Source organism: Rhizobium sp. BK289 (assembly GCF_014193575.1).
Classification (GTDB): Bacteria; Pseudomonadota; Alphaproteobacteria; order Rhizobiales; family Rhizobiaceae; genus Rhizobium; species Rhizobium tropici_C.
In genome coordinates, this window is sequence record NZ_JACHZO010000010.1 from 1 (window position 1) to 115,343 (window position 115,343).

96 protein-coding genes and 11 pseudogenes (1 of these 107 running past the window's edge) are annotated in these 115,343 nt (G+C 59.3%); 63 read left to right on the forward strand and 44 right to left on the reverse strand.

All coding sequences use genetic code 11. The annotated features are described in order from the left end of the window. On the forward strand, window positions 1-834 hold an 834-nt coding region (ligD, locus tag FHT84_RS19770; protein WP_183763635.1), incomplete at its 5' end, for a non-homologous end-joining DNA ligase. 196 nt (window positions 835-1,030) lie between these two features. On the opposite strand, the gene FHT84_RS19775 is transcribed toward ligD, so the two are convergent. The 3 genes from FHT84_RS19775 to FHT84_RS19785 form a co-directional block, all read right to left on the reverse strand. After that, window positions 1,031-1,456 carry a phage prohead protein gene (locus FHT84_RS19775; protein WP_183763637.1) on the reverse strand — a complete coding sequence of 142 codons (426 nt, stop codon included), beginning with the start codon at window positions 1,454-1,456 and terminating at the stop codon, window positions 1,031-1,033. A 135-nt stretch (window positions 1,457-1,591) separates the two neighbouring features. After that, on the reverse strand, window positions 1,592-2,731 hold the full coding sequence (locus FHT84_RS31465; RefSeq protein ID WP_246698691.1) for a hypothetical protein: 1,140 nt from the start codon (window positions 2,729-2,731) through the stop codon (window positions 1,592-1,594). 884 nt (window positions 2,732-3,615) lie between these two features. Then, window positions 3,616-4,557, reverse strand: a complete 942-nt coding sequence (locus FHT84_RS19785; RefSeq protein ID WP_183763639.1) for a LysR family transcriptional regulator — start codon at window positions 4,555-4,557, stop codon at window positions 3,616-3,618. A gap of 212 nt (window positions 4,558-4,769) precedes the next feature. Here FHT84_RS19785 and FHT84_RS19790 point away from each other — a divergent pair, with 212 nt between their 5' ends. The 10 genes from FHT84_RS19790 (at window position 4,770) to FHT84_RS19835 (ending at window position 16,094) form a co-directional block, all read left to right on the forward strand. Beyond that, a complete protein-coding gene (locus FHT84_RS19790) occupies window positions 4,770-6,113 on the forward strand; it encodes an aminotransferase class III-fold pyridoxal phosphate-dependent enzyme (protein WP_183763641.1) in 1,344 nt (447 codons plus the stop codon). Next, window positions 6,107-7,561 (forward strand): amidase family protein, encoded by a 1,455-nt coding sequence (locus tag FHT84_RS19795; protein ID WP_183763643.1) that lies wholly within the window; start codon window positions 6,107-6,109, stop codon window positions 7,559-7,561. Before FHT84_RS19790 ends, FHT84_RS19795 begins: the two co-directional genes overlap by 7 nt. A 58-nt stretch (window positions 7,562-7,619) precedes the next feature. Then, a complete protein-coding gene (locus FHT84_RS19800) occupies window positions 7,620-9,179 on the forward strand; it encodes an ABC transporter substrate-binding protein (RefSeq protein WP_183763645.1) in 1,560 nt (519 codons plus the stop codon). A 29-nt stretch (window positions 9,180-9,208) separates the two neighbouring features. After that, window positions 9,209-10,180, forward strand: coding sequence for an ABC transporter permease (locus tag FHT84_RS19805; protein WP_183763647.1), 972 nt, complete (start codon window positions 9,209-9,211; stop codon window positions 10,178-10,180). Beyond that, window positions 10,177-11,013 (forward strand): ABC transporter permease, encoded by an 837-nt coding sequence (locus FHT84_RS19810; RefSeq protein WP_183763650.1) that lies wholly within the window; start codon window positions 10,177-10,179, stop codon window positions 11,011-11,013. Before FHT84_RS19805 ends, FHT84_RS19810 begins: the two co-directional genes overlap by 4 nt. 2 nt (window positions 11,014-11,015) lie before the next feature. Further along, the gene (locus FHT84_RS19815) at window positions 11,016-12,656 is read left to right on the forward strand and encodes an ABC transporter ATP-binding protein (protein WP_183763653.1); all 1,641 of its coding nucleotides are present in this window, start codon (window positions 11,016-11,018) and stop codon (window positions 12,654-12,656) included. Further along, complete coding sequence (locus FHT84_RS19820) at window positions 12,653-13,633, forward strand: NAD(P)-dependent oxidoreductase (protein ID WP_183763657.1); 981 nt, start codon at window positions 12,653-12,655, stop codon at window positions 13,631-13,633. Before FHT84_RS19815 ends, FHT84_RS19820 begins: the two co-directional genes overlap by 4 nt. 84 nt (window positions 13,634-13,717) lie before the next feature. Beyond that, complete coding sequence (locus FHT84_RS19825; RefSeq protein WP_183763659.1) at window positions 13,718-15,067, forward strand: hypothetical protein; 1,350 nt, start codon at window positions 13,718-13,720, stop codon at window positions 15,065-15,067. 467 nt (window positions 15,068-15,534) lie between these two features. Then, the gene (locus FHT84_RS19830; protein ID WP_183763662.1) at window positions 15,535-15,786 is read left to right on the forward strand and encodes an antitoxin; all 252 of its coding nucleotides are present in this window, start codon (window positions 15,535-15,537) and stop codon (window positions 15,784-15,786) included. Beyond that, window positions 15,783-16,094, forward strand: a complete 312-nt coding sequence (locus FHT84_RS19835; protein ID WP_183763664.1) for a type II toxin-antitoxin system RelE/ParE family toxin — start codon at window positions 15,783-15,785, stop codon at window positions 16,092-16,094. The genes FHT84_RS19830 and FHT84_RS19835 overlap by 4 nt, the downstream gene beginning before the upstream one ends. 237 nt (window positions 16,095-16,331) lie before the next feature. On the opposite strand, the gene FHT84_RS19840 is transcribed toward FHT84_RS19835, so the two are convergent. After that, window positions 16,332-16,559 (reverse strand): AraC family transcriptional regulator, encoded by a 228-nt coding sequence (locus FHT84_RS19840; protein WP_246698581.1) that lies wholly within the window; start codon window positions 16,557-16,559, stop codon window positions 16,332-16,334. On the opposite strand from FHT84_RS19840, the gene FHT84_RS19845 reads away from it, so the two are divergent. The 3 genes and pseudogenes from FHT84_RS19845 to FHT84_RS31470 form a co-directional block, all read left to right on the forward strand. Then, window positions 16,515-17,294, forward strand: coding sequence for a plasmid pRiA4b ORF-3 family protein (locus FHT84_RS19845; protein WP_183763668.1), 780 nt, complete (start codon window positions 16,515-16,517; stop codon window positions 17,292-17,294). The genes FHT84_RS19840 and FHT84_RS19845 overlap by 45 nt on opposite strands. A gap of 365 nt (window positions 17,295-17,659) precedes the next feature. After that, window positions 17,660-19,060 (forward strand): ISKra4 family transposase, encoded by a 1,401-nt coding sequence (locus FHT84_RS19850; RefSeq protein WP_183763926.1) that lies wholly within the window; start codon window positions 17,660-17,662, stop codon window positions 19,058-19,060. A 67-nt stretch (window positions 19,061-19,127) separates the two neighbouring features. Further along, window positions 19,128-19,226: pseudogene (locus FHT84_RS31470) on the forward strand (IS6 family transposase); the annotation flags it as partial. Window positions 19,227-19,346: 120 nt separating this feature from the next. Here FHT84_RS31470 and hpaI read toward each other — a convergent pair. The 7 genes from hpaI to FHT84_RS19885 all read right to left on the reverse strand — a co-directional run bounded on the left by hpaI (window position 19,347) and on the right by FHT84_RS19885 (window position 26,504). Continuing rightward, complete coding sequence (gene hpaI / locus FHT84_RS19855; RefSeq protein ID WP_183763671.1) at window positions 19,347-20,153, reverse strand: 4-hydroxy-2-oxoheptanedioate aldolase; 807 nt, start codon at window positions 20,151-20,153, stop codon at window positions 19,347-19,349. 24 nt (window positions 20,154-20,177) lie between these two features. Continuing rightward, a complete protein-coding gene (gene hpaH, locus FHT84_RS19860; protein ID WP_183763676.1) occupies window positions 20,178-20,984 on the reverse strand; it encodes a 2-oxo-hept-4-ene-1,7-dioate hydratase in 807 nt (268 codons plus the stop codon). Next, window positions 20,984-21,853: a fumarylacetoacetate hydrolase family protein gene (locus tag FHT84_RS19865; protein ID WP_183763679.1), complete on the reverse strand. Its 870-nt coding sequence runs from the start codon at window positions 21,851-21,853 to the stop codon at window positions 20,984-20,986. The genes hpaH and FHT84_RS19865 overlap by 1 nt, the downstream gene beginning before the upstream one ends. Before the next feature lie 17 nt (window positions 21,854-21,870). After that, the gene (gene gabD, locus FHT84_RS19870) at window positions 21,871-23,325 is read right to left on the reverse strand and encodes an NADP-dependent succinate-semialdehyde dehydrogenase (protein ID WP_281411487.1); all 1,455 of its coding nucleotides are present in this window, start codon (window positions 23,323-23,325) and stop codon (window positions 21,871-21,873) included. A 91-nt stretch (window positions 23,326-23,416) separates the two neighbouring features. Then, on the reverse strand, window positions 23,417-24,397 hold the full coding sequence (gene hpaD, locus FHT84_RS19875) for a 3,4-dihydroxyphenylacetate 2,3-dioxygenase (protein ID WP_183763684.1): 981 nt from the start codon (window positions 24,395-24,397) through the stop codon (window positions 23,417-23,419). A 144-nt stretch (window positions 24,398-24,541) separates the two neighbouring features. After that, a complete protein-coding gene (hpaE, locus tag FHT84_RS19880) occupies window positions 24,542-26,056 on the reverse strand; it encodes a 5-carboxymethyl-2-hydroxymuconate semialdehyde dehydrogenase (protein WP_183763687.1) in 1,515 nt (504 codons plus the stop codon). Window positions 26,057-26,114: 58 nt separating this feature from the next. After that, window positions 26,115-26,504, reverse strand: a complete 390-nt coding sequence (locus FHT84_RS19885; RefSeq protein ID WP_183763690.1) for a 5-carboxymethyl-2-hydroxymuconate Delta-isomerase — start codon at window positions 26,502-26,504, stop codon at window positions 26,115-26,117. Between the two features lie 117 nt (window positions 26,505-26,621). Here FHT84_RS19885 and hpaR point away from each other — a divergent pair, with 117 nt between their 5' ends. Continuing rightward, window positions 26,622-27,104: a homoprotocatechuate degradation operon regulator HpaR gene (gene hpaR / locus FHT84_RS19890; RefSeq protein WP_183763693.1), complete on the forward strand. Its 483-nt coding sequence runs from the start codon at window positions 26,622-26,624 to the stop codon at window positions 27,102-27,104. Between the two features lie 40 nt (window positions 27,105-27,144). Here hpaR and FHT84_RS19895 read toward each other — a convergent pair whose 3' ends face one another. The 6 genes from FHT84_RS19895 to FHT84_RS19920 all read right to left on the reverse strand — a co-directional run bounded on the left by FHT84_RS19895 (window position 27,145) and on the right by FHT84_RS19920 (window position 33,580). Next, window positions 27,145-28,131: a phosphotransferase gene (locus FHT84_RS19895; protein ID WP_246698580.1), complete on the reverse strand. Its 987-nt coding sequence runs from the start codon at window positions 28,129-28,131 to the stop codon at window positions 27,145-27,147. A 2-nt stretch (window positions 28,132-28,133) separates the two neighbouring features. Then, window positions 28,134-29,417, reverse strand: coding sequence for an aspartate aminotransferase family protein (locus FHT84_RS19900; protein ID WP_183763696.1), 1,284 nt, complete (start codon window positions 29,415-29,417; stop codon window positions 28,134-28,136). 102 nt (window positions 29,418-29,519) lie between these two features. Continuing rightward, on the reverse strand, window positions 29,520-30,881 hold the full coding sequence (locus tag FHT84_RS19905; RefSeq protein WP_183763698.1) for an aspartate aminotransferase family protein: 1,362 nt from the start codon (window positions 30,879-30,881) through the stop codon (window positions 29,520-29,522). 14 nt (window positions 30,882-30,895) lie between these two features. After that, entirely contained in the window at window positions 30,896-31,552 is a 657-nt protein-coding gene (locus FHT84_RS19910; RefSeq protein ID WP_183763701.1) for an HAD-IA family hydrolase, read from the reverse strand. Continuing rightward, window positions 31,549-32,802: a Tm-1-like ATP-binding domain-containing protein gene (locus FHT84_RS19915; RefSeq protein ID WP_246698579.1), complete on the reverse strand. Its 1,254-nt coding sequence runs from the start codon at window positions 32,800-32,802 to the stop codon at window positions 31,549-31,551. Before FHT84_RS19915 ends, FHT84_RS19910 begins: the two co-directional genes overlap by 4 nt. A gap of 19 nt (window positions 32,803-32,821) precedes the next feature. After that, window positions 32,822-33,580, reverse strand: coding sequence for an IclR family transcriptional regulator (locus FHT84_RS19920; RefSeq protein ID WP_183763707.1), 759 nt, complete (start codon window positions 33,578-33,580; stop codon window positions 32,822-32,824). Window positions 33,581-33,802: 222 nt separating this feature from the next. Here FHT84_RS19920 and FHT84_RS19925 point away from each other — a divergent pair, with 222 nt between their 5' ends. Beyond that, window positions 33,803-35,254 (forward strand): APC family permease, encoded by a 1,452-nt coding sequence (locus FHT84_RS19925; RefSeq protein ID WP_183763710.1) that lies wholly within the window; start codon window positions 33,803-33,805, stop codon window positions 35,252-35,254. A gap of 62 nt (window positions 35,255-35,316) precedes the next feature. Beyond that, entirely contained in the window at window positions 35,317-36,795 is a 1,479-nt protein-coding gene (locus FHT84_RS19930; protein WP_183763713.1) for an aldehyde dehydrogenase, read from the forward strand. A 16-nt stretch (window positions 36,796-36,811) separates the two neighbouring features. Here FHT84_RS19930 and FHT84_RS19935 read toward each other — a convergent pair whose 3' ends face one another. Next, window positions 36,812-37,708: a helix-turn-helix domain-containing protein gene (locus FHT84_RS19935; RefSeq protein WP_348647366.1), complete on the reverse strand. Its 897-nt coding sequence runs from the start codon at window positions 37,706-37,708 to the stop codon at window positions 36,812-36,814. Between the two features lie 89 nt (window positions 37,709-37,797). Between FHT84_RS19935 and FHT84_RS19940 the strand changes: the two genes are divergently transcribed. The 9 genes from FHT84_RS19940 to FHT84_RS19980 all read left to right on the forward strand — a co-directional run bounded on the left by FHT84_RS19940 (window position 37,798) and on the right by FHT84_RS19980 (window position 48,485). Then, window positions 37,798-39,333 carry a 4-hydroxyphenylacetate 3-hydroxylase N-terminal domain-containing protein gene (locus tag FHT84_RS19940; RefSeq protein WP_183763935.1) on the forward strand — a complete coding sequence of 512 codons (1,536 nt, stop codon included), beginning with the start codon at window positions 37,798-37,800 and terminating at the stop codon, window positions 39,331-39,333. 94 nt (window positions 39,334-39,427) lie between these two features. Beyond that, the gene (locus FHT84_RS19945) at window positions 39,428-39,958 is read left to right on the forward strand and encodes a flavin reductase (protein ID WP_183763716.1); all 531 of its coding nucleotides are present in this window, start codon (window positions 39,428-39,430) and stop codon (window positions 39,956-39,958) included. 148 nt (window positions 39,959-40,106) lie between these two features. Then, the gene (locus FHT84_RS31765; protein ID WP_183763719.1) at window positions 40,107-41,057 is read left to right on the forward strand and encodes a LuxR family transcriptional regulator; all 951 of its coding nucleotides are present in this window, start codon (window positions 40,107-40,109) and stop codon (window positions 41,055-41,057) included. A gap of 384 nt (window positions 41,058-41,441) precedes the next feature. After that, window positions 41,442-43,091 (forward strand): amidohydrolase, encoded by a 1,650-nt coding sequence (locus tag FHT84_RS19955; protein ID WP_183763722.1) that lies wholly within the window; start codon window positions 41,442-41,444, stop codon window positions 43,089-43,091. Window positions 43,092-43,161: 70 nt separating this feature from the next. Beyond that, entirely contained in the window at window positions 43,162-44,313 is a 1,152-nt protein-coding gene (locus tag FHT84_RS19960) for an ABC transporter substrate-binding protein (protein ID WP_348647367.1), read from the forward strand. An 87-nt stretch (window positions 44,314-44,400) separates the two neighbouring features. Beyond that, entirely contained in the window at window positions 44,401-45,270 is an 870-nt protein-coding gene (locus FHT84_RS19965; protein ID WP_183763728.1) for a branched-chain amino acid ABC transporter permease, read from the forward strand. Next, a complete protein-coding gene (locus tag FHT84_RS19970; RefSeq protein ID WP_183763731.1) occupies window positions 45,257-46,972 on the forward strand; it encodes an ATP-binding cassette domain-containing protein in 1,716 nt (571 codons plus the stop codon). The genes FHT84_RS19965 and FHT84_RS19970 overlap by 14 nt, the downstream gene beginning before the upstream one ends. Beyond that, window positions 46,969-47,697 carry an ABC transporter ATP-binding protein gene (locus FHT84_RS19975; protein WP_183763734.1) on the forward strand — a complete coding sequence of 243 codons (729 nt, stop codon included), beginning with the start codon at window positions 46,969-46,971 and terminating at the stop codon, window positions 47,695-47,697. Before FHT84_RS19970 ends, FHT84_RS19975 begins: the two co-directional genes overlap by 4 nt. Then, on the forward strand, window positions 47,694-48,485 hold the full coding sequence (locus tag FHT84_RS19980; RefSeq protein WP_183763737.1) for an SDR family oxidoreductase: 792 nt from the start codon (window positions 47,694-47,696) through the stop codon (window positions 48,483-48,485). Before FHT84_RS19975 ends, FHT84_RS19980 begins: the two co-directional genes overlap by 4 nt. A 156-nt stretch (window positions 48,486-48,641) precedes the next feature. On the opposite strand, the gene FHT84_RS19985 is transcribed toward FHT84_RS19980, so the two are convergent. The 5 genes from FHT84_RS19985 to FHT84_RS20005 form a co-directional block, all read right to left on the reverse strand. Next, window positions 48,642-49,652: a branched-chain amino acid ABC transporter permease gene (locus tag FHT84_RS19985; protein WP_183763740.1), complete on the reverse strand. Its 1,011-nt coding sequence runs from the start codon at window positions 49,650-49,652 to the stop codon at window positions 48,642-48,644. 10 nt (window positions 49,653-49,662) lie between these two features. Then, window positions 49,663-50,520 carry a branched-chain amino acid ABC transporter permease gene (locus tag FHT84_RS19990; protein ID WP_183763743.1) on the reverse strand — a complete coding sequence of 286 codons (858 nt, stop codon included), beginning with the start codon at window positions 50,518-50,520 and terminating at the stop codon, window positions 49,663-49,665. After that, the gene (locus FHT84_RS19995) at window positions 50,507-51,241 is read right to left on the reverse strand and encodes an ABC transporter ATP-binding protein (protein WP_183763938.1); all 735 of its coding nucleotides are present in this window, start codon (window positions 51,239-51,241) and stop codon (window positions 50,507-50,509) included. The genes FHT84_RS19990 and FHT84_RS19995 overlap by 14 nt, the downstream gene beginning before the upstream one ends. After that, a complete protein-coding gene (locus FHT84_RS20000) occupies window positions 51,241-51,936 on the reverse strand; it encodes an ABC transporter ATP-binding protein (RefSeq protein ID WP_183763941.1) in 696 nt (231 codons plus the stop codon). The genes FHT84_RS19995 and FHT84_RS20000 overlap by 1 nt, the downstream gene beginning before the upstream one ends. Before the next feature lie 62 nt (window positions 51,937-51,998). Next, window positions 51,999-53,282, reverse strand: a complete 1,284-nt coding sequence (locus FHT84_RS20005; protein ID WP_183763746.1) for an ABC transporter substrate-binding protein — start codon at window positions 53,280-53,282, stop codon at window positions 51,999-52,001. Between the two features lie 286 nt (window positions 53,283-53,568). On the opposite strand from FHT84_RS20005, the gene FHT84_RS20010 reads away from it, so the two are divergent. The 3 genes from FHT84_RS20010 (at window position 53,569) to FHT84_RS20020 (ending at window position 56,257) form a co-directional block, all read left to right on the forward strand. After that, complete coding sequence (locus FHT84_RS20010) at window positions 53,569-54,102, forward strand: 2,4'-dihydroxyacetophenone dioxygenase family protein (RefSeq protein ID WP_183763749.1); 534 nt, start codon at window positions 53,569-53,571, stop codon at window positions 54,100-54,102. Beyond that, entirely contained in the window at window positions 54,102-55,154 is a 1,053-nt protein-coding gene (locus FHT84_RS20015; RefSeq protein WP_183763753.1) for a 2,3-butanediol dehydrogenase, read from the forward strand. Before FHT84_RS20010 ends, FHT84_RS20015 begins: the two co-directional genes overlap by 1 nt. 119 nt (window positions 55,155-55,273) lie before the next feature. Continuing rightward, window positions 55,274-56,257: a helix-turn-helix domain-containing protein gene (locus FHT84_RS20020; protein ID WP_183763756.1), complete on the forward strand. Its 984-nt coding sequence runs from the start codon at window positions 55,274-55,276 to the stop codon at window positions 56,255-56,257. A 125-nt stretch (window positions 56,258-56,382) separates the two neighbouring features. Here the strand turns inward: FHT84_RS20020 and FHT84_RS20025 are convergent. The 7 genes and pseudogenes from FHT84_RS20025 to FHT84_RS20060 all read right to left on the reverse strand — a co-directional run bounded on the left by FHT84_RS20025 (window position 56,383) and on the right by FHT84_RS20060 (window position 61,430). After that, a pseudogene (locus FHT84_RS20025) lies at window positions 56,383-57,119 on the reverse strand (ABC transporter ATP-binding protein). Then, a pseudogene (locus FHT84_RS20030) lies at window positions 57,116-57,926 on the reverse strand (ABC transporter ATP-binding protein). Before FHT84_RS20030 ends, FHT84_RS20025 begins: the two co-directional pseudogenes overlap by 4 nt. Beyond that, window positions 57,923-58,921, reverse strand: a pseudogene (locus FHT84_RS20035) (hypothetical protein). Before FHT84_RS20035 ends, FHT84_RS20030 begins: the two co-directional pseudogenes overlap by 4 nt. Beyond that, entirely contained in the window at window positions 58,903-59,199 is a 297-nt protein-coding gene (locus tag FHT84_RS20045) for a hypothetical protein (RefSeq protein ID WP_183763762.1), read from the reverse strand. Before FHT84_RS20045 ends, FHT84_RS20035 begins: the two are co-directional and overlap by 19 nt. 4 nt (window positions 59,200-59,203) lie before the next feature. Further along, the gene (locus FHT84_RS20050) at window positions 59,204-60,169 is read right to left on the reverse strand and encodes a branched-chain amino acid ABC transporter permease (protein WP_183763766.1); all 966 of its coding nucleotides are present in this window, start codon (window positions 60,167-60,169) and stop codon (window positions 59,204-59,206) included. 302 nt (window positions 60,170-60,471) lie between these two features. Next, a complete protein-coding gene (locus tag FHT84_RS20055; RefSeq protein WP_183763769.1) occupies window positions 60,472-60,627 on the reverse strand; it encodes a hypothetical protein in 156 nt (51 codons plus the stop codon). A 365-nt stretch (window positions 60,628-60,992) separates the two neighbouring features. Next, a complete protein-coding gene (locus tag FHT84_RS20060) occupies window positions 60,993-61,430 on the reverse strand; it encodes a LysR substrate-binding domain-containing protein (RefSeq protein WP_246698577.1) in 438 nt (145 codons plus the stop codon). Window positions 61,431-61,562: 132 nt separating this feature from the next. Between FHT84_RS20060 and FHT84_RS20065 the strand changes: the two are divergent. Beyond that, a pseudogene (locus FHT84_RS20065) lies at window positions 61,563-62,417 on the forward strand (ISL3 family transposase); the annotation flags it as partial. Between the two features lie 18 nt (window positions 62,418-62,435). On the opposite strand, the pseudogene istB reads toward FHT84_RS20065, so the two are convergent. Both istB and istA read right to left on the reverse strand, forming a co-directional pair. Then, window positions 62,436-63,354 (reverse strand): annotated as a pseudogene (istB, locus tag FHT84_RS20070) (IS21-like element helper ATPase IstB). Further along, on the reverse strand, window positions 63,351-64,835 hold the full coding sequence (gene istA / locus FHT84_RS20075) for an IS21 family transposase (RefSeq protein WP_183763772.1): 1,485 nt from the start codon (window positions 64,833-64,835) through the stop codon (window positions 63,351-63,353). Before istA ends, istB begins: the two are co-directional and overlap by 4 nt. Window positions 64,836-65,042: 207 nt before the next feature. On the opposite strand from istA, the pseudogene FHT84_RS20080 reads away from it, so the two are divergent. Next, window positions 65,043-65,675, forward strand: a pseudogene (locus FHT84_RS20080) (transposase); the annotation flags it as partial. 166 nt (window positions 65,676-65,841) lie between these two features. Here the strand turns inward: FHT84_RS20080 and FHT84_RS20085 are convergent. After that, window positions 65,842-66,615, reverse strand: a complete 774-nt coding sequence (locus FHT84_RS20085; RefSeq protein WP_183763778.1) for a response regulator transcription factor — start codon at window positions 66,613-66,615, stop codon at window positions 65,842-65,844. 460 nt (window positions 66,616-67,075) lie between these two features. Next, window positions 67,076-68,503: a diguanylate cyclase gene (locus FHT84_RS20090; protein ID WP_183763789.1), complete on the reverse strand. Its 1,428-nt coding sequence runs from the start codon at window positions 68,501-68,503 to the stop codon at window positions 67,076-67,078. Between the two features lie 657 nt (window positions 68,504-69,160). Between FHT84_RS20090 and FHT84_RS20095 the strand changes: the two genes are divergently transcribed. The 5 genes from FHT84_RS20095 (at window position 69,161) to FHT84_RS20115 (ending at window position 75,686) form a co-directional block, all read left to right on the forward strand. Next, window positions 69,161-71,101 carry a methyl-accepting chemotaxis protein gene (locus tag FHT84_RS20095; protein ID WP_183763792.1) on the forward strand — a complete coding sequence of 647 codons (1,941 nt, stop codon included), beginning with the start codon at window positions 69,161-69,163 and terminating at the stop codon, window positions 71,099-71,101. Beyond that, the gene (locus FHT84_RS20100) at window positions 71,101-71,577 is read left to right on the forward strand and encodes a chemotaxis protein CheW (protein ID WP_183763795.1); all 477 of its coding nucleotides are present in this window, start codon (window positions 71,101-71,103) and stop codon (window positions 71,575-71,577) included. The genes FHT84_RS20095 and FHT84_RS20100 overlap by 1 nt, the downstream gene beginning before the upstream one ends. A gap of 375 nt (window positions 71,578-71,952) precedes the next feature. After that, window positions 71,953-72,327, forward strand: coding sequence for a metalloregulator ArsR/SmtB family transcription factor (locus FHT84_RS20105; RefSeq protein WP_183763947.1), 375 nt, complete (start codon window positions 71,953-71,955; stop codon window positions 72,325-72,327). A 373-nt stretch (window positions 72,328-72,700) separates the two neighbouring features. Next, window positions 72,701-74,485, forward strand: a complete 1,785-nt coding sequence (locus FHT84_RS20110) for a methyl-accepting chemotaxis protein (RefSeq protein ID WP_348647363.1) — start codon at window positions 72,701-72,703, stop codon at window positions 74,483-74,485. Window positions 74,486-74,720: 235 nt separating this feature from the next. Then, window positions 74,721-75,686: an HD-GYP domain-containing protein gene (locus tag FHT84_RS20115; protein ID WP_183763798.1), complete on the forward strand. Its 966-nt coding sequence runs from the start codon at window positions 74,721-74,723 to the stop codon at window positions 75,684-75,686. Between the two features lie 103 nt (window positions 75,687-75,789). Here the strand turns inward: FHT84_RS20115 and FHT84_RS20120 are convergent. Further along, window positions 75,790-76,002, reverse strand: a pseudogene (locus FHT84_RS20120) (transposase domain-containing protein); the annotation flags it as partial. A gap of 48 nt (window positions 76,003-76,050) precedes the next feature. After that, complete coding sequence (locus FHT84_RS20125) at window positions 76,051-76,770, reverse strand: cyclic nucleotide-binding domain-containing protein (protein WP_183763801.1); 720 nt, start codon at window positions 76,768-76,770, stop codon at window positions 76,051-76,053. A gap of 246 nt (window positions 76,771-77,016) precedes the next feature. On the opposite strand from FHT84_RS20125, the gene FHT84_RS20130 reads away from it, so the two are divergent. From FHT84_RS20130 to FHT84_RS20175, 10 genes are all read left to right on the forward strand, one after another. After that, window positions 77,017-79,767, forward strand: a complete 2,751-nt coding sequence (locus tag FHT84_RS20130) for an MFS transporter (protein ID WP_183763804.1) — start codon at window positions 77,017-77,019, stop codon at window positions 79,765-79,767. Window positions 79,768-79,782: 15 nt separating this feature from the next. Beyond that, window positions 79,783-83,526, forward strand: coding sequence for a nitrate reductase subunit alpha (locus FHT84_RS20135; protein ID WP_183763807.1), 3,744 nt, complete (start codon window positions 79,783-79,785; stop codon window positions 83,524-83,526). Beyond that, window positions 83,523-85,049: a nitrate reductase subunit beta gene (gene narH, locus FHT84_RS20140; protein WP_183763810.1), complete on the forward strand. Its 1,527-nt coding sequence runs from the start codon at window positions 83,523-83,525 to the stop codon at window positions 85,047-85,049. The genes FHT84_RS20135 and narH overlap by 4 nt, the downstream gene beginning before the upstream one ends. Further along, window positions 85,049-85,759, forward strand: a complete 711-nt coding sequence (gene narJ / locus FHT84_RS20145) for a nitrate reductase molybdenum cofactor assembly chaperone (protein ID WP_183763813.1) — start codon at window positions 85,049-85,051, stop codon at window positions 85,757-85,759. The genes narH and narJ overlap by 1 nt, the downstream gene beginning before the upstream one ends. 12 nt (window positions 85,760-85,771) lie before the next feature. After that, a complete protein-coding gene (gene narI, locus FHT84_RS20150) occupies window positions 85,772-86,500 on the forward strand; it encodes a respiratory nitrate reductase subunit gamma (RefSeq protein WP_183763816.1) in 729 nt (242 codons plus the stop codon). A 101-nt stretch (window positions 86,501-86,601) separates the two neighbouring features. Beyond that, window positions 86,602-87,393: a peptidylprolyl isomerase gene (locus FHT84_RS20155; RefSeq protein ID WP_246698590.1), complete on the forward strand. Its 792-nt coding sequence runs from the start codon at window positions 86,602-86,604 to the stop codon at window positions 87,391-87,393. Window positions 87,394-87,403: 10 nt separating this feature from the next. After that, on the forward strand, window positions 87,404-87,688 hold the full coding sequence (locus tag FHT84_RS20160; RefSeq protein WP_183763822.1) for a hypothetical protein: 285 nt from the start codon (window positions 87,404-87,406) through the stop codon (window positions 87,686-87,688). 44 nt (window positions 87,689-87,732) lie between these two features. Next, window positions 87,733-88,938, forward strand: a complete 1,206-nt coding sequence (gene glp, locus FHT84_RS20165; protein WP_183763825.1) for a gephyrin-like molybdotransferase Glp — start codon at window positions 87,733-87,735, stop codon at window positions 88,936-88,938. Between the two features lie 56 nt (window positions 88,939-88,994). Next, entirely contained in the window at window positions 88,995-89,564 is a 570-nt protein-coding gene (locus FHT84_RS20170; protein ID WP_183763828.1) for a DUF2478 domain-containing protein, read from the forward strand. Between the two features lie 10 nt (window positions 89,565-89,574). Continuing rightward, on the forward strand, window positions 89,575-90,048 hold the full coding sequence (locus FHT84_RS20175; protein WP_183763953.1) for a hypothetical protein: 474 nt from the start codon (window positions 89,575-89,577) through the stop codon (window positions 90,046-90,048). A 63-nt stretch (window positions 90,049-90,111) separates the two neighbouring features. Here the strand turns inward: FHT84_RS20175 and FHT84_RS31480 are convergent. Beyond that, window positions 90,112-90,251, reverse strand: a pseudogene (locus FHT84_RS31480) (transposase); the annotation flags it as partial. A gap of 60 nt (window positions 90,252-90,311) precedes the next feature. On the opposite strand from FHT84_RS31480, the gene FHT84_RS20180 reads away from it, so the two are divergent. Continuing rightward, the gene (locus tag FHT84_RS20180; protein ID WP_183763831.1) at window positions 90,312-90,620 is read left to right on the forward strand and encodes a hypothetical protein; all 309 of its coding nucleotides are present in this window, start codon (window positions 90,312-90,314) and stop codon (window positions 90,618-90,620) included. 56 nt (window positions 90,621-90,676) lie between these two features. Here FHT84_RS20180 and FHT84_RS20185 read toward each other — a convergent pair whose 3' ends face one another. Next, complete coding sequence (locus FHT84_RS20185) at window positions 90,677-91,924, reverse strand: ROK family protein (RefSeq protein ID WP_183763834.1); 1,248 nt, start codon at window positions 91,922-91,924, stop codon at window positions 90,677-90,679. 129 nt (window positions 91,925-92,053) lie between these two features. Here FHT84_RS20185 and FHT84_RS20190 point away from each other — a divergent pair, with 129 nt between their 5' ends. The 5 genes and pseudogenes from FHT84_RS20190 to FHT84_RS20210 all read left to right on the forward strand — a co-directional run. Next, window positions 92,054-93,061, forward strand: a complete 1,008-nt coding sequence (locus tag FHT84_RS20190) for an SIS domain-containing protein (protein WP_183763837.1) — start codon at window positions 92,054-92,056, stop codon at window positions 93,059-93,061. After that, a complete protein-coding gene (locus FHT84_RS20195) occupies window positions 93,051-93,983 on the forward strand; it encodes an ROK family protein (RefSeq protein ID WP_183763840.1) in 933 nt (310 codons plus the stop codon). Before FHT84_RS20190 ends, FHT84_RS20195 begins: the two co-directional genes overlap by 11 nt. Further along, window positions 93,980-94,867, forward strand: coding sequence for an amino acid ABC transporter permease (locus FHT84_RS20200; RefSeq protein ID WP_183763843.1), 888 nt, complete (start codon window positions 93,980-93,982; stop codon window positions 94,865-94,867). The genes FHT84_RS20195 and FHT84_RS20200 overlap by 4 nt, the downstream gene beginning before the upstream one ends. Beyond that, window positions 94,864-95,634 carry an amino acid ABC transporter ATP-binding protein gene (locus FHT84_RS20205; RefSeq protein WP_183763846.1) on the forward strand — a complete coding sequence of 257 codons (771 nt, stop codon included), beginning with the start codon at window positions 94,864-94,866 and terminating at the stop codon, window positions 95,632-95,634. Before FHT84_RS20200 ends, FHT84_RS20205 begins: the two co-directional genes overlap by 4 nt. A 181-nt stretch (window positions 95,635-95,815) precedes the next feature. After that, window positions 95,816-96,769 (forward strand): annotated as a pseudogene (locus FHT84_RS20210) (4-hydroxythreonine-4-phosphate dehydrogenase PdxA); the annotation flags it as partial. Between the two features lie 111 nt (window positions 96,770-96,880). Here the strand turns inward: FHT84_RS20210 and FHT84_RS20215 are convergent. After that, window positions 96,881-97,063: a hypothetical protein gene (locus tag FHT84_RS20215; RefSeq protein WP_112342927.1), complete on the reverse strand. Its 183-nt coding sequence runs from the start codon at window positions 97,061-97,063 to the stop codon at window positions 96,881-96,883. Here FHT84_RS20215 and FHT84_RS31485 point away from each other — a divergent pair. Continuing rightward, window positions 97,054-97,215, forward strand: a pseudogene (locus FHT84_RS31485) (AAA family ATPase); the annotation flags it as partial. The gene FHT84_RS20215 and the pseudogene FHT84_RS31485 overlap by 10 nt on opposite strands. Window positions 97,216-97,519: 304 nt before the next feature. On the opposite strand, the gene FHT84_RS20220 reads toward FHT84_RS31485, so the two are convergent. The 3 genes from FHT84_RS20220 to FHT84_RS20230 all read right to left on the reverse strand — a co-directional run bounded on the left by FHT84_RS20220 (window position 97,520) and on the right by FHT84_RS20230 (window position 100,352). Then, window positions 97,520-98,623 carry an NADH:flavin oxidoreductase/NADH oxidase gene (locus tag FHT84_RS20220; RefSeq protein ID WP_112342926.1) on the reverse strand — a complete coding sequence of 368 codons (1,104 nt, stop codon included), beginning with the start codon at window positions 98,621-98,623 and terminating at the stop codon, window positions 97,520-97,522. Between the two features lie 76 nt (window positions 98,624-98,699). Next, a complete protein-coding gene (locus FHT84_RS20225; RefSeq protein ID WP_183763849.1) occupies window positions 98,700-99,929 on the reverse strand; it encodes an MFS transporter in 1,230 nt (409 codons plus the stop codon). A 123-nt stretch (window positions 99,930-100,052) separates the two neighbouring features. Next, window positions 100,053-100,352 carry a putative quinol monooxygenase gene (locus tag FHT84_RS20230; protein WP_112342924.1) on the reverse strand — a complete coding sequence of 100 codons (300 nt, stop codon included), beginning with the start codon at window positions 100,350-100,352 and terminating at the stop codon, window positions 100,053-100,055. A 303-nt stretch (window positions 100,353-100,655) separates the two neighbouring features. Here FHT84_RS20230 and FHT84_RS20235 point away from each other — a divergent pair, with 303 nt between their 5' ends. The 10 genes from FHT84_RS20235 to FHT84_RS20280 all read left to right on the forward strand — a co-directional run bounded on the left by FHT84_RS20235 (window position 100,656) and on the right by FHT84_RS20280 (window position 113,830). Continuing rightward, entirely contained in the window at window positions 100,656-103,532 is a 2,877-nt protein-coding gene (locus FHT84_RS20235; RefSeq protein WP_113249237.1) for a winged helix-turn-helix domain-containing protein, read from the forward strand. 145 nt (window positions 103,533-103,677) lie between these two features. After that, window positions 103,678-105,054: an aldehyde dehydrogenase family protein gene (locus FHT84_RS20240; RefSeq protein WP_112342922.1), complete on the forward strand. Its 1,377-nt coding sequence runs from the start codon at window positions 103,678-103,680 to the stop codon at window positions 105,052-105,054. A gap of 296 nt (window positions 105,055-105,350) precedes the next feature. Then, window positions 105,351-106,112, forward strand: coding sequence for a response regulator (locus FHT84_RS20245; RefSeq protein WP_246698576.1), 762 nt, complete (start codon window positions 105,351-105,353; stop codon window positions 106,110-106,112). A 223-nt stretch (window positions 106,113-106,335) separates the two neighbouring features. Next, window positions 106,336-106,779: a (2Fe-2S)-binding protein gene (locus FHT84_RS20250; RefSeq protein ID WP_112342921.1), complete on the forward strand. Its 444-nt coding sequence runs from the start codon at window positions 106,336-106,338 to the stop codon at window positions 106,777-106,779. Between the two features lies 1 nt (window position 106,780). Next, window positions 106,781-109,051: a molybdopterin cofactor-binding domain-containing protein gene (locus FHT84_RS20255; protein ID WP_113248534.1), complete on the forward strand. Its 2,271-nt coding sequence runs from the start codon at window positions 106,781-106,783 to the stop codon at window positions 109,049-109,051. After that, window positions 109,048-110,346, forward strand: a complete 1,299-nt coding sequence (locus tag FHT84_RS20260) for a cytochrome c (protein WP_113248535.1) — start codon at window positions 109,048-109,050, stop codon at window positions 110,344-110,346. The genes FHT84_RS20255 and FHT84_RS20260 overlap by 4 nt, the downstream gene beginning before the upstream one ends. Before the next feature lie 100 nt (window positions 110,347-110,446). After that, window positions 110,447-111,883, forward strand: a complete 1,437-nt coding sequence (locus FHT84_RS20265) for a cytochrome ubiquinol oxidase subunit I (RefSeq protein ID WP_113248536.1) — start codon at window positions 110,447-110,449, stop codon at window positions 111,881-111,883. Beyond that, window positions 111,884-112,897 carry a cytochrome d ubiquinol oxidase subunit II gene (gene cydB / locus FHT84_RS20270; RefSeq protein ID WP_113248537.1) on the forward strand — a complete coding sequence of 338 codons (1,014 nt, stop codon included), beginning with the start codon at window positions 111,884-111,886 and terminating at the stop codon, window positions 112,895-112,897. Continuing rightward, on the forward strand, window positions 112,894-113,031 hold the full coding sequence (locus tag FHT84_RS20275) for a DUF2474 domain-containing protein (RefSeq protein ID WP_285165417.1): 138 nt from the start codon (window positions 112,894-112,896) through the stop codon (window positions 113,029-113,031). The genes cydB and FHT84_RS20275 overlap by 4 nt, the downstream gene beginning before the upstream one ends. Before the next feature lie 244 nt (window positions 113,032-113,275). After that, on the forward strand, window positions 113,276-113,830 hold the full coding sequence (locus FHT84_RS20280) for a DNA starvation/stationary phase protection protein (RefSeq protein WP_183763852.1): 555 nt from the start codon (window positions 113,276-113,278) through the stop codon (window positions 113,828-113,830). 523 nt (window positions 113,831-114,353) lie between these two features. Here FHT84_RS20280 and FHT84_RS20285 read toward each other — a convergent pair. Beyond that, window positions 114,354-115,268 carry an alpha/beta hydrolase gene (locus FHT84_RS20285; protein WP_183763855.1) on the reverse strand — a complete coding sequence of 305 codons (915 nt, stop codon included), beginning with the start codon at window positions 115,266-115,268 and terminating at the stop codon, window positions 114,354-114,356. 24 nt (window positions 115,269-115,292) lie between these two features. Beyond that, window positions 115,293-115,343 carry the end of an alpha/beta hydrolase gene (locus tag FHT84_RS20290; protein ID WP_113248540.1) on the reverse strand. Its footprint extends 699 nt past the window's final position, so only the last 51 of its 750 coding nucleotides appear in the window; its start codon lies off the right edge, out of view; its stop codon occupies window positions 115,293-115,295.

Genomic DNA, 115,343 nt, shown 5'->3' on the forward strand with positions numbered 1-115,343 from the left:
CGTCTCGCCATTCATGTTGAACCAGGCCGCGTACGGATCCTCACGCGTGGCGGCCACGATTGGACCGATCGCTTTCCGACGATCGCTAACGAGGCTGCGGACTTCGGTACAACGATGATTCTCGATGGAGAGGCTGTCGTCCTGGATGAGCAGGGGAAGTCGAGCTTCGGCGCTCTCCAGCGTGCCCTTGGGGGAAGGGGAGGGCACCGCCGGGCGGACGAGGCAATCTTCTATGCTTTCGATCTCCTTTATTTCGATGGTCACGATTTGACAAAGCTGGATCTTGCCGAACGTCGACAAATCCTGGATGGCCTTCTCGTCGATCACGCAGGTGTCATAAGGCTATCAGACGAGGTTGAGGCCGATGGCGATGAGCTGCTAGCCGCCGCATGCGCGCACGGCCTCGAGGGTATCATCGCGAAGAACCGCGAGCAGCCCTATCGCTCTGGTCGTACCGGTGATTGGATCAAGGTGAAATGCGTCCAGAGCGACAGCTTTTTCATCGTCGGCTATGAACCCTCCGCTGTTGCACATGGTGGCATCCGCAATTTGTTTCTCGCTGCTTATCGAGGCCACGACCTCATCTACGTTGGCAACGTCGGAACGGGCTTCAATGAGCGCGATGCATCCAGGCTTCGCAGGGATTTGGATAAGCTCAAGACCTCGCGGGCACCGATTGCCTTGAAACAGCGCGGCGTCGTTTGGGTTCAGCCAACGCTCATCGCCGAAATCGAATATCGTGCCTGGACGGATGACGGCAAACTGCGCCATGCTTCCTATAAGGGACTCAGAGAACGGCAGGACAATGCCGACGTTTACCGTCTACCGCAATAAAACTCAGAACCATCCTCGGAGCGCGACCCGTATCGAGGCGATCGCGTTATAGAACATCGTGTGGTTGATCGCGGGTCGGTGAACACGTCGATCTCCCTGGCCGGCGCGAAATCAGTCCTCATACTCTGAGAGGGCAAAAGCTCCCTGTTGAACGTGCAACCCGAAACGACGCCGGGAGTGGCCCAGAAACAACATTTCAACCGGTTGGCAATGAATCCAGGATCGGACCAGGTTTAAAGATCTCCGGTCCAAAACAGAGGCGGCCGTCAAAAGGCCGGATGTCCCGTAGATCGACACCGTCGAGCGCAAACGAAACGTGGGGCGTGTAGTCTCGATAAAACCACGTCATCCCCGCCCGACGAAACTCAGCATGACGGCGTGAAAGCTTGACGGAACCAAAGGCCAGCACGACGATACCTCCAAAGTTCAGGACAGCTGTTCGTTGGCTCGCGCGGATTGTCAAATCGTTCGCGGCGGGCACCAGCTGCCGCCAAAGGTTCGTATCGTGTAATTTTCCGACGGTAACATGCAAAGCGGTCGCCGGTACGATCTCCCGGAAGCCTTCGGTGATCGCCCATTCAATTAAGTCGTTTCGATTAAGAAGTTCCCTGATGACGAACATACGCTTCCTTCGCAGGAGCTTCAGAATGGGGCTCTTGCCTGCTTTTGGGTGAGAAGAGATCGGCCCGTGGCTTCCACGCCAATCGCTCAGTCATTTGGCTGGAGATTCTGGAAAGTCGCCTGACTGCGGCAATGCCTATACCGGAGGAGAGCCAACGCCTACCCGCAATATTTTCCGCACTTTTCGTGAGAGCTCATCGAGCGTCGCCAAGACGCGGGTCACCTGTGACAGCGTGGAAGCGCGCTCTGGAGCATATCTGCTAACGTGATACTCATTGCTTGAATAGAGTGCCGCCAGATGCGCCATCGTACGCTTACGCAGCACGAGGCCAGCTTCGGACGCTATCCTGGATCGTTGGGAGAGGTCGTGCCGAAGACTGCGGATGGTCGCTGCTTCCACGCCCTTTGCAAGCAGGAATGCATTCAAATAGAGCTCTATCGCATGGAGTGACAGAAGACGTAGTGGAAGGTGGCTGGGCTTGGACGAACCCTTGCCGAGCTTATTTGCCGCATCCTGGTACTGCGTCGCCAAATTTAGAATATCTCGCACACTCGCCGGACTGCCACCATACCCGGGTCCATTGCATGATTTCGGGCGGCTTCTCTCCTGAAGCCGGATGAGATCCTTCAGCATTGTCCGCAGCTCGGGCCAAGGTGCACCTTCGAGCTTCAGGTCGGCGTCGTGCATGACAATCAGGCAATGGAGCTTGGCGGTGACTTCGATCAGCGAGGAGGGCCGTGTGATCCACATGACACGTCCAGATATCCCAGCCCGTTCCGCGAGTTCTTGTTCCCGAGCGAACGCGGCGCTGAATCCCAAACGCCGATCCGCTTCTTTCCATCGTTTCCGACGCCGACGAAGCTCGGCTCGTGCCTGAGACAGGTGTTCGGGATCTATCTGATGGGTCATCCGATTGAGGTCGGCAAAAGAGCGAACCTCGACGACACTATCCTTTCCGACATTCGGAAGCATAACGACCGGAAGATCGCCGGCCTCTTCGTGCAATTCTTTTTCTAACTTTTCTCTAAGCCGCGTGGCCCTCATGCGTTGCAGATGGCATGCATACCACCGAGGCCACATCTCTCTCACAGGCGTTGGACCGCTCTCCCTTTGCTGCCGTGTTTCTGCGATCAGTGCGCTCAGCAGGCGCGCCGCCACGGGAAGCAGATTTCGGCGGTCGATAATGTGCGGCAGGTGTTCGCATCTACCGTGCTCACGTTTTTCTTTTCCACGCGAAATTGCGGGCAAAGTTCTGCTATTCTCAGAATCAGCCATGATCCGAGCTCCCTGAAGCTTGAATTGTGGTCAGGCTGGGTGACGTGGCGCAAACACGACATCCAGCCGACTATGCGCCGAAGAGTAAACGACGTCATTTATGACGTCAATAAGTGGCGTCGTTTATACGGCCACTATGGAGACGAAAGCATTCTATGGGACGACCGCCGCTCAATGTAAAAGATATAAAGATCCGTCTTTCTCCCGAGACTAGGAGCCGGATTGAGGCACTGGTCGGCAATTATCAGATTGCGGCTTTCATCAGGGAAGCAATCGAGCGGGAGCTAGCGCGGCGGGAGGCCCAGCGCCAGAGAGAAAGCCACAATGAGGCCCACCTATCGGGCGACGATCGTTCATCTTAGGAGTCGGACATTGCCATCCGAGAGGCGGTTGAAACTAATTGTCCCGAGGATGCCGCGACATCATTTTCGGAAATCCGCTCTTATTACGGAAAACTCGATATGATTCATGGACGCTGCTGCCCCTCACGCTAGCCGCCAGGGCTGAGCCCCCTCCCTTCTTTTGAATTTTCTCACCGTTTAGGTCCTCAGTTAGGTTAGAAGTAGTCATTCAAACAGGCCTGCAAACCATGACGATTAGTCAGCCTTGAACAAGCACACCTATCAGTCCGTCCTTGGCTCCAGATCGGCAATCTTGGAGCGCAAGTTATTGTACCGCTTATAAAAATTTGCACAAATATATGCTGCTTGAACGAGAGGGTCGCCGGTTCGTAACCCATCAAGAGCATGGAGTACGGTCCGCTGCCGACTTCAGATGGCTTTACACTTCAGAGCTTTGCCGCCAACACAGCGCGCACGCTGGGGCTCGCAGAAGACCTGGGGGCGCTGGCCATGGATTCCCCGAAAACCCGCATTGCAATTTTCTTATAGTCCTAATGTTGGCACCGGGAGTGTTCTCTCGACAGAGACTAATGCATAATCCTCCATGAATGCGGCAACAAGCGGCGCATGATGCTTCGTATCCCGGCTGACGATTTCCATTTCGGTGGAATAGGATAGGCTGTCGCCAACCAGTCTGCGCATTTCGCCACTAGACACCCAGCGCTCGGCGACGTGATCCGGCAGAAAAGCCAGAAATTTTCCCGATAGAACCAGAAGTGCGCGCGCCTCCTGGGTCGGCGCGATCGCTCGTACTGAAACGTTTGACAAGGATGACACCGGGATCACATGCGCACTTCTCAGGGCGAAATCGAATCCTACGACGTCATCCGGTTGCCATTCAGCTTTTTCCGCAGTGAACAGTGGATGCCCGAGCCCGCAATAGAGTGATGCCGTTTCCCGATAAATCTTATGTTTGATAAGCCCCGAGCCGGCCGAAGGAAAATGACCAATGCCGATATCGATCATCCCGTTGACCAGGCCCTCCGCGATGAATTCCTGAGAGCCGATCTCGAGTTGGATTGTCCCATGGTTGTTGGGTCGGGCAAGAAAACGCGAAATTGCCTCGGGCAGTATATAGGACGGGTGCGTGTAGTCGCCGCCATGGCAGGCCAGGCATAGGTTGCCCGCAATCACGCCTTTCACGCCGGCAAGTTCCTCCTCGAACGAGGCCAGACTGTCCAGCACAGCGGCGGCGGATGCATAGATGCGCTTGCCGGCATCGGTCAACGAAAACCCGCTGCGGCCGCGGTTGCAAAGCTTGACCCCGAACCTCTCCTCGAAGCTCGTGAGCGTGCTCGAAATATGGGAAAGGCTCATGCCGAGCTTCGTCTGGGCGGCAGACAGGCCACCGCTATCGGCGATCGCCTTGAAGATGCGGATCGACTGCAAATCAGCGATCTGAATTTGAGGCGTACTCGACTTCATTCCAACTTCTCCACGCGCGCGGGCCGATCCTAGCGCATTTGGACATGCGTCTGCGAGCAATATCGCTGAGGCAGGAATAGCGACCGAATGCGTCTGAACGGACGACGGCTAAAACTTCATCACAAGGAAAGTTTGCTTCTTAATTTGGCAATTATCGCGAAGCCCGGTCTGGCATAGCGTGTGGTCACAGATTTGCAATGCGGGAGCCAAACGTGAGCTTTGAAAAGACAGCGAAGAGTTACATACCGCCGGAGGGCGCGGCGCTTCTTCGCGAGGACGAGGACGTCCTGAACATGTCGCTCGAGAACTATTTTCCGGGCGGCACGCTGGGGCCGAGCGACAGCGCCATCCGCGGCATGAATGGCGCCATCATTTCGCGATCCTCCGGGGCCTATATCCATTCGGCCCAAGGCGCGCGGTATCTGGACTTCGTCATGGGCGGCAGCGCGCTCATTTTGGGCCACGGCAACTCCGACGTGGTTGAGGCTGTCACCAAGCAGGTGCCGCGTGGCACGCATTACTACCAGATCATGCACGCGCCGGCGGTGCGCTTTGCCGCACTCATGAAAGAGACCGTCGCGTGCGCCGAAAAGATCATTTTCACCAGCACGGGAAGTGATGCGGTGAACCAGGCAGTGCGGGTTGCACGCGCCGCCACCGGCCGGGACGAGATTCTGCGCTTCGAGGGTGCCTATCACGGCACGAGCGAGGTTGCCTTGACGGCGATGCAGTCGTCGGGCCGCAACCGCCCGGAGCATGCCGATACCGCTGGTGTTCCCGACGCCAGCGCGCGCCTGGTCCGCGCCCTGGCCTATGGCGATTCGAAAGGCGTGGCCGAGCTGCTCGCGCGCGAGGCCTCCTCGATTGCGGGTGTCCTCGTCGACCCAATCCAGAGATGGTGCAAGCCGGACGGTGCCTTCCTGAAAGAGCTGCGTCGCCTGTGTACGCAATATGGCGTGCTGCTCATCTTCGACGAAGTCGTCAGCGGCTTTCGCCTCGGCATTGGCGGCGCGCAAAGCTATTACGATGCCGTCCCGGATCTGGCGGCCTATGGCAAAATCATTGGCGGTGGTCTGCCGATCGGCATCGTCGCCGGGCGCGCCGAGATCATGGAGGTCACCAATCCGCTCGTCAGGCAGGGCAAGGACCTCGTGACCACCACCGGCACATTCAACGGTAACGCGTTGGCCTGCGTCGCGGGTTTCGCGACGATCATGCGCATGATGCGACCGGGAGCCTATGAGCAGCTGGCGGAACTGGGCGAGCACACCCGGCGCGGCCTGGAAGCCGTCATCACGCAGTACGGCATTCCCGCTTCCGTCGGGGGGATCGAATCCTTTTGGCAGGTTCATTTCAGCGCGTCGGAGCCCCGCAATTTCGACGAAGTGCTCAAATCCGATCGCAACAGGGCGCGTCGACTGGATGGCGAATTGATGCGGCGTGGAATATTCGTGCTGCCGAATGGGCGCCGTTCGCTTTCGCTCGCTCATACGGAAGCCGACATTGACCATTTCATCTCAGTTTTTGAAAGTATTTGCAGGGAGGAAAAATGCTGAAGAGCCAAGCAGCCGATGATTTGCTGACGACGAAGGATGCCGTTGGCCTGGCCGAACTGGTCCGTAGCCGAGAAATTACCTCCCGCGAAATCGTGGAGGCCATGATCGACCGGACGGAACGCCTGGACGGTCCGCTCAATTCCGTCGTCATGCGCTTCTTCGGCGACGCGATCGAGGCTGCCGGCAAACCTCTGGGCAGCGGTCCGCTCGCCGGCGTGCCGATCTATGTCAAGGACGCCCAGACGGCATGGGCCAATCGGAAGATGACGCAGGGCTCCTATGTCCTTGAGGACAATGTCGCCAAGGTCGATTCTGAACTCGTCACCCGTTTGATTGCAGCTGGCATGATGATTGCTGGACGCACCAACTCCGCCGAATTCGGCGCGATGTTCGAAACCGCACCGCCCCTTTATGGTGCGACCCGCAACCCCTGGAACATTGCTCACAGCGCTGGCGGTTCGAGCGGTGGTGCGGCCGCGGCGGTTGCCGCCCGTCTCCTGCCGATCGGCCATGCTGGGGACGGTGCCGGCTCCATCCGCGTTCCCGCCGGATTTTGCGGCGTCTTCGGTCTGAAGCCGACGCGCGGCCGCATCCCGATGGGCCCCGACGTGCTGGAATCGCCGGGCGGCACGACCACGTCGGGTTTTATCACCGTGTCAGTCCGCGACAATGCCGCCCTGCTCGACGCGGTCTCGGACAACTGGCTTGGCGCGCCCTCGCTCGCGCCGCCGCTTGACAAGCCGCTGCTGGACAAGATCGATCGGCCACCTGGCAAGCTGCGCATCGCGCTGATACGCAAGCCTCTCGCCGATATCGCCGTGGATCCCGAGCTGCTTCAGGCGGTGGACGACGTCGCCGGGCTTTGCGGAGCACTTGGTCACGAAGTCGTCGAGGACGAGCTGCCCATCGACAACCCCACGGTTCTCGAAGCGGTCTGGCTGCATTGGGCCGTCAGCATCGGTACGGCCATCCATCGGATCGACAAGCGAAAGGGCAAACCGGGCAATATCATGCGCGCCGGGCGCTTTGTGCAGCTGCTCTGGGAAAAGTCGCGTGCGGTTCCCGCGTCGGACTATCTCGCCAATCTCAACTACCTGCAGCAGACCTGCGCGGCGGTCAGCGTCTGGATGCACCAGAAGCAATATGACATGTGGCTATCGCCGCTTGCGGCCGGATTGCCGCCGCAGCTCGGCTGGCTGGATGCCGAAACCACCGATCCGGAAACGGTCTATATCCGGCAGCGCGATTTCTTCAGCTACACGCCGCTGATCAATCATCTAGGAACGCCTTCCATGTCCGTTCCGCTCAACTGGTCCTCGGCCGGGCTGCCGATCGGCGCACATTTTTCCGGTCGCTTTGGCGATGAGGAGACGCTTCTGCGCCTGGCGCGCCAGCTGGAGATCGCACGGCCATGGGCCGGTAGGTTGCCGCCGGGCGCCACCGCGTGAGCGGAGGGCTGGACAAGAATATGCACGAGAGAATGACTCTAAAAAAGGGGAACGATCCATGTTACATCTCAAGAAATTCTCGCTGGCGGTTCTCGCTGGCGCTGCCTTTGCCTCTGCAACATGGGCAGCGGATCCGCAGGCGGGCGGCAGGCTCAACCTGCTTGTCCAGCCGGAACCGTCGAGCCTGATGCTCGGCATCGCCACCAACGCGAGCACCAATCTGGTCTCCGGCGCGATCTACGAAAGCCTGCTGCGCTACGACGAAAAGCTCAATCCGCAACCTTCGTTGGCCAAGTCCTGGGAAATTTCTTCCGACGGCCTCACCTATACGTTTCACCTTCAGGACAATGTGAAGTGGCATGACGGGCAGGCCATGACCTCAGCCGACGTGAAATTCACCGTGGAGGAATTCCTCACCAAGACGCAACCGCGCCACCGTACGATCATGGCCTACGTCAAGTCGGTGGAAACGCCGGACGCTGCCACCGTAGTCTTCCAGCTGAAAGTACCGTTCGAGTCCTTCATCCGCGTCTTCGGCTACAAGACGATGCCGATCGTTCCGATGCACATTTACAAGGGGACCGAATTCGCCACCAATCCGGCCAATACCACGCCCATTGGAACAGGGCCATTCAAGCTTGCGGAATGGCGCAAGGGCAGCTTCATCAAGCTGACCAAAAACTCCGACTACTACCTCAAGGGCAAGCCCTATCTCGACGAGGTGATCTACCAGATCGTGCCGGACGGTGCCGCCCGCTCTGCAGCCTTCGAGACCGGTGCAATTGACGTCCTGCCGGGTGGGACAATGGAAACCTTCGACATCCCGCAACTGGCTGCGATGGAAGGGGCCTGTGTGACCGAGAAGGGCTGGGAATATTCCGCGCCCGTTTCCTGGCTGTGGCTGAACAACCGCAATGCGCCGCTCGACAATCCGAAGTTCCGTCAGGCGATCATGTATGCGCTCGACCGTGAGCTTGCCAAGGATGTCGTTTGGAGCGGCTACGGCAAGATCGCTAATGGGCCGATCGCCTCCACCACACCTTTCTATAGCCAGCAGCAGCCCGTCTACACCCACGATCTCGCTAAGGCGAAGGCGCTTCTGAAGGAGATCGGCTACGATGGCAAGCCGCTCAAGCTCCTGCCCTTGCCCTATGGCGAGACCTGGCAGCGCTGGGCCGAATTGGTCAAGCAGAACCTCGCCGAGGCCGGCATTCCGCTCGACATCCAATCCACCGACGTCGCTGGCTGGAACCAGCGGACCGCGCAATGGGACTATGATCTGGCTTTCACCTTCGTCGCTCAGAACGGCGATCCCGCCACCGGTGTTGCCCGCAACTATATTTCGAGCCAGATCGAAAAGGGTAATCCGTTCAACAATGTCGAGGGCTATTCCAACCCGGAAGTCGACAAGCTCTTCGCGGACGCTGCCGTCGCCTATCCTGCGGCTGCGCGCCAGGTTCTCTACGACAAGGTTCAGGCGATCCTGCAGAAAGACGTGCCGGTCGCATGGCTGATGGAACTCGGCTTTCCGACTGTCTACAAATGCAAGATCCAGGATCTCGTGACGACGGCCAACGGCGTGGGTGAAGACCTTCGCGACGCGTGGATCAAGAAATAACCGAGGTGGGGCAAAGAGACAGTCTTCTCATGATCAAGTTCATTTGCCTGCGCATCGTCAAGGCACTCGTCATCCTTCTCTGCATCGCGATCCTGAACTTTCTCCTGATCCATTCTGCGCCGGGCGATCCGGCGCAGATCATGGCGGGAGAGGCCGGCGAAACGGATGCACAATTTCTGGCCGATCTGAGGGCGCGCTTTGGCCTTGACCAGCCGCTTCCGATCCAGCTCTGGAAATATATTGCCGCAGTCGTGCAGCTGGATTTCGGGTTCTCCTATCGACAGAACCTGCCAGTTATCAGCCTCATCGCCGACCGTTTGCCTGCAACGTTGCTTCTGTCTCTCTCGGCATTCGTGATCTCGCTCTGCCTCGGCGTGACGGCGGGTTCGCTTGCGGCTTCCCGGCAGGGGCGGTGGACGGACAGCATCATCTCCACCTTCGCCCTGCTGTTTTACGCAACGCCGCTCTTCTGGCTGGCATTGATGGCGGTTATGTTGTTTTCCGTGCATCTCAACTGGCTGCCGGGCTTCGGTTACGAGACGCCGGGGTCCAGCCTGACCGGAATCGGACGCCTCGTCGATATCGGCAGCCATCTGATCCTGCCAGCGATGACGCTCGGCTTCTTCTTCATGGCGGTCTACATGCGGATGACCAGAGCCTCCATGCTGGAAGTCAGCCGTCTCGATTTCGTCAAAACGGCACGCGCGAAAGGCCTGAAGTCGAGCGTCATTCAGCGCCGCCATATCCTGCGTAACGCCCTGCTTCCGGTCGTCACCCTGGCTGGCCTGCAAGCCGGCCAGCTGGTGAGTGGTGCGGTTCTCATCGAAACCGTGTTCGCTTGGCCAGGTATCGGCCGCCTGATGTTCGAAGCGCTGCAGCAGCGCGATTATAATCTGCTGCTCGGCATCTTCATCGTGTCAGCGGCCGTCGTCCTTCTCTTCAACATGGTCACCGACCTGCTCTACCGCCTGGTCGACCCCCGTATCAGGTTGCAGCAATGAAACAGTTCTGGAACGCCTTCAAAAGAAACAGGGGCGCCGTCATCGGCCTGGCCGTCCTGATAGCCATGGTGCTCTTCTCGATCATCGCGCCGTTCCTCTTTCCCAAGTCGCCCTGGGCGATCGTCCAGCGGCCGTTCATCCCACCTCTAACCCGGGACGGATTCCCGCTTGGGACCGATACCCTCGGCAGGGATCTGACCGCGGGGCTTGCGCATGGTGCCTACGTATCCATGCTCATAGGCTTCGTTTCGACCACGGCTGCCCTTTGTATCGGGATACCGGTCGGCGCGCTCGCCGGCTATTTCGGCGGACGCATCGACGACGCGCTGATGCGCGTCACCGAGTTCTTCCAGGTAATCCCGGCCTTCGCGTTTGCGGTGGTTCTGGTGGCGATCTTTCAGCCGTCGCTGGTGTCCATCGTCGGTGCCATCGCGGTCGTGAGCTGGCCGCCGATCGCCCGGCTGTTGCGAGCCGAAGTGCTGTCGCTGAAGTCCCGTGAATTCGTCGAGGCAGCGACGCTCTCCGGGCAATCCCACATGACCATCATCTGCCGTCAGATCCTGCCGAATGCAATCTCGCCCGTCATCGTGCTTGCGACCATGATGATCGCGACCGCGATCCTCACAGAAAGCTCACTTTCCTTCATGGGGCTCGGTGACCCGAACATCATGAGCTGGGGCTATATCATCGGTGCTGGCCGGACGGTCATCCGACAGGCCTGGTGGATCAGCGTTTTTCCCGGCATCGCAATCCTTCTGACGGTGCTCGCCTTCAACCTTGTCGGCGAAGGTCTCAATGACGCGCTGAACCCGCGGATCGCGAAGGAGAGGTAGTCATGATCAGAATTGCTCAAGAAACCGCGTCAGCGCCCACACATCGACCGGCTCCGGTCGTCCGTATCCAAAAGCTCAGCATTGCACTGCCGACCGGCGCCGATAGGCCTTATGCGGTCGATCGGGTCGATTTGGAGCTCGTGCCGGGTAAGATCCTTTGCGTGGTCGGCGAAAGCGGCTCGGGAAAATCAATGTCGGCCAACGCAATGATGGGTCTGCTGCCGCAGGGTCTTGAAGCCAGCGGCCAGATTCTCTTCGAAGACAAGGATCTCCTGCAGTTGTCGGAAAACGAACTGCGAGCGTTGCGCGGACGCCGGATCGCCATGATCTTTCAGGAACCGATGTCGGCGCTCAATCCGCTGATGACGGTCGGGGACCAGATTGCGGAAGTCTTCGAGGCCCACGGATCCCTTACTAGGGCGGAACGAAAAGTGCGGGCGCGAGAACTTCTCGCAGAGGTCGGCCTTCCCGATCCGGCCCGCGCGGCGCTCTCCTATCCTTTTCAACTGTCCGGCGGTCAGAGGCAACGGGTCGTCATCGCCATGGCGCTTGCGCTTGAACCACAGGTCCTGATCGCCGACGAGCCAACGACCGCGCTCGACGTCACGACCCAGGCCCAGATTCTCAAGCTGGTCAGGGATCTGCAGGTACGCAGAAACATGGCGGTAATGTTCATCACCCATGATTTCGGCGTCGTCGACGAGATCGCCGACGAGGTCGCCGTGATGCAATTCGGGCGCATCGTCGAATCCGGCTCTGCAAGCGCCGTCCTTCGGGATCCACAGCACGAATATACGCGTAAGCTGATCGCCGCCATTCCGCGACACAGCCGGGGTCGCGCGCAACTGTCCGACACAAATACCATCCTCGAAGCCGAATCCCTACGGCTGACCTACAAGAGTGCCAAAGGCTCGGCAGCCAAGGAGGTCAAGGCTGTCGATGATGTCACCTTCTCTGTCTCGCGCGGCGAGACGCTCGGCATCGTCGGCGAAAGCGGCTCGGGAAAGTCGTCTCTGGGACGGTGCCTCGTCAGGTTGCAGACCCCGCAATCGGGCAGGATTCTCTTCAACGGCGCCGATTTTGGTTCGGCCAGGGGTGCGGACCTCCTGAAGCAGCGTCGCCGTGTCCAGATGATTTTTCAGGATCCGTATGGTTCGCTCAACCCGCGCATCAAGGTCGGCCGGACCATCGCGGACGGTCCGATCGCCTATGGCGAAGACAAGAAATCAGCGATGAACCGGGCAAGGGCGCTGCTGGAACGTGTAGGCCTTGGTGCCGCAGCAGCCGACAGGTTTCCGCACGAGTTTTCGGGTGGCCAACGTCAGCGCATCGGCATAGCCCGGGCCCTGGCACTCGAACCCGAAATTATCGTGGCGGACGAGGCCGTGAGTGCACTCGACGTCTCCATTCAGGCACAGGTTCTCGAACTTCTGGCGTCGCTGAAACGTGACTTCGGCCTGACGCTGATCTTCATCACGCACGATCTGCGCGTCGCGGCCCAGATCTGCGACCGCGTGATGGTGATGCAGAAGGGCCGCGTGGTCGAAATCGGCCCGGGCGAGGAAATTTTCAGCAACCCCCGGGAGGCCTACACCCGCAGCCTGATCGAGGCCATTCCCGGCCGCAGGGAGGACGCGGCATGATTAACCCATTCATCGGCCTTCCGGCTTTGCCGGAGCGGCTCGTTATCGTCAATCAGATCAGCGAGAGGGTCGGCGAGCGGCTCCGCCAGCACCCGCTCGGTCCAATAGTAATCGACGAACTGAACCCATCGCGGCCCTGGGAATTCTCCCGCGAGGCGACGTTACTCGTGACGCGCGCTTTTGAGGGCTGGTCGAGAGCGCCCTCCCATCCCGATAAGCCGATCGATACCCTGAGATGGGTGCAGACAATGTCGGCAGGCATCGACTTCTATCCGCGCTGGCTTCTCGAAGACAGGCTGGTCACGACCGGCCGCGGCCTGACGGCCAAGGCCATCGCAGACTATGTGATGGCCGCGATCCTCAACATCGAAAAGCCGATCCATAGACTCGGCGCATCGTCGCAGAAGGACTGGTTCCAGACCACGCTCGGCAGGCTGGAAGGAAAGCGTCTCGGCATCTTTGGATACGGCGCGATCGGGCAGGAGATCGCCAGACGCGCGTGCGCCTTCGACATGGATATCTTCATATGCCGGCGCTCTGCCCAAGGGGACCAAACGAGCGGGCTGCGCTTCTGCACGTCGATTGCCGAACTGGCGGAATGGTCGGATCATCTTGTACTCGCCGCTCCGGCGACGGCGGAAACCTCCGGCATAGTCTCGTCCGAAATTCTCGCCCGGGCCCGGCCTGGCCTTCACCTGATCAATATCTCGCGTGGCGACCTGATCGATCAGGATGCCTTGGTAAAGGCGCTAAAGGATGGACCCGTGGCCTTCGCGACCTTGGATGTCACGATGCCCGAGCCGTTGCCTGAGGGCAACGCGCTCTACGGCCTCGCCAACGTGCTGCTGACACCCCACATCGCCTGGTCTGGGGCCGATGCGGAAGGCGGTGTCGCGGAGCGAATCTGCCGCAGCCTTGATGCCATCGCTCGCGGAGAAACGCCTGAAGCACAAGTGGATCTGACCCGCGGATACTGAGCCGGCGGCGGCGGTAGACATCCTCGTCTGCGAGGGACGGGACATTCCGCACCGTCTCTCGTCATTGCACACCAAGATATTTTCATGACGTCCATTTCCAACGCCCTCAGCCTTGGTTCGGCTATCCTGTTTCTGATGGCTTGCTGGGTTCCATATCCGGTCTGTCTGCTGCATGTCGCAGCTACCCTTCTCATCCTCTCCGGGATCATCGCCTGGCGGAGCATCCCCGCGATCGGCAAGGCGTTCGCAGCGATTGCCGCCGTCGCCACGGTCTACATGCTTTCGCCGTTAGGGCCGGCCACGACCGTGCTCGATAAGGCCTTGACGCAAGGGGTGGGCTTCGCCACGCTTTTGTCCATGCTTGGCGTCTTTCGCGGGATCATTCTAGGGATAGCCGCGCTGCGGCAGACAACAGACTATCTCCTCACCTATCCGCCCGTGCACCAGTATCGCGCGGTCAAGCTCGGCAGCCATTTTCTCAGTCTTCTTTTCAACGTCGGCATCATTGGAGTAATCGCTGATGCTACCCGGCATATCGAAGATGGCGCTCCTCATCATCAACGGCGCGTCCTGATGCTCGCGACCATGCGCGGCGCGGCGTTGTCCACGATATGGTCGCCCGTCGGCCTCGGGTTTGCCATCGCGATGGCGAGTGCACAGGCCGCCGATCCCCTGGAGTTGACAGCAGCGATGTTTCTTTCCGCCGTCTGTATCCTGATCGCGACCTCGCTTGGCCGCGGGACCGGCGGCGCGGACATTCCGGCGTCTAAACCGGAAGGCGGAGCGATTCTCGCAACCGCGATGCTCGGCATCGTTTGTGCGGCGCTCCTCGGCTTTGCTCTCGTGCTGCACTGGTGGTGGGGCGTCTCCTTCACCGTCGCAACGTCCGTGGGCGTTTCGATGATCATTCTCGGCCATCTCTCCGCGTCGTTGGCAACGGGAGAATCTAGTTTTGCGGACGCCGCCGCGACACTGGAAGCGATCGGCACAATGCGCGCCGAGGGAGTGCTTTATCTTTCCGCAAGCGTAATCAGCGTCTTTCTTCTGACGTTCGTGTCCGACATGGGCGCCTGTCTGATCGCTTACGTGAACACGCTTCCATATCCCGTCGTGCTGATCGGCAGCCTCTTGGCCATCATCGCAGGTTCCATATCGTTCCTACCCCATTCGATCGTCATCATGTTCATCGGTCAGCTTCTCGGTTCCAGCGCGCTTGGCCAGCAGCATGCACTGCTGCTGGCGATGACCTTGATGTTCGGCTGGGGCATCGGGATTGCTGTTTCCCCGATCAGCGCGATGGCCACTCTAACGGCCTCGGCGCTCGGGACGACCCCGCGAATGGTAGCGTTGGGATGGAACAAACACTTCGCACTGAGGGCCTGCCTGATCGCGGTCCTTATCCTTCTGGCCACCGCTTGGCTGGGAGGGCAATAAGCGGCGCCGATGGTGCGATTCTGTCAAGAGCAGCGATTTCGCATCAGCCGGAAGCTGGCGCGGTCGCTTGAAGAAGATCAACCGAGAGCGCTTTGGCTGCTAGAAAAGTTGATTCCAAAAATCATTTTTTTTGGTTTAACCAGCGGCGGCCGCCGAGACACTCGCCGACAGTAGCAGACTGTTGGTTTCCGCGCAGAACTGAGCCGGCTCAGTTCCGCACGGAAACCAACACCCGCAACCAAACAATACATCAATCCAAGCCATAAGCACCTCCTTCACCTTGCGACTGCGTACGTGCGCGCGGATTGATCAGTCCGAGGTTCCGTGCTGGCACTGGTAGATAAATGTCATCGGCGGTCGTTCGGGATTGCAGACCAACGCAGGAGACGTCGTGTCAGAGCGTTGCAGAGGTGGCAACATTACCACATATGTGCTAATGTGGGTCTATAACTTCGGGAGTACGCCGGATGAGCCGCTTGACGATCGACATAACGGAAAAACAGCATCAAAGTCTCAAAGCGCTGGCCGCGCTCCAGGGCAAGACAATCAAGCAGTACGCACTTGAGCGGCTGTTTCCCGGCGACGTCGAGGGAGAACGGGCCTGGGAAGAATTAAAGACGTTGATGAACACGCGCATCAGTGACGGGCTGGCCGGAAAACTGTCGACCAAAACCGTAGGTGAGATCCTCGACGAGGAGTTTGCCGAGGGTCGCGCTTGACGGCTTACATCCTGACCGCAGAGGCAGAATCCGACCTTCGGTCGGTAATCCGTTACACACGGGCACAATGGAGTGCCGCCCAAGTACGTCACTACGTCTCGGCTTTGGAGCGAGGAATGGAGAGCATTGCCGCCGGCAAAGCTCCCTTCAAAGATCTGAGCGCGCTCTATCCGGCGCTGCGGATGGCGCGATGCCAGCATCACTACATCTTTTGTCTGCCTCGAGACCAGGCGCCCGCTCTCATCGTAGCGATTCTTCACGAACGAATGGATCTCATGAGTCGTTTGGCTGATCGTCTAAACGAATGATGTCTTAAAGAAGGGCAGATTTCCTGCGCGAGTCCTAGTTAAGCCCTTGTATTCGCGCGGTCAAAAAATTGTCTCAGTTCACATTCCAACAAGAGCATATGAGGCCACCTGCAACTGTCGGTCTACCGCTAGCCTTCGCAAAGATAAAAGTTCTCTCCGAGAAAAGCCGATTATATCAGGCCGGGGCGGTGCTGCCGCTAATACAACATGGTAACAACGCGGGCTGTCGCGATCGGCTTATTTCTGCGAGCGGCGCCATGCGCCTGGTGTTAGGCCTGCTCGAAGCTTAAATGCTCGGTTTAGATGCATCGCGTCGGCAAATCCGGTTGCCTCGGCAACAGCATCCAGCGTAATTTGGCTCTCGATAAGCAGTTCCTTCGCAAGTTTGATTCTTTGTTCCAGCTGCCATTGATAGGGAGCATGAGGATTTGTGGGGCGGGATGGAACGGAGTATGTCGTCGTCATTGGATTTTGGCGGAGCCAGCGGGCGTGAAGAGGGCAAAACGGAAGGCAGCAAAGAGGCGCGGGAAAACGCCAGCCTCGGAAGATGAGGTCTTTATCCTCCAATTCCGCATCTGGCTAAAGGACGTGAACCCGATGGTGTGGCGTAGGGTTCAGGTGGCCTCGACGTTGACGTTGCGCGAATTTCATGGTGTCCTTCAGGTCGCGATGGGCTGGGAAGGCATCCACCTTTATCTATTCATCATTTATACGGCGCGGTACGGCTCGTGGGAGACGGGAGCCCGGTCCCCGGCCAAGACGCTTGGCGAATTGAAGCTGCGCAAAGGCAGCCGGTTCCTTTATGAGTACGACCTCAACATTCTATGGGAGCACGAGATCCGGCTGGAGGAGCGCCAGCCAGTCAAACCGGGTGCTCACTATCCGGCATGCATGGGAGGCGGCGGCGACTGTCCGAAGGAAGACTGCGGCGGACCCGAGGCTTGGATGTGGCGGCAGGACAACGCCTTCGGCTATGAGACGATGGACGACCTGGAGATCACGACGGAGTTTTTGCAGGAGGTCGCCGAAACGGAATCCCTTGCTGCGCTGGACGATCCCGGCCGCTCGGAGGAACTGCGCGCCGCACTGGATAGACTGAAGGAGCGCGCAAGCTGGCTGGGAGAGCGCTTCGAACACCGGAAGACGAATGAACGCCTGCAACAGGGCGAACATCTGATCCTGATGCACCAGCAGATGTAACCGACCTGTTGTTGCGATCCGTCGAAAGAAGATCGGCCGCTAGGAGAGCTGCATCATCATCGCGATTGTGCAGGATGTCCGAAGGCAGAGGGCGAGCGGCCGGATCGGTGACCTGATCGAATTTCCGGCGCAGGGTCGCCACTGTCGTTTCGAAGATAGTCGATACCTTCCCAAATGAGAATGTTGGCGACGGCATTGGCGGCACGCCGGATCGAAGTCATAGCGGTTTAACAGATGATTTTCGGATTGCTAACCCGTATTCGATATCACTGTTTCCGACACGGCCGAAGAGCGGAAACGGCTGTTTTGCAAGCATCCGGTTTTCCACTCCGGCCATTCTGGAAAACTCGATGCGGGAAGACGACATGCGGGCGCGGTTGGTATTGCAGATGATGGATGGTGACGGCGAGACGATCGCGACCGAGACCGTTGCTGACTTGGTGAAGGTGACGAAAGGTGCCGAGGATCTCGGACTGTCATTGTCGGAGGCAAAGACCCTGCTAGCCAAATTGCAGCAGGCGATGGTGGAGACGCAGGTGGAATTGTGGCTCAGGGAAAACCGCGATCTGGATGGTTGCCGTCTGCGCAGCAAGGGAAGTTATCCCGTCACCTTCCATACGCTGTTCGGCGACATCCGGCTGAAGAGCCCGCGCTATTGCCTTCCACGGACCGACGACGGAAGCGGTCCTGCAACGATCTCACCTCTACGGAAACTGATCCCTGACCACATTGCGCCCGAGCGTCTCTATCTGGAGACCCGGTGGGCCTCGCTCGTGCCCTATGCCGCCGCGGCCGAACCACTGGCCGACGTGCTGCCGATTGATTGCGGCGCCAACGCCACCACAGTCCGGCAGCATGCGCTGCGCACCGCGTGCCGGATCGAGCGGGAACTGACGGAAGAGCGGGTGTCCTTCATGCAGGATGCCTGCCCGCGCGACTGGATGAACCTGCCCATTCCGGATGGCCGCATCGTCATCGGCCTGGATGGCGGATACATCCGCGACCGCAACGACCGGAAGAAGAACTTCGAGCTGATTGTCGGCCGTTCGCTGCCCGAACACGGCGATCCGCGATACATCGGTTTCGTCCACGGCCACGACCGTAAGCCGCAGCGGCGCATCCTCGATCATCTCAAAAAGCAGGGCGTGCAGGCCAATCAGGATATCACCTTCATCACCGACGGTGGCGAAGAAGTGCGCTCACTCACCGAGATGATCGCACCGGCGAGCGAGCATGTCCTCGACTGGTTCCATATCACCATGCGCATCACCGTGCTTCGCCAGTTCGCGCAGGGGCTCGAAAACCACAACGAGCAGGCTGGACAGGCTATGCTTCACGGCCTACGCAGGATCAAATGGCATCTCTGGCATGGCAACGGCTATCGTGCCCGTGACGAAATTGCCGATCTGCAAATCAACACGGAAGGTCTCGAGACCGACTATCCGAACATGCGCAAGTTCCTGAGCGGCATGGACGAGTTCCAGGCCTACATCACCTCCAACAGCGCGAGCCTGATCAATTACGGCGAGCGCTATCGCTCTGGAGAGCGTATCTCCTCGGCCTTCGTTGAGGCGACCGTCAACGCCGTCATCTCCAAGCGCTTTGCCAAGAAGCAACAGATGCAATGGAGCAGGACCGGTGCGCATCTTCTGCTGCAAACCCGAACGCAGACCCTCGACGGCTCCCTGCGCTCGACCTTCCGGCAGTGGTATCCAGGCCTGGCCAACGACAATCAAGAGACGGACGAAACAGCCCGCGCCGCATGATCGCCCCACAAATCCTCATGCTCCCCAAACAAGCGCGCAGCCCTGCCTGTGATCGCAAGCTGCGTTGTATTCGGCGGCCAAGGCCGAGTTGATGCCTCGCGTCGAACCTCGTTCGCATAAAGGCCTCTACAACCGCTCAGAGAATTCACATCTATCGCGTCGGCGTTTCTCGAAAGGCGCGCCAGCGCGCGGCGATTGTTCAGTTCCGCGATATGACTTAGGTTCTTTTTTTGGCATTCAAATTGGCAACGTCATGGCCCGCCTTTGCGCGATTATACCTTAGGCATCAATAGACCTTCGCGTTCACGCTATCGGTCGCCGCCACCGCCGTACCGAAATCCCGCAGAAGCTTGCGCGTCGCATTGCTGAACAGCGTGACGTCATTGCCAATGCCAACGAAGGTGGCGCCGAGGTCTGCATAACGGCGGGCCAGCGGCAGATCGCCCGTAAGCACGCCCGCAGCCTTGCCGAGCGCGACGATGCGCCGGATCGCGCCTTCGACCGCCGCCTGAACCTCCGGATGGCCAGGATTGCCGAGATGCCCCATGTCTGCGGCGAGGTCCGCGGGGCCGATGAAAACTCCATCGACGCCCTCGGTCGTCGCGATCGCATCCAGTGCGGCAATTCCTGCGCGGCTTTCGATCTGCAGCAGAAGGCAGACCTCGTCATTGGCTGTCTTCAGATAATCAGGGATGCTGTTGTAACCCGATGCGCGGGCGAGAGCCGCGCCGACGCCGCGCATGCCCCGCGGCGGGTAGAGCATGGCGCGGACCAGATTTTGCGCCTGTTCGCCGGATTCGACCATCGGGATCAGCAGCGTCTGCGCACCGATGTCCAACAATTGCTTGATGATCCAGGCCTCGCCGATCGGCGGACGGATAATGGGATGGCTTGCGGAGCCGTTGAGCGTCCGCAACTGATCGACCAGAAGCGGAAGATCGTTCGGCGCGTGCTCCGCGTCGAGCAGCAGCCAATCGTAGCCGGCGCTGCCACTGATCTCGACAGTGACCGGACTTGTCAGCGCCTGCCAGAGACCGAGCTGCAGCCGGCCCTCCTTCAGCGCTTTCTTGAACATATTGATCGGTGCTGGCATGGCTTTTCTCGATTCCGTGAATTGCTATTCGAAATAGAGGCCGACGGAGCCATAGCGGCCGAAATCGGCGAAGATCGTGTCCCCATGTCGGGCTTCCACCGGGCGGATGAACGAACCGGCGAGCACGATCTGCCCGGCCTCTATGCCTTCCTCGCCATATTGGGCGAGACGGTTCGCAAGCCAGGCAATGCCGCGGACCGGCTGGTTGAGCACACCGGCGCCGAGACCCGTCTCCTCGACTTCCGAATTGCGCGTCACGATGGCGCCCATCCAGCGCATGTCGATATCGTCCGGCTTCACGGCGCGGCCGCCTGTGACGATGCCGGCATTGGCGGCATTGTCGGAGATCGTGTCGACCACCGTGCGCGCCTTCTTTGTCTCAGGGTCGACGCGGACGATGCGCGTGTCGAGGATTTCGAGCGCCGGCGTCACGTAATCCGTGGCATTGAGCACGTCGAAGACGGTCACATTCGGCCCTTTCAGCGGTTTCTTCATCACGAAAGCGATTTCGGCCTCGATACGGGGCTGAATGAAGCGATCCTTCGGCACGGTGGCGCCGTCCTCGAAGATCATGTCGTCGAAGAGCACGCCGGAGTCCGGAATGTTGATGTTGAGCGCATATTGCATGGCCTTGGAGGTGAGGCCGATCTTCCAGCCGATCACCTTGCGCCCGTCCGCGATCTTCTTCTTCACCCAGGCCGATTGGACGGCATAGGCATCATCCATGTCCATTTGCGGATGCTGAAGCGTCAGGAGGCCGATCTGCTGACGCGTGCGTTCGGCCTGATCGAGTGACGCAGCCGCCGCTTCGATTTCCGTCTTTGTCAGCATCAGAGAACCTCATCAGCAATGGTGTTGCGCAGGATACCGATACCATCGGCTTCCACCTCGACTACATCGCCCGGCTTCAGCCAGATCTGCGGGTCGAAACGGGCGCCGGCGCCCGTCGGCGTTCCGCAGACGATGACATCGCCCGGAACGAGCGTCGTGAAGGTCGAGATGTAATTGATGATCTTGCGGAAGGAGAAGATCATGCGGCTGGTGCGGTCCTGCTGACGGACCTCGCCATTGACCCGGGTTTCCAGCTTGATGTCGGCGATCTGGCTTTCGTCCGTATAGGGAACGATCCAGGGCCCGATAGAGCCTGTGCGGTCGAAGTTCTTGCCCTGCGTCACGTTGAACTTGGCGTGCCTGACCCAGTCGCGAATGGTGCCTTCATTGCAAAGCGTCAGCGCGGCAATGTGGTCGAGCGCCTGGCCTTCCGGAATGCGGCGTCCACCCTTGCCGATCACGATGGTGACCTCGCCTTCGTAGTCGAGCTGCGGGCTTTCCGGCGGACGGATCAGGGGCTGATTGTGGCCCGTAAACGAGCGCGGGAAGCGGATGAAGAGCGACGGGTTTGGCGGCGCGGCCTGTCCGTCCTTGTATTCCTCGTTGCGATCCGGAAAGTTCACGCCGACGCAGATGAGCTTTTCAGGCTTGGGGATCGGGATCTCGAATGTGATTTCCGAGGCCGCGAAGTCCGCCTTGTGGCCGCGATAGGTGTCGGCCAGCTCAAGGAGTGCGCCATCGGCGACCACCTCGAGCAATGTCGGCCACTTGCTGTGGCGGCTGGAAATATCGATCACGCCATCATAGGCCAGAAGGCCGTATCCATGCCGGCCGTTGATGGAGAAGCTGATAAATCTGGAATGCGTCATATGATGCTCCTCCAATCTCAGGCGATGCCGCCGAGGCAGACATATTTGATTTCCATGAATTCCTCGATGCCGTATTTCGAGCCCTCGCGGCCGAGGCCGGAAAGCTTTACGCCGCCAAACGGCGCTTCTGCCGTCGAGATCAGCCCGGTGTTGACGCCGACCATGCCATATTCAAGCGCCTCGGCGACCCGGAAGACGCGTGCGAGGTCCTTGGCGTAGAAATAGGAGGCAAGGCCGAATTCCGTATCGTTGGCCTGTCGGATGACGTCCGCCTCGTCCTTGAAGCGGAAGAGGGGGGCGATCGGCCCAAAGGTTTCCTCGCGGGCGACCGCCATGTCGCTGGTGACATCGGTGATGACGGTTGCTTCGTAGAACGTGCCGCCCAGCGCATGGCGCTTGCCGCCTTGCGCGACCTTGCCACCCTTCGAGACGGCATCGCTGACGTGCTCCTCGACCTTGGCAAGCGCTGCCTCATCGATCAGCGGCCCGAGAATGACGCCTTCGTCAAACCCGTTTCCGGTCTTCAGCTTGCCCACGGCCGCCGCCAACTTGGCCGCAAACGCGTCGTAGACCCCGTCCTGAACGTAGAGCCGATTTGCGCAGACGCAGGTCTGGCCGTTGTTGCGGAATTTCGCAATCAGCGCACCTTCGACAGCAGTATCGAGATCGGCGTCATCGAATACGATGAACGGCGCATTACCGCCGAGCTCAAGGCCCAGTTTCTTGATGGTGGGCGCACATTGCTTGTAGAGTTCGGCCCCGATTTCAGTCGAACCTGTAAATGTCAGCTTACGCACGGTCGGGCGGGAGGTCATCGCGCCGCCGATCTCACGGGCCGAGCCGGTGAGAACGGAAAACAGCCCGGCGGGAAGACCTGCCCGTTCACCCAGGATCGCCAGCGCGATTGCGGAGAAGGGGGTTTGTGACGCCGGCTTCAACACCATGGAGCACCCGGCGGCGAGCGCCGGCCCGGCCTTGCGGGTGATCATGGCATTGGGAAAGTTCCAAGGCGTGATGGCTGCGACGACACCGATCGGCTGCTTCATCACCAGGATGCGCTTGTCCACTTGATGGCCCGGAACGATGTCGCCGTAAACCCGGCGCGCTTCTTCGGCAAACCATTCTATGAAGCTCGCGCCATAGGCGATTTCACCCTTGGATTCGGCAAGCGGCTTGCCCTGTTCGAGTGTCAGGATAGCGCCCAGATCGTCCTGATTCGCCATCATCAATTCAAACCACTTTCGAATGATCTGGGACCGTTCCTTGGCTGTCCGGTGGGCCCAGGCCTTTTGTGCGGTTTCGGCCGCCGCGATCGCCTCAAGCGTTTCCGACGCGCCGAGGTTTGGGACCCGACCGATCAGATCGCCGGTGGCCGGGTTCGTGACCTTGATCGCCTCTTCCGGATCGGCTTCGATCCAGCGCCCGCCGACGAGAGCGGCTTCGCGGAACAGGGACGGGTCTTTGAGCTTCAGGGTCATGTCGTGGTCCTTCGATGTGAAAAGCGGGCAAAAGCCGGGCGGCGGCATAGCGCCCCGTCCGGCTTTCTTGGTCCACCACTCTTGATCAGGGTGCGATGATCGGCTGGGCTTTCAGATCAGACGCGCGCGGCGTCACGTTTTCAAACAGGCTGCCATGCTCGAACCAGCTCTTCGGTGCCGGTGCGCCCCAGAGCGTCTGGCGCTGCGGATCCTTCAGATCCCATTTGATCGGCTCCAGATCCGGATCGACCGTCTGGTAGTCCGAGCAATAGATCTCGATGCGATGGCCATCCGGATCGAGGATATAGAGGAAGAAGGCATTGGAGATGCCATGGCGGCCCGGGCCGCGTTCGATATTGGAAACCCATCCCGTTGTCGACATCAAGTCCAGAAGGTCGATGATGTTGAGTGGGGTCGGCACCCAGAAGGCGGTGTGGTGCAGACGCGGACCGACGCCGTTGGTGAACGCGATGTCGTGCACGCCGCCCTTGCGGTGGGTCCAGGCGGCCCAGAGCCGGCCGGTTTCCTCGTCGGCCGTGTATTCGGTGACGCGGAAGCCGATCTCGTTATAGAAGGCGACCGATTCATCGACATGCGGCGAGAAGATGTTGAAATGGTCGATGCGCAGCGGCTTGACGCCGCGATAGAGCGCGTATTGCTGATGGATCGGCGGCAGGCGGTCCATCTTGGAATAGAATTCCAGCGGTGTGCCATGCGGGTCGCGGGTTCGGAAGGTGCGGCTCTGATAGGGGCGTTCCACCCATTCGACGCCAAGGCCTTTCTTGTCGAAGAAGGCGGCCGCCTTGTCCAGGTCTTCGTCAGAGAATACCTTGAAGCCGAGGTCGCGGGCCTCTGACTTCTCCGACTTACGCAGCACGATGCAGTGATGGCCGCGTTCCTCCATGGCGCGCAGATAGATCGCGTCGGAGGTTTCGTCCGTGACCTGCAGGCCGAGCGTATCGACGTAGAAGGCGCGCGATTTGGCGAGATCCTTCACGCCGAACTCGGCGTGGCTCAGGCGCACGATGTTGAAGGGCGGATAGAGATTTGGGGTCGGCAGAGCCATTGGTTCCTCTCCTTGAGCGCATCCGGCAAAACCGTGTCAGCGGTCTTGCGTCCGGACTGCATAAAAAACAGATAGACAGAGCATTTCAGTTGGTCCGGTTCTCACCGGACACCCTCCAGCATTTTTCTTGTCACGGACGGCCGTTCAGCCGCCAAGCTTCTGGATCTTGTGGGGTGTGGTGGCGAAGGCGATGTTCTTCGTTTCCATGTAAAAATCGAATGACCAGTCACCGCCGTCGCGGCCGATGCCGGAATTCTTGACGCCGCCGAACGGTGCCGGCAGGTGACGGACATTTTCCGAGTTCACCCAGATCATCCCGGCCTCCAGATCGTCGGTGAAGCGGAAGGCGCGGGTCACGTCCGACGTCCAGAGGTAGCCGGTCAGTCCGTATTGAACGTCGTTGGCCAGCTCCAGCGCCTCGGCCTCGTCCTTGAACGGGATCGCGGTGAGGACAGGTCCGAAAATCTCTTCCTGCGCGATGCGCATCCGGTTGTTGGCAGCGGTGAAGAGCGTCGGCGAAACGTAGCAGCCGCCACCCGGACCTTCGAACTTGCCGCCGCCAGCGGCAACCGTCGCGCCTTCGGACTTGCCGATGGAAATGTACTCCAGGACCTTCTTCTCATGCACCGGATGAACGAGCGGGCCGATCACCGTCTCGGGATTGAGCGGATGACCGACCTTGATGCGCTTGGCCTTCTCCGCCACCATCGTGGTGAACTTGTCATAGACGCTTTCTTCCACCAGCAGGCGGGAAGACGAGGTGCAGCGCTCGCCGTTCAGCGAGTAGATCATGAAGACGGCGGCATCTGCGGCGCGCTCGAGATCGGCGTCGGCAAACACGATCACCGGATTCTTGCCGCCGAGTTCGAAATGCACGCGCTTGAGCGTGTCGGCACCCTGCTTCATGATCATCGAGCCGGTGCGGCTTTCACCGACAAAGCCGATGGCCTTGATGAGCGGATGTTCCGTCAGCGCCTTGCCGGCGTCTTCGCCGAAACCGTTGACGAGGTTCCAGACGCCCTTGGGCAGGCCTGCCTCTTCGGCGATTTCGACCAGCAGGCGGGCGGTGAGCGGCGAGAATTCGGCCGGCTTGTGGACGATCGTGCAGCCTGCGGCGAGCGCCGGCGCAATCTTCCAGGTCGACAGCATGAAGGGCGTGTTCCACGGCGTGATGACGCCGACCGGGCCGATCGGCACGCGGGTCGTCATGTTGACCTGGCCGGGCGCGCGCAGCGTCTTGCCGTCGCGGGCCTCGGGCGCGCGGTCGGCGAAGAAGCGGAAGTTTTCAGCACCGCGCAGTGCGGCCTTCGCCATGAATTTCAGCGACTGTCCCGTGTCCATGCATTCGACAAAGGCGATCTCCTCGGCGCGCGCGACGATCGCATCGGCAACCTTGCGGAGGATCTTGCGGCGCTCGTCACCCGAAAGCGCTCCCCATGCCGGGAAAGCCGCCTTGGCGGCCTTTGCCGCGCTGTCGACGTCCTCGGCCTTGCCGCGCGCCACCGTTGCCAGCGGCTTGAGATCGACCGGCGAAATGGTTTCGAATGTCGAACCGTCGGCCGCGGGTACGTCCTCGCCGTTGATACGGTTGAGGACGCCGTTTTCAAAGTGCTTGAGATAGGCCTTGGCCTTGGCAATATTCTCGTCAAGCGTTGACATGGTCAGTCTCCTTGAGCGCCTTTTCGTGACGGAATGGCGCTGCTTGTTTCCAGAAGTGTTATTTGTTGTTGCGCAGTCGCGCGTGGATGGAATTCTTCTTCCAGCTCAGGTCCGGATCGATCTCGCGGATTTCCAGCGAGAGCATGAAATGCGGCGTGTCGAAGAGGGTTTTCAGATGCTCGGAAACCGCCGTGAAGATCACCTCGCCGGTGCGCTTCTTGTCTTCGTTGCCGCGGCCTGCGCCAATGCGGAAGGACATGTCGATAAAGGCGTTTTCCGGAAGCTTGTCGGCAATGGCGTAGGTGTCCGTCTGAAAGGCGCGGACCCTCAGACCGCCCAGCGGATAAGGCCCGAGCGACAGCACCGCCGAGTGGATCACATCCACCAAGGCCTGCATGTCGATTCTCTCAGCGAGGTTCGCTGAATATTCGATGTTGAAGTGTGGCAACGCGTCCTCCCGACTGTTATTTAACATGTTAATTTAAATTTTCGGGCGGTCAAGGTGACGCCGGAATTTAATTGCACGGTGATTGCAAAAACGTCGGGTGTGTTTAATAGACAGGACATGACAGACGCCGCCGGAAAGCAGACTGCACTCGAAGGCCAGGATGCCTTCTTGCCGCCGAACACGCGCCGCTCGTTGCCGATTGCCCTTTTGCGGGCGCGTGAAGCGGTGATGGAAAATTTTCGTCCGATGCTGGCGGCCCACGACCTGACCGAGCAGCAATGGCGCGTGATCAGGATTCTTGCAGAGCAGGGCGTGATCGATGCCTCGGAAATGGCCGACAAGGCCTTCATCCTGCCGCCCAGCCTGACGCGCATCATCCGCACGCTGGAAGAACGCGGCCTGATCTCGAAGCTGAGGGACGAGAACGACGGACGCCGCGTTCTCCTCGAAATCACGTCGAGCGGGCTCAGCATCATCGAGCAGGTGGCGCCGGAAAGCAAAGCCATCTACGAACGGCTCCAATCCAGATTCGGCCGCGAGAAGATCGACATTCTCTTGGACCTTCTTGATGAACTCGCCGATCTGAGCCAGCAGAACTGAGGTTCTCCGATCGCTTGCTGCTGCACCGCCCGCCCTCCGCCTAGAATAACCGATCCGCAAGCGACAGTGCGTCGTCCGCATAGCGCGGCACTTTGGCCGAGACCTCCGGCCGGGTGGCTGCCCAGCCGATATAGGTCAGGCTCCGCAACACGGTGAAGAGACCAAGCGTTCCGGCGACATCGGCAGGCAGGCCGCGCGTGCGACCGTAGCTCTCGAGAAGCGCTGCTTCGAGATCCACGTAGTGCGGTTCGTCACGGTTCTTGTAGAGTGCGGTTGCCAGATCGAAGAGCCGGAACCCGAAGCCAAAGTCGTCGAAGTCGATCAGGCCGACCGACTGATCGGTCATCATGATGTTTTCACGCACGCCGTCGGCGTGGATCAGCCCATAGTCGAGCGACCCGAAATTGGCTTCCGCCACCCGCTCTGTCAGGGTTCGCCGCAGATCGGTGAGCCGGCCGGCCTGCGCGTCGGAAAGCCCAGCGCAATCCCAGAACCGGCCCCAAAGCGGCGCATCGCCGACGAGACCTGCCACGTCCCAATGCGGGCGGTTGAAGCCGGCGGGCAGGGCGTAGCTGTCAGCCAGATCGTGCAGCTGCGCAAACAGGCGTCCCAACCGCCCAAACGTGGCGACCGAGTGTTCCCTGGAAAGATCAAGTGCGATGCCGGTCCGCCCCAACGGTCTCCCATCCATCCAGCTGATCAGGCTGGCATATTGAATGTCGCCCCCTGCCTCTGTTTCGCTGGCCACGCAAAGCGAGCCATCCCGCGCCGCAATCGGTTGCGGCACGGCCATGCCGTTTGCGGCGAGATAGGCGGAGAAATCGAGTTCCGCCTTCAACGCCTCTTCACTCTGGTAGTTGGGCCGGTGAAGCCTCAGCGCGGCCGGCTTCCCGTCCGGCAGACGGACCCTGAAGACCGCATTCTCGCGGTATTTCAACAGAACCGGGTTATCCTGAATTCCCCAGAAAGCCAGCGCAAGTTGCGCCTTGTGGATGAGTTTCCGTTCCAGAACCGTATCAATCGTCATGATCAGAGGCCTGAAAGGACGTCGTCCAGCGTCGAGAGCATCAGGTCGGCATTCTCCTTGGAAAACGGCATCGGCGGGCGGATCTTGGTGGCATTCTGGTGAATGCCGAGCTTGCCGATGAGGACACCGCGGCGGCGCATTTCATTGATGACGCGGGTGGCGATGGCGTTTGCCGGTTCCTTGGTTTTCTTGTCGAGCACGAGTTCGGCGCCGAAGAACAGGCCGGAGCCGCGCACATTGCCGATGATGTCATGCTTTTCAGCCAGCTTTTCCAGCCCGGCCCGCGCATAGGCGCCGGTCGTTGCGGCATTTTCCATCAGCTTGTCTTCCTTGAGGACGTCCAGCACCGCCGAGGCTGCTGCGCAGGAGACCGGGTTGCCGCCAAAGGTGTTGAAATAGCGGAAGGCCATGCGGAAGGCATTGAGCGTATCGGCCGAGGCGACAACCGCGCCCACGGGATGGCCGTTGCCCATCGGCTTGCCCATGGTCACGACATCCGGGACAAAGCCCGCATATTGATGACCCCACATATGCGTGCCGGTGCGGCCAAAGCCGGGCTGAACCTCGTCGGCGATCACCAGCCCGCCGGCCTTGCGGACGGCGGCAATGGCCGGTGCCATGAAATCCTTCGGTAGATCCGGAAAGCCCTCATTGGCGAAGAAGGGGCAGATGATCAGCGCGGAGAAGCCATGCGTCGACTGCTGGAGGGATTCGATCGCCTCCTCGACCTTGGCCGCCCAGGCGGCCGCAAAGGCCGCGCCCCCTTCGCCGCCGAGCGGACGATAGCCATCGGGCGCGGGAACATGGCGCACATGTCCGCCATAGCCGCCGATCGGCGGCATGCGCGTGGACAGCTGCGATACGGCAGTCGTGTTGCCGTGATAGGTGAAATCGGTCGCGATGACGCCCGTCTTGCCCGTGACGGCCTGCGCCATGCGCAGCGCCACATCATTGGCTTCCGAGCCCGTGCAGGTCATGATGGCCGTGTCCAGGCTCTTGTCGAAAGTTGCCGTCAGCCGCTCGACATAATTGAGGATGCCTTCGTGCAGATAGCGGGTATGCGTGTTGAGCGTCGAGGCCTGCCGGCAGATCGCCTCGACGACGCGCGGATTGCAATGGCCGACATGCGGCACATTGTTGTAGCAGTCCAGGTATTTCCGGCCGTCGGCGTCATAAATCCAGACGCCCTCGCCACGAACGAGATGGACCGGCTCCTCGTAGAAGGTCGAGACATTGCGGCCGAGAAGCCGTTCCCGGCGCTCCAGAAGTTCTTGGTTGTTGCTCATGATATCACCAACGGTCTTTTTGAGTGCAGATATGCCCGCTTGCGTGGACAGATGATCGACTGACAGGCTGGGCCCGCGCCCGCCTGTCAGTCCCTTTCAGGTTCAAAGGGTGGCGGCAGCCAGGCCCGCGTCCAGCGCGGAGAGGATCTTCTGAACGTCCGCAGCCGTGATGACGAGCGGCGGTGACAGAATGACGTTCGCGCCGGAGGTGCGCACCATGACGCCGGCCTCGTAGGCAACATCCTGGACCTTCTGTATGGCCGGTTTTGCAAGGCCCGCCTTGGTCTTGCGATCGGACACGAGTTCGAGCGCGGCCATCAGGCCCTTGCCGCGAACGTCGCCAACGATTTCATGCTTCGCCTTCAGCGCCTCGAGACCCGCCAGCAGTTCCTCGCCACGGATCTTGGCATTCTCGGGCACGTTGAGGCGTTTCGTTTCGCGAAGAGTCGCAAGCGCGGCGGCGGCCCCGACCGGATGACCCGAATAGGTGTAGCCGTGGCCGATATTGGCAATGCCGGACTTGTCGGCCTCGAAAGCCTCGACGACCTTGTCGCCGAGAAGAACGGCGCCGAAGGGGAAGAAACCATTTGTGATGGCCTTGGCCGTGGTGATCATGTCGGGCTTGACGCCCCAGAGCCGCGAACCGGTCCAGGCGCCCGTCCGGCCAAAGGCTGTGATCACCTCGTCGGCAATAAGGAGAATGCCGTGCTTGTCGCAGATCGCACGCATCAGCGGCATGAAGGTCTCATGCGGAACGATGACACCGCCGGCGCCCTGGACTGGCTCCATGATGAAAGCGGCAATCGTGTCGGCACCCTGGAAGGCGATCTCGTCCTCGAACTGGCGCGCGATCGCCTTTGCAATTTCCGCGCCGTCATCCGTGTTGAACGGATTGCGGTAGCTGAAGGGCGAGGCGAGGTGGAAGACACCGGGCAGAAGCGGCTCGTAGTTGCGCCGGAAATTCGAATTGCCGTTGACCGACGCGCCGCCGATATGGGTGCCGTGATAGCCTTTCTTCAGCGAGATGAACTTGGTGCGCTCCGGCTGACCGATGACCTTCTGGTACTGACGCGCAAGGCGCAGTGCGCTCTCGACCGAGTCCGAGCCACCCGAGGTGAAGAAGGCGCGCGACTGGCCGTCCGGTGCGAACCACTCGCGCAATTCGTAGGACAGCTCGATCAGCGGCGATGTCGTCGTGCCTCGGAAGGCCGAATAATAGGGCAACTCATTGAGCTGGGCATAGATCGCGTCCTTCACCGGCTGGCAGGAATAGCCAAGGTTGACGTTCCAGAGGCCGCCGACCGCGTCGAGCACGCGATGGCCATGGACATCGGTAATTTCGACGCCCTCGGCCTTGTCGATGATGCGGGGCGGATGGGCCAGCATTTCGGCCGGATGCGCCATGGGGTGCCAGAAGTGTTTGGCGTTGTTCTCGATAAGAAAATTGGTCTCGCGGCGGCTCATCATCTGATCCTCGATCATAGGCGGAGCATGGAGAGCGCCTGTGCGTAGCTCTCTGCCGGGCGGGTCACGTCGAAATGCACGTAGGGAAGGTTCACGGCTACCGCGCCTTCGATATTCTTCTTCTGGTCGTCCACGAAGACGCAGGCCTCGCGGGGAAGCTTCAGTTCGGCCAGAACCAGTTCATAGGCCCGTGGGTCGGGCTTCAGGATCTTCGTGTAGGTGGCATCCACGATGACATCGAAGAGATCGATCAGCGGGAACGTCTTGCGAAATTCCGCCCCATAGAAGAGGTCGAGTTCGTTGGACAGGATCGCCAGCCGAAGCCCGGCATCCTTTGCCTTCAGAATGGCGTCGCGCGCTTCCGGCCGCAGGACGAGTCCCGGATCGGCACCGCGCGCCCGCTTCACGAAGGTCACCATGTCCGTCCACGTTTCGCCAATGAGCGCGCCGGTCTCGCGGGTCCGTTCCATCCAGTAATCGCGCTCGGTGATTTCGCGGTTCTGCATCGAGACCCAGAGCGGATCGGTGGCGGGATCGAACGGCCCGCGCCAGGTCAGCGTTCCGGCCGGCAGGCCAAGCGCCTGCTCCGTCTCTGCATGGGTCTCGAAGAGGGTGCGGGTCACGACACCGCCGAAGTCGAGGATCAGGGCTTTGTCGGCATTGCTGCTCATAGGATACCTTTCACGATCTTGCCCTCGGCGACCCAGCGATCGAAGAGCGCAAGGGTCCGGACGCTGAATTCCGGGCCGTTGATATGGCCATCAACCTCTTCAATGGCGATGTGGGGGGGAAGCACGCGGCGGATTTCGTCGTTGAAGGCGGCGGTGGCTTCCGGCTCGAAGAGCGGTTGGCCCTCCTGGTCCCATTCCTGGATGCCACCTGTGGGAAGGATGAACGCCGTCGGGCCTGTCGCGCTACCCAGCTTTTCCGCGATCAGGCGCGCCATGTTGCGCCGGCCTTCGGCGGACAGCGTGATCGAGCCGATGAGGCGATTGTGGGCGTGGTAGGGCCGCTCCGCCAGATGCGCGGGCAATGATTGCCATGCGGGAAGATCGACCATGTCGACCGCGCCCGGAGCAACGATCTGCGGCACGCCCGCCTTTCCGGCATTTTCCAGCCGGTCGGCCCCTGATGTGACGACGCTGCCATTGGCGTGATTGCACACTTCCTGAATGCAGAAATCGATCACCGCGACGAAACCGCGCTCGGCAGCGATATGCTCGAAGGCCCGCCCGCCCATGCCGGTCGAATGAAAGACTGCGACCTCATAGCCACGCTTTTCCAGCTCCGGCTTCAGCGTCTTCATATATTTGAGGCAGCTCGAGCCGAGCGACGTCATGCCGACCAGAGGCTTCCTGTCCTCGACGGGCTCGCCGAGCCGCGCCGCGCCCAGGACCGCACCGGCTGCCTGGGAAAGGATGGACCGGCATATGGCGTTCAGGCCGTAAAGCCCGCCCGACCAGAGGATCATCATCAGATCCGGTGCGATGCGGTCGGGTGGCAGGAGATGCGAATAAGCAATCGTCGAGATGACGAATTTCGGTACGCCGACGGGCAGCACCTTGGCGACATCGAGCGCTAGGTCCGTTCCCATTGATCCGCCGAGCATGAGCACGCCGTCGGCACGACCTTCCGCATGCAGGCGTTTGACCAGCGCGCACGCCCCGCGCGCCATCCATTCCAACGCGGTGTTTTCGTCCCCGCTGTCGATGATCGCCGCGATCGTCGTGCCGGCGGCGGCGGCGATGTCGTGGCGATCGAATTCGCTGACATAGGGCGGATCGGACAAGACGCTGACATCGACCATGACAGGCACGCCACCACCCTCGCGGATGGTTTGCGCCATGAAGGTCAGTTCGTCGCTTTTCGTGTCGCCCGTCCCGATGATGAGGATGTGCGGGTCTGTTCTCTTTGACTTCATATATTTGCTCCCATGCGGCTTAGCCTGCTTTTTGTTTGGTTCCCCAATAGGCGCGGGTGACATCCCTGGCCGTCTGCGCGACCATGGCCCCGTATTTCTCGATCTCCCGTGGTGACATTCGCGTTTCCGGACAGGCAACGGCCACGGTTCCGATCGGGTGATTGCGATTGTCCAGAATGGGCGCAGCGACGCTCGACACGCCGAGGTCAAAGCCGCTCTGGCTTGCCGAATAGCCTCGCTCCACCGCGTCCCGGATGGTCTGCTCAAGGATCGTGCGGGAGACGACCGTCTGCGCCGTGAATGTCTCCAGCGCGTCGCCCAGCAGCGCGTTGCGCTCCGCCATGGGAAGCGCGGAAAGAAACGCAATCCCCGAGGCGGTCGCATGCAGCGGAAGGATCGCGCCGCTTGGGATCGTCACACGGTTGGCGTGGGTCGATTCCGTCACATGCACCGTGGCAAGCCGCCCGCTGATGAAGCGCGACAGATGCACGGTTTCATTGGTCTCTGCCGCCAGCCGGCGGATTTGCGGCAGCACGACATCCAAAAACGGATAGCGGCTTTCCCGGATATGGGCGAGGCGGACAGGTGCGTTGCCAAGCCGATAACAGCGCGTGGTCACTTCCTGCTCGATGAAGCCGAACTTCTCCAACTCCACCAGCATCCGATGTGTGGTTGCCTTGTCGAGTTGAACGGCGCGCGCGATCTGCGTCAGGCCGGGTTCTCCCGGCATGTCCGCGAGTGTCTCCAGTACAGAAAGTGCCTTGGCGACAGTGCTCATGATGTCCCTTCACATGCTCAGCGGGTTGTCCGATCGCCTCATGCTGCGCACGCTCCCCCGGAGGGAGATATTTAACATGCGAATTAACTTGACAGCGTTCGGGATTAATTGCAAGTCTATATTTAAATCAACGGTTCAATAACTGAACCGAAAAATGCAAGATCCGGGCACACCGGACAATTTTTCGCTTCGAAATCGTGAAAAAGCAGGGGAGCTTTCAACATGTCTGCACAGATCCCGGAAAGGACCGGGCAAAATCAGCTGCGTAAAAACAGCCTCGGCGCGCTGGGCGTCACTTTTCTCGTCGTCTCGGCGGCTGCGCCGCTGACGGCAGTGGCCGGCGGGGTTCCGCTGTCCATGCTGCTTGGCAATGGTCCGGGGATTCCCGGCACATTCCTCATCGTCACGCTTATTCTTTTGCTGTTTTCGATCGGCTACGTCGCCATGGCGCGGCATATCCGCAATGCGGGCGCCTTTTACGCCTATACGGCGCAGGGGCTGGGCGGGCTTCTCGGCGGCGGTGCCGCGATGGTCGCCATTCTGGCCTATAATGCCATGCAGATCGGCGTGTTCGGCATGTTCGGTGCGGCCACCTCCGGCCTTTTTGCCGGCATGGGACTGGAACTGCCGTGGTGGGTCTGGACCTATATCGGCATCGGCATCGTGGCGCTCTTCGGCTATCGCCGTGTCGATCTTTCGGCCAGGATTCTCACGGTGCTGGTGCTCCTGGAATATCTTGTCGTGCTGGTGATCGATGTCGCGATCTTCATGAAGGGTGGCGATAGCGGGCTTTCGCTGGCCTCGTTCACGCCTGCAACTGTCCTGTCCGGATCGCCGTCCATTGGTCTTCTCTTCTGCTTTGCCGCCTTCATCGGCTTCGAGGCGACGACCATCTTCAGCGAAGAGGCCCGCGATCCGCATCTGACGGTACCGCGTGCGACCTATTCGTCGGTCCTCATCATCGGCGTCTTCTACATGTTCACCTCATGGCTGATGGTGAGTGGCGAAGGCGTCGACAAGCTCGTTCCGACGCTCCAGGGGCTCAAGGATCCGACGACCTTCCTGTTCGGTCTTGCGGAACGCTATGTCGGCCACTGGATCACGGTGGTGATGAACGTTCTCTTCGTCTCCAGTCTTTTTGCCGGCGTTCTGGCATTCCACAACGGTGTGGCGCGCTACATGTATGTCGCGGGCCGCGAGGGCCTGCTGCCATCATCTCTCGGCGTCACCCATCCGGTCTTCCACAGCCCGCATGTCGCCTCGATCGTCCAGACGGTGATTGCGGTCATTGTCGTGGCCATCTTTGCCGCACTCGGGCTCGATCCCGTGCTTGCACAGTTCTCGTGGCTGACCAACGTGGCGACGCTGGCCATCATCCTGCTGATGGCGTCGACGGCCTTTGCCATCGTCGTCTTCTTCAGCCGCAATCCCGGCGTGGAGTCGAACCCGGTCGTGACCAAGGTGCTGCCAGTGATCACCGGTGTCGTTCTTCTGGCGCTCGTCTATTATATCGCCGTTCATTTCGGCGATCTGGCAGGCGCGACCGGGGCACTGGCCATCTTCCTTCCGGGGCTTGTGCTCATTGCCGCTGTCCTTGGTTTCCTGGCGGCAGCTAGATTGAAAGCAGCCAATCCGGCTCAGTTTGCCCGCCTCGGCGCGACGCAAATCGACTGATAGCCACCATATCCGGGACGGCGCCTCGCGCCGTCCTTTCCCATCCTGACATGGAGTTTCCGGTGCAAGCAGATATTGATCGCCTTCGCCACATGCCTGTTCCGGCGCAGCGCCTCTTCATCAACGGTGAATGGCGCGATGCGGCCGATGACGCGACCCTCGAGGTCATATCCCCGATTGACGGTTCGCGCCTGACGACCCTTGCCGACGCATCTGCGGCGGATGTTGACGCGGCCGTGCGTGCAGCGCGTGCGTCGTTCGAGAAGGGTACATGGTCCAAGACCTCTCCGGCGGCGCGCAAGAAAGTCCTGTTCAAGATCGCCGATCTCATCGACCGCCATGCGCTGGAACTTGCCGTTCTGGGCGTGCGCGACAACGGTACGGAAATTTCCATGGCGCTGAAGGCGGAGCCGGCCAGCGCATCGGGGACCTTCCGCTACTATGCCGAGGCGCTCGACAAGGTCTATGGCGAAATCGCCCCGACATCGCATGACATTCTGGCGCTCATCGAGCGTGAACCGGTGGGCGTGGTTGCGGCCATCGTGCCCTGGAATTTTCCCATGATGATCGGCGCGTGGAAGATCGCGCCGGCGCTTGCGGCCGGCAATTCGGTTGTCTTGAAACCCGCCGAAGGCGCATCGCTAACGCTGCTTCGTCTGGCAGAACTCTGCGCCGAGGCCGGCCTGCCGGAAGGCGTGCTCAACGTGGTGACCGGCCGCGGTGCGATCACCGGCGAGGCGATCGGCCTTCACAAGGATATCGACGTTCTGGCCTTCACCGGCTCGGGTCCGGTCGGACGCCGCCTGCTGGAATATTCCGCGCGCTCCAATCTCAAGCGCGTCTATCTGGAACTCGGCGGCAAATCGCCCAACATCGTCTTTGCCGACGCAACCGATCTTGATCGCGTCGCCAAGGTCTCCGCCAACGGCATTTTCCGCAATTCCGGCCAGGTCTGCGTGGCAGGCTCGCGCCTGCTGGTCGAGCGTTCCATCGCCGCCGAACTGTCGGAAAAGATTTCCGCCCTTGCGTCGCGCATCAAGGTCGGCGATCCGCTGGACATGTCGACCGAGGCGGGCGCGATTTCGAGCGAGGCCCAGCTGCACAAAGACCTCGGCTTTGCCCAGAGCGGTCTCGAAGAAGGCGGGCGGCTTGTGGCGGGCGGCCGGCAGATACTTCAGGATACCGGCGGCTTCTACATGCAGCCGACTGTCTTCGAGGTCACGCCGCAAATGACGCTGGCGCGCGAGGAAGTTTTCGGCCCCATTCTGTCGATCGTCCCGTTTGATACGGAAGCCGAAGCCGTCGCGATCGCCAATGGCACGGACTACGGTCTGGCCTCGGCCGTCTGGACCTCCAACCTGAGCCGCGCTCACCGCATGGTGCGGGCCATCCGCGCGGGCGTCGTCCATGTCAACAGCTATGGCGGGGCCGACGGCACGGTGCCGCTTGGCGGCGTCAAGCAATCTGGCAATGGCCACGACAAGTCGCTGCATGCGCTGGACAAATATACCGACCTGAAGACGGCCTGGATCCAGCTCTGACGGGGCTGCCGCAGGCTCACATTTTCTCCGCGTTCTGCAGCCGCCAAAGCCCCGGCGGCTGGCCCGTGGCGGCCCGGAAGACCCGTGAGAAATAGGCCGGATCGCGAAAGCCGACTTCGTATCCGACATCTTCCACGGACCGGACGGTGAAGAGCAGAAGTCGCTTCGCCTCGACAAGTCGTCGCTGCTCGATAAAGGCTTTGGGCGTGGCCCCATAGGCGGAGCGCACGGCCTTCGACAAGAGATGGGTGGTGGTGGCCAGCGCGTCGATATAGCGTTCGAGCGGCCAGTTCTCGCGAAAGTGTTGTTCGACGAGGGCCCGGAAGCCCGAGCCCAGACCGTCCTGATCGACCGTCATGGCCGTCGCGCTGCGCTGTACGAGGGTCGCGATGTCATTCAGGGCCACGGCGATCAGCGCACCCAGCGTATGGGAGATGCTGCTACGATAGTCGCCCAGAAGGCGCATCATCGTGGCTTCCGTCTGCTGCCAAACCGGGTCGGGCGTGATTGACCTGACCATCACCGGCCGATGCAGCGAAAGGCTAGATAGTGCCCCAACCGGCGGCAGCGCGCTGTCGGCTATGGACGCGACGATGGCGTCCGCTTCCTCGGCATCCACGGTGAAGCCATGCACGGTGCCGCTCGGCACAAAGCTGACGGCGGGCGCGATAAAATCCAATTGCTGATCTTCGATATAGTACCGGCCCCGGCCGCAGGTCCAGAAGGTGATTTGCGCCATGGACCTGTGCATATGGGCCTCAACCTTGCCCATATGCACATGTTTTCGCTCCATAACCGTCTCCACATGCATGAAGCCGATGTCGAGCGCGCGGGCGGGCTCGCCGTAGACGAAAAAGTTTGGAACGCTCCGATCCATGTCATTCATCGAAAAAAGTGCAATCGATTTTGCCATTCTGTCCATGGAGGCGGGCGATGGCAAGCGCTATTCCTTGATCAACGTCAAGGGAGGAAACCATGAATATTCAGCAGCGCCAGGCTCATCTGAAACCCGAGGATTTCCGGGCCGACAAGTCGCGCCCGTTTACGGGCGCGGAATTTCTCGAAAGCCTGAAGGATGGCCGCGAGGTCTATATCAATGGCGAGCGCGTAGCCGACGTGACGACGCATCCGTCGATGCGCAATTCGGCGCGGTCGCTTGCCCGGCTCTATGATGCGCTTCACGACCCGAAGTCGAAGGATCGCCTGACTTCGCCGACCGATACCGGGTCCGGCGGCTATACGCATAAGTATTTCCGCGTCGCCAAATCCTCCGAAGATCTTGTGGCCCAGCAGGGCGCGATTGCCGACTGGGCGCGCCTTTCCTACGGCTGGATGGGCCGCACGGCGGACTACAAGGCGGCGCTGATGAATACGCTGGGCGCAAACGCCGACTGGTACGGTCCGTTCAAGGACAATGCGCTGGCCTGGCACAAGCGCGCGCAGGAAAACGTGCTGTTCATGAACCACGCTATCGTCAACCCGCCGATCGACCGCCACAAGCCGGCGGAAGCGGTCAAGGACGTCTTCGTCCACATCACCAGGGAAACGGATGCGGGCATCTATGTCTCCGGCGCCAAAGTGGTTGCGACCTCTTCGGCGCTGACGCATTACAACTTCCTGGCCCAGAGTTCGGTCACGGTCACCGAGGACCCGTCGCTCTCGGTCATGTTCATCGTTCCGCTGAACGCGCCGGGCGTGAAGCTCTTCTGCCGCGTCTCCTACGAGGAAACCGCCAACACGGTCGGCCATCCGTTTGATTATCCGCTGTCGTCGCGCTTCGATGAGAACGACGCCATTCTCGTTCTCGACAATGTCTTCGTGCCTTGGGAAGACGTGCTCGTTCTGCGCGATGCGGCCAAGATCCTTTCGTTCCACCCGGCCTCCGGCTTCATGCACGGCTATTGCTTCCAGGGCTGCACGCGGCTCGCGGTCAAGCTCGACTTCGTTTCCGGCCTGCTGGCCAAAGCGCTGAGAGCAACCGGCGGCGACGCCTTCCGCGGCAATCAGGCCATGCTCGGCGAAGTCATCGCCACGCGCCACCAGTTCTGGGCGTTTTCCAACGCCATGGCGTATAATCCCGTGAAGTGGGCGAATGGCACCGTGTTGCCTAACCTAGAGGCCGCCCTTTGCTATCGCACCTTCATGTCGGAGGCCTATCCCAAGGTCATCGACCTGATCCGCCGAACGGTGGCGTCGGGCCTTATTTACCTGCCGTCTTCCGCCAAGGATTTCGGCAATCCCGAGATCGATCGCTACCTCGCCCAATATGTTCGTGGATCGAACGACATGGGTCACATTGAGCGCATCAAGATCATGAAACTGCTCTGGGATGCGACCGGGACTGAATTCGGCGGGCGTCACGCGCTTTACGAACTCAATTATGCTGGCGCGCCGGAGGAGGTCCGCCTGCAGGTGCTCAAGGGCGCCGAACGCGGCGGCACGCTGAAGCAGATGGAAGCGCTCGTGGATCAATGCATGGCCGATTACGACCAGAGCGGCTGGACCGGCGATACGTGGCTGCCGCCCCTCAACGGGTGAGGACAGGCCAGCCTCATGATGCCTTGACGGAGGTGCAGACAGTGCAGCAGCCCTGCCGCAGCTCCGTTCGACCTTTTTGCCGGGAGGAATTTACATGGAAGTTGCGGTCGCCAAAGAAGACGTGGTTGCCAAGACAGAGTTTCGCAATGCGATGGCACGGGTGTGTGCACCCGTCAATGTCATTACCACCAACGGTCCCGCGGGCCGCGGAGGCTTTACGGCCACGGCCATGTGTTCGGTGACCGACGAACCGCCAACGCTTCTGGTCTGCATGAATTCACGCTCGGCGCAAACGAGCCTCTTCACCGAGAACAAGCGCTTTTGCGTCAACGTCCTGACCGGCGAACATCGCGATCTGGCCTCGATTTTTGCGGGTCAGGAACAGAGCATGGATGCGCGCTATGCAGCGGCGGAGTGGCAGAACCTCAAATCCGGCAACCAGGCGCTCAACGATGCCATCGTGTCCTTCGATTGCCGTCTGGTCGATATCAAGTTGGTGGGAACGCACAATATCCTGATCGGCGAGGTCACCGAAATCCGTTCCCGCAAGGACGGCCACGCGCTTCTCTACTTCGATCGCAACTTCGTGCATGTTCCGACGCAGGCAGGCAGCTTCGGCGGATAACCGCACACGCAATTGGCTGTACATGCAGCGTCCGGCATCCTGATCCAGCAGGATAATTGACCGTAAACTTTCCATCGGCATGATGACGCTCGGGAAGAAATCCGATCCGTCCGCAGGCGGACTCGGACGTGAAAGGTATCGGCAGACCGTGAACCGCTACGAGTTGAGCGAATTTGTCCTGACCTTGATCGACAAGGCGAACACGCATACGCCGTTGCGGTTTCAGCAGCATATGTTCGATCTCGTGCGTGATGTCATCGTCTTCGACGCTGCCTGGTGTGGATGGTCGCTGTTTCGCGGAGGCAAGATTTCCATCATCCATACGAACCTGAGTGGGCTCCCGCAGAACTTCGAGGCTGCGGTCAAGACACGACAGACCCACGATCCCTTTATCCGGACGGGTCGCTCGCTGAAACTTTTCGCCAAGTCGATCACCCTCGACGGCAGTTCGTTACATCCCGATTTCAAGGCGCTCTCCGACGAGTTCAACCTGAACCAGATTCTCAACGGCCATTGCCATGTCCGTGAGGGGCCCTTCAACTTCTTCATGTCGCTTTATCGCTTCGGCAAGGGGCCGGCCTTTTCAGAAACGGAAACCGCCGATTTTCTGGCAATTCTCAGGCATCTGGAACAGGCGCTCTCGCTGAGCCTGCAATATGACCTCAACCTGGGGGTCGATCCGCACAGCCATTGGGCATTGCTTGACCATGATGGCGAACTGTTTCTCGCGTCTCCGGGTTTCGAAGCCGCTTTAGCCGCCACGCTGCACCGGGGACAAAAACCCTCGACGCGTCTGAAGGAGATCGTCAGGCAGGAGCGGTTGTCGAGCAGGCAAGGCACAGTCTTCTCGCGCTCGCGCTATTCCAGCGACCTCTGGATGCTTTCGCTCCAGCCGAAAGATCCGTGGAAACTGCTTTCGCCCAAGGAAAGGCAGATTGCGGAAATGCTCAGCGCGGGCGCCACTGCTCGCAGCATCGCCGAAAAGCTGGATGTCTCCGTCAACACGGTGCGCAACCAGACCAGTGCGATCTACCGGAAGATCGGCGTACACAACAAAGTGGAACTCGCCCGCCTCGCGAGCCATGGTGACCGGGGATAGAGGTCGTCCCGCATCAGGAGCCCCGCAAATGGCTCCCTTATAGTGCATTTGCACTATATCGTGGCCTGGTGATCGCCATAAGATACCCCTTAACAAAAGACAAAGGCCCGGAAAATACGGGACGCGTTCACAGACAAGGACGCGGAATATGGGAACGCTGGATCACAGATATATCGGGCAGAACTTGCCGCGAGTGCTGTGGGTCTTTTAGACAACAAAGAACGATTTGCAGGCGAGCTCCGAAGGCGGGCCGCTATGCCGCACTGCGGAGGCAACGGACGCGAGAGCGTCTATAGCTGACAATGAAAGATCGGACCGACCCGCGACCGCCTTGGCGGCGTTGGATGCGGCTGGCTTTCTGCAAGACAACAGACTGGGGAAGACATGAACGCATTTGCTGATCTGATTTTGACCGGTGGCCGCATCTATACTGCGGATGCAACCGGCAGCTGGACAGACGCACTGGCGATCCGCGACGGGCGCATCCTGTGCATCGGCGATGCCGCAGTCCAGGCCGCATGCGGCCCAGACACAAAGCGCGTTGAGCTGGCAGGCCAGATGGCGATGCCCAGCTTCATCGACGTTCACGTCCATATTCTCATGGCCGGCCAGTCGGCGCTTTATGAGATGCAGTTCCCCTACAATGCTTCGGTCGATGAGATCTGCGACTACGTGCGGGCCCAGGCAGAGCGGACCCCGGCGGGCCATTGGGTGGTCGGCAATGCCTGGGGCGGCGACATGATCTCAACGCTCAACTGCGATGCCTCTCTTGCTAAGCTCGACGCGGCAAGCCCCCATCACCCCGTCATGCTGCGCGACGAAAGCATGCACAATCGTTGGGTCAACTCGGTGGCCATGCGGACAGCCGGCATCTCCGACAATATCAAGGCGCCGCCGCAGGGTTCATTCGGACGCGACCCAAAGACAGGCCGGTTGACCGGGCTACTCATCGAAGCGGCTTCCGGCATCGTCGAATTTGCCGCCGATCAGGCCTTTACGGCCGACATGCGGAAATCCTCGGTCAAGCAGGCGGTCGAGATCGCCAATTCGCTCGGCGTCACCGGGTTTCAGGAGGCGGCGACCGCGCTGCCCATCCTTCAGGCTCTGGCCGAGCTCGATCGTTCCAGTGACCTGACTGCCTGGGCCGTCGGCTCGCTGCCGCTGGTCGCGCCGGGCTTCATCTTCGGTCTCGCGGGCGATGCGTTGCTCGCCGTTCGCGACGACTACCGGACCATGCATGTGCGACCCGCCTTCACCAAGCTGTTTCTCGATGGTGTGCCGGGCGCACAGACTGCGGCCTTCCATGAAGCCTATATTTCCAATGGCGCAAATCCGCCGGGCCATCGCGGCGAACTCCTGGTCGAGCAGCCCGACCTGATCCGCATGATCGACAAGTCGGAAAAGCTGGGCATGGGAATGAAGATCCATTGCACCGGCGATCTTGCCGTCACCGCTATGCTGGATGCTGTCGAGGCGGTGCGCCATTTCAACGGACCCACAACCGTCAGGCACCAGATCGCCCATGCCAGCTACATCCGGCCTCAGGACATAGAGCGCTTTGCCAAGCTCGGCGTGGTGGCCGACCTGTGCCCAATCATGTGGTTCCCGACCGCCTTTCTGGAGGGGCACAAGGAGGTTCTCGGCGAGGAGCGCGCCACCAATTTCTGGCCGATCGCCGCATTGAAGGATACGGGCGCTCTGATCGCCGGCGGCTCGGACTGGCCGGTCGTGCCGCTGCCCAATCCCTGGTTCGGGATTGAAGGCATGGTGACACGGCAAAATCCTTTCGGCGAATTTCCCGGAATTTCGCTGTGGCCGGAACAGGCAATCGACCTGGAAAGCGCCATCCGCGCCTACACGATCAACCCGGCGGTGGCGATGGGCATCGACGACGTCACCGGCTCTCTGGAGCCCGGAAAATCCGCCGATCTCATCATTCTCGATCAGAACGTTTTCGATGTGCCGCCGACCAGGATCGGCAAGACCAAGGTCCTGACCACGTATTTCGAAGGGCGCGTCGTGCATCAGTCCTGACATGCCACATCGTGACGACACCAAGAAAAGGGGAACCTGTTACATGAAAATCAGACTCTTACTCGCAGCAATGGGCTCGCTTGCCTGCCTTTGCCTTTCGCAAGGTTCCGCGGCCGCTGCACCGACCTGCAAGGCCGGACCGATCAAGATCGGCGCCGTGTCCACCATTACCGGCCTCGCCGATTTCTCGGACGCCCCCAAGGCCGCCAAGGCCGTTTTCGACCAGTTGAATGAAGCCGGCGGCATCAATGGTTGCAAGATCGAATACACGATCGCCGACGACAAGGGTGATCCGCAGGTCGCAGCCCAGGCCGCTCGCGACCTGATCGATAACAAAGAGGTCTTCGCATTGGCAGGAAGCGCCAGCTTCCTCGATTGCGCCGTGAACGCCGGCACGCTGGCCAAGAATGACGTCGTGTCCGTTCAGGGTGTCGGCATCGACCCGCTCTGCTTCAACACGCCGAACATTTCGCCCGTCAATGTCGGTCCCTACACGCTGACGACCGTCATGCTCGATTACGCCACCAAGGAGCTGAAATCCGAGAAGACCTGCGCCTTCATCGCGGTCATCGGCGGCACGCAGGAAGCCTATGCGGGCGCCATTGCCGCCTGGGAAAAGCGGAGCGGCAAGAAGATCACCCTGGTCGATTGGACCCTCCCGCTCCAGGGCGACCTGACGCCCTATCTGATCAAGGCCCGCGACGCCGGCTGCGATGCGGTTTTGACCAACCAGGTCGAACCCGGCGTCGTACAATGGATCAAGACGGCCGATGCCCAGAAGATCAGCGGCATCAACTGGCTCTTCCTGGCCTCGGGCTACACCGAGGGCGTCGCCAAGGCGCTTGCCGACAGCAAGCAGCCCATCTACCTTGGCACCGAATGGGAACCCTACACACTCTCTGATAACGAGGCCAACAAGGACTGGGCATCCACCATGAGCAAGGCTGGCCTGCCGAAGACCGCCTTCTCGCAGGGTGGCTATCTGGCAGCGAAGATCATGGTGGACACGATCTCGGGCATCAATGGCGAAGTCAGCCGCGACAGCATCACGGCTGCGCTGAAGGCTGGCAAGGAATTGAAATATCCGATCGCCGGCAGCGCCTACGTCTTCGGTCCCGGCAAGAAGCACTCCTCCATGCAGGCTTCCAAAATCATGCAGCTTGTGGATGGCAAGTGGACGATCAAGACGCCCGGGTGGTTTACGCTCGCGGCTGCCAAGTAAGACTGCAACGCAGGGCGGACCCGGACATGTGCCGGGTTCGCTTCTGCCGGGGTCCAAGCCCAGTCTCTCAGAAATGGGAAATGCCTTATGAATTCCTTGATAACAGCGGCCGTAGCGGGTCTGTCGGCAGGTGGAGCCTATGCCATTCTGGGCGTCTGCGCCATCTTCACCTACCGTCTCGTTGCCGTCGTAAACTTTACCGGAGCAGCCATTGGCGCTACGGGAACCTTCATCATGGTCGGGCTCTTCAGCCTGGGCGTGCCGCTATTCCTCGCGGTCATTGCCGGCCTTGCTGGGGGAGCGCTCGCGGGTGTCCTGATCGGCCTCGTTGCGACGACGTGGTTTGCAAGTTCCAACGCCTCGACGAAAGCCGCCGTCACTGCGGCCCTTCTCGTCGGCATCATCGCATTGGGCCTGAGACTGACCGGAGGCCAGCACCCGCACTACTTCCCCGAACTCATCCCTGGCTCAGCCTTCCGCTTTGCCGGCGTGGAAGTCACCTGGGCGGCCGTCATGACGCTCGTCCTGGCCGTTGTCTTCACGCTGGCGACGGAGCAGTTCCTGATGCGAAGCCGAACCGGGCTGCAGTTGCGCGCCCTGTCGCAGAGACCGATGGCCGCCGAACTGATCGGCATCCGTGTCCGCCTGCTGTCGCTGGGCGTCTGGGCCGTGACGGGTTGCGTGACGTCGCTAGCGCTGATGATCATCGCGCCGCTGCGTTCGCCCGATTTCGCCTCGCTCAGCCTGCTTGTCGTGCCGGCTCTGGCGGCGGCCCTCATCGGCGCCTTCGCAAGCTTTCGCGCCGCCCTTCTCGGTGGCGTTATGATCGGCGTCCTCGAAGGCCTCGTCAGCGCCATCAATTTCGTCAGCGAGTATCGGAGCACGGTTCCTTTCCTTGTCATTCTTGTTGTCCTTCTTTGGTCCCAGAGAGGAGCCCGTTGGGATGAAGCACGCTAGTCTTCGCGCCGCCCTTTCCACTGCACTGTCGCTTGTCGTCCTCGGCGTGCTCGTGCTCATTCTGTTGCCCAAATACTGGGTGTTTCTCATCACCGCTGTCTTCATCGTTGGCATCACCCTGCAAAGCCTGGGGCTGGTGACCGGCCGGACAGGCATGATTTCGCTCTGCCAGATGTCGTTTGCCGGCGTCGGCGCCTGGGTCACGGGCTATCTCAATCTCGTCGAAGCCCCCGGCGGTCTGGCACTGTGGATCGTCGTCGGCGGTCTCGCCGCCGTGCCGGTCGGCGTAGCCATCGGCTTGCCGGCGCTGAGATTGCGCGGCATCAACCTCGCCATCGTCACGCTTGGCTTCGCGGCCGCCTTCGACACAGTCCTGGCAACGATTACCTTTCCGGGACAGACGACGTTCACGCAGGTTGCCCGACCGGAGCTGTTCGACACCGATCGCGGCTATTTCGTCTTCGTGCTCGCAACCTACGGCGTGATCGCCGTGGCGCTCGAATTTGTCAACCGGTCGAGGCTCGGCGTATCGTGGCTCGCGATCCGCCACTCCGAACGTGCCGCCGCCGCGCACGGCGTTTCCATTGCCCGCGCCAAGCTCAGCGCGTTTGCGATCAGTGCCTTCATCTCCGGCATGGCGGGCGGATTGCTCGCTGGCTATCTCGGAACGCTTGTCGCCGACAATTTCTCCATGATGCAGTCGCTTGCGCTCTTTGCTGTGGCGACCATGGTCGGCGCACATCTGACGCTCGGCACGATCATCGGCGGCGCCATGATCACCCTGTTTCCCGAGCTCTTGCGCCGGCTGAACCTGCCACAGGACATTGGCAACATCTTCTTCGCCCTCGGCGCCGTACAGGCACTGTCGACCGGCGAGGCGATTGCGCAAACCTGGACGCGGCTGTTCGGCAAGCTGCTGCCGCGCCGCGCGCCGCAGATGCGCGTACCGCAGGCGGCTGCACTGCCTGCAAAAGCGGTGCACAAAAGCGGCAACGCGCTGGAAATCCGCGACCTCACCGTGCGTTATGGCGCGGTTACGGCGCTCGACAAGGTCAACCTGGCGGTTCCCGCCGGCAAGGTGGTCGGCCTTATAGGGCCAAACGGTGCCGGCAAGTCCACCCTCGTCGATGCGATCGCCGGCTTCCTGCAGCGCTATGAAGGGTCGATCCTGCTGGAAGGAAATGCCGTTGACGGGCTTTCGGCGACCGATCGCGCCCGAAATGGCATCCGCCGCACCTGGCAGACCACACGCATCGCGCCGGAGCTGCGCGTCGGCGAGTACATGAGGCTCGCCGCCAGAACGGCATCGCCAAGCGAAATCGAGGCACTGCTGGCCTGGGCAGGCGCACCGTCACCGGATACGCCCATTGCAGCCGTCGATGCGGGAACGAGACGTCTTCTCGACGTGGCCGGCGTCGTGGCTGCGCGCCCGCCGATTATCCTGCTCGACGAGCCAGCGGCCGGCGTATCCTATGATGAGGCGCTGAAACTCGGCGAACGGATCGCCGCCATTCCTGCGACCTTCGGCAGTGCGGTGCTCCTCATCGAGCATGACATGGACCTTGTCCGCAATGCGTGCTCCCAGATCACCGTCTTCGACTTCGGACGTGTGATCGCCAATGGGCAGCCGGAAACGGTTCTCGCCATGCCTGTTGTGCAAAAAGCCTATATGGGTGTTGAATTCGGGGAGGTTGCAGCGTGACATTGCTGAAGATTACGGGCCTGCGCGTCGATCGATCAGGAATACCTGTCATCAGGGGCGTCGATCTCGTGGCGCGCAGCGGCGAGATCAGCGTTCTGCTCGGTTCCAATGGTGCGGGCAAGACGACATTGCTAGAGAGCTTGTCAGGCATCATCCCTCACAAGGCCGGTGCCATCGAGATAGATGATCTCGATCTGGCGCGGCTGCGGCCAGGAACCCGCGCCAAACGCGGGCTCAGTCATGTCGAGCAGGGCAGAACCGTTTTTCCCGAGATGACGACGGAAGAAAACCTCAAGGTGGCGCTGCATGCCGATGCGGATCTAGCGGAGGCCTACGACCTGTTTCCGGAGCTTTTGCAGCGGCGCAACGTCAAGTCCGGGATGCTGTCGGGAGGCGAGCAGCAGATGCTCGTCATCGCCCGCTCCATCGTCAATCGGCCCAGGATCATCATGATCGACGAAATGTCTTCCGGCCTTGCACCTGTCATCGTCAGCCGACTGATGACGGCCGTGCGCCGCCTTGCCGATAGCGGCATGGCGGTGATCCTGGTCGAACAATTCGCCACGCTGGCGCTGGCCATCGGCAACCGCGCCTATGTGCTCCGCCGCGGCGAGGTCGTCTATGACGGCGACTGCCAGACCTTGGCGCGCGACCCCGCGCTGATGCACAGGCTTTATCTCGGCTATTCGGAAACTGCGGCAGCGGAAGGATCGGCATTGCAATGACCGCAAGATTTACAGGCAAGGTCGCCCTTATATCTGGCGGCGGCACGGGCATAGGCGCAGCAACGGCGCGCCGCCTCGCTTCGGAGGGCGCCGACGTGGTCATCATGGGCCGACGGCGCGCGCAGCTCGAGGCGGTGGCGAAGCCCATCGGCGCCCATGTCTTCATTGGTGATTGCGCGGAGCCGTCAGAAGCCCAGGCTGCAATCGCCATGACGGTCCAGCGATTTGGCGGCCTGGACATCGTGGTCGCAAATGCAGGCGGCCACGGTTTTGCAACGATTTCCGAAACCACGGATGACGAATGGGAGCGCGCCCGCCGGGCCAACCTCGATACCGCCGTGGTCCTCCTGCGCACCGCCATGCCCGAGCTTGTGAAGAGAAAGGGCGCCATTGCGGTGACGGCCTCGATCGCCAGCCTTGCCGCACCGGCAAGCGCCTTCGGCTACACCGTGGCCAAGCATGCGCAGATCGGCGTCGTTCGTTCCATAGCGCGGGATTTCGGTCGCCAGGGGGTGCGCTGCAACGCGGTTTGCCCCGGGTGGGTTGCCACCGAGATGGCGGATGCCGAAATGGCCGAGCTGCAGGCGCGGCTCGATCTGAAGTCGCGCGAGGAGGCCTACCAGATGGTCACACGCGACGTTCCGCTGGGGCGACCTGCCCATCCCGACGAAGTCGCTGCAGCGATCGCCTTCCTGTGTTCGCCGGAAGCGTCGATCATCACCGGCGCTATTCTGACCGTGGATGGCGGATCAACGATCGTCGACGTGCCGACGCTGGCGTTCGGCTAACTCGCTTCTGCGTTTCATTGAACCCGCGCTCGCGCCGCTCTCATTGGACTTTAAGCCGTCATTTTTTCTCTGAGAAATTCGCACACCGCCCGTTCTTGATCGCGCGCTCGTGCAAGGGCACCCCGGCAATTCGCCGGGGCGGCTTAAACAGATTGCTCAGTGCTGCACAGTGTCAGGCCTGACGACCGTATGGCTGACCGGGAACCACGGCCAATGCCGTATCCTGTTGAGGATGCCCCATAGTCCGGTCGGCGAAAAAAGCGCCATGACCATTGTCAGCACACCGAGAACAACGAGGTAGCTCGCGCCATACTGACCGAAGATGCGGGTTGCGAAGAAATAGAGCAGCGCGCCGATGATCGGGCCCTCGATATGGCCGATACCGCCGACCATCACGATGAAGATGCAGATCGACGACCAGTAGGGATCGAAGCCGCTGGTCGGCGAGATGCGCAGCTGGGCCATGTAGTAGATCGCGCCGGCAAGGCCCGTTCCCATCGCCGCGACAACGTAGATCGCGAAGCGCATGCGGTTGACATTGACGCCCTGACTGGCCGCCGAGACCGGATCGTCGCGCATCGCTGTCAGCGCAAGACCGAGCCGCGAGCGCAAGAGGAGGAAGGTGCCGCCCACCGTCGCCAGAAGCAGAAGCGCGCAAAGGACTGTCAGCCCGATCTCGCGCTGGTGCGGCGTGAAGCTGCCCATGGCCCGCAGCGTCATGCCCGAGCCTGCGTTGACGACGTCGAGATTGTTGGTGATCAACCGGAAGGTCTCGGCCAGGACCCAGGTGCCGATGGCGAAATAGGGACCGTCGAGTTTGCGGAGCAGCAGATAGGAGGGCGCGGCGAGCACCGCCGGCAGGATGATCGCCAGCGGCACGGCCAGGAACGGATTGAGCCCCGCGAATGACGAGAGCGCAAACAGTGAGTAGCCGCCCGCGCCGATGAAGGCCTGCTGGCCCACGGAGACCATGCCGCCATAGCCGGCAAGCAGGTTCCACATCTGCGCGATGGCGATGAAGCACGACAATTCGATCACCAGCCGAATCTGGCCGCTCGGCGCCCAGAAGGGCAGGGTAGGGATGGCGAGAAGGAGACAAAGCGCAAGCGGGATGGCAATCTTGCTCGACAGCGTGTGACGATTGACGAGAACGCGAGACGGATTCATTTCGACACTCCTATTGACGCGCCATGAGGCCCTGGGGGCGAAAGATCAGGACCAGCAGGAACACCAGGTGGCCGATCAGGATGCCCCAACTCGGATTGACATAGGCGCCGACGACCTGGGCGACACCGAGGATCAGACCGCCCGCGAAGGCGCCCCAGATCGATCCCATGCCGCCGATGATGACCGCCTCGAAGGCGTAGATCAGCTGCGCCCCGCCATCCGAAGGTGAAACCGTCGTGCGCGCGGCCTGAAAGACAGCGGCGATGCCGAGAATGGCCACCGCAACCGCCGTCGCCTGCGCATAGATCGATTTGGTATCGACGCCGGAAAGCACGGCGGCATCCTTGTCGGCCGCCGCCGCCCGAAGGCCACGCCCGAAGCGGGTCGATTTCAGGACGATGTCGAGCAGCGCGGTCAGTCCCACGGCGACAGCGAAGATAATGATCGGCAGCACGCCGGCATGGACGCCGCCGACATTGAACGATTTCAGCGCCAGCGGACCGACATTCAGCGACCGCGTATCGGCTGACCAGATGGTCAGCATGAAATTCTGCAATGCCAATGACAGGCCGAACGTGGCGATCAGCGACGGCAGCGGGTCTTCGCCGACGACGAAATTGAGAACGCCGCGCTGCAATACCCAGCCGACAAGTGCGCCGACGGGAACCAGCAGGAGAATGACAAAGCCGGGACCCAGCCCGAAGGCGGCGGCAGCCGAGATGCCGATCAGCGCCAGAAGTACGACAAGATCGCCATGGGCGATGTTGACGATGCGCATGACGCCGAACATCAGCGACATTCCGATCGCGTATTGGGCGTAGAGACCGCCGAGCAGCAGGCCCTGGATGATCGCGTCAATCCACTTCATGTTTTGCTCCGAAATAGGCTTCCGCAATCGCCTCGCGGGTCAGGTCAGCGGATTTGCCGGTCAGCGTGATGCGCCCTTCCAGCATGCATAAGACGCGGTCGGAACTCTTCTGGGCCAGCGACACATCCTGCTCGACAAGGAGAATGGCCGTGCCGGCCTGTCGGATAACGGGAAGCATGTCATAGATCTCGCCAATGACCTTGGGCGCGAGCCCCAGGCTGATCTCGTCGCACAGTAGCAGCTTCGGCTGCGTCATCAGTCCGCGACCGATGGCGACCATCTGCTGCTGGCCTCCCGAGAGCTTTTCCACCTGCTGGTTTCGGCGTTCACCCAGGATTGGGAAAAGGTCGTAGAGGCGCTCGAGCGTCCAGGGTTTTTCACCGGACGAAATCGCGCGTGCGCGGTCGCCGGCCACCCGCAAATTGTCCTCCACCGTCATGCCCCTGAAGAGCCGACGCCCCTCGGGAACGAGTGCCAGGCCGTTTGCCGGAAGCTTGTGGGCAGGCATGCGTGACACGTCGTGCCCATCGAACCTGACCTCGCCGTCTCGCACGGCGACCAGGCCGGCGAACGTCTTCAGCATTGTCGATTTACCGGCGCCGTTAGCGCCGATGAGCGCGACGATCTCGCCTGCGGTAATGTCGAAATCGACCGAGAAAAGGGCCTGAAAATCGCCGTAGCCTGCGCTCAAGCGGCAGGCGCTGAGAAGCGGTGTGGTCATCATCCCTCAAGTCCCATGTAGACGCGGCGCACGTTCGGATCGTTGATCACGGCGTCCGGGGTGCCTTCGGCGATCTTGCGCCCGAAGTTGAGCACCATCATGCGATCCGCAACCGCCATGACGGCATGCAGCACGTGTTCGATCCAGATGATCGTGACGCCGCGATCGCGCACGCGGCGGATGAGCGCGACGAGCTGTCCCGCCTCGGCTTCGGTCAGGCCGCCGGCAATTTCGTCCAGCAACAGCAGCTTCGGCTCGCCTGCCAGCGCTCTCGCCATTTCCAGCCGTTTGCGGTCGAGCAGCGTGAGCCCGCCTGCGGGCCGGTTGGCTCTTTCTGCCAGGCCGCAATCCTCCAGCAGCGCCGCGCAGCTTTCGAAAGCCTCGTGTTCTGACCGCCCCGCAGCGAACCGCGAGGCGACCAGGAGGTTCTCGAATGTCGTCATCTTGGCGTAGGGCCGAGGGATCTGATAGGTCCGCCCGATCCCCCTGGAAGCCCGCCTGAAGGCGGGGATGCCGTCGATGCTTGCGCCCGCCAGCGAGATCGAGCCGGCATCGAGGGCTATGTCGCCCGATATCAGGTTGAAGAGCGAGGTCTTGCCGGCACCGTTCGGCCCGAGCACGCCGAGCACTTCGCCTTCCGTCAGATCGAAACTCACATCCTGCACGACATGAAGGGCGCCGAAGCTCTTGGACAGACCGCGTGCTGAAAGTAGCGGCCTGCCCGAAGTTCCTGCGCCCGCTCTTGCGGCCGCAGCGCTTACCAAGACTTAGTCTCCAATGCGCTCTCCGGCTTCATGATCGGATAGAGCTTGGTTTCAACGATCTTCAGGTCATAGGGCCATTTCTGACCCTTACGCCACTGGCCACCCAGGATCGGTGTCTTCGAGACGTTCGGATGCGGTCCCTTGGAGAAGTTGATATTGCCGACGACCGTCTGGAGATCCGTCGCCTTCAGGGCATCGCGGATCGAGGCGCGGTCCATCGGGTCCCTGGAACGCTTCAGGGTATCGACGATGATCTCCCACATGGCATGGCTGTAGCCGAGGGGCTGCGTCCACTGCTTGCCTGTCGCCTTCTCCCATTTGGCCGCGAGATCGGCCGAGGATTCGCCGGTCAGCGACGACTTGTAGGGGAAGGCCGGCGTCCACCACACTTCCGTCGACATGCCGGCGCCGAGATCGCCCATCGCCTCGACGGCCGAGGGGAACAGGAGCCCCGCCGCCACAGACATCACTTTCGGATGGAAGCCCTGCTGGGCCATCTGGATGGTGGCAGTGCGCAGGTCGGCAGGGAAGACGAGCCCGCCAAGGATTTCGCAGCCGACTTCCTTGAATGCGTTGATCTGCGAGGAGAAATCGTTGGTGCGGATCTCGAATTTTGATGGCGATATGACATCGAAGCCGACCGAACGCATCACCGGCGGCAGGCCGATCTTGTCGTCGCCCCAAACCTCGCCATCGGCGTTGCGGGGCAGGAGAAGGCCAACCTTCTTGTTGCTGGGAACGCTGGTCCACATGTTCACATAGGTCTGAATGATGTCTTCAAGACCCCAGAAGAAGTGGTAGGTCCAGTCGAATGCCTTGTTGGCGCCGCCACGCGGCATGATGACGGCCTGCCATGGAGCCGTGGACGACAGCGTGGGAACGCCAAAGAGCTCCCCTTGCTCCGAAACGGGCAGGGTGACGTCGGTCGTCGATGCCGGGATCAGCATGTGAACCTCGTCGTTCTGGCAGAGTTCGCCGGCGAGTTCACCAGCCCGGTTCGGGTTGGACTGCGCATCCCGTTCGAGTATTTCGATACCGTATGTCTTGCCGCCGACCTCAATGCCTTTGGCGAGATGCTTGCGGATGAAATCAAGCGCGAAGGCGTCCGTTTCGCCGAAGGGGGCCATCTGCCCGGTCTGAGGGCTGACGAAGCCGATCTTGATTGTCTGGGCCGATTGCGCGCGCAGGTAGGACGGCGCCGAAAGCGCGAACGCGCCAGCCGCCACAACTTTCAGCACCGTCCGGCGCGATATTTTCATGCGATTGTCCTGGGTCATGCTCTTTCCTCCCTTGATGTTCGCTGCCACCGCCTATGCAGTCTGCCGCTCTTGGCCTGGATGCTTCCCGACCGGGCGACACCAACAAGAAGCGGGCCGTCACCACGACAGCGCAGGTGAACTTTCGGGACCTTAGACGCCTCGTTTTGTCCTGTCCCACCCCCCAAAGTCGAATTGTCCCGCAGCGTCAAATCAATGGTCCCGCTCAGTCAAACCACGTCACGCCGGATGATTATGCTTGATGTTCAGGGCGATCATGCCCGCGTTTCCATAGGGAGGTTTACCAATGCCTGAAGCTCCAAAGTCCGAATTCTGGCGCGATATCAAGCCGATCGAAAACGTCTTCAAGCCCGACGCCAAGCCGGAAGTCTATCTGCCCAACGCGCCGACCGACGACGAGCGCTACTATGTGCCCTTCACCGAAACCGTGAAGTCGCGTCCCTTGTGGATTTCGCCCGAGCGCAACATGTGGTGCGACATCCTGCTGGCCACCAAGGCCGGCCTGGTGAACCGCCACTACCATCCGCATGAGGTCTTCGCCTACACGATCTCCGGCAAGTGGGGATACCTGGAACACGACTGGACGGCGACAGCGGGCGACTTCGTCTACGAGACCCCCGGCGAAGGCCATACTCTCGTCGCCTATGAAAGCGACGAACCGATGCGCGTGCATTTCAAGGTGACGGGCCCGCTCATCTGGCTCGACGAGAAAGGCGATTCCATGGGCACGTTCGACGTGCATGACTATATCGCCATGGCGCGCGAACATTACGACAAGGTCGGTATCGGCGCGGATTACATCAACGGGCTGTTCCGCTAATGGAAGGGATAAACGACACCGGCGTTCTGTCGGCCGTTTGGCACAAGGCGCGCGACGTCAGGATCGAGAGGCGGGAAAGACCCGCCCTCTCGACAGGGCAGGTGCGCCTGCGCGTCAGCCTGTGCGGTATCTGCGGCTCCGACATGCATGAATATCTTGACGGGCCGCACGCCATTCCGGTGAAGGCGCCGCATCCGATCTCCGGAGCGGCCGCGCCGCTCGTCATCGGCCACGAATTTACGGGCACCGTCATCGAGGCGGGAAACGACAGCGGTTTCAAGGCCGGTCAGCGGGTCGCCGTCGAGCCGGAATATCGCTGCGGGGTCTGCGCCGCCTGCCGCCGAGGCGACTACAACCTGTGTGAAAGCATGGGCTTTGCCGGGCTGATGGGACCGGGCGGCATGGCCGAGGAGGCCGTTTTGCCTGGCTATATGCTGCATCCGCTCCCCGACACGGTTTCGGACCGGCAGGCAGCCGTGCTTGAACCGGCCGCCGTTGCGCTCCATGCGCTGCGCCGTGCGGGTTTGACCGCAGGCCAGAGTGTTGCGGTCATCGGGGCCGGACCGATTGGGCTGCTTCTCGTGCAGTTGGCGACCGTAGCCGGCGCCCGGCGCATCGTCGTCAGCGACGTATCGGAGCCGCGTCTGGCCCGCGCGCTCGCGCTCGGTGCGACCGAAACGGTCAACAGTGCTACGGGAAGCCTGCCGGCGGCGGCGGCGGGCGTCGACATCGCCTTCGAGGCAGTCGGTCTTCAGGCGGCCCTGGATGATGCCATCGGCGCGGTGCGCAAAGGCGGCAAGGTCGTGCTTGTCGGTCTGTTCGGCGCGCCCGCGCGGTTGGATGCTTTTGACATCGTCAATCGTGAGGTGGAGGTCATCCCCTCCTGCGGCTACCGGCACGTCTACCCCGATCTCATCGGCATGGTGGCGGCAGGCATTGTCGATCCGTCGCTGATCGTCACCCGCGAAATCCGCCTGGAGGACGCCGTCACGGCGGGCTTCGAAAGCCTTGCCAAACCCAATGACGACGTCAAGGTGCTGATTGCGCCGTGAGCCTTTGCGTCGCGACCGGAGATGGAGGCTGCGACGCGATTTGACGAAATGCACCTGTTGGGCCAAGATCAAGACTGTTCCGCCTCAGATGGAGCGAGGGTTGGAGCAGGGAGGATAATGTGAAGCAGGCGGACGTGTTCGCCGCCCGCGCATCGTCGATTTCGCCGGTTGCGACCATCGATACGCGCGGGGTGCCGGCGCATGAAAGAATAGATTACTGGGAGGAACATTGCGCGGAGAAGGTCGTGGGCCTCCGATGCTCCTGCCTGTCTGAAACCGGGCTCGAAGCGCGCTACCGCTATTTCGACTTCGGTCGCATCAAGATGATCGACATTGCCGGCGGCGAACATTTCGTCGAGCGAACGCCGCATCTGTTGCGCCGCTGGGAAAAGGACAGTGCCTTTCTCACCGTCATCCTGGAAGGTCAGGTTTTTGTCAACCGCTCCGGCCAATGCGTGATCGCGCAAGCCGGCGACGTTGTTCTCTACGATACCAACCGGGCCTACATGCACGGCTTCCCCTCACTGGCGCGGCAGGTCATTTTCGAGATACCCGGCGAGGATGTGCGGGAACGCTTCGGCGACTGGACGCTCGGTGAATTGCTGCATTTCGGCGGGTCGAGCAATCCCTCGCGCATTGTCCCGGCTGCGCTGCGCGATGTACTGCGCACTGCGGAAACCGCCCCGTGGAGCGAGGGTAAGGCCGGCTCGATGCTGGAGGGCAAGGTCTGGGAGGTCATGGAGACCGCCTATTCGCTGGTCAAGGGCGGTTCGCGCTCGGCTTATCACGCGCAATTGCTGCAGCGGGTGCGCAAACATGTGATGGATAATCTCGGCGATCCCGATCTAAGCCCCGCCTCCGTGGCTGAGGCCATGGGCATCGGACTTCGGCAGATCAATCGTTTGTTCGAAGTCGAGCCTTTGCCCTTGATGGCCTTCATCCAGGAAAAACGCCTGGAAGGCGCGCGCGCCGATCTACTCCGGCAGGGAGTCTGCCGACCCAACATATCGGAAATCTGCTACAAATGGGGCTTCAAGAGCCTCGCGCATTTTTCCCGCAAGTTCAGCGAACGCTTCGGCGTCAGCCCGTCGCACTGTCGGTGAACGGCGCGGGCCGGCGCGTTGGTGCACGGTGCGTATTTAGATGGTATCGGGGTGCAAAGGCGGCGGCAAGGCCGACAACTAGTGGTTTCCCAACCGGTCGTCGACGCCGGCTCAACGTCGAAAAACTACGCGGCTCCTAGATATGCGGCCTGGATATTCTCGTCGTCGAGAAGACGTGCGGCTTCACCATGGTCAACGATCGTTCCGTTCTTCAGGACGTAACCGCGATGGGCAATACCGAGCGCATATGTGCGTTCTGCTCGACCAGAAAGATTGTCACGCCCGTCTTGTTGACATCCTGAATGAGGTCGAAGATCCGCTCAACGAAGAGCGGCGGCAGACCCATCGACGGCTCATCGAGAAGGAGCAGTTGCGGATCCTGCATCAGGGCCCGCGCCACGGCGAGCATCTGTTGCTCGCCGCCGGAAAGAGTTCCGCCAAACTGCTTCCGTCGTTCGGCCAAACGCGGGAAGAGTTCCAGCATCTTGTCGATGCGTCGGCTGATTTCCGCCTTCGAGGAAACGGTAAAACCGCCCATTTCCAGATTTTCCAGAACAGTCAGGTCGCCGAAGATGCGTCTTCGTTCCGGAACATGGGCAAGACCCAGCTTGACGACTTCGTGGGGCGCACAGCCATTGAGCGAGCGGCCGTCAAAGGTGATTGCGCCGGATTTGAGCGGCAGAAGCCGGGAGATGGCGCCCAGCGTCGTCGTCTTTCCGGCGCCGTTGCTGCCGATCAGGGTGACGATCTCGCCCTTTTGAACCTGCAGTGAAATATCCCGGATGGCATGAATAGCGCCGTAGAAGACATTGAGATTGCGAACCTCGAAGAATGGCGCAACAGTGCTGTTATCGGCGGTCATGCTTCTATCCTTTCGCTCTGGTTCTGTTGAGTCCGGGCAGCAACGCCGCGGCCCAGATAGGCTTCAATGACGTTCTGGTTCGAGCGGATCTCTTCGGCGCTGCCTTCAGCAATCTTGCAGCCGTGGTCGAGCACGACGATATGGTCCGAAACGGTCATGACGAGACGCATGTCATGTTCGATCAACCACCGCAATGCCGAGTTCCGCCCTGATCTTCAGGATCAGCTGCTTCGCTTCCTCGGTTTCCAGCGGGTTCATACCCGCCGAGGGTTCGTCCAGCAGCAGCAGCTTTGGCCGCGTGGCGAGCGCCCGTGCGATTTCCAGCCTTCGCTGTTCGCCATAGGCAAGGCTCCCGGCCAGAGTGTCCGCCCGCTCCGCCAGACCGACGAAGTGCAGAAGTTCGAGGGCGTAGGCGATCGCATCCTGCTCCTCCCTGTGATAGGCGGATGTGCGGAACAGCGCCCCCCAATATCCTGTCTTAGTCCGGAGCGCATTGGCCGTGACCACGTTTTCCAGCGCGGTCATGTCTGCAAAAAGCCGGATGTTCTGGAAGGTGCGGGCCAGTCCCGCCTTCGCCACCTGGTCAGGGCGGAGGCCAATGAGGTTTGTTCCGTCCAACGTCACTGTTCCCGCATCCGGGCGATAGATGCCGGTCACCAGATTGAACAGGGTCGTTTTCCCGGCCCCGTTCGGTCCGATCACGGAAATGATTGCCTTCTGAGGAACGGTCAGGCTCACATCGTCCACCGCCTTCAGGCCGCCGAAGCCACGCTTCAGCCCGGCGACTTCCATCAGCACCTGTGTCATGGGGTCGGTCCTTTCACGTTGCGTGCCGAAATCGTGCGGCGGACCGAAGGGACGAGGCCCTTCGGACGCAGGAGCATCATGGCGATCAGAATGAGACCGAAGATCAGCCGCTCGTATTTGGAGGGTTCGAACTGGCTCGGCAGGTTTGCGAAGGACCAGCCGAAAAGCTCGAAGCCGGATGCCCTGAGGTCATTCAGGGCGGTGGACAGCGATTTCAGGATCTGCAGATTGAGGATCGTCACCAGCGCTGCGCCGACGACGGCACCGCGGATCGATCCGAGACCACCCAGAACGATCATCGCAAGAACACCGATCGACTGGTTGAAATCGAAGCTCTCCGGGCTGACGAATGTCTGCTTTGCCGTGAAGACAACACCCATGGCACCGGCGAACGAAGCACCGGTGGCGAAAGCGATCAGCTTGGTCTTGAGAAGCGGAACACCCATGGCCTGAGCGGCGATCTCGTCCTCGCGAATGGCGACCCATGCGCGCCCGATCTTCGAGCGATCCAGCCGCCAGTTCGCCAGGACGGCAATGCCGACCAGAGCAAGCACGATGAGGTAGTAGATAATGGTTTGCCATTTGAACGCGGATTCGCCCGAACTGGCCAGCGTGGCTGCGACCTTGGTGAGCGGTTGTGCAATGCCCGCAATCCCTTGAGGGCCGTTGGTGATATTGACCGGCTAGTCGAGGTTGTTGGCAAGGACGCGGATCACCTCGCCGAAGCCGAGTGTGACGATGGCCAGATAATCGCCCTTGAGGCGCAATACGGGAAGGCCGAGCAGGGCTCCGGCTCCTGCCGCGACAAAGACGGCGCACAGGGCGATGGCGAAGAAGGAATCGCCCGCCAGCGGAAACCATGCGCCGAGCAACTGTCCGCCATGCGGCGAACTCAGGATCGCCCAGAGATAGGCGCCCACGGCAAAGAAGGCGATGAAGCCGAGATCGAGGAGGCCGGCAAAGCCCACAACAATGTTCAGGCCGAGGGCCAGCACGGCATAGATGCCAACTTGAATAGCGACATCCAGATAAAGGTATTCCGCAATCCGATGAAGGGGAGAACACCCAGCAAGATGACGGCGGCAAGGAAGGTTCCGGCTCGGGCGTCGATCCGGTCATGGTCCGTCGCCAGATAGACGGTGAACAGGAGACTGAGGAAGGCAAGCGTGTCGACAAACCCGGTGCCCGTGAAGACGAAGATGCATAGGAATGTAAAAAGAACGACCGCGACTATGAGTGCGGCTGTCCGCTGCTTTTGAGAAAGTCCGATCATGGCGTTACACCTTTTCCGTGGAGGAGCGCCCCATCAGCCCGCTGGGCTTGAGGATGAGAATCAGGATCAGGATGCCGAAGGCGAAGATGTCCTTATATTCCGTGCCAACGGCGTTATCGGTCAGAAGCGGCAGGAAGGTGCCGATCAGCATTTCGAGGAGGCCCAGCAGAACGCCGCCCACCATGGCGTCGGGAATGGAGCCGATGCCGCCGAGCACGGCTGCCGTAAACGCCTTGAGCCCTGGAATGAAGCCCGTGAAAGGATCGACGCGCCCAAACTGAAGCGCATAGAGCGTGCCGGCAACGCCAGCCAAGGCCCCGCCGATCAGGACGGTTTGCAGGACGATGCGGTTGACGTTGATGCCCATGAGGCTCGCTCCCGTCCGATCCGTTGCGACAGCGCGGATGGCCTTGCCGAGGCGCGTCTGATTGACGGTGTAGGTCAGGCCGCCAAGCATCGCACCGGCGACCATCAGGATCACTACGGACTTAACCTGAATGCTGAGGTTTTCGCTCACCTGGATCGTGGTGTCGAAGAAGGCAATGGAAGGGAACGGTCTGATGAACTGGCCAAACAGGCTTTCAATGAAGCGAACCGCATCCTGCAGAAACAGGCTGATCTCGATCGCTGTTATGAGCGGTGCGAGTTTGGGAGCATTCGAACGCCTCAGCGGCCGGTAGGCAACCCGTTCTGCCAGGCCGGGGAGCGCTGCCGCAACGGCTGCGGCAATGCACATCGCGATCAAGAGCTGAAGCAGCGGATGCAGCCCGGAGCCGAGGAGCGCGTAGGTGATGACTTCGACAGCCACGATGGCACCCACCATGAAGATTTCCGAGTGGGCGAAATTGATGAGGCCAAGAACACCGTAGACCATGGTGTAGCCGAGCGCGATGGTTGCATAGAGCAGGCCGAGAACCAGACCATCCGCCAGCGTAGAGGGAAGAAGCTCTAGGAAGATTGAGAATGACATGATCGTGTCCAGTGGGAGGAACTAGCGCGAAGGATGCTGGGACGGTTAGCGGCAAGCTCTTGAACAGCAGGACGCGCCAGCCGCTTTGTCCGCGCAAAGCGGCGCAGGCGGTCAGCGACAGGATGTTACGACACTTTCGGACGCGCCCTCACGGACGGTCGTTCCGTCAGCCTCGATCTGACAATATCCTCGCCGCAGAGCGATTTCGTTCAATAACCTGTTGCTCTCATCGCCACATGTACGTTTCCAATACATGCAAACAGCGGCGCTGGAGCAGGTCCAGGCCGCTGTTGTGGAAGCGCTCAGGTATCGGGCGCGGCGACATCCAGGACCTTGACGATCTTATTGGCGTCGGCGGATTTCCCTGTTTCAATCACCACGTACTTGGCGCTGGCGACATCACCCTTCTTCGTGAACGAGATCTGGCCGGTGATGCCCTTCAGATTCGTCTGGCGCACCGCGGCCGCAACTTCCGCTCGGGTGGCCTTGAGCGTATCTTTGAGACTGCAGGCGACCGAAGCAAGTCGATGAAAGTTCAGCTGTCGTTCTGACTCTGTACTGCACCCGTCAACGCGAGAACGGTAGACAGTGCAACACTTAGGCGACCTAGCGGGGTTAACTTAATCCGTGCACATTTATCGTCTAATGCATTGATTAGAAAAGTTTTTTCCTGGGGTACGCTGGACACAATGACAGGGTCATTGGTCCGACTCTGTTCAAGGGCACGCATGCTCTCATGCCGTCTGCGACGAATAAACGTCAAGGTCTCACTCGGCGTTTCTACTGTTTTGTAGGCTTCGCATCGGTCGCCGGGCGCGGCCAATCATCTCGACGCTGACACCCGTTCGTATGGAGCCGACGATGTCGACTGTTTTTTCCCGATCGACACAATCCACTTATGAAACTCTTTGCCGTAGGGTTTTTCAAATGCCGATCGGTTCCATGCGAGATAATAGCTTTCTGGAAGTGGAAGTCGGACGTCGAATGGTACGACAAGCAGACCTGCCTGAAGCTCCTCTTCGATCATCGACAGTTGCGCAAGCACAAAACCATGACCGTTTACGGCCGCATCAATCGCGTTGCTGGAGAGCGCGAAAAAGAGGCTGGATCGTCTCTCATTCACCGTCGCACCAAACATGCCCGCCCATTCTTCCCATTGCGGAGGACGGCCATAGTGCGACTCCCATTCGATATTCAGAAGCGGAAACCGGAGTATGTCTGTCGGAGTGTCAATCGGCATCGTAACGGGGGTCTGACTCATTCTCGATGATGTCTTTGGATTCTACTGGCTTGGTTCTTGAAGGAGAATCAGCACCATCCGAGCCTATTTCAGCCTTCCGATTTAATCCGTGCCGAGTTGAACGTGGAGTCAGTGTATCACAAACCCGATGTGATAGTCGTCACGGCACATGGTCAGTCCCGAGGTTGCAGGTGTCCCGAATGCGGCACGACCTCCCATCGTGTTCATAGTCGCTATTCTCGGATTATCACCGATCTGCCGTGCGCGGGCCGAAGGATCAAATTGCACCTGACGGTCCGACGCTTCGTCTGCAATGTCGTCCATTGCCGCCGAAAGATTTTCGCCGAGCGTTTCGGTGATGGCGTGATCCAACCCTTGGCCCGCCGGACAGTGCGCCTGGAGACCTTGGTTCTCCATCTCGCTTTGGCATTGGGTGGTCGGCCAGCAGCACGGTTCGCAGATCGTCTCGGATTACCGGTTAGCAATGACACGCTGCTTCGAACCGTTCGCCGATATGATCGCCCACCACCGCCGCCGCCAAGCGTCATCGGCATCAATGACTGGGCGTGGCGTCGCAATCACCGATATGGCACTATCATCTGCGATCTGGAACGGCGAAAGACGATCGCGTTGTTGCCCGACCGAGAACCCTCGACCGCAAAGGCTTGGCTGGTCGAGCAGCCGCACATCGAAATCGTCGCACGAGACCGCGGCGGCGGGTATGCGCAGGCCGCTGCACAAGCCCTGCCACACGCCGAACAGGTCGCCGACCGCTGGCATCTGATGGAAAACGCCAGCCACGCCTTTCTTGACGCCGTTCGCAAGTCGATGCGGCAGGTCCGCATTGCAATCGGCACAGCAACTGTAAATCCAAAGCTTCTGACAGCCGCCGATCGACTGCAATACGAGGGATATCTACGGCGTGAAGAGGCAAACGCCGTCATCCGTGGTCTCGTCAGCGAAGGCGTATCCATCAAGGAGATCGTGCGCAGAACCGGGCACTGTAGAGCGACAATCTGGCTGAGATCAGCGCGACAATCTGGATGAGATTCTGGTGTCGCGATCGTCGGCGACGGTATCATCGTGATTGTCGCTGGCAAGGACTTTGTGGGATTCTGATTGTCGCGCAGCGTCAATCTCGGCGGCATTTCTCATTGTCGCGAAGGAAGCCGGCCTGCCGCGTTGGCGTTTGGCTTCCATCGCGGATCGACGCCGGTAGCTTTCGACATTCATCTCAAAGATGGTCGCGTGGTGGACGAGCCGATCGACGGCGGCGAGTGTCATGGCGGGATCGGGGAAGACCCTGTTCCATTCGCCGAAGGGCTGGTTGGCGGTGATCATGATCGATCGCCGCTCGTAGCGCGCGGAGATGAGCTCGAAGAGCACGCTCGTTTCCGCCTGGTCCTTGGTCACATAGGCGAGATCGTCGAGGATGAGCAGATCGAACTTGTCGAGCTTGGCGATGGCGGATTCGAGCTGGAGTTCACGACGTGCCACCTGCAGCTTCTGAACGAGCTCGGTCGTACGCATGAACAGCACCCGCCAACCGTTCTCGATGAGAGTGAGGCCGATTGCGGCGGCGAGATGGCTCTTGCCGCCACCGGGCGGGCCGAACAACAGGATGTTCGCTCCCTTGGCGAGCCAGCTATCGCCGGCGGCGATCGCCATGACCTGTGCCTTGGAGACCATCGGCACGGCGTCGAAGTCGAAGCTGTCGAGCGTCTTTCCCGGTGGCAATCGCGCCTCGGCGAGATGGCGTTCAATGCGGCGGCGATCGCGTTCGGCGAGTTCGTGCTCGGCGATCACCCAGGAACCGGGCCGCTGGCCACCCTTCCTTGTCGGCCCGTTCGGCAAAGTCCGGCCAAAGGACCTTGATGGCCGGCAGGCGGAGTTCGTTGAGCAGCGTGCTGAGCGTGGCGGCGTCGATGGCAGGGGCGTTTCTCATGCGGCGTCCTCCAGATGACGCGCGTCGATCAGGGCCTCATAGCCCTGGAGAGAGGCGAGACGAACGTTGACGGTGGGCAACTGTGCCGGATCGGGCGCGAAGAAAGTCCTCAGCGCGATGATGTCCGGCAGTTCGCCCGCATCGAGTGATTTGGCGAGCCGCTCTGCCAGTTCCCGCTCGCAGCCGCGATCGTGGGCCAAGGCCAGGAGCTCGACGGTGATCTTGCAGGCCTGCTTGTCGGAAAGCCGGTCGAGCAGGGTCTCGAAAGCCCTTCGGTATTCCTGCCGCGGAAACAGCTTGTCGCGATAGACAAGCTGAAGGAGCGCCATTGGCTTTTTGCGCAGCGAATGGATGACATGCCGGTAATCGACCACCTGGTCGTGCTTGCCGCTGGCATGCGCACGCCCTCTTTGAAGCGTCATCAGATGCGTGCCGCCGATAAAGAGGTCAAGACGCTCGTCGTAAAGGCGCACGCGCAGCCGGTGCCCGATGAGCCGTGACGGCACGGTGTAAAAGACCTTGCGCAAAGTGAAGCCGCCGCTGCGCGAGACCCGCACGACAACCTCCTCAAAATCGCTGGTGCGCGTTCCCGGCAACGGCTGCAGCGCCGCCCGCTCGGCGTCGATGCGCTTGCCATAGCGGGCATTACGCCGACTGACGATCTCATCGATGAAGCCGCGATAGGCATCGAGATCGTCAAAGTCACGGATGCCGCGCAACAACAGGGCATCGCGGATCGCATTCTTGAGGTGCCCATGCGGGCTCTCGATCGCACCGTTCTCGTGGGCAATGCCCTTGTTGTTGCGTGTCGGCGTCATCCGGTAGTGTGCGCAAAGCTCCGCGTAGCGCCGCGTCTGGTCCTCCTTGGCATCGGCATCGAGATTGCGGAAGGCCGCCGACAGGCTGTCGCTGCGATGGTAAAGCGGTGCGCCGCCAAGGAACCAGAGAGCGTTCTGTAGCCCTTCGGCCAGCGCCACAAAGCTTTCGCCACCGAGGACGACGTGGGCGTGTTCGAAGCCGGAATAGGCGAGCCGGAAGTGATAAAGCAGGTGATCGAGCGGCCGGCCTGCAATCGTGATCCCCAGTTCGTTCATGTTGGTGAAGTCGGAAAGCCCCAGTCGGCCGGGCTCATGAACCTGGCGAAAGATGACTTCCTGCTCGTCGCCATTGATGGCCCGCCAGGCACGGATCCGCCGTTCCATTGTCCGGCGAACGCCTTCGCTGAGGTCAGGATGGCGGCGCAACATCTCCTCGAAGACGGCGACCGGGCGAATGCCAGGTGCCGCCTTCAGCAGCGGCACGACCTCGGCATCGAAGATGTCGGCGAGTGGATCGGGACGCCGACGGCCGCGCGGCTTCTTCACTTGTGATGGCAGTTGCGCATTCTTCTCGATGCGATAGGCCGTTGCTCTGCTGAGCGACGCCTTCGCGGCGGCGACCTCAACCCTGTGCTCTTGTCGTAACTTCATGAAAAGCCTCATCTGATGATCGGTTATGTGACGACCTGGCACAAAGGTGGCTCCCGTTCTTCGAAGAACCCAACGTACCCGTCGAACCGCAATCACCAGATGAATCGGCGCGCCAGCAGCGGTAGAACTTCGATCGGGCTACGCCCTCTCTGCGTTCCACCGCTGCTGCCGAGTCTCATCTTGATTGACGCTTCGTCTCATCTTGGTTGTCGCGCTGCAGGGCACAGCCGAAAGCTGGTTCGCAGTGTCGTCCGTGGTCAGCGAACCGACATTTTTCGGATCCGGCAATCTTCCCTGGAACCGCATCTCCCTTGGCTTGAAGCGCAATGGGACGCCGGATTGCGGAACGGCGCTGAACTTTGGCGGCAGCTTCGGTTGGCTGGCTTCGGCGGAGGTCTCTGTGTTGTCACCGAATGGGCAACGCGGCGAAGGCGTGCCGAAAAGGCCGAGAACGGACTAGGACATGCGCCGGCCGCACGCACTATCGTCCGCCTGATGACGCTTGAACGCAACAACCTGACCACGGCTCAAACGATGACAGTCGCCGCCATCGAAGAGAGGCTACCGGATCTTGTCGAGGCCAGGGATGTCGTCGAGAGCTTCCACAAAATGCTGCGCAGTAAGTCTAAAGATGATCTGGAAGCTTGGATCGACCGCGCGGCAAGAAGCCTGGTCGCGTCATTCGCCAACGGCGTCATCCGCGATCGGGCAGCGGTCCAGAATGCAATAGCTTCGATGTGGTCGAACGGTCAGACTGAGGGCCAGATCACCAAGCTCAAACTCATCAAGCGGCAGATGTACGGTCGCGGAAAGCTGGATCTGCTCGAAGCACGTATTGTGGGAGCGCCCTGATGTCATCGAGATTGCGTCAGACCCCTTATTCCATGCCTAATCACAGAAGTAAGGTCGTGTCCGAATTGTCGCGCAGTGTGTTGGCAACCGCCAAGCGCCCTGTCTGGTCGCCTGGGACTTCCGCTGCGATTGCGTCCCGGCGACCCTGTTTCGAAAGGAAATGGAGTCACCGAGCAAGTTCGCGCATCTTATAGGCGACCTCAGTCCGGTTCGTCGCATTTAGTTTTTTCATGATGTTGCGAACGTGTACCTTCACAGTGCTTTCGCAAAGGTCCATTTCGTACGCGATGATCTTGTTTGCTTTTCCGCGTCGCAGGCCCTCTGCGACGACTACTTCACGTGGCGTAAACATGCCGCCTAGCAAATCGTTTCGTGGTGCGGCATTGACGGTGATGGCCTCCTTGGCAGCAAGCAGGCTGCTTGCCGGCACGAAGACACCACCTGCGCGGGCAAGCGCCACCGCTTCTGCCGCAACCTTGATACCAACGCTGCTCGGGATATAGCCGCGAGCGCCACATTCCAGAGCGTGCAGGAGCTGAGCGAGTTCATCGCCATCGGCGCCGACGATTACGGGACTCGTCTGGAACCTTTCCGCAAGAGCACGAATCTTCGCGGTGATGTCTGTGTCGGATACCTTACGGCTGCCGATCATGAACAAGATTGCGGAAGGCAATGTCTCCATACCGCGCATCTGCCATTCATCCAACGAGCCCACTGTTATGATATGCAGCGCACTGTCGCAGTCAGCGAGGCTCTTCGAAAGACACTCACGGTCCAGAGCACGGGAATCGATGAGGAGAACGTAGTCTTCCCATTCATCGATACTTGGGGAAGTGCCGGCAGTGATGAGCGGACGCAGTGAGTTTGATGTTGGAATTGAAAAAAAGCGCGCGCCCGATTCCGGTGTAAATTTCTCACTCGTGATCGATTGTCCAATCATGGCCGTTCTCCCAACTATTAAAGGCCCTTTTTAAATATTCACGCAGGTTCCATGTTTTTAAATTCCTGGTTTTGTATTTTCCTATATTTTTACTTTGCGCATTAACATAGGTTAATGTAGAGCTCTGAATTCGATAAATTTCTTCTTTAATGCTACTTCAATGCTACTTCGCGATACATTTAATTTTCCTAAATTATTATGTACCCCCGGAGATGCCAGAGCAAGCGCCGGCTGCATCCTGACAGTCGGCTTCGGAAACTCGCCTCATATAGCGACGCAACGGCTGATGCATTCTGCCGGTGGACCGAATACACCGCGGAAATGGCGGCTTGAGAAACAGCGAGGCTGCCAATCCGACACCAAACTCAAACAACTTGGCAGTACCGTCCAGCGACAGCAAACGAGATTGAAGGACAGCGTTGAGTTTCGAAGTGGGAGCGCGAAATATTGCTGCAGGTGTTCAACGCTGGGCGACCATTTTTAGCGCCTGCGAGGAAGATTTGTATTTTTCCATCGTCGACTCCACGATCACAGCACCACGTGCGATCGATTTTGCGCAATAAAGTGCCGCGTCCGCGCTTTTAAGGGCAGCCTCACAGCTTATTTCGTTTCGCGAAACCTCGCTGACCCCAAACGAAGCGCCAACGGAGATTTCGCAGCCCAACAGAAGCATTTTGGTTGAAAGAGAAGCGGCTAAATTTTGACAGATTTCCGCCGCCTCTGCTGCAGATAGGCCCGGCATCATGATGGCGAACTCATCACCGCCAAGACGAAAGATCCTGTCTTCCGGGCGGACACCTGCTCGTAGCCGCGCGGCTACTACCTTTAACAGCTCGTCGCCCATGGCATGGCCGCAAGTATCGTTGACGGCCTTAAAGCCGTCGAGATCGAGGCAAGCGATTATCAACGGCCCTTTCTTTGTCAAGGTCGAGAATTCCGGCCCCAGAAGCGAGCGGTTGGCAAGGCCTGTCAGGAAATCATGTGTTGCGGCATGCCGCATCTGCCTTTCCCGGTTCATCAGCATTTGAGCTGTTGTTTGGGTGATGCGGATCATCAACGCAGCGCCGGCGACAAGAACAAATGCCACCGTCAAGATCAGAGGTAACGATTGCCAAAGAAAGTCGGAAGCGGGCGTTGGCGGGAGCCAGGATAGAACTTCGATTTCACCCTCCGTTCCGACGGCGATTTCGGCGCGCGCGCGGTCGGGTGAGACCGTAGGAAGGGGACCGATTTGCGCGTTGTTGAGGAGAAAACGTTTCCCGAAGAAATCTTGCAGGGTACCGCCGATCGGCATGGCTGTGATGAGAACGGGCGCGCGATTACCTTTGGGTTTGAAAGTCCCGAAATCCGGCTGGAACAGGCTGGCAGAAAGCAGGACCGCCTCGTCCCCCATCACCTCAATTCGGCTCATTGCCAAGGGTTGTGGAATGCCTGGTTTCGCAGGTCGTTGCTCACGGGAGCGGATGGCCGTCAGAAGCTCGGAAGCATCCTTGACCATTGCCGCTGGACCGCGCGCGAAAAAGGGCTTGTCCTTCACGGTGTCATCCGTCCGAGAGTAGATGATCGCGTCATGGGAATCGAGGACGACTGCTGAACGTGTTCTCGATGTGCCGATCAGAGAAGCCCCAATGTTTCTGTCAGTCCACTCTTGGTCAAAGGAATTATCCAGCTTTGCGATTGCCTCGTCCCAAATGGTCCAGGCTGTCAGAGAAAATTCAACATCGGAAATCCACAAGGAGATATTCCGTTCGACGAGCATCTCCTGACTTCGCCGTGCCTCAGCATCGATCCGCTTCACTCCATAATAAGGAAAGGTGGCCATTGCTGCGATAAATAAAGCTATGCCGGCAATCGCCGGGCCGAGGAGCCGGATATGTAAGAAACGCATGTCTGCTCGTCGTCCCGATACTTTTGGATAGTAATGTTACACTAGACCTCAGAGCTTACCGCGACGTTATCGAGCAGAAACTTGAAACACGTCTTCGCATCTCATTGTCTTGGGGAGCGCATATTATTGACGAGGTTCCTCAACCGGAGCCGAGGATACTAAGCGGTATGGAAGCCTCTCACGGCATCGAAGGGTTTCGCGCTCCGCCGCAAAGAAACTAGATGCGTCGAACAGAACTCAGCCTCTGGCGGAGGCGACAAGCCGTAGACTGATCGATTAAGTAACGGCGCGTGTATGTATAAAGCATCTAATATATATCAGCCCGTGTATTCTCCAAAAATATTTTATCGTGTTGATAAAGATACTTGCCAGAGCGGCAATCCTTCTCGAAATTATCAAAAAATAAACGAAGTTATATGATTAATCGGGCCACAGGGTCTTCCCATGACGGCAGAGGCTTCCCTGTAAGCCAGACGTTCGAATTTAGATACGCGAGCTCAAAATTGGGTAGCAGTGAATAATCGCGCATGGAGGCTTTCTGCCTCCGGCAAACTAGACGCATGCACTTCTTATCCTCTGAAATACTGGCCGCTCACTCAGGGCGCCGCGATGAAGGCGGTTCTTTGCTCGACTTTCGCTGGACCAAGAGGATTTACGATGTCCACGTTCAACAACCTAAAAATCGTCACCAAAATTTCCGTTGCGTTCACCGCGCTTATCCTCCTGAGCATCGCTGTATGCGCTATCAATCTGAGTGGTTTGGCACGGCAAAATGCAGCCGTGGGCATCACTGAGCATACTTACCAAGTACTGTCGACGCTTGAGCGCATTACCGCATCGATGGTCAATCAGGAGACTGGCCTCAGGGGCTATCTCATCGCTGGCGACGAAGCGTTTCTGGGCCCTCAGAAGGAAGGTCAAGCAAGCTATCGCCAGGCTCTAAGTGACGTAAAGGCGTTGACCGCGGACAATCCGCTTCAACAGTCTCGACTCGTGGCACTCGACGTCTTTGTCTCCGATTGGACCGGAAAGGTTTTGCAAAAGGAAGTCACTCTCATGCAGAGCGCGGGTTCGCAGGATCAGGCTCGCGCATTGGAGGCATCAGGGGCTGGCAAGCAGTACATGGACGCGATCCGTGCCAAGGTTACTGAAATGGCAGCAGAGGAGCGTGACTTGCTTGAAAGGCGCAATGCCGACGCCAGGCAAGCCGCACAAACCACCGCCTTCAGCAACTATGTCAGCTGCGCTCTGACGATCGCGCTCTCGCTTACAGCTTTGTGGCTCATCTATCTTTTCGTGGTCAAGCCGATCAAGAACATCAATGCTGCCATGTGTAGGCTTGCAGACGGGGATCGCGATAGCCAAATACCCCACATCGAGCGCGGGGACGAAGTCGGCGAAATGGCGGCAGCGGTGGAAGTGTTCCGTGAAAATGCCATGGAGCGGGTCCGCCTGGAACGGGAAACCGAAGCCAACCGCTCAATGAGCGAGCGCGAGCGCATCGAACGGGAAAAGCAAAAGGCCAAGGAAGCCGCAGACGTGCAGTTTGCCGTCGACAATCTTGCCGCGGCTCTATCGAAGCTCGCGGAAGGAGATGTCTCCTACCGCATCCATCAGCCCTTCGCAGCGTCGCTCGATGGCGTTCGCGGTGACTTCAACAACTCTGCCGACAAGCTGCAGGTGGCATTGAGCAATGTTTCCCAGAATGCTCGCGGTATCGATGCCGGCGCCAACGAAATCAAATCAGCCGCCGACGATCTCGCCAAGCGAACCGAGCAACAGGCCGCCGCCGTAGAACAGACTGCAGCCGCGCTGGAGCAGATTACCACCACCGTCAAGAACTCCACGCAGCGCGCCCAGGATGCGGGACAGCTCGTGTCACGCGCCAAGGCGGGAGCGGAGCGATCGGGGGAAGTTGTTCGCCGCGCCGTAGCAGCCATGGAGCAGATTGAGACGTCGTCTGGGGAGATTTCCAACATCATCGGTGTCATTGACGAAATTGCCTTCCAGACAAATCTTCTGGCGCTAAACGCCGGTGTCGAGGCGGCGCGGGCAGGTGACGCCGGAAAGGGATTTGCCGTCGTCGCGCAAGAAGTCCGCGAACTTGCTCAACGATCCGCCCATGCGGCAAAGGAAATCAAGGCGCTGATTACCACCTCCAATGGTCAGGTTCAGCAGGGTGTGCAGCTGGTCGGCGATACCGGTAAGGCCCTTGAGACGATCGTGGCTGAGGTACAGGAAATCAATCGCCACGTGCTGGCTATCGTGGAATCGGCGCAGGAACAGTCCTCCGGGCTTCAGCAGATCAACACAGCCGTCAACCAAATGGACCAGGATACACAAAAGAACGCTGCGATGGTCGAAGAGACTACAGCCGCAAGTCACAGCTTGGCTAAGGAGGTCACATCGCTCAGCCAACTGCTTGGCCAATTCAGACTCGGGGATGCAGCGCTTCAGCAGGGAACATCTGTCCGCATGGCCAATATCCACGACAAGCCGGTCGGCTCCCCAGTCAAAGCACTTGGACGCAAGATCGCATCGGCTTTCTCCGGCAACGCAGCCATCGATACTAAAAGCGGCGAGTGGGAGGAATTCTAATGGATATCTCCGTCAGATCCGATGATCAACTTCTGGAGATCATCGCCTTCATGCTGCATGATCAGCAGTTCTGCGTGCGTACCATCTCCATACGAGAAATTCGCGGTTGGGGACCGGTAACGCCGTTACCTCACACTCCACCAGAGGTCATGGGCGTAATGAACCTGCGCGGCTCAGTCATCCCAATCGTGGACCTTGCCGTCAAGCTGGGAATGCCACCAGCACAGACGACCGAGCGCAGCGCCATTGTCGTCACCAATGTCCGGGGGAGGACCATTGGCCTCATGGTTGATCGGGTCTCCGACATCTTGACGGTATCGACATCCGACCTCCAGGCTGTGCCTACGGCGGCCGGACTTTCGACACCCGGCTATGCGGAGGGAATGTTCGCTCGAGGCAAAGACATGATCTGCTTCCTCAACCTCGATGGGATCTTCGCTTCGAGCGCGTCGGACGAGCGGGAGGATGTTGCCTAGATTCCGGCCTCAGCGTCGGCCGCGATATCGTATATGCGGCCGGCAGCCAACAAGCATCAGACCCGTGAATTGCCGGCGTAGAGCCATAGCAAGGGGCGGAATCATGAACGCGGAGCGCAAGGGGGTGTAATCGGGCACGTCCGCAGGAACGCTCTGGGCTTTAATGTGGCGAGGCAGCGCGCTGGCTGGCGGTATCATACTGATAGCGTCGGAACTACATTGCTTGATGATTGTGAACCGCCGTCATGCCTTGTTTACGACCATTTCGCCGCTGCGGCTTTGCCGTAGCGGGGGAAGATGAAATCTTGTCTCCTGTTTCACGGTGGAGACTCAGCCATGTATTCTGCGAGGAATGGTGGAACGGCACGTGCCGAGATGCATGCCGGCCTCTTGAATGCGTTTTCGCATTCGACACGCCTTCTTATCCTGAACGCCATTCGCACGCGGGAAGTTAACGCCGGTGAGCTTTGCGAGATTTGCGGCTTGAGTCAGTCGGTCATCTCGCAGCACTTGGCACGGCTTCGAGAGCAGGGCGTCGTGAAAACGCGCGGGGTACATCAGATGATCTTTTATCGGCTTGCGTTGCAGGATGCGGGAAAGGCTGCTTCTCGCATTAGGGGAGATCTATGGTGTCGGAGGAGGAACTCCCATCGATCGTCATTCGGGCGATTTCGATCAATGGCGCTTAACAGGCGATTTTCTGCGATGGTACCGCCTTTCAGACGACCTCTCTCAGCGTCTCGATGCTGATTAACGAAGCGGCTCGCGCCAGTGAGCCAGGCATGGTCTCAATTTCCGGTCCTTCACTTGAACGTGGGATGATATCGTCTAGGCTGCGACCGAGTTGCTCTGGCTTCCTGTGTTCCGGAAGCTCCATAACCGAAGTCGTCATCGATTGCATTGGCGCGAATTGCGTGAGCTCAGCGCTTAGTTGCAAAAAGGGATAAAACGACTGAAATTACAGATAGTTAAACGCAAAAAAATTCTGCGAATTAACTATTCTTTATTGAAAATCCATCACTGTTTTATTGGAAATCATGAAACTCTTTCAATCGAGAATCCGCTCGATCCCGTCACCTTTACCAATCGCTGTCACTAGACTTCAGGAAGGGGAGCTGTTTTCGTGCTGGGATTCTTTGACAATAATGAGAAGGCGAAATTACGGGCGCTCGATACCATCAGCGCCAATATCATGATCGCCGATGCCAAGCTCAACATCACGTATTTGAATGATGCGACCCGCGAGTTGCTAAAGCAGGCCGAGGGCGATCTCAAGAAAGAGCTGCCGAGATTCGAAGTCGACAAGCTTGTGGGATCCAACATCGATATCTTTCATAAGAACCCATCCCATCAGCGCGGCATGCTGTCGAAACTCACCACACAGCATCGTGCTACCATCTCCGTCGGGCATCATAGCTTTGATCTTATCGTGACCCCGCTAAAGCATGGACAGGTCGTTACCGGATTTGTGGTCGAATGGGCTGACGCAAGGGTGCGACTGCAAAATCTTGATTATCAGGCGCAGATGGAGGCAATCAGCCGCGTGCAGGCCATCATTGCGTTCGCGCCCGATGGCCAAGTCTTGTCCGCCAACCAGAACTTCCTCGAAGCGCTTGATTACCGTCTCGACGAGATCAAGGGTCAGCATCATCGCATGTTCGTCGATCCTAACTATGCGGCCTCGCAGGAGTACCAAGATTTCTGGACGCAATTGCGCGCCGGCAAGGTGCAAGCGGCGGAGTTCGTGCGCTTAGGCAAGCGCGGAAAGCGGGTGGTGATCAATGCCTCCTATAATCCGGTGCTGGACGAGAAAGGACGGGTGGCTAAGGTCGTGAAATTCGCAACCGTGGTGACGGAACGTGTTCACGCGGTCGATACCATCGGCGATGCCTTGACCAGGATGGCGGCAGGCGACCTGTCATTTGAGCTGACGAACCCGTTTGCGCCAGATTTCGAGCTGTTGCGGAGTAACCTCAATGCCGCGCTGGCACAGCTGAACGGCACCTTGAGCGGCGTTTCGCAGTCGAGCGATCTTCTCGAAAGCAATTCTCGCGAAATCAGTCACAGCGCGAACGATCTATCCCGGCGAACGGAACAGCAGGCTGCCTCCCTTGAGGAAACTGCCGCCGCGCTCGACGAAATCACCGCCAACGTCACCAATGCGTCGCGCCGCGCCGAAGAAGCTCGGTCTGCAACTCAGACTGCCGACGAGAGCGCAGCCCGCTCCGGCAGGATCGTCGCCGAAGCGGTCGAGGCGATGGCCGGAATCGAGCGCTCTTCGAGCCAGGTCTCGAATATTATCGCGGTGATCGACGAGATCGCGTTTCAGACCAATCTGCTGGCTTTGAACGCCGGCGTTGAGGCCGCGCGTGCAGGTGATGCGGGCAAAGGCTTTGCGGTTGTTGCACAGGAAGTTCGTGAGCTAGCCCAGCGCTCGGCGCAGGCGGCCAAGGAAATCAAGGAACTCATTCGCAATTCGTCTGAAGAAGTTGCCAAGGGTGTGAAACTCGTCAGCGAAACCGGGTCTGCGCTCAAGATCATCCAGCAGCAGATCGTGTCCATTAACGACCATATGCAGGCAATCGCCAGCTCGGCGAAGGAGCAGGCAACGGGCCTTGCGGAAGTGAATACCGCCGTCAACCAAATGGACCAGACCACGCAACAGAACGCTGCCATGGTCGAGGAATCGACCGCCGCCAGCGCGACGCTCGCCACGGAGACGGCGAAGCTGCGGGAAATGGTGGCGCAGTTTCAACTGCGGGACAGCTCCAGATCACCTGTGCTGACTGCGGCCGCTCCGACCACGTCGTGGCGTGAAGATGCCGCGCCTGCGCGCCAAGCGCGATTTCGTCGGCGCGCCAATGTCGGTAATGCAGCCCTGCAGCTCGAGGGATGGGAGGATTTCTGAGCCGCTCAATGCCACTGAGGCGAACTGAACGGTGAGCCAAATCTTGGGTCGAGCATAAGGCATCTGTAAGGTCACTTACCAGCCGACCGGGTCATCTGCTCTGATTCCCTCAAGACCAGGCCATCGTTCAAAATCCGAGGAACATTCCAAACCACTGCGATCCTCTGTCCGTTAACGAATCGACGTTTGACTAACGTCCTGCCACGATTGTTTGATGCTCGAGGTCCTATAAGCGATGCGGAAGCGGATAAGACTCCACCAACTCCGGTTAGGTATGTTTGTCGAGGATGTAGAAAGCGAAGCTCGCGTGTCGGTTCGAAAGTTCGTCCCGTCACTCATTTCTTCGGCGTCTGAGATCGACCGTATGATGAACTGTAAGGTGATCAGCGTGGTCATTAACGTTCGCAAGGGTCTCGACGTCGAGCAGCAAACGCCGCCGTCCAACCATTCCAGGAGAAGGCGCTTCGAAACGGATCTTCTTGCGTCATTTTCGATGAGGGCCATTGAGGAAGCGCGGCAGTCGCTGGCAACGGCAAAGTCTTACATCCATAACGTGCTATCGGACGCTAGGATCAAGGGCACCTTTTCTGTCAACGCCGCGGATGAGGCGGTAATTAATATCATGTCAGATGCCGCAAGCAATGCTGCTGCGATGATCGCGATCGCACGGCTGAAGGAGCACGACGAGGTAACGTTTCTTCACTCGTTTGCCGTGAGCGCGCTGATGGTCACGTTCGGCCGAAAGCTCGGGCTGGGGGAACACGACATACGACTCCTCGCCATGGGGGGTCTAGTCCATGACCTTGGCAAGATGGCATTACCCCCATCCATCCTATCGAAGACTGGAAAGCTGACATCCAAGGAAATGGCCATTGTGCGCACTCATCCACAACGTGGCTATGAATTAATATCGAGGCTCGACAGCATGCCACTGCAGATTCTCGATATTTGCCTCTACCACCATGAGAAGTTCGACGGTTCCGGCTATCCGCATCATTTGGCCGGGGATGAGATACCCTTTATGGCTCGCATCGCCGCAATTTGTGATGTTTATGATGCTCTCACGACTGTGAGGCCTTACAAGAAGGCTTGGTCACAAACTGAGGCAATCAACTTAATGATGAATTCGCCCGGGCATTTCGACCCTGATCTGTTAGCGACTTTCGTATCGCGAATGATTATCGACGGCACCCTGAATTGATCGAGGCCGGCAATTTGGTCGGACGGGCGTATGCGCCGCCCACGACCCATTGATTGATCAGTTGGAGCCGGTTGATAGTCTTGCGGGAGGGCCGGATGTGAGCTCACCCGATAGTATCTGACGAGCTCATTGTGAGGGCCTTGATGCGAGCGGCATAGGCCCATGGCATCAGATCGTCGATATCTTTGGCGAGGTGGCCGTTTGCGAGGCGGGTGAAGAGGTCGCACAGATAGGCGTAAGGCTCAACGCCGTTCATTTTACAAGCTGTGCCGATCAGGCTGGCAAACCGGGCCCAATTGCGGCCCCCTTCATCGTGATCAACAGGATGTTTCTCGGGTTCGGCGGTCCAAAACGAGCAGGGTAGTCAGTCTAAGGCCGATTGAGCCGGGTTCTCCGGGCCATCGATGAGCGTGTCGGGCTTTGCAAAACCGACGAGGGCGGCAGGTTCCGAAATTTCCACGCGCGACCCCTCCACCCTGACGCCGCACGATTTCAACGTCGAGAAGGCGCGGGACAGATTTTCGGGCGTCATTCCGAGGCGCGATGCCAGAATGCGTTTTTCGACGAGAATCTCGACCGTTCCGTGCCGACCCTGGTCCTTGTCCGCGCGCAGGAGCCAGTTTGCGAGCCGCTCGGCACTCGTGCGCAATTTCTGGCTCTTCAGGTCCTTGATCGTGCGGCGATAGCCTCTGGCCAACTCCATGACGATCGCGCGCATGAAGGCGGGATCGGTTTCCATGGCAAGGCGTATTCTTCCGGCCGGGATCATCAGGATGCTGGAAGGTTCCAACGTCCGCGCCGACTGGAGATAGACTTCGTCGTTGAGCACCGCGGCAAGAATGAAGACGCCGACCGGAGCGACGATGTCCAGCGTGGTTTCGCGCGTCTCCGTTGCCGCAAACATTTCGACCAGCCCCTCCACGACGATGTAGAGGAAGTCGGCGGGCTCGCTTTCACGGATAAGCGTTACGCCTCGGGGGAACCGCTGCAGGTAGCTGGCCTCGATCAGCGAGTGGAAAGAATCATCCTGCACATCCCTGAACAGTTCCAGACTCCGGATCGCCGCAGCATTTTCCGATCGCATCGTGCGTTCTCCGCCCTTCGCTTGATGGGTTTATAGTGCAAAAACGAAATTTATCAATTTGCCAGTATAAATAGGTCAATCGGCAAATCTATATTTGATAATTTCTGAAAAAACTCTTCGTTCATCTCTGACATTGTTATCGTTCCACAGTTTTATTTGACGGAAATCAAAGTTACCGCATGCATTCGCAGTTATTCCCCAATTTCGAGACCGAAGGATTCTCTTTGTCACGAATGGAATATCGTCATGCCTGCTCTCCAAGAGATTGACGCAAAGACACAGCGTACCGCCCTTAGCGCAAGCACGGTTGCCTTTACAGTATGTTTTGCGGCCTGGACTATTTTTGCCATCATTGGCATCCGGATCCGGGAGGAACTCGGGCTAAGCGAGACTGAATTCGGGCTCCTCGTCGGCACGCCGATCCTCACGGGCTCGCTGATCCGCGTCGCGCTCGGCATCTGGACGGATCTTTATGGCGGCCGCATTGTGTTCGTCATAACGATGCTTGCCTCGGCCGTCGCAACCTTCCTGCTGACCTATGCGCATACCTATCCGCAAATGCTTCTGGCGGCTCTCGGCGTCGGTATCGCCGGTGGTTCGTTCGCTGTCGGTGTCGCTTATGTGTCGCGGTGGTTTCCGCCGGAAAAGCAGGGTGTTGCGCTCGGCATCTTCGGTGCCGGCAATGTCGGTTCGGCTGTCACCAAGTTCCTGGCGCCGTTGGTGCTGGTCGCCTGGGGCTGGCAGGCCGTGGCCGAAATCTGGGCCGCGGCGCTCGTCCTCATGGCAGTCATCTTCTGGTTCGTCACCGATGACGATCCGATAATCAAAGACCGGCGGAGGGCCGGCATCCGGCCGAAAGGCGCCTGGCTCGAACTGGAACCGCTGAAAAACGTTCAGGTCTGGCGTTTTTCGCTCTATTATTTCTTCGTCTTCGGCGCCTTCGTCGCCCTGTCGCTTTGGCTGCCGCAATATCTTATCAATGTCTATGGTCTCGATATCCGCACCGCCGGCATGATCGCCGCCTTTTTCTCGGTGCCGGCCAGCCTCTTCCGCGCCTATGGCGGGCATCTGTCCGATGTCTATGGCGCGCGCCGTGTGCTCTACTGGACGTTTCTGGTTTCCATCGTCGCCACCTTCATCCTCGCCTATCCACCGACGGACTACGCGGTTAAAACGCTCAACGGCCCTGCCACCTTCCACCTCGAAATGGGCCTGGTCGGCTTCACCGTTGTCCTCTTCGTCCTCGGCTTCTTCATGGCGCTGGGCAAAGCTGCCGTCTACAAGCATATTCCGGCTTATTATCCGGATCATGTCGGTGCCGTCGGGGGACTGGTTGGGATGATCGGCGGTCTCGGCGGTTTCCTGCTCCCGATCCTTTTCGGTGTTCTGCTTGATCTCACCGGTTTGTGGACCAGCTGTTTCATGGCGCTCTTCCTGCTGGTGTCGGTCGCGCTCGTCTGGATGCATGTGGCCATCCGTCAGATGGAGCGCCGCGCGGTGGGAAAGAGCCTCGAAGCGCTGCCGCCCTTTCCGGAAATGCAGGGCATGCCGGCGCCGAAGGTCGAGCCCCGCCGCAGCGATGCGGTACTTACCGACTGGCGTCCGGAAGATCCGACCTTCTGGACGGAAAAGGGCAGCCGCATTGCGCGCCGCAATCTCTGGCTTTCGATTCCTGCGCTGCTGCTCTCCTTTGCCATCTGGCAGGTCTGGTCCGTGGTCGTCGCCAAGCTGCCGCTGGTCGGCTTCACCTTCACCACCGACCAGCTCTTCTGGCTGGCGGCTCTCCCCGGCATTTCCGGCGCGACCTTCCGGATCTTCTATTCCTTCATGGTGCCGATTTTCGGCGGACGGCTGTGGACGACGCTGACCACCTGGTCGCTGATCATCCCGGCGCTCGGCATCGGCTTTGCCGTGCAGAATCCGGAGACGCCCTATGTCGTGCTGCTTCTGCTCGCCTTGCTCTGCGGCTTCGGCGGCGGCAACTTCGCCTCCTCCATGTCCAACATCTCCTTCTTCTTCCCGAAGTCGGAGAAGGGCAATGCACTGGCACTCAATGCCGGCCTCGGCAATCTCGGTGTCAGCGTCGTGCAGTTCGTGGTTCCGCTCGTCATCACTGCCGGCATCTTCGGCTGGCTGGGCGGCGATCCGGCCATGGCGAAGGCGGCAGCCGGAGCAGCGCCGCTGTGGCTGCAGAATGCCGGCTTCTTCTTCGTGCCCTTCATTGCCATTTCGGCCTTCGCCTGCTGGTTCGGCATGAACGACATCGCTTCGGCCAAGGCATCCTTCGCCGAGCAGGCGGTCATCTTCCAGCGCCGGCACAACTGGATCATGTGCTGGCTCTATACCGGCACCTTCGGCTCCTTCATCGGTTATTCGGCCGGCTTCCCGCTGCTTGCCAAGACGCTGTTTCCCGACGTCAACGCCCTGCAGTTCGCCTTTCTCGGACCGCTGGTCGGTGCGCTCTCCCGCTCGGGAACGGGCTGGCTGGCCGACCGCTACGGCGGCGCACGGGTGACCTTCTGGGTCTTCGTTCTGATGATGATCGGTGCTGGCGGCGTTCTGTGGTTCATCGCCACCAAGGATCAGCCGGGTGCCTTCTGGGGCTTCTTCATCTCCTTCCTGGTTCTCTTCTTCGCGGCCGGCGTCGGCAATGCGTCGACCTTCCAGATGATCCCCGCGATCATGCGCAAGGAGATGGTCCGGCTGATGCCCGAAGCCAGCGCGGAAACCCGTCGCCTGCAGGCGGAAAAGGAATCGGCTGCGATCACCGGCTTCACCTCGGCGATCGCCGCCTTCGGCGCCTTCTTCATCCCGATGGGCTACGGCCTGTCGATCGCCTTCGCGGGCGGGGCCGAGGCTGCGCTCTGGGCCTTTCTCATCTTCTACGTGACCTGCCTCGTCCTCACCTGGGCGGCCTACACCCGTAAGGGCAGCCTTCTCTACGATATCGAGCGCGGCAAGCGCAGCACCGCCGGCACCGCCGCCGCGGCCGAATAAGACCAGGAGAAATACATGTCTCATTTTCTCGACCGGCTAACCTTTTTCCGAAAGAATGTCGGCCAGTTTTCGAACGGCCACGGCGTCGTCACCAGCGAGGACCGCTCCTGGGAAGACGGCTACCGCAAGCGCTGGCAGCACGACAAGATCGTCCGCTCCACCCACGGGGTGAACTGCACGGGCTCCTGTTCCTGGAAGATCTACGTCAAGGGCGGCATCGTCACCTGGGAGACGCAGCAGACCGATTATCCGCGCACGCGGCCGGACCTGCCCAATCATGAGCCGCGCGGTTGCGCCCGCGGCGCCTCCTATAGCTGGTATCTCTATTCCGGCGCGCGGGTGAAATACCCGATGATCCGCGGACGGCTCCTGAAGCTTTGGCGCAAGGCGCGGAAAACCATGTCGCCGGTCGCAGCCTGGGCGTCGATCGTCGAGGATGCCGAAAAGCGCAAATCCTACATCTCCATTCGCGGCCATGGCGGCTTCGTGCGGGTGAACTGGGACGAGGTGACGGAAATCGTTGCCGCCGCCAATGCCTATACGATCAAGGCGCATGGGCCGGACCGCGTCATAGGCTTCTCGCCGATCCCGGCGATGTCGATGGTCTCCTATGCGGCCGGCGCGCGCTATCTCTCGCTCATCGGCGGCGTATGCATGTCCTTCTACGATTGGTATTGCGACTTGCCGCCGGCAAGCCCGCAAACCTGGGGCGAGCAGACCGATGTGCCTGAGAGCGCCGACTGGTACAATGCCGGCTTCATCATCGTCTGGGGTTCGAACGTGCCGCAGACGCGCACGCCGGATGCGCATTTCTATACCGAAGTCCGCTATAAGGGCACCAAGAGCGCCGTCGTCAGCCCTGACTATGCGGAGGCGACGAAATTCGCCGACATCTGGCTGAACCCGAAGCAGGGAACGGATGCGGCGCTGGCGCTCGCCATGGGCCATGTGATCCTGCGGGAATATTACCTCGAGCGGTCGGTCCCTTATTTCGAGGATTATGCCCGCCGCTACACCGATATGCCGCTCCTCGTGCGGCTAGCACAGCGCGACGGCCGGCTCGTTCCCGAGCGCTTGCTGCGAGCTTCGGAACTGGAAGACGCGCTGGGCGAAACCAACAATCCGGAATGGAAAACGGTCGCGATCGACGAGAAGACGGGCGAGTTGGTCGCCCCTCTCGGTTCCATCGGCTATCGCTGGGGTGAATCGGCCAAGTGGAACCTCGAAGAGAAGGACGGTCACGGCCGTAACACCTCTCTCAAACTCTCGCTTGCGGGCGAGGGTACCGAGATCGCGGCGGTCGATTTTCCCTATTTCGGCGGCCGTGCCACCGAGCATTTCGTGGCGACCGAACATGGCGAAATCCTGACCCGCAACGTCCCGGTCCGGACGATATCAGGCACCGATGGCGCGCCCATGAAGGTCGCGACCGTCTATGATCTGATGATGGCCAATTACGGCCTCGATCGCGGTTTCGGCGGTGCCAATATTGCCCGCGACTACGATGAGAATGTGCCGTTCACGCCCGCCTGGGCCGAGCATATCACCGGCGTCAGGCGCGATGCGATCATCACGGTCGCGCGTGAATTCGCCGCCAACGCCGAGAAGACCAATGGCCGCTCGATGATCATCATCGGCGCCGGCATGAACCATTGGTACAACATGGATATGAACTACCGCGGCGTGATCAACCTTCTCGTCTTCTGCGGGGCGATCGGTCAGTCCGGTGGCGGCTGGTCGCATTATGTCGGGCAGGAGAAACTGCGGCCGCAGACCGGCTGGACGCCGCTTGCCTTCGGGCTCGACTGGTCTCGTCCGCCGCGCCACCAAAACTCGACATCATTCTTCTATGCTCATACCGATCAGTGGCGCTACGAGACGCTGACGGCCGCCGAAATCCTGTCGCCGACGGCGCCCGAGGGTGATTGGGAAAGCAGTTTCATCGACTACAATGTCCGCGCCGAGCGCATGGGCTGGCTGCCGTCAGCCCCGCAGTTGAAGGTCAATCCGCTCTCGATCGCTGAAAAAGCGAAGGTGGCCGGTCTGGAGCCGAAGGATTATGTTGCGAGGGCCCTGAAATCCGGCGAGCTCGAGCTTTCCTGCGAAGACCCGGATGATCCGGCCAACTGGCCACGCAATATGTTCGTCTGGCGTTCGAACTTGCTCGGCTCTTCCGGCAAGGGGCACGAATACTTCCTGAAGCACCTGCTTGGCACTGAAAACGGCGTCATGGGCAAGGATCTCGGAGCGGAAGGCGCCGTGCGCAACAAGGAAGTCGCCTGGCACGACGAGGCGCCGCGCGGAAAGCTCGACCTTTTGGTGACGCTGGATTTCCGCATGTCGACCACATGCGTCTACTCTGACATCGTCTTGCCGACTGCCACCTGGTACGAGAAGAACGACCTCAACACCTCGGACATGCATCCCTTCATCCATCCGCTGTCGGCGGCGGTCGATCCGGCCTGGGAAGCACGCTCCGATTGGGACATCTACAAGGGTATCGCCGAAGCCTTTTCGCGGGTCGCCCCGGAAGTGCTCGGTGTCGAACAGGACGTCGTGTTGACGCCGATTCAGCACGATACTGCCGGGGAGATGGCGCAGCCCTTCGATGTCAAGGACTGGAAACGCGACGAGATCGAGCCGATTCCCGGCCGCAGCATGCCATCGGTTGCAGTCGTCGAGCGTGATTATCCGAACATCCATGCCCGCTTTACCGCACTCGGACCGTTGATGACTTCCATCGGCAATGGCGGCAAGGGCATCAACTGGCAGACTGAACATGAGGTGGCAGCGCTTGCGGCGCTGAACGGTGTGCATCGGGACGGTGCGGCAAAGGGCCTTGCGAAAATCGAGACCGACATCGATGCGGCAGAGGTCATTCTGATGCTTGCGCCAGAGACCAATGGCGAAGTGGCGGTGAAGGCCTGGGAAGCCCTGTCGAAGGCGACGGGCCGCGACCACGCGCACCTTGCCCTTCCCAAGGAAGATGAGAAGATCCGCTATCGCGATATTCAGGCGCAGCCGCGCAAGATCATCTCGTCGCCCACCTGGTCGGGCATCGAGAGCGAGAAGGTGTGCTACAATGCCGGCTACACCAACGTCCATGAGCTGATCCCCTGGCGTACGCTCACAGGCCGCCAGCAGCTCTATCAGGACCATCTTTGGATGCGGGCTTTCGGGGAAGGCCTCGTCACCTGGAAACCGCCGGTCGATTTGAAGACAATCGGTGTGGTCAAGGATCGCCATCCGAACGGTAACAAGGAAATTGTTCTCAATTTTCTGACGCCGCACCAGAAGTGGGGCATCCATTCCACCTATACCGACAACCTCCTGATGCTGACACTGAACCGGGGCGGGCCGGTCGTCTGGATTTCGGAGACGGATGCGAAATCGGCGGGCATTGTCGATAACGACTGGGTCGAAGTCTTCAACGCCAATGGCGCACTGACCGCCCGCGCCGTCGTCTCGCAGCGCATCAAGCAGGGCATGGTGCTGATGTATCACGCCCAGGAGAAGATCATAAACACCCCCGGTTCGGAACTGACCGGCAACCGCGGCGGCATCCACAATTCGGTGACCCGCACCGTCCTCAAGCCGACCCACATGATCGGCGGCTATGCCCAGCTTGCCTACGGTTTCAACTATTACGGCACCGTCGGCTCCAACCGCGATGAGTTCGTCGTCGTGCGTAAGATGTCCAAGGTCGATTGGCTGGAAGAGCCGCTTGCAACCAGTGCTCAGAAGGAGGCTGCAGAATGAAGATCCGTGCCCAGATTGCGATGGTTCTCAATCTCGATAAGTGCATTGGCTGCCATACCTGTTCGGTGACCTGCAAGAATGTCTGGACCAGCCGCAAGGGCGTCGAATATGCCTGGTTCAACAATGTCGAGACCAAGCCCGGCGTGGGCTATCCCCGCGAATGGGAAAATCAGGAGAAATGGAATGGCGGCTGGCGGCGCAAGCGCAACGGCAAGATCGAGCCGAAGATCGGTGCGAAATGGCGTATCCTTGCCAATATCTTCGCCAATCCGGACCTGCCGGAGATCGACGACTACTACGAACCCTTTACCTTCGACTACGACCATCTGCATACCGCGAAGGAATCGAAGGCATTCCCGACGGCGCGCCCGCGGTCACTGATTTCGGGCGAGCGCATCGAGAAGATCGAATGGGGTCCGAACTGGGAGGAAATTCTTGGCGGTGAGTTCGAGAAGCGTTCGAAGGATGTGAATTTCGAGGGGATCGAGAAGGAGATCTACGGCCAGTTCGAAAACACCTTCATGATGTACCTGCCGCGGCTGTGCGAGCACTGCCTCAACCCGGCCTGCGCTGCCGTCTGTCCCTCGGGCGCCATCTATAAGCGCGAAGAGGACGGCATCGTGCTCATAGACCAGGACAAGTGCCGCGGCTGGCGCATGTGCGTGTCCGGCTGCCCTTACAAGAAGATCTATTACAACTGGTCGTCCGGTAAGTCGGAAAAGTGCATCTTCTGCTATCCTCGCATCGAGGCCGGCCAGCCGACCGTCTGCTCGGAAACATGCGTCGGGCGCATTCGCTACCTCGGCGTGCTGCTCTACGATGCCGACCGCATCGAGGCGGCCGCAAGCGCCCCTAACGAGAAGGATCTCTACCAGGCCCAGCTCGATCTCTTCCTCGACCCGAAGGATCCAAAGGTGATCGCCCAGGCGCGCGCCGACGGTGTGCCGGAGGCATGGCTCGAGGCCGCTGTTGTTTCGCCGATCTGGAAGATGGCGATGGACTGGAAGGTTGCCTTCCCGCTGCATCCCGAATATCGCACCTTGCCGATGGTCTGGTATGTGCCGCCGCTGTCGCCGATCCAATCGGCGGCGTCCGCCGGCAAGATGGGCCTGAACGGCGATATGCCGGATGTTCGTTCGCTGCGCATTCCGTTGCAATATCTCGCCAACCTCCTGACTGCAGGCAATGAGGAGCCCGTGGCGCTGGCGCTGGAGCGCATGCTTGCCATGCGCGGCTACATGCGCGCCAAATCCGTCGACGGCCGCATCGACGAACGTATTGCTCGGAATGTCGGGCTCACCGGCGCCGACATCGAGGACATGTACCAGATCATGGCGATCGCCAATTACGAGGATCGTTTCGTCATCCCGACCGCGCACCGCGAATGGAGCGAGGATGCTTACGACCTGCGCGGCTCCTGCGGCTTCTCCTTTGGCAACGGCTGTTCCGGCGGCTCAAGCGAGACCAACCTCTTCGGCACGAAGCCGCAGACGAAGGCCAAGAACCCGATGGAGATTGCATAATGACCGAGAGGCAAGCCGTTCTTACCTTCCGTGCACTCTCCGCACTCCTGACCTATCCGTCAGAGGAACTCTGTGCCGCCGTGCCGGAGATCGAAGAGGCGATCGCCGCGGAGAAACTCGTCCCGCCTTCCGTCCTATCGGCGCTTCGCCCGCTTCTCAATGATCTTGCATCGCTCGATCTCTTTGAGCTGCAAGAACGTTATGTCGAACTCTTCGACAGGAGCCGGCGCCTTTCGCTGCATCTCTTTGAGCATGTGCATGGAGAAAGCCGCGACCGCGGCCAGGCCATGGTCGACCTTGCCGCCCTTTATGAAAAGGACGGACTGGAGCTCCAGGCCAATGAACTTCCGGATTATCTGCCGCTCTTCCTCGAATATCTGTCGACGAAACCGCTTGGCGAGGCGCTCAGCCTTCTCTCCGAGACTGCTCATATTCTGGGTGCGCTTGACGAGCGCCTGGTTTCAAGAGTTTCGCCCTATGCGGCCGTGTTAATGGCCATTCGAGTCATTGCGGGCGTCCCGCTCGATGCGTCCGGCGAAGCGGATCTCTCCAAGGGAGAGGCGGCCGATCTCTCCTCGCTCGATGCGGAATGGGAAGAGACAGCCGTCACCTTTGGCCCTGGAAGCGGTGCCATGGATGGCTGTTCCACCGAAAGGCTTCAAACCCGGCTGCGAGCCGCACATCGCGATGTGCGCAGCAACGTCCATTGAAAGAGGAAGATCATGTCCGAGACGATCAATTCCGCACTCTTTGGCTGGTATCCCTATTTTTGCCTCACCGTCTTCCTACTTGGCAGCCTCATCCGCTTCGACCGCGAGCAATATACCTGGAAGACCGGCTCTTCGCAGTTGCTGCGGCGCAAGCAGCTGCGTTGGGGTTCCAACCTCTTTCATATCGGCATTCTGGTAATCTTCGTCGGCCACGCCGGCGGCTTGCTGACGCCGATTGCGATTTTCGACGCGCTGGGAATCCCGCACAGCTTCAAGCAGGGACTTGCGATCGCCGTTGGTGGCGTTGCCGGCATCGCCTGCTTCATAGGCATCACGCTTCTCGCTCATCGCCGCTTCTTCGATCCGCGCATCCGCGCGACCTCGAGCTTCGGGGATATGGCGATCCTGCTCATTTTATGGCTGCAGCTGACGCTCGGCCTCTCCACCATCTTCGTCTCGCTTCACCACATGGACGGTCATGAGATGGTGAAGTTCATGAACTGGGCGCAGGGCATTTTGACCTTGCAACCGGCCGCCGCCTACGTCGCGGATGTGCATCCCATCTTCAAAATGCACCTGTTGCTGGGCATGACGATCTTCCTGCTGTTTCCGTTCACCCGCCTGGTCCACGTCTGGAGCGCGCCGATCTGGTATCTTGGGCGCCCCGGCTATCAGGTGGTGCGGAGCCGCTTCGATCGCGGGCGTCATCCGTCGCGTTCCTATAGACATCCCGGGGAGTGACCATGGTTTCCATCATCATCGACCGCACTGGCGCACAGCCTGGAGACGAACACGAGCACCGGCATGACCACCGGCCAAGTTGGGCGGCCGGCGCAGGCGTCATGCCGCCGGTCAGCGTCAATGGCGTGCCGATCTCCCGCAAGGATATTGCCGCTGAGACGCAGAATTTCCCGGCCGACAATCCAGGCGCTGCGTGGCATGCTGCGACGCGGGCGCTTATCGTTCGCCATCTGCTTTTGGACGAGGCGCAGCGTCTGGGTATTCCGATTGAGCCACAGGCCGACGCCGAGGGGCGCGTCGAAACCGACGAAGACGCACTGCTGCGTGCCCTTCTTGAGCGGGAAGTGCAGACCCCTGCGGCAGACGAAGAGGTGTTGCGCCGCTTCTATGACAATAACCGCAAGCGCTTCGTAACGCCGCCGCTTTTCGAGGCGGATCATATCTTGATTGTCGCGCCGCGGCAGGATGCCGACGCTTTCGCCGAGGCGCGGGAACGGCTGGCCTCGCTTGCCGACCTTCTGGAGCGCGAGCCGGGGCGCTTTGCAGCGCTTGCCGGGGACTGCTCCGATTGCCCTTCGAGGGAAGTCGGTGGCAGCCTCGGGCAGATCAGTCCGGGAGAAACGACACCGGAATTCGAAGCCGCGCTTGCCGCTCTTACCCCTGGTGAAATATCCGCCCCGATCGAAACCCGTTATGGTGTCCATCTCATTCGGCTGGTGCGGAAGATCGAAGGCGCACTTCTGCCGTTCGAGGCGGTCAACAGCCGGATCGCTGACTATCTTGAAGACCATGTCCGCCGGCAGGCAACAGCACAATATATCTCGCTGTTGATCGGCCGCGCCGAGATCCGGGGCATCGCTCTCGATGGTGCCGCCACTCCCCTGGTGCAGTGAGGGCAGAAACATGCTGGGATCTCTCATCGCCTCGCTCGACAACCCGCAGACTGCGGCCGCCCTCATTGGAGCGGTCGGCATGGAAGGCTTGGCGACACGGGTCGAGAAGGCGGCCGCTGACGAAGCCATGGAACCGGCCGCCTATCTTGCCGCGGTCGTCCGGTCATTCATGGAGACGGCTTCCGACGATCACTTCGTTCAACTGGTCGGTATCATGAACCGCGCCGACGATCCGGGGTTTGCCGCCATTCGCGCCATCCTCCACAAGGTCCTGCCGGAAGAGGGCGAGGCTTGACGATGCCTGCTGTCCTTCCCGATTGCTTCCACTCCGAAAGGGTCATGGTGTCATTCGAAGCCGCGCGCCGAGCCGCCATGGCGCTCGCCTGGCCGCTCAATCTCCGAGAAGACGTGCCGTTGGCTCACGCCCGGGGACGCATTCTGGCAGCACCGATCGAAGCGCCTTGTCCCCTGCCACCATTCGATCAGGCCGCCATGGACGGATATGCTGTCTGCATCGCCGGCAAGGGCGGCATGCCTTCCGTTCTCCTGGTCTCCCGCCGCACGAAGGCCGGCGATCCGCCAGCCGTACTTGCTCCCGGTACGGCCCACCGCATCATGACGGGTGCCGCACTTCCGAGCGGTGCCGATACCGTCGTGATGCAGGAGCATGTGACGCGCAGAGGCGATCTCATACAGCTTGGGCTGGATCTGAAGCTCGGCGCCCACATTCGAAGAACTGGAGAGGATGTAGCACAGGGAAGCGTCGTCCTCGGCCAGGGCCGCATCATCGGCTGGAAGGAAATCGCGCTGCTCGGCGCTCTTGGGATCGACACCGTTGCCGTTGTCCGTCCTCTCAAGATCACGGTTCTGTCAACGGGCTCCGAGCTTCGTGCCGCCGGTAAACCGCTCCCGCCGGGAGCGATTTACGATTCCAATGGTCCCATGCTCGCCGTGCTGCTGGCAGGCCCGAACATCAGTGTCGCATCGTTGACCATTCCAGATGATCCGGCGGCAATCACGCGCGCACTCCAGGAGGCCAAGGAAACGGCCAACATTGTGATCACATCAGCCGGAATGTCGGTCGGAGAAGGCGATCATGTGCGCGATGCCGTGGCGCGGGCCGGAGGAGAGCTGGATGTCGTGAAGGTGGCCATGAAGCCCGGCAAGCCTCTGGCATTCGGCAAGCTCGGCGACGCATGTTTCGTCGGGCTTCCGGGCAATCCGCAAGCGGCAGCCTTCGCGGCACTCGCCTTCGTGCGCCCTATGACCAGTGTCCTGCTCGGCCAGGAGCCTGCTGACCGCATGACGGCGGAGGTGGCATTCACTTTCACCCACAAGCCGGATCGAACGGAATTGCTTCCGGTTCGGTTGAGCGTCGAGCGAGGGCGTTTGATCGCCCATCGCGGCGGACCCGACGGCTCACACCGAATAATGACGATGGCGTGCGCCGATGCCATTGCCATCGTCCCCAATGCATCGACTGCGGTGGAAGCGGGCACAGTCCTCGAGGTGCTTCCATTCGATCAATCGCGTTACGGTGCGTGAGCGAGGGGGCTGGTGCGTGCCCAATCTGCCGCTGATTTCTATTTGAAGGAGACCGCATGCAAATCACTCATCCAGAACCCCCGATAACAGCGATCGTCTATTCGAAGGGATCGGATTTCGAAGTCTTTCTGCAGGAGGTCACCGTCACGATGGCTGATCAAGGCGTGCGGCTGGCCGGGCTTGTTCAGCACAGTCGGGCGAAGCCCGGCCGCACCAAATGCGACATGTATCTCCGCGACCTCGTGACAGGCGAGGTCCGCGCGATATCCGATGATCGCGGCCCGCATGCCCGCGGCTGTGTCCTGAATACCGACCGGCTGTTAAGCGCCTGCGAGGCTGCGGAAGCCGGTTTATCCGCCCAGACCGACCTGCTGGTGCTCTGCAAGTTCGGGAAGACCGAGGTGGAAGGCGGCGGCTTCAGATCGTTGATCGCAAGGGCTTTGGAACTTTCGGTTCCGGTCCTGATCGGGGTCCCCGTCATCAATCTCGCGCCGTTTCGCGATTTCACAGCCGGGTTTGCGCGGGAAATCGAACTGGCGGATCTTGCCTCCGACCGGTTGGCGGCTGCAGAACGTCTGCGGTCCATCTATTGGCGGGCGGACGATACGTTGAAGGTGGTTGCGTGAAGGATCAATGATGGATGACATCGTGGTGGCTCGCGCGCTGCACGTCCTCGCCGTGATTCATTGGATCGGCGGGCTGAGCTTCGTGACGCTGGTCGTGTTGCCACTCGCTAGATCGCATCGGATGGCTGAAGACGCGCTGGTGCTGTTTGAAAGCATCGAGCGGCATTTTTCGGTCCAGGTGCGTATCTCGGTCCCGCTCGCAGGCGCAACGGGTCTCTGGATGACCTACAGGATGGAGCTCTGGGATCGGTTCGCCGATCCGAATTTCTGGTGGATGTCGGCGATGTTCGGCGTGTGGCTCATCTTCATGATCATGCTCTTTGTGATCGAACCGCTTCTGCATTTGAAATTCGAAAAGAGCGCGCGCCGGGACCCGAAGGTATCCATCCGCCGTTTGAGCCGTTTGCACGAATTTCTCCTGCTGCTTACGGCCGTCACGGCGTTCGGCGCCGTTGCCGGATCTCATGGTCTGTCATTCTTCTAACAGTGTATACCGGCATTCGCCCGGGCATGGAGGGGTCAGAACAAGGTGCGCCGGTCGGCACAAGGCGGTCTGGAGAAGCGTGGCCACCGTAGCCCACATGCGTCCACCACTCTCGCTGCCGGCGAATAGACTGTTCTTTCTCGTAATTCGAAAACTCTGATTTCGCGTTCCAAAATCGTGTTGTTGATCGGCATCCTGCCGTCGCGGTATAACGCGTCAGGTAATCCCATTAGTTCAATGTTTAGGAGACGGCATCCCCCAGCTTGGTCTCCGGCACGATCCTTGGCGCGCTGTTGTCGAGCCACGCCTTTTCGAGCGTTCAGGACAGGCAAGCTGTGCTGTTGGCGGAAACGGCGAATGCAACCGGCGTGCATTTCACCGGCGTCGGGCATTCTATCTCGCGCCCGCTTTTCGATTCAGTAGAGATGCTCGAAGAACGTGAAAGCTTGCTCCGTTGGGCCGCCACCATTCTTCCTGTTCTGAGGGCTTCGACGAAACATCGACGGAAATGGGTGCGAACGATGAGAAAAAGGATTATTTCTGCCTGCCGCCACGGAGTTTCTCGCTTGTAATGTAATGTTCGGAGCCGACCTGCGTGTCACCACACCACGCTAACGCTCAATCTTCTTCAATCTCCGCGAACGCCGAGTCGAACCGCAGTCGCAGATAGGCGTGCTTCTGGAGGAATATTCTGCATTCGGCGGCCCGCCGGTGACGGACCAGGGTGATAGTGAGAACCAAGAAGGTTCGACAGGGTGGCCGACCGAGCGAGGAATGCTGCTCCGGTAACTGTGGCTGAATCGCCAAGTCCGCTGGCTCGCAATTCGACTGGCAGCCGCAACCGGCGCGCTTCATCGGCGAGCAAAGGCAGAAGCGCAGGATTTTGCCCTACGCCCCCTCCAAGAACAATCGTTCGGGGATTGGCGACGGCGACAAGCGCGGCGAGGAGTAGACCCAAGCCACTGCTGAGCCGCCTTACCATGTCTATTGCATGCGGCAATCCACGGGCTGCGCGTTCGAAGACCTCTTTCGCACTTATGACGTCGGTATCGCCCTCGCCATTACGGCCGGCGTTGTAGCGGGCGACAATTCCCCTTGATGAAAGAGCTTCCTCGGCATTGGATGCCGCGTCGTCGAAGAACGGCGATGGCAAAAAACGTAGCTCTCCGGCCATACCGTCGGCACCACGCAGGAGCTTTCCGTCAGCGATTATTCCAGCGCCGATACCGACGCCGATTTGTAGGTAGGCCGCATATCTCAAAGTCTGCGACGGATTGCTCAGGGCCTCGCCGACGACTGCGCAGTTTACGTTATTCTCCGCGTAGAAGGACACCGATGAGGGGATGTCGAGACTCTCTAAAAGGCTGCGAACATCCTGAGGATCATCTTCATCCTCCTCCGAATTCCAGTCCTTGAGACGTGGCGCCGCGCGCGAAAGCCCAACGCAAACGGTGTAAAGAGGCCCGTGTTGATCGGTCAGTTCATCAGTGAGTGCGCGAACCGCGGCGCGAGCGTCGTCCGCAAGATCGGTGTTGGCCTTGTTCGGACTGCCGGCAACTGACAAGTCGCGCTCAATAAGGAGAGTGCCATCCAACCTTATCGCAGCCAATCGGATATGCGTGGACCCGAAGTCAACGCCAAGGATCCATCCCGACTTACTCCCGATCTCATAGACTGACGCGGAGCGACCAGTATGCCCTTGGCGGGAACTTGTCATCTCCACCAGCTGCGACATCTCGAGCTCTTCTATCGCGAGCGAAACGGTCTGCTTCGACAGATCTGTCTGGTCGCTTAGCTGCGGCCTGCTCGCCGAACCTAACGCCAGAAGTGCGCCGAATACCTTCTTTGCACTCTCGCTCAAACTGGGAATCAGCAATCCGAAATTTCCTTTTTTTTCGCAAACCATCTTGCGTGTGTTAGTTCGTTCGCTTACCATACAAACAAGCTCGCTAGTTCGATCGGTAGACGAACTACTTCTTTGATGTCAAAAAACGATGGAATGTCAATGGATTTCCTGCCCGACTTTGCCCATATCCCCGATACGGTCCTTGAACTTGCCCAGCGACCCTTGCCACACAAAATCCTAGAAATCGCCGGTGCGAAAATCTCTCGCGTTCGCCTTGTAGGTATGGGTGGCTCCTATAACGCTGCCACCGCGGCGGCCGAACATTTTCTTAAGCTCGGGATTGATGCGCGATCTGAGCTTGCCTCACATCTATTGCATACATCGGTGGAAACCGTTGCGTCGGACGAACTCGTAGTTCTGATTTCATTCAGTGGTACCAGCATCGAAACGATCCGCGCTGCTGAAGCGTTGCAGAAGGGTTCCCGGCCACGGCTGGTTTGCATCACCAACGCCGATTCCGGTCCACTTACGGATCTTTGTGATGGGACAATTCTTCAGGGTCTGAGCGACACAACCCACAAACCTTTTGGACCATGGACGGCGACCTATTTGTCGCTTGTGAGGCTCGCGCACGTGATGGCCGGCCGGCGATTTGAGATCTCCGGAGATCTTAAGGAGGAGTGTAAACGACTATTGTCTACGGCTTCGTCGATTAAAGATCTCCAACCGGTCATGCCGAATTACATCGAATTTTTCGGTCGCGGCTCCCTCGCCGCCACCGCGACGCAGGCAACATTGATCGCTCGCGAGATTGCTAGGGTACCTGCCTCGGATTGGGACTCCAGCACATATCGGCACGGTCCGATCGAGGCGATTAGCCCCACACAGCTATCGGTCGTCTTCGCAGCTCGGGAGGGTCTCCAGGCCGGGTTGGACGCGTCATTTGCCAAAGCTCTAAAAGGCATCGTAAAAAATGTTCTCGTGATCGGTCCTGACGATTCCGACCTTCCGATCCGTGTGAGCGATATATTTCTGCCTCTCATCTCGTTGTTTCTCCCGGCAATTCTCTCTTACGCCTGGAGCGAGCAAGCTGGTCTGATCGCCGGCGAGTTTCGATACACGTCTCATTCCATAACGGACGAAGAGGTACTCACCAATGACCACTAAGCCCGATGTGGTCGGTGTCGACATCGGCGGGACCAAAATCTCCGCCGGTTACCTTGAGCGGAACGGCCGGCATGTGGAAATCGGCGTCGAGGCGACGACTCCTTATGACGGGCGCGCAAATATCGATGCGGTAAAGCGACTATTGGCGACACCCTCCGTCGCCGCCGCAAGCAAGGTTGGGGTATCTGTAGCCACAACGTTTGACATTCAGGGCAGGCTGCGCGATCCACATGGCTGGTTCGGGTGGACTGGCGCTAATCTCATCGATTTGCTGTCACTCGATGACAAGTTTGTTCATGTCGTTGCGGACGGCGAAGCGGGAGCGATTGGTGAACGCAAACTGGGGGCTTCGCAAAGCTTCAAGTACCCTTTGTATGTGACGATAGGGTCGGGTATCGCCCATTGCTTTATTGATGGTGATCGACCTCTTCGTGGTGCGCAGAATGCCGCATATTTCAGCGGCTACACCGTCCCCGGCCGATGCTCGAGTTCCACATGCAATGCGCCGTTCGTTGAAAAGATTTCCTCGGGCAAAGCGATCGCATTAGAGTATTTCGGCGACCAAGCAGCCGATACCCGTATTGTGTTCGATCGAGCGTTAGCAGGGGAGGAGCGGGCTTCAGAGGTCATCGAGCATGCTGCTTGGCATCTCGGCACAATGATTGGCAATTTGATGCTTGTCTTTGATCCGGATGGCGTTGTCATTGGCGGAGGATTGGGTAGCAGACAAAATCAATTCCGCGAGCGGATAATGGCAATCGCGCGCGAGCAGGTTACTGTGGCGCACACAAAAGCAATTCCCATTGTCGCTGCCGAACTTGGACCTTCATCCTGTTGGGTCGGCGCCATTTTCGCCACGATAGAAGCGAGTGAAAGACTTTCTGCGTTCCCGGCACTCGGCCAACGCTGGGGCGCCGCATGACATACGACCAAAGCCAGACAGTAATATCGCGCCGTAGTCTCCCCACTGAAGTGGTTAAAATTCGACGATGGGGCCGCCGTCTGGGTGCCGTTTGTGCCATCGTCATCCTCGCCGCAATCATCGCGGTTTTTGCAACCAGTAAGAATGTGGACTGGCCCTATATCGCGGTGCATCTGCTCAATTTCGATATACTTTCAGGCTTGATCGTCACGATCGAACTCACGGCGTTGGCGATGTTGCTAGGCGTTATTCTAGGGACAGTCCTTGCGATAATGCGTCTTTCCGAAAATCCAGTGCTTCGGATTGTCGCCGGCGGATATGTCTGGTTCGTTCGCAGCATTCCGCAACTTGTACAGCTGCTATTTTGGTACAACGTTGCTCTCTTCGTTCCCCGACTTGGAGTCGGCGGATGGGCCGTGGAAACGAATGCTGTCGTCACCACTATGGTCGCCGCCGTTCTCGGATTAGGCCTCAACGAGGCTGCCTATATGTCGGAGATTGTCCGCGCCGGAATTATGGCAGTAGATCCCGGTCAGAGAGATGCAGCCAAGGCAGCGGGATATCATCCCGGCCAAATACTCGTCCACGTGGTCCTGCCGCAAGCCATGCGGCTGATTATCCCGCCGACAAGCAACGAATTGATCGGCATGTTGAAGGCTACGTCGTTGGTGTCTGTTATCGGCGCTTCCGATCTTCTCACGCGCGCCCAATCGATTTCCTCGTCAAGCTTCAAGATCATCGAGATGCTGTTCGTCGCGAGCTTTTGGTACATTGTCGCTACTACTCTCGCGAGCTTCGCTCAGCACTATCTCGAGCAAAGATACTTGTGGCGGTCTCGTCAGTCTCGGTCCGCCATGCTGTCCTCGGGAGGTGAAGGCAAATGAACGAAAAGCCGGTCGTCGAAGCCTTCGGAGTAGAGAAGCGATACGGAAATCACGAAATCTTGCGTGGCATCGATTTCGTCGCCAAGCGTGGCGAAGTGACATGTATCCTTGGTCCTTCGGGCGGTGGAAAATCGACGTTTCTGCGATGTATCAACCATCTTGAAACGATCGACGGTGGCGAACTTTTTGTTAACGGCCAGCTTGTTGGTTACCGGGAGAGCGCGGGCAAACTTTACGAAATCAGCGAGCGGGAGACCGCTGAGAGGCGATCTCAAATCGGAATGGTCTTTCAGCAATTCAATCTCTTTGCTCACCTTAGCATCCTTGACAACGTTGTTCAGCCGCAGGTCGTTGTAAAACGGCGCCCGGCTCGTGAAGCACGAGAAAAGGCGCGGGCCTTGCTGTCCCGTGTGGGTCTCGCCGACAAAGGGTCCGCTTATCCACGGGAACTTTCAGGTGGCCAGCAGCAGCGAGCGGCGATCGCCAGAACACTGGCTATGGATCCACAGCTGATACTCTTTGACGAGCCGACTTCTGCACTCGACCCGGAATTGGTGAGCGAGGTACTGGATGTCATGCGGGATCTCGCAAAGGGCGGAATGACCATGATCGCCGTCACCCACGAAATCGGCTTTGCTCGCGAAGTCGCCGACCAAATCGCATTCTTTGATGGGGGGAGACTTGTCGAGCTAGCGCCACCAGTACAGTTCCTAAAATCACCTTCGACCGAAAGAGCTCAAAATTTTCTAAGAAAGGTCCTGTTATGAATACTTCTCGACAAGCATTCTCACTCTTGTTGGCTGGAGTAGCGATTTGCGCGGCAACTGCATCAAATCCTGCCTTCGCCGACGATGCGGCTGTATCTGCAGCCGCCAACGCATGCACGATTGCCGGCAAGCCGGTGGAGCCGGTTGCCAGTATCAGCGCCCAGCTTCCAGAAGCGATTAGATCATCCAAACAACTGACAATCGCGACAGCAGGCGACGGTCCCGTTTGGTGGTCGTCGGCGACCAACGTGTGCTTGCGCTCGGCGCGCGCCAAGCGAGACTTGCCCTCAATATCGATACAGTCGAGGACGATGACATTGGTCCTGCGAACAGATCCGTCATGATTGATCTGCAAAATCTCGATCCGGCCCATGTACTGGCTGGGGAGGCGACCCAGTCGGGGGGACGTTTTGCAATCGACAATTTCGTCCATGCCCTGAAGCTTGCAGAAGCCGGCAAGGTGGATGCGGTCTGCTACACACCCTTTAACAAGAAAGCGATGCGGCTTGCCCATCCGGGCTATGACGACGAGAGCAGCTTCATTGCCGAAATTCTGAATTTGACAAGCCGGGTCAAGGAATTCAACGTCCTCGATCAGATCTGGAACGCCCGGGTCACGTCGCACATTCCGCTGAAGGATGTGTCGGCAAACCTGTCGCAACAGGCTATCCTGGATGAAATCGCTTTGACGTCGGAATGCCTGAGAAGGTCGGGCGTCGAGAGCCCGCGGCTGCTTGTTGCGGGTCTAAATCCGCATGCCGGTGACGGAGGCAGCTTCGGCATGGAAGAAATCGAGATCATCGGTCCGGCCGTCCAAGCAGCCGCGATTGCCGGCTTCGATGTTGCCGGCCCCTTTCCCGCAGACACGGTCTTCCTGACCGCGCTCAAGGGCGGCTACCACGCGGTGCTTACCATGTATCACGACCAGGGACAGATCGCGATGAAGCTGATGGGCTTCGATCGCGGCGTCACCATGCTCGGCGGGTTGCTCTTTCCCGTCTGCACGCCCGCCCATGGCACGGCATATGACATTGTCGGACAAGGCGCTGCCAATCCGCGCGCCAGCGAAGAGGCGTTGTTGCTTGCCGCACGCATGGCGATATCGTCACAAAGGAAGAGGATTGATGCATCATGAGGAATGCCATCATCAAGATTCCCGTATCCTGTCGCTCCTCGAGCCCGGCTCCTGTGTTGAAAGTCCCTCGATCTCGACAGTCTGTTGCTGTCGCTGCAGAAAATTAACGGATCAATTCATTGATGCCCACAGGCCATCATCCTCGAGTGCGAATAATCGTCTTCGCTGTTCGTCGCTCCAGGTTAGATAAATTTCAGGAAAGGTTGTTGGTTCGAACCATTTCAAGAGCTTGGATTCTTTCCGCTCGTTAAAATGCTGGTCGCCTGGCGGTGTGATGGAGATATGCAGCGACATCCGTCTCGACTTCCGATTTTTCCGGATTGCGAATGTTGGCCGAGGCATGTGGAGCGAGGTTCGTTTCAGGCATTGTCCTGTATGATCATGACAAGGTGACCCCCTTCGGGGAACGCCTATCCGCCGTGCCAATTTCGGCATTGTGGCGTTAGCGCGTGGGAATTTCTCTTCAGTCTCCAGACATGAATATTCTTGAAGCGTCGACCGTTTCGATAAAAATGAATTTCCGGTTCGATTCCCAATCAACTGCGGTAAACAACGTAATTGTGCTTCGTCGTGTTCCCGAGCGAAATCCGCTGCTATGGAGACGGCAACTCGAAGGAATAGCCGCCGCGGATCTATTACGAAGCCTTGGAGGCTACTTCGGCCTGCCATAAGGCATTGATCGCATCGGGCGAGGGCAAATCAATCACGGCCGTCAAGCCCCCGGGAGCGGCATTTCCCAACGTCAAAGTGTCATTCCGTCTCGAAAAGCTCGCGATAGCGATTGGGCTGCGAGCGAAGATACTGCTTTGGCACACGAACTTTACCCCCTAGCTCCGCAGCAGCATGCCATGGCCAGTTCGGATCGAACAAAATGGTTCTCGCCAGCGCCACCATGTCGGCATCACCAGTGCCGACGATTGCTTCGGCCTGATCGTAGCCGGTTATCAAGCCGACCGCGACGACGGGGATGCCAATGGCCTTCCGTACCTCGCGTGCCAACGGGACCTGGTAGCTAGGCCCTACCGCGATCTTCTGCGCGGGATGGAGGCCTCCACTGGACACATGTATCGCCCCAGCGCCGTGCTTTTCGAGTTCTTGTGCGAACACGAGTGACTCTTCAAGCGTCAGGCCTCCCTGAACCCAATCCGTCGCAGAGATGCGCACTGAAACCGGCTTCTGATTGAATGCCGCCCTGACCGTATCGAAAACTTCTAAGGGAAAGCGCATGCGGTTCTCGACGCTCCCGCCGTATTCGTCAGTGCGTTGATTGGCTAACGGTGACAAAAACTGATGAAGCAGATAGCCATGTGCGGCATGAAGTTGCACGATGTCGATGCCGAGTTTGTCGGCTCGCGCCGCGGCAGTTCCAAATGCATCGCGAACGCGTTTCAGTCGCTCTTTATCCAAAGCGACGGGTGGCAGCTGGTCAGCGTTGTAGGATATCGCCGATGGGCCATATGTTTGCCAGCCGAGTCCGTCAGTTGGCGCAAACTGGCTGCCACCTTTCCAGGGTACCTCGGTCGACGCCTTCCTGCCGGCGTGACTGAGCTGAATTGCGATAGGCATGTCCGACCATCGCCGGATGCTTTCGAGGGTTAAACTCATAGCCGCGTAATTCTGATCGTTGTAGAGGCCGAGATCTCCATAGGTAATCCTGCCCTCCGGGAGAACGGCAGTCGCTTCGATCGTCAAGAGCGCCGCGCCAGACAGGGAAAGCTTGCCCAGATGTATCAGGTGCCATTCGTTCATGTTCCCTTCTTCGGCGGAGTACTGACACATTGGCGCAATGACAATCCGATTGGCCAGTATGAGGCCCTTTATCTTTATCGGCGTGAAAAGCTTTGGTTTGGACATTGTTGCTGCTCCCAACACGGCTTCCTCTTGCCGTACGTTTGCCCCTACGCACCGAAGTACCGCGATGTGTAATGGTCTAAGCGGTTGCCAGACGTGGGCGGTGAGTCAACGTCACGGTGAAGACGACGAGACCGGTGAGCGTGAGGCAAAAACCCGCCCAAGCAGCGGAGAGAATGCCGAAGCCGCTCGCAATCGCGAGGCCGCCCGACCATGCCCCGATCGCATTGGACAGGTTAAGTGCCGCCAAATTCATCGCGCCGACAAGGGTGGGCGCTTCGGGAGCGAATTTAGTCAGTCTGACCTGGATAGTCGGTATCGCGGTGAACATCGTTGCGCCGACCAGGAAAAAGCCGGCGAATAGGATGGGAAGCTTGAACCCGAACGTGGCCAGTGCTGCGAGTACGACGACCGCTACGCCGAATCCGAGCAGTAGACCACGTGCGGGATACGCGTCGGCGAGACGACCGCCGAGAAAGTTGCCTGCAGTCATTCCGATTCCAAAAACTGCAAGTGCGATCGGGATCCATCCTGCTTCCAGCATGGCGACATCCGTGATCAACGGTCCTACGAAAGTGTAGATCGCAAATATGCTCGCCACGCCGAGAGCGGCGACAAACATGGTCATCCATACTGTTCCCTTACGCAGAGCGCTAAGCTCCTGTATGACCGAGCTGCCGTTGAGAGCGGCAGTTTTCGGCACGAACGCCATGAGGGCCAGGAACGATAGCACGCCGAGGCCCGACACTGTAAAGTAGGTGTTTCGCCAGCCGACCGTCTGGCCGAGGAGCGTCGCGAGCGGCGAGCCGACGATGGTCGCTATGGTCAGTCCCATCATCACCAGAGCAAAAGCCTTGCCGGTATGGCCAGGGCCGTAGACGTAGGTGGCTACAACGGCTCCCGCCCCGAAATAAGCACCTTGCGGCATGCCGCTGATGAATCGAGCGAGTGCGAACATCTCCAAGTTGGCCGCCAATCCGGACAGGACATTCCCCAATACGAACTGCGCCATAAGCATGAGAAGCAGGGTGCGACGGTTCAATCGTGCAGCCGCCAGCGTGACAAGCGGAGCGCCGATGACCACTCCGAATGCGTAGGCAGTCACGGCGTTCGTCGCAGTAGGAATGCTTATCCCAAGGCTTTCGGAAAACAGTTGGAGGATACCCATGCTGGCGAATTCGGAGGTGCCAATGCAGAAACTGCCCAAAGCCAGCGACAGCAGTGTCAGGCGGCACCGCCCGCGTTCCACGGGATCGGAGGAATGAACGTTAACCGCGGCGCATTGAGCGTGATAGGCTTTGTCGAGCATCGGTCGCATCCTTAATGGAGTGGAAAAATGTTTCGGACCCGTATCTGTCGATGGATGCGTCATCTTCACGCCGTATCTCGATCGAGAGTAATTAAGCGTTGTAAAAAGCAGTGAATCTCACGCTCATACGTCAATCACGTCGACGGCTATCACGGTATAAACGGATCGATCCGCGAGTTCGCTGATCTTGCCCACGTAGTTTTGAAAATGAGGAGTTTCACGGTGAGAGGAGTTAGCCTCCGCGTCGACGTACATCTCGTCCAGGATGAAACGCCTCGGCTCCGCGGTGTCTCGCCAAAGATCGTAGCGCAAGTTACCTTTCTCTACCCGCGAAGGTGCAGCCATGCCTCTTAGCAAGTCTTCCAATTCTAACTCTTTTCCCGGTTTTGCCGTGAGAACCGCGTAAACCTTAACCTTTGTCATATCGTGTCCTCTGATCTAACAGCCTACCGATCACGAACGGGACGATCACCGACAGACAAATTATCAGGTTGCCTTGGAAGACGTGCGTAAAACACGGTAAAAGAGCGTTAAACAGGCGAAATCGTGTCCACGCAGGGAAAGTTACCTTCCGACCGACGGCATTTAGTTCTCACGGCGGTAGCGGCTACTATTATTTACCTGTTTTTACCCCCCGCCTTTCTCACATCCTGTAGACTGCCGACACCGGACAAGTGTGCAGGGCCTCGATCGCCAAGCGATTGCGGTCACACAAGGGGGCGTGTCGTGAACGGCGTTTTCAAATTCGGCCCTTTCAGCCTTAATCCGATCTCGCGGATACTCGAGCGGGACGGGTGTGAGCTGCCCATCGGCAGCCGTGCTTTCGATATGTTGGTCGCGCTCGTCAACAAACAAGGTGAGATCCTTTCGAGACGCGAACTGATGGCTCGTGCTTGGGCCGGTCTGAGCGTTGAAGACTCCAATGTACGTGTCCAGATGGCCCACCTTCGCCGTAAGTTAGGTTGCGGCGTCAACGGCGACCGATATATTGCCAGCATCGCGGGCAGGGGCTACAGCTTCGTGATGCCTGTCGAAATGCAACAGGACGTATCCTCTGCGCATTCCGACGATATTTCCGATGAAGCAGCTTTCGGCGATTCCGCCGTTATCCGACCCGAGATCAAGGTTCCGATCGCGTTTCGCTCGGACAAGTTCTTGGGTCGTGCTTCCAATCTTGAAGAGCTGGAGCGTGCAGTCCAGGAGCGCCGATTAATCACGGTAGTTGGACCTGGTGGGGTCGGTAAAACCACCCTTGCCACAGTCTTGGCACGCAGCCTCCCGAACTTCGATGAGATCAGGTTCGTGGATCTCAGTGTTATCACGGACGATGCTCTAGTCGCGGCCGCTATCGCATCATCGGTCAATCCAAGTGTGCGAAGCAGAGATCCGCTTCGTGACGCGGTTACATGGCTTTCTAAAAGGCGAAGCCTTTTGATCGTCGACAACTGTGAGCATGTCATCAACGGGGTTGCCGATGCGGTTTCGTTCGTCCTCAAACATTCACTTTCGACGCATGTGCTTGCGACGAGCATCGAGGCACTGCGGGTCACGGGGGAGGCGGTGTATCTATTGCGGCCCCTGGGAACTCCTCCCAATACGGGACGGATGACCGCGAACCACGCTCTGGCGTGGCCATCGGTTGAGCTTTTCATGAGCCGGGCCGTAGACGGTGGCCATAAAGCGGCTCTCGCTGACGAGGAGGCAGCCATCGTCGCTGCAATCTGCCGGCGGTTGGACGGCAATCCCCTCGCGATAGAACTGGTGGCCAGCCGCGTTGGTATTTATGGATTGGACGGAGTATTGGAGCTGTTGGATAATCAATTGACGCTCCGTTGGCGTGGCGACAGGGACGCGACACCTCGGCACCAAACCGTTCAATCACTGCTCGACTGGAGCTATGTTCTGCTGTCGAAGCAAACGCAAACCGTTTTGAACAGGCTATCTGTGTTCGCCGGCGAATTCACGATAGATGCGACGACGGATGTCGTTGCTGGATCCGGAATAAGTGATGCGGACGTTTCAGTGGCGATAAGTGAGCTGGTCGACAAATCCATGGTGTCGTCGGCGGGAGTGGATCAGACAACCAGCGCGCTGAAACTCCGGGAGATGGTCAGAACATACGCGGCCTTCAAGCTGGCGCACGAACCCAAGCGGCACGAAACCCAGCGAAGGCATGCCCTTTTTTACCTAAGAAGAATGCGGGCTCGCGAGAGCGGATCGGATAAAAACACGTCGCTTCACGACTTCGACATTGGAAATGTACGCGCTGCGCTCGAGTGGGCCTTCTCCGAAGGCGGAGACGCCGAGATCGGAGCAGAGACATGCTGTCTCCTGCTCGAAACCTTCCAGGATTCGATGCAGTTCGATGAGTGTAGAAGATGGTGCCAACGCGCGTTAGAGCTTTTGCCGCCCAAACATCAAAACACGGAGCTGCACCTTAAGCTTCTGGAGAGCCTTGCGATCGCAACGCTCTTTGGGCATGGCGGCGATACGGGGGTTGCAAGCTTATTCGATGTCGGACTGGAGCTCAGTCGTCGTCTCAAAAACTATCGTATAGAAGCTCATCTGCTGGCGGGATTGGGGTTGTACCATCTGAAGCAGGGCGATTTCCGTTCTGGCTTCAACGTTGCAGAAGCTTACGCTCACAAGCTTGATCGTCACGGTGGTTCGAACGACAATATTGTGGCGGGCTGGATGCTGGGAACAGTGTACCATATGCTCGGAGAGCAATTGGAGGCTGCAGCCACTTACAATTATAGCCTCGCGCGAACCACCGGATTTTCTCCGTCGAGATTGGGGTACTTCGAGCAGGCCCATCTTGCGCTAGCGAAGATCGCCCAAGCGCGCGTGACCTGGCTCCGAGGCTCCCCGGAAACAGCGTTGCAGATGGCCGAAAGTGCTATCGGGGAGGCAAGAAGCCAACCGGCCGCCTTATGTTTGAGCCTGCTTATGGGCATATTCATTTTCCTGTACAGCGGCGAGCTAGATCGAGCAGATATCCTGACCGATGAACTGGCTGAACTGACGGCAACAAATGGCAATCTGTCCGGATACCATGACGCTGGCATGGCGGTGCGCGGCCAACTTCTTGTCATTCGTGGCGAAGCGGAGCAGAGTATTGATCTGTTGCGAGGGAAGCTGCGATCCGTGAGTTCGATTGGCTTTCAGAGTATGATATTCGGGTCCCTTCGTGCCCTTGCAGAGGGACTTTCCATCGCCGGCGAGCATACCGAAGCGATTTCGGCCATCGATACTGCATTGGGTCTATGCGAACGCGCTGGGGGAACCTACCTCCTGCCGGAGCTTTTACGAACGAAGGCTATGATCCTTCTTTCGTCGCCACACTCGAACTTCAATGCGGTACATCGCCTTTTAAACGATGGTACGGCAATTGCGCGAAGAACCTCGGCGCTGGGGTGGGAGCTTCGACTGCATCTTGCCCGGATAAACGCCGACAGGTCGATGGGTCTCAAAACGACCGAAGAAGGTTTCAGCAACCTTGCGGAAGTCGTGCGGAGTTTTCAGGACGGTTTCGAGACCGCCGACCTACGAGCGGCCAACTCGCTGCTGCGACAGCGGGTAGATATGGCGCTCGTAAGCTGAACATGATTTCCCACGAAATAACCAGCCTTAACTCGCCGAAGCCCGAAGCAGCCGCTAGCCTTACGCCAAGGGCCATCGCTGCCGCCGATCACCTGCCTCGGCTTTGGTGCCGATGCGAAAGAAACTCTCGAAGCAGGATAGAACCATGATCGAGATCGTTCAAGCTTATGACAGGAAGCACCTTGCAGATGTTCAGAGCGACGACGCAGCCGCCCTGGAGAAGAAGCTCTCCAGCGCATTCAAACTTTTCAAGGATCGTAGCAGCTGGCTGAAGCCGCATCAGCGTTTGGATATCTTGCATAGGCTTGCGGCGCTGATGCAAGAACGGAGGGAAAAATTCGGTCGTCTGATCGCGCAGGAAGGAGGCAAGCCTCTAACCGACGCGCTGATCGAAACCGGCAGAGCAATCGATGGCGTGCGAGCAGCTGCGGACTATCTCCGCACCAGGGGTGGGCGGGAAATCCCCATGGGGTTGACTGCGGCTAGCGACAATCGGCGTGCCTGGACGCTCGTCGAGCCGATCGGTGTCGTTGCCGCCATCTCGGCGTTCAACCACCCTTTGAATCTTGTAGTCCACCAGATAGCCCCGGCAATTGCAACTGGCTGCCCAATCATTATCAAGCCGGCCACCGCAACGTCACTCAATTGCATCGAGTTCGTGAAGCTCGTTCACGAAACTGGAATGCCTCACGAATGGGTGCAGACATTTTTGCCGGAAGAAAACGGGCTGGCGCAGGTGTTCGCAACAGACTCGCGCATCGCCTTTCTTAGCTTCATCGGATCGGCGGCAGTTGGATGGAGCCTCCGGTCCAAACTCGCGGCCGGCGCCCGCTGTGCACTGGAGCATGGTGGCGTAGCGCCAGTTATCATCGATCGTTCGGCCGACATCGAGAAACTGATAGAGCCGCTGGCGAAGGGCGGCTATTATCACGCAGGCCAAGTCTGCGTGTCTGTTCAGCGGATCTATGCCCACCGATCGATCATGAATGAGTTCACAAAGCTCTTTCGGGAGCGGGTCGATCGGCTTATCGTTGGGGATCCGCTCTTGCCGGAGACGGAGGTCGGCCCGCTGATTAAACCAAGAGAGGTTGACCGCGTGGCGACCTGGATCGCGGAAGCCGTGACAGGCGGCGCCCAGAAATTCGGGGGCGAGCAACTGTCGCCGACGACCCTGAAGCCCTGCATCCTGGTTGAGCCACCCAAGACCGCGAAGGTCTCGACGCACGAGGTTTTTGGCCCGCTCACATGCGTTTACGGTTTTGACAGCCTCGACGATGCAATTACGGAGGCGAACTCTCTACCGGTTGCGTTCCAATCGAGCATTTTTACCCAAAACCTCTCGACGGCTCTGGACGCGGCCGAACGCCTCGATGCATCCGCTGTGATGATCAACGATCATACCGCCTTCCGGACGGATTGGATGCCCTTCGCGGGCCGGCGCGAGTCAGGCTACGGTATTGGCGGTATTCCGTACACCATGGACGAGATGTCGTCCGAAAAGATGGTCGTCTTCCACACCTGACGGTACGAACGGCGCCACGGCCATCGCTGGATGGCTGCGGCTGGTCGATAAGTCCTGAAAACTAGCTCGCCTTGCTCCGGCGATGACTGGACCAGTGCCGTTGCTGATCTTGCGTCGACAGTGCAAGCTTTCATCCCGGCGTACCGCCGTGGTGGGAAAGACGCCGGCGGACAATTGTCAAAGCGGGGTTTGCCTCCGCTTTTGCACCGTTTGACACGATTTCACTGACTTCAACTTTTGTCTTGGGGAAACACGCGTAAGCTTGACTTGTGTCGAAGCGCGAGAGGGGAAGCCCAATGATGATTTCTGCATCAAGGCGAGCAACGAGTTCCACTCTGAACGATGATCTTCATAAACTGGGCTGCGTTGCAGTCATCGAGGATGATCCGGATACTCGCATGCTGGTAGCGGATCTGATCGAGAATGTGGGGTTTTCGGTCGTGAGGTTCGCAGGAGCCCTCGAGTTTCTCTCATCTCCACTTACGGTCGAACCCAGCTGTATTTTGCTGGACGTAAGGCTGCAGGGGATGAGTGGCCTTGATCTCCAGCAGCGCCTGTCGCATCGAGGCTCGCAGTCCCTGATCGTGTTCATGACCGGTTTCGCGGACGTGAGCATGAGCGTGCGCGCGATGAAGGCCGGCGCATTCGACTTCCTCCAAAAACCGTTCCGGGAGCAGGAAGTCCTCGACGCCGTTTGCGCCGCTGCTCTGGCGTATAGGCACCGTGCCGGCATCAATCGTACCAAGGCCGCGATTGACCGGCGTTTTCACTCCTTGACGTCACGAGAGCGCGAGGTCTTGGAGGGCGTTGTCGACGGACTTTTGAACAAGCAGATCGCCGCCATACTTGGAATTTCCGAAATCACCGTGAAAGTGCACCGTGCAAACTTGATGAAAAAGATGCAGGCGAGGACCCTGGTAGATTTGATAAGGGACGTCTCGCTGCACCTGTCGTTCGAACGGTCCCAAACTCTCGCGAACGCGGACGACGGCGGCTTCAACGAACCCCGGGGGTGGACTGCCGATACTCGGAGCGTCGTGATGCCGACCTTTGCCTGAATGCGGGTATTGTTCCGATAGAACGTCGCTAAAACCAGCTGAGCGGATGTCGTTTCGATAACAGTGTGGCTGTACGAGGTCTTCGATACCACGCGTCCGCGCGGTTGGCCCAAGCCAGGACTATACCGCGGTATAAAGCCTCTTAGCCTCGCGTATCTCTACATAAATCAGCATGGAGAATTAACAATCGCAGGCGTTGAGTTGCGCTCAAGAGGAACCGAGTATGTCAATACCAGCCACCATAAACGGCAAGCGCATTGAACTGGATGGTCCTTCGGATATGCCGCTACTGTGGGCGCTACGCGACCTTCTGGGGATGACGGGAACTAAATTCGGATGTGGTGTGGGGCAATGTGGAGCGTGCACCGTCCACCTCGACGGAAAGCCGGTACGCTCTTGCGTGCTTCCGATCGGCGACATCCAGGGAAACATAACCACGATTGAAGGCGTGGCCGAGACAGAGGCCGGTCGGCGTATCCAGGACGCATGGTTGAGACACGAGGTCGTCCAGTGTGGGTACTGTCAGTCGGGCCAGATTATGGCCGCCGCTGCCCTTTTGTCACGAGACTCGGCACCCGACGATGCGGAAATCGACGCTGCCATGTCCGGCAATATATGCCGGTGCTGCACCTACGTCAGAATACGCGCTGCGATCAAGGATGCCTGACATGCAATCGATCGGCGTACTCGACGCAACATCCCCACTCCTGGCCAGCCGCAGGGAATTTCTGTTCGCAAGTGCAGCGCTTCTTCTGGGCTTTGCCCTCCCGAAGAGGGCCAGCGCGATGGTGGATGAAAAAGGGCTGCTGGCGGCAGGCGCGACTGATGCGGCCGCCTCTGGGTTCGACGGGTTTGTCCCCGACGGCTTTATTCGCATCGGAGGAGACGGCCGCATCGTGCTCGTCGTACCGAGTTCCGAGATGGGACAGGGGATCGCGACAACCGAAGCGATGTTGCTGGCAGAGGAGCTGGAAGTCGGTATGGACCAAATCGAGGTCGCCCTGGCTCCGGCAGATCTTGGAGCATATGGGCAGTCGATTCTCAAGAACCAGATCACGGGTGGATCGACATCGGTGCGTGCTTTTTTTGATCCGCTCAGAAAGGCAGGTGCGGCAGCACGGACTATGCTGGTGAACGCAGCTGCGGAGCAGTGGCAGGTCGCGGCATCGGAATGCCGTGCCTCCCGGGCGACTGTCCTACATCAATCGAGTGGGCGCAGCGCGTCCTATGCATCGCTCGTTGAACTCGCCCGGGCACAGCCTGTCCCCACGGAAGTGACGTTGAAGAAGCCGTCCGAATTTAAGTTGATCGGGAAGCCTTTAAGGCGCGTCGACACGCCCGAAAAGGTCAACGGAACGGCTAAGTTCGGGATAGACGTCGCAGTGGCGGGTATGCGCTATGCCGCGATCAAGATCTGTCCCACCATCGGCGGAAAAGTCAAATCGATAAACGATCGCGAAACCCGAGCTTTGCCCGGCGTACTCGATGTCCTTGAAATTGAGGACGCGGTAGCGGTTGTCGGAGAGCATTACTGGGCGGCAAAGAAGGGCCTTGACGTTTTAGAGGTTGAATGGGACCCCGGGCCGCATGCAACATTGTCGTCCGCCGATCTATGGCACGAGCTGCGGACCTGCAAGGCGACGCCAATCGTCGCAAAAGTGCAGGGGAATCCCGACGAAGAGCTTGCCAGTGGAATTCGCATCGAAGCCACATATGAATTGCCCTTTCTCGCACATGCGGCCCTTGAGCCAATCAATACGACCATACATGCGAGAGCGGACGCATGCGATGTTTGGGTCAGCACACAGGTGCCAGTTGATGCTCAGACTGTCACGGCCGAGATTCTCGGCCTTCGGGCCGAGCAAGTAAATATTCACTCCTATCTCATCGGCGGGGGCTTCGGCCGACGTCTGGCTGTAGACACGGTCCAGCAAGCGGCGCGGTTCGCAAAGCTGGCAGATTACCCGCTCAAGATAATCTGGACCCGAGAGCAGGACATCCAGCACGACCGGTTCAGACCCGCCTATTGCGATCGCGTAGTCGCAACGCTGGACGAGAAGACGCGCTTTCCCAAAGCGTTCCATCACCGCACAACGGGATCGACGGTCCTCCAATATTTCACGCGAAAAGGTTGGCCTGAAGGTCAACTGGATCCGGATCTGGTCGCGGGTTCCGTCAGCCAGCCTTATCGCATTCCCGCAGCGAAGTGGGAGTGGCTTCGACAGGATAGCCCAGTGGCCGTGAACTGGTGGCGCGGCGTCGGGGAAGGACATAACGTGTTCGTCGTGGAAGGCTTCATCGATGAACTCGCCTCGGCTGCCGGTTTCGATCCAGTAGCATATCGCAGAGCACTTCTAAGCGACAATCCACGCGCCAGGGCCGTCCTGGACAAGGTAGCTCGCGCCTCGAATTGGGGCGAGCCGCTTCCACAAGGTCACGGCCGCGGCGTTTCGCTCCATCAGTGCTTCGGTTCATACATGGGGCTTGTCGTACAGGTTGAGGTCGATGAGTACGGCGAAATCTATCTCCGCCGGGCGACTGCCGCGGTCGATTGTGGCGTTCCGATTAACCCCGACAGCATCGCCGCGCAGATGCAGGGCGGCGTGCTGTTCGGCTTGTCGGCTGCGCTTTTCAACGGCGTTACTTTCAAAGACGGCAAGGTCGAGCAGAGTAACTTCCATGACTACCGGCAAATCCGCCTGAACGAGGTTCCGGCTTTCGAGGTTTTTGTGATGCCGAGCATCGAAGCTCCGGGCGGAATTGGGGAGGTGGGTACGGCTGCCGCTGCACCCGCGCTGACGAATGCGATTTTTGCGGCCACCGGCGTTCGATTGCGTTCGACACCGATCGACAAGTCGAGCTTGGCCAGGAAGGGCAACCGCGACCGGGTCCCCGAGACAATCGCATTGACCAGCCTCGATCGAGCGGGGCGGCCATGAGCGGACTCAGGAAAGTTGTGATTGGGCTTCTATCCATCGCACTCATTGTAGCAGTGGGGGCGGCCGCCTTCTTTTTCTGGCCTCACGGGCTCCCGCAGGTTGCCGCGAGCATTTCGCAGCCCAAGGGGCCGGACCTGATCGCAAGGGGGAAATATCTTACGACCGCCGCCGATTGTGAGGCATGTCACACCGCGCCAGGAGGCAAGCCATTCGCTGGTGGGCTCGGGTTCGAGCTTCCGTTCGGAACACTCTATTCGCCGAACATCACGCCTGACGATCAGACGGGTATTGGGACATGGACAGATGCCGAATTTGTCCGGGCGGTGCGATCCGGCGTGGGTAAGCATGGCGAGGATCTTTATCCCGCGTTTCCGTACACCTCTTACGCACTGTTGGCGACGGATGATGTACTCGCGATCAAGGCCTACCTCGACACCCTTGCTCCGGTGAATAGCAGTCCTCCAGAGAACGAGCTGCTTTTCCCTTTCAACCAGCGTTACGTGATGCGGGGATGGAAGCTGTTGTTCGTGCCCTCGGCTCCGTTCAAGACAGACGCCGGCAAGAGTGAAGCCTGGAATAACGGCGCTTACCTAGTCGAGGCTTTGGCTCATTGTGGCGAATGCCACACTCCGCGCGGCCTGATGTTTCAAAGGAAGCAGGGGAGTGCGTTGTCGGGTGGTAGTCTCGAGGGGTGGACTGCCTGGAACATCACGCCAGACCTTGAAACAGGCATCGGAAGCTGGTCTGACGAACAGATCAAATCGTATATTTGGAAAGGGTTCGCACATGGCCGCGGGCCTGCCGCAGGAGCTATGCGACAGGCCATAGATCTCAGCCTAAGCCATCTGCCGGAAACGGATGTCGATGCAATCGTCACTTACTTGAGATCAGTCGAGCCGCGGAAAAGCAGCTATGCAAGCAGCACCATCACCGCTGGCGCCACGCCGGCATCGGCCTCCGAACCATGGAAGCCGGTCGATGGGCCTGGCGGTTTGGGTCGCAAGATATTCGCCGGAGCATGCGCAAGTTGCCACGGCTGGGATGGAAGTGGACAAAACAGCGCGCGAGCGGCGTTAACAGGCTCACATTCTGTGGCTGACGAGACCGGCGCAAATCTGGTGCAAGTGATCCTGAAAGGCACCTCGGATCCGAACGGCTCGGCGGCGACGGCCATGCCTGGTTTCGCAAGATCTCTGTCGGACGCGGAAATTGCTGCACTCGCCAACTATGTCATCGGGCATTTCGGAGGAAAGAGAGGAAGCGTAACGCCGAACGACGTGGAGAAGGCTCGATGACGGATTCGGCTGATAGTGCGTCCAGATGCCTTGCTCCCGATGGAGGGCCCCGGTCTGCCGCAGAGGATCCATTTGGCTCAAGCCACACGGGAGGTTCGTGATGTTCGATTTCACCGCACTTGAACTCGCTCGCATACAGTTCGCGTTCACGGTTGGATTTCATATCATCTTCCCGACGATCACCATCGGGCTCGCAAGCTATCTGGTTGTTCTTGAGGCACTATGGCTCGCCCGCAGAAACGACGTGTATCAGAAGCTCTATCATTTCTGGTCGAAGATCTTTGCGGTCAACTTCGCAATGGGGGTCGTTTCCGGGATTGTAATGGCCTACGAGTTCGGAACGAACTGGAGCGGGTTCTCCAAATTTGCCGGCGGCGTTACCGGCCCGCTTTTGACCTACGAGGTTCTGACGGCGTTCTTCCTTGAGGCGGGATTTCTGGGAGTGATGTTATTCGGCTGGAACAAGGTCGGACCCGGCTTGCACATGTTCGCAACGACGATGGTCGCTGTCGGTACCTTAATTTCGACGACATGGATACTGGCCTCCAACAGCTGGATGCAAACACCGCAGGGCTACGCAATCGTTGACGGCCGTATCGTTCCCACGGACTGGCTCGCGGTGATCTTCAACCCGTCATTCCCTTATAGACTGGTCCATATGACGCTGGCGGCGTACCTTTCCACAGCGCTCTTCGTCAGCGCGTCAGGCGCTTTTCATCTATTGCGAGGCAACGACACGCCTGCGGTCCGGAAGATGTTCTCAATGGCGTTGTGGCTGCTCCTTTTTGTCGCTCCACTACAAATCGTAGTTGGCGATGCCCATGGCCTGAACACTTTGAAACATCAACCGGCGAAAATCGCCGCTGTCGAAGGCCATTGGGAGAATGATCCAAAGGAGACCAGCTTGCCCCTCATCGCCTTCGGGATTCCGGATATGCAGGCCGAGGCGACGAAGTACGCGATCGAGATTCCCTACCTCGGAAGCTTGATCTTGACCCACACGCTCCGCGGAAAGATACCCGGATTGAAGGAATTCGCACCTGGGGACCGGCCCAACTCGACGATAATCTTCTTCACGTTCCGGGTGATGGTCGGTCTGGGCATGGCAATGCTTCTGCTTGGGGCAGGGGGACTGTTGTTACGGTGGCGCGGGCGGCTCTTCAACTACCGGCCTTTCTTGATTTTTTCCGTACTCATGGGGCCGGCGGGGTTGATCGCGGTCCTGGCAGGTTGGATGACCACCGAGATCGGACGGCAGCCTTGGGTTGTCTATGGCATCATGCGGACGAAGGACGCGGTGTCGGGCCAATCGGTGATCGCACTCAGCGTGACTCTCGTTGCGTTCATCCTCATCTACTTCTTTGTTTTCGGTACGGGGATCAGCTTCATGCTCAAGATGGTAGCTCGAGGTCCGGACAAGTACGGGACGGAGAAGCCACCGCAGGAGCCAGGGCAGGTCCGAAGGCCAGCGCGACCACTTTCCGCTACGCCTGATGATATCGATCCTGCGCCGCGGCTCGAAAGGGAGGACGTTTAAATGGGCATCGATCTACCCGTTGTGTGGGCAACGATAATTGCTGTCGGCGTCATGATGTACGTTATCCTGGACGGGTTCGACCTCGGTATCGGCCTTCTCTTTCCCTTGATTCCCAAGCGGGTCGAGAGGGATACAATGGTAAACACCGTCGCCCCTGTTTGGGATGGCAACGAGACATGGCTCGTTCTTGGCGGGGCGGCTCTTTTTGCCGCGTTTCCGTTGGCCTATTCGACGATACTCAGCGCCCTCTATTTCCCGATGATGCTTATGCTTGCCGGGCTCATCTGGCGTGGCGTCTCATTCGAATTCCGGTTCAAGGCTGGCGACAGAAGAAAGCCATTGTGGGACGCTGCCTTCTCTATCGGTTCCTACCTCGCGACATTCGCGCAGGGCGTTGCATTGGGAGCTTTCATCAACGGCTTCCAGCTCGACGGCACAACCTATGTCGGCGGCCAATTCGATTGGTTGACACCGTTCAGCGTCTTCGCGGGATTGGCGCTGATAGTTGCCTATATGATGCTCGGATCGACCTGGCTGGTGATGCGCACGACGGGCGATCTGCACAATAGAATGCGCATGCTTGGGCAGTGCACATCAGTCGCACTTTTCCTTATGATCGTGATAGTCAGCATTTGGACGCCGCTTGTTCATGACAGCGTTGCTGCTCGCTGGTTCGTTTTACCAAATCTCCTGATTTTCGCACCCGTACCGCTGCTTGTTGTCGCGGCGACCGGTCTCCAGGTGTGGGCATTGAGACGAGATGAACCGGGAGCGCGACCTTTCGTGCTGGCGCTCCTAGTGATGTTCCTGGGTTACAGTGGCCTTGCCATCAGCATGTGGCCCCACATTATCCCGCCATCGATCTCGATTTGGACGGCATCTGCACCGCCTGAAAGTATGGGTTTCGCTCTTGTCGGAACGCTCCTGATCATCCCTATAATCCTGGTCTACACGACTTGGTCCTACTACGTGTTCCGGGGTAAATCCGAGCCGGAAGCGGGGTATCACGAGTGAAGTCTCGGTCGGTTTTTCGGCTATCAAGACAGATCCTTTGGATGGGGGTGATCTGGACCCTCTCGGTGTCGACACTTGCGGTGTTGGCTGGGCTTTTACGAATTCTGATGTCGGCCGCCGGCATGACCTCATAGCGAGAGCTTTTAGGTAGAAGACGAAGCGAGGAAAGCTGGATGTCGGTAGGTATGAGATCTGCTATGGGCGCATCCGTTTGCTCGAACAAGAGGCGCGAAATACGAATTTGCCGATGTTGCTTCATGCCTGCAATTGTACTCGAGAATAGGTGTACTTAAACCATCGAGAATTTCTCTGCGGACCCTCCAGCGGGTAAGCTTCCGCTGGCGCTGTTGACCCTCCTCCCTCTCAAAGGAAAACGCCATGGACAAAAAAGTAGCGCATCAACACCGCAGCCTGCCGCTCTCCACGCCCACAGACTTGGGGGAGGACGCAACACGTGATATTGCGGCAGCGCTTACGGCTCTGCTAGCGGATGTCTTCGCACTCTACCTCAAGACCAAGAACTTCCACTGGCATTTGTCCGGACCGCATTTTCGCGATTATCACCTGATGCTTGATGAGCAAGGTGCCGAGATCTTCGCGATGACAGACGATATCGCAGAGCGTGCACGAAAGGTTGGCGGGCCGACACTGAAGTCCGTCGGTCATATCTCGCGACTTCAGCGGATCCTCGACAACGACGCGGATTTCGTGACGCCGCAGGACATGTTGTCCGAGCTTCGTGATGACAACAAGCAGCTTGCCGGTATCTTACGTCAGCTACATGAGTTGACCTCTTCGTATAACGACCATGCGACCACGAGCCTCACCGAGAACTGGATCGACGAGGCGGAACGCAGAGTGTGGTTCCTGTTCGAGGCAACGCGTCTCGATCTGCAGCGCCTCGAGAAAGGCGGCCGAAATCCGTGTCGATAAACTAGAAGGCGAGCCGCCCCCCGGCGAGAGGGGCGGCTCTCCTGGACCGCGATCTTAGGCTGCGGTGGGAAGGGGGACCTCCAAGCCTTGGTCTTCGATTGCCTTAGGAGGAGGGCGACGGAGATGATGTTACCTCAACCGTAGAACGTACAAAATTGAGCCGGGGTATAGATTTAGTTATCCGCACGCCGGACATATTTTGTTCGAAGTTCCGCACTGAAAAAAGCCAGTGCAAGCTGCTTCTCGCAAGCCGGGAACCCGTTCGGATTCCGTCGAGCGTGTCCGGACGGCCTCCCTTGTTCTCGATTTGGCTGCAGCAAACTTGGAGCAAACGACTCCGGCCACAGTGCTAGCTACGCCCGATTGGTTTCTCGATTTTCGCATAGGAAGCGCCGGACCGGATGCACCCGATCGCCCTGAGACTTTGCATGCCGCGATCGACTGGAACTTCAGTCTGCCGTCGGATACCAAGGCAACAGCTTTCTGCATGGCGTCTGTGTTCGCGGATATCGCACGCTCACCTTCACGTATGGTGGGCGCTACGAGTGTTGAAACCGGCCAGAAAATGATCGATCAGTGACGCGACCTGAGGGAGGCATTCCTCCAGCGCGAAGTGTCCGGTATCGAGGAATTGTAGATGGGTGCGAGGGAGATCTTCTAGGTACGCCTGCGCTCCTGCGGGAGTAAAGAATGGGTCGTTCTTACCCCAGACGATCAGCGCAGGCGGCACGTTGGCTCTCAGCCATTCCTGCCATTGCGGGTAAAGCGGCAGGTTGCTCCTGTAGTCGAAAAGCAAATCGAGTTGCGGCTGTTTACGGCCGGCCTGCTCGATATAATGGAAGTCCAGTTCGTAGTTATCCGGCGCTATGCGTTCCGGTCGCGACGCCCCGGTCAAGTACTGGAAGCGTACTCCCTCGGCGGTCAGGAGGCCTTCCAGTTCTGCGGTGACCGCGGCGTCATCTGGACGAGCGGACATCAGCCTCCTTGCTGCTTCCGACAACCCGGCGTCGTAGCAATTTCCGTTTTGGATGATCAGGCCGGCTATGAGTTCGGGTCTTCTGGAAGCGATCCTCATGCCTACGGGTACCCCAAAGTCGAAGATGTAGAGGATTACGCGGGTAAGACCCAGATCATCTATGAACGCTTCGATGGCGCGTGAGAGGTTTTCGAACGTGTATTCGAACGTCCCTCCGTCGTTCTTGCTGACGGGAGCCGTGCTTTGACCGAACCCCGGGTAATCGGGGGCGATCATTCGGACGTTTCCGCCAATTCGCTCCATGAGCGCTCTGTATTGGTGGGAGGTTGACGGGAACCCGTGCAGCAATAAAATGGGAGGGGAAGGCGATGCTACATCTTTCGGGTGGGTTTCCCGATAGAAGATCTCCATGTCACCGACAGCGAGCCGGCGATGGGTGATTTCATGGTAGCTCGATGTCATTGCCGCGCCTTCTCCAATTGCATTCTACTTTGCTGCCTCGATGATCAAATCCGACACCTCCTTGGGATGCGATAG

Bases quoted from the DNA above. Each gene is read 5' to 3' on its own strand.
- FHT84_RS19775 (WP_183763637.1), bottom strand. From the start codon at position 1,456: ATGTTCGTCATCAGGGAACTTCTTAATCGAAACGACTTAATTGAATGG.
- FHT84_RS31465 (WP_246698691.1), bottom strand. From the start codon at position 2,731: ATGGCTGATTCTGAGAATAGCAGAACTTTGCCCGCAATTTCGCGTGGA.
- FHT84_RS19785 (WP_183763639.1), bottom strand. From the start codon at position 4,557: ATGAAGTCGAGTACGCCTCAAATTCAGATCGCTGATTTGCAGTCGATC.
- FHT84_RS19795 (WP_183763643.1), top strand. From the start codon at position 6,107: ATGCTGAAGAGCCAAGCAGCCGATGATTTGCTGACGACGAAGGATGCC.
- FHT84_RS19800 (WP_183763645.1), top strand. From the start codon at position 7,620: ATGTTACATCTCAAGAAATTCTCGCTGGCGGTTCTCGCTGGCGCTGCC.
- FHT84_RS19805 (WP_183763647.1), top strand. From the start codon at position 9,209: ATGATCAAGTTCATTTGCCTGCGCATCGTCAAGGCACTCGTCATCCTT.
- FHT84_RS19810 (WP_183763650.1), top strand. From the start codon at position 10,177: ATGAAACAGTTCTGGAACGCCTTCAAAAGAAACAGGGGCGCCGTCATC.
- FHT84_RS19815 (WP_183763653.1), top strand. From the start codon at position 11,016: ATGATCAGAATTGCTCAAGAAACCGCGTCAGCGCCCACACATCGACCG.
- FHT84_RS19820 (WP_183763657.1), top strand. From the start codon at position 12,653: ATGATTAACCCATTCATCGGCCTTCCGGCTTTGCCGGAGCGGCTCGTT.
- FHT84_RS19825 (WP_183763659.1), top strand. From the start codon at position 13,718: ATGACGTCCATTTCCAACGCCCTCAGCCTTGGTTCGGCTATCCTGTTT.
- FHT84_RS19830 (WP_183763662.1), top strand. From the start codon at position 15,535: ATGAGCCGCTTGACGATCGACATAACGGAAAAACAGCATCAAAGTCTC.
- FHT84_RS19845 (WP_183763668.1), top strand. From the start codon at position 16,515: ATGAGGATTTGTGGGGCGGGATGGAACGGAGTATGTCGTCGTCATTGG.
- FHT84_RS19840 (WP_246698581.1), bottom strand. From the start codon at position 16,559: ATGACGACGACATACTCCGTTCCATCCCGCCCCACAAATCCTCATGCT.
- FHT84_RS19850 (WP_183763926.1), top strand. From the start codon at position 17,660: ATGCGGGCGCGGTTGGTATTGCAGATGATGGATGGTGACGGCGAGACG.
- hpaI (WP_183763671.1), bottom strand. From the start codon at position 20,153: ATGCCAGCACCGATCAATATGTTCAAGAAAGCGCTGAAGGAGGGCCGG.
- hpaH (WP_183763676.1), bottom strand. From the start codon at position 20,984: ATGCTGACAAAGACGGAAATCGAAGCGGCGGCTGCGTCACTCGATCAG.
- FHT84_RS19865 (WP_183763679.1), bottom strand. From the start codon at position 21,853: ATGACGCATTCCAGATTTATCAGCTTCTCCATCAACGGCCGGCATGGA.
- hpaD (WP_183763684.1), bottom strand. From the start codon at position 24,397: ATGGCTCTGCCGACCCCAAATCTCTATCCGCCCTTCAACATCGTGCGC.
- hpaE (WP_183763687.1), bottom strand. From the start codon at position 26,056: ATGTCAACGCTTGACGAGAATATTGCCAAGGCCAAGGCCTATCTCAAG.
- hpaR (WP_183763693.1), top strand. From the start codon at position 26,622: ATGACAGACGCCGCCGGAAAGCAGACTGCACTCGAAGGCCAGGATGCC.
- FHT84_RS19895 (WP_246698580.1), bottom strand. From the start codon at position 28,131: ATGACGATTGATACGGTTCTGGAACGGAAACTCATCCACAAGGCGCAA.
- FHT84_RS19900 (WP_183763696.1), bottom strand. From the start codon at position 29,417: ATGAGCAACAACCAAGAACTTCTGGAGCGCCGGGAACGGCTTCTCGGC.
- FHT84_RS19905 (WP_183763698.1), bottom strand. From the start codon at position 30,881: ATGAGCCGCCGCGAGACCAATTTTCTTATCGAGAACAACGCCAAACAC.
- FHT84_RS19910 (WP_183763701.1), bottom strand. From the start codon at position 31,552: ATGAGCAGCAATGCCGACAAAGCCCTGATCCTCGACTTCGGCGGTGTC.
- FHT84_RS19915 (WP_246698579.1), bottom strand. From the start codon at position 32,802: ATGAAGTCAAAGAGAACAGACCCGCACATCCTCATCATCGGGACGGGC.
- FHT84_RS19920 (WP_183763707.1), bottom strand. From the start codon at position 33,580: ATGAGCACTGTCGCCAAGGCACTTTCTGTACTGGAGACACTCGCGGAC.
- FHT84_RS19925 (WP_183763710.1), top strand. From the start codon at position 33,803: ATGTCTGCACAGATCCCGGAAAGGACCGGGCAAAATCAGCTGCGTAAA.
- FHT84_RS19935 (WP_348647366.1), bottom strand. From the start codon at position 37,708: ATGGCAAAATCGATTGCACTTTTTTCGATGAATGACATGGATCGGAGC.
- FHT84_RS19945 (WP_183763716.1), top strand. From the start codon at position 39,428: ATGGAAGTTGCGGTCGCCAAAGAAGACGTGGTTGCCAAGACAGAGTTT.
- FHT84_RS19955 (WP_183763722.1), top strand. From the start codon at position 41,442: ATGAACGCATTTGCTGATCTGATTTTGACCGGTGGCCGCATCTATACT.
- FHT84_RS19960 (WP_348647367.1), top strand. From the start codon at position 43,162: ATGGGCTCGCTTGCCTGCCTTTGCCTTTCGCAAGGTTCCGCGGCCGCT.
- FHT84_RS19965 (WP_183763728.1), top strand. From the start codon at position 44,401: ATGAATTCCTTGATAACAGCGGCCGTAGCGGGTCTGTCGGCAGGTGGA.
- FHT84_RS19970 (WP_183763731.1), top strand. From the start codon at position 45,257: ATGAAGCACGCTAGTCTTCGCGCCGCCCTTTCCACTGCACTGTCGCTT.
- FHT84_RS19980 (WP_183763737.1), top strand. From the start codon at position 47,694: ATGACCGCAAGATTTACAGGCAAGGTCGCCCTTATATCTGGCGGCGGC.
- FHT84_RS19985 (WP_183763740.1), bottom strand. From the start codon at position 49,652: ATGAATCCGTCTCGCGTTCTCGTCAATCGTCACACGCTGTCGAGCAAG.
- FHT84_RS19990 (WP_183763743.1), bottom strand. From the start codon at position 50,520: ATGAAGTGGATTGACGCGATCATCCAGGGCCTGCTGCTCGGCGGTCTC.
- FHT84_RS19995 (WP_183763938.1), bottom strand. From the start codon at position 51,241: ATGACCACACCGCTTCTCAGCGCCTGCCGCTTGAGCGCAGGCTACGGC.
- FHT84_RS20005 (WP_183763746.1), bottom strand. From the start codon at position 53,282: ATGACCCAGGACAATCGCATGAAAATATCGCGCCGGACGGTGCTGAAA.
- FHT84_RS20010 (WP_183763749.1), top strand. From the start codon at position 53,569: ATGCCTGAAGCTCCAAAGTCCGAATTCTGGCGCGATATCAAGCCGATC.
- FHT84_RS20015 (WP_183763753.1), top strand. From the start codon at position 54,102: ATGGAAGGGATAAACGACACCGGCGTTCTGTCGGCCGTTTGGCACAAG.
- FHT84_RS20045 (WP_183763762.1), bottom strand. From the start codon at position 59,199: ATGATCGGACTTTCTCAAAAGCAGCGGACAGCCGCACTCATAGTCGCG.
- FHT84_RS20050 (WP_183763766.1), bottom strand. From the start codon at position 60,169: ATGTCATTCTCAATCTTCCTAGAGCTTCTTCCCTCTACGCTGGCGGAT.
- FHT84_RS20060 (WP_246698577.1), bottom strand. From the start codon at position 61,430: ATGAGTCAGACCCCCGTTACGATGCCGATTGACACTCCGACAGACATA.
- istA (WP_183763772.1), bottom strand. From the start codon at position 64,835: ATGAGGCTTTTCATGAAGTTACGACAAGAGCACAGGGTTGAGGTCGCC.
- FHT84_RS20085 (WP_183763778.1), bottom strand. From the start codon at position 66,615: ATGATTGGACAATCGATCACGAGTGAGAAATTTACACCGGAATCGGGC.
- FHT84_RS20090 (WP_183763789.1), bottom strand. From the start codon at position 68,503: ATGCGTTTCTTACATATCCGGCTCCTCGGCCCGGCGATTGCCGGCATA.
- FHT84_RS20095 (WP_183763792.1), top strand. From the start codon at position 69,161: ATGTCCACGTTCAACAACCTAAAAATCGTCACCAAAATTTCCGTTGCG.
- FHT84_RS20100 (WP_183763795.1), top strand. From the start codon at position 71,101: ATGGATATCTCCGTCAGATCCGATGATCAACTTCTGGAGATCATCGCC.
- FHT84_RS20105 (WP_183763947.1), top strand. From the start codon at position 71,953: ATGCATGCCGGCCTCTTGAATGCGTTTTCGCATTCGACACGCCTTCTT.
- FHT84_RS20115 (WP_183763798.1), top strand. From the start codon at position 74,721: ATGCGGAAGCGGATAAGACTCCACCAACTCCGGTTAGGTATGTTTGTC.
- FHT84_RS20125 (WP_183763801.1), bottom strand. From the start codon at position 76,770: ATGCGATCGGAAAATGCTGCGGCGATCCGGAGTCTGGAACTGTTCAGG.
- FHT84_RS20130 (WP_183763804.1), top strand. From the start codon at position 77,017: ATGCCTGCTCTCCAAGAGATTGACGCAAAGACACAGCGTACCGCCCTT.
- FHT84_RS20135 (WP_183763807.1), top strand. From the start codon at position 79,783: ATGTCTCATTTTCTCGACCGGCTAACCTTTTTCCGAAAGAATGTCGGC.
- narH (WP_183763810.1), top strand. From the start codon at position 83,523: ATGAAGATCCGTGCCCAGATTGCGATGGTTCTCAATCTCGATAAGTGC.
- narJ (WP_183763813.1), top strand. From the start codon at position 85,049: ATGACCGAGAGGCAAGCCGTTCTTACCTTCCGTGCACTCTCCGCACTC.
- narI (WP_183763816.1), top strand. From the start codon at position 85,772: ATGTCCGAGACGATCAATTCCGCACTCTTTGGCTGGTATCCCTATTTT.
- FHT84_RS20155 (WP_246698590.1), top strand. From the start codon at position 86,602: ATGCCGCCGGTCAGCGTCAATGGCGTGCCGATCTCCCGCAAGGATATT.
- FHT84_RS20160 (WP_183763822.1), top strand. From the start codon at position 87,404: ATGCTGGGATCTCTCATCGCCTCGCTCGACAACCCGCAGACTGCGGCC.
- glp (WP_183763825.1), top strand. From the start codon at position 87,733: ATGGTGTCATTCGAAGCCGCGCGCCGAGCCGCCATGGCGCTCGCCTGG.
- FHT84_RS20170 (WP_183763828.1), top strand. From the start codon at position 88,995: ATGCAAATCACTCATCCAGAACCCCCGATAACAGCGATCGTCTATTCG.
- FHT84_RS20175 (WP_183763953.1), top strand. From the start codon at position 89,575: ATGGATGACATCGTGGTGGCTCGCGCGCTGCACGTCCTCGCCGTGATT.
- FHT84_RS20190 (WP_183763837.1), top strand. From the start codon at position 92,054: ATGGATTTCCTGCCCGACTTTGCCCATATCCCCGATACGGTCCTTGAA.
- FHT84_RS20195 (WP_183763840.1), top strand. From the start codon at position 93,051: ATGACCACTAAGCCCGATGTGGTCGGTGTCGACATCGGCGGGACCAAA.
- FHT84_RS20200 (WP_183763843.1), top strand. From the start codon at position 93,980: ATGACATACGACCAAAGCCAGACAGTAATATCGCGCCGTAGTCTCCCC.
- FHT84_RS20205 (WP_183763846.1), top strand. From the start codon at position 94,864: ATGAACGAAAAGCCGGTCGTCGAAGCCTTCGGAGTAGAGAAGCGATAC.
- FHT84_RS20215 (WP_112342927.1), bottom strand. From the start codon at position 97,063: ATGTCGCTGCATATCTCCATCACACCGCCAGGCGACCAGCATTTTAAC.
- FHT84_RS20220 (WP_112342926.1), bottom strand. From the start codon at position 98,623: ATGTCCAAACCAAAGCTTTTCACGCCGATAAAGATAAAGGGCCTCATA.
- FHT84_RS20225 (WP_183763849.1), bottom strand. From the start codon at position 99,929: ATGCTCGACAAAGCCTATCACGCTCAATGCGCCGCGGTTAACGTTCAT.
- FHT84_RS20230 (WP_112342924.1), bottom strand. From the start codon at position 100,352: ATGACAAAGGTTAAGGTTTACGCGGTTCTCACGGCAAAACCGGGAAAA.
- FHT84_RS20240 (WP_112342922.1), top strand. From the start codon at position 103,678: ATGATCGAGATCGTTCAAGCTTATGACAGGAAGCACCTTGCAGATGTT.
- FHT84_RS20245 (WP_246698576.1), top strand. From the start codon at position 105,351: ATGATGATTTCTGCATCAAGGCGAGCAACGAGTTCCACTCTGAACGAT.
- FHT84_RS20250 (WP_112342921.1), top strand. From the start codon at position 106,336: ATGTCAATACCAGCCACCATAAACGGCAAGCGCATTGAACTGGATGGT.
- FHT84_RS20255 (WP_113248534.1), top strand. From the start codon at position 106,781: ATGCAATCGATCGGCGTACTCGACGCAACATCCCCACTCCTGGCCAGC.
- FHT84_RS20260 (WP_113248535.1), top strand. From the start codon at position 109,048: ATGAGCGGACTCAGGAAAGTTGTGATTGGGCTTCTATCCATCGCACTC.
- FHT84_RS20265 (WP_113248536.1), top strand. From the start codon at position 110,447: ATGTTCGATTTCACCGCACTTGAACTCGCTCGCATACAGTTCGCGTTC.
- cydB (WP_113248537.1), top strand. From the start codon at position 111,884: ATGGGCATCGATCTACCCGTTGTGTGGGCAACGATAATTGCTGTCGGC.
- FHT84_RS20280 (WP_183763852.1), top strand. From the start codon at position 113,276: ATGGACAAAAAAGTAGCGCATCAACACCGCAGCCTGCCGCTCTCCACG.
- FHT84_RS20285 (WP_183763855.1), bottom strand. From the start codon at position 115,268: ATGACATCGAGCTACCATGAAATCACCCATCGCCGGCTCGCTGTCGGT.